Source organism: Streptomyces sp. NPDC048182, from assembly GCF_043202555.1.
Taxonomy (GTDB): Bacteria; Actinomycetota; Actinomycetes; order Streptomycetales; family Streptomycetaceae; genus Streptomyces.
On the sequence record NZ_JBIDAQ010000005.1, the window covers coordinates 226,290 to 340,853 of the forward strand.

Annotated in this window: 96 protein-coding genes and 2 pseudogenes (1 of these 98 cut by a window edge); 40 read left to right on the top strand and 58 right to left on the bottom strand. The window is 74.1% G+C overall.

The genetic code is table 11. The features are described 5' to 3' along the window. Positions 1-124: 124 nt before the first annotated feature. Positions 125-2,842, bottom strand: a complete 2,718-nt coding sequence (gene acnA / locus ACGFZL_RS12375) for an aconitate hydratase AcnA (RefSeq protein WP_393690883.1) — start codon at positions 2,840-2,842, stop codon at positions 125-127. Between the two features lie 371 nt (positions 2,843-3,213). Here acnA and ACGFZL_RS12380 point away from each other — a divergent pair, with 371 nt between their 5' ends. From ACGFZL_RS12380 to ACGFZL_RS12395, 4 genes are all read left to right on the top strand, one after another. Next, a complete protein-coding gene (locus tag ACGFZL_RS12380; protein WP_393690885.1) occupies positions 3,214-4,074 on the top strand; it encodes a helix-turn-helix domain-containing protein in 861 nt (286 codons plus the stop codon). Further along, positions 4,061-4,921, top strand: a complete 861-nt coding sequence (locus ACGFZL_RS12385; RefSeq protein WP_393690887.1) for an oxidoreductase — start codon at positions 4,061-4,063, stop codon at positions 4,919-4,921. The genes ACGFZL_RS12380 and ACGFZL_RS12385 overlap by 14 nt, the downstream gene beginning before the upstream one ends. A gap of 256 nt (positions 4,922-5,177) precedes the next feature. Then, positions 5,178-6,707 (top strand): NF041680 family putative transposase, encoded by a 1,530-nt coding sequence (locus ACGFZL_RS12390; protein ID WP_393691229.1) that lies wholly within the window; start codon positions 5,178-5,180, stop codon positions 6,705-6,707. A 5-nt stretch (positions 6,708-6,712) separates the two neighbouring features. Then, the gene (locus ACGFZL_RS12395; RefSeq protein ID WP_393690889.1) at positions 6,713-7,189 is read left to right on the top strand and encodes a hypothetical protein; all 477 of its coding nucleotides are present in this window, start codon (positions 6,713-6,715) and stop codon (positions 7,187-7,189) included. A 106-nt stretch (positions 7,190-7,295) separates the two neighbouring features. Here ACGFZL_RS12395 and ACGFZL_RS12400 read toward each other — a convergent pair. Next, positions 7,296-7,427 (bottom strand): annotated as a pseudogene (locus ACGFZL_RS12400) (aminoglycoside phosphotransferase); the annotation flags it as partial. Between the two features lie 149 nt (positions 7,428-7,576). On the opposite strand from ACGFZL_RS12400, the gene ACGFZL_RS12405 reads away from it, so the two are divergent. From ACGFZL_RS12405 to ACGFZL_RS12420, 4 genes are all read left to right on the top strand, one after another. Beyond that, on the top strand, positions 7,577-8,077 hold the full coding sequence (locus tag ACGFZL_RS12405; protein ID WP_393690891.1) for a hypothetical protein: 501 nt from the start codon (positions 7,577-7,579) through the stop codon (positions 8,075-8,077). 153 nt (positions 8,078-8,230) lie between these two features. Then, positions 8,231-8,995 carry an alpha/beta hydrolase gene (locus ACGFZL_RS12410; protein ID WP_393690893.1) on the top strand — a complete coding sequence of 255 codons (765 nt, stop codon included), beginning with the start codon at positions 8,231-8,233 and terminating at the stop codon, positions 8,993-8,995. 84 nt (positions 8,996-9,079) lie between these two features. Further along, a complete protein-coding gene (locus ACGFZL_RS12415) occupies positions 9,080-9,277 on the top strand; it encodes a DUF4236 domain-containing protein (protein WP_355170706.1) in 198 nt (65 codons plus the stop codon). Between the two features lie 86 nt (positions 9,278-9,363). Further along, positions 9,364-10,893 (top strand): UDP-N-acetylglucosamine 1-carboxyvinyltransferase, encoded by a 1,530-nt coding sequence (locus tag ACGFZL_RS12420; protein ID WP_355170704.1) that lies wholly within the window; start codon positions 9,364-9,366, stop codon positions 10,891-10,893. A gap of 5 nt (positions 10,894-10,898) precedes the next feature. On the opposite strand, the gene ACGFZL_RS12425 is transcribed toward ACGFZL_RS12420, so the two are convergent. Further along, a complete protein-coding gene (locus ACGFZL_RS12425; protein ID WP_393690896.1) occupies positions 10,899-11,756 on the bottom strand; it encodes a G1 family glutamic endopeptidase in 858 nt (285 codons plus the stop codon). Positions 11,757-11,928: 172 nt separating this feature from the next. Between ACGFZL_RS12425 and ACGFZL_RS12430 the strand changes: the two genes are divergently transcribed. After that, positions 11,929-12,708, top strand: coding sequence for a Tat pathway signal sequence domain protein (locus ACGFZL_RS12430; RefSeq protein ID WP_393690898.1), 780 nt, complete (start codon positions 11,929-11,931; stop codon positions 12,706-12,708). A 40-nt stretch (positions 12,709-12,748) separates the two neighbouring features. Continuing rightward, positions 12,749-14,062, top strand: a complete 1,314-nt coding sequence (locus ACGFZL_RS12435; RefSeq protein WP_393690900.1) for a copper amine oxidase — start codon at positions 12,749-12,751, stop codon at positions 14,060-14,062. Between the two features lie 31 nt (positions 14,063-14,093). Here ACGFZL_RS12435 and ACGFZL_RS12440 read toward each other — a convergent pair whose 3' ends face one another. Together ACGFZL_RS12440 and ACGFZL_RS12445 are read right to left on the bottom strand one after the other, a co-directional pair. Then, positions 14,094-14,297 carry a DUF397 domain-containing protein gene (locus ACGFZL_RS12440; protein WP_393690902.1) on the bottom strand — a complete coding sequence of 68 codons (204 nt, stop codon included), beginning with the start codon at positions 14,295-14,297 and terminating at the stop codon, positions 14,094-14,096. Continuing rightward, the gene (locus ACGFZL_RS12445) at positions 14,294-15,160 is read right to left on the bottom strand and encodes a helix-turn-helix domain-containing protein (protein WP_393690904.1); all 867 of its coding nucleotides are present in this window, start codon (positions 15,158-15,160) and stop codon (positions 14,294-14,296) included. The genes ACGFZL_RS12440 and ACGFZL_RS12445 overlap by 4 nt, the downstream gene beginning before the upstream one ends. Positions 15,161-15,305: 145 nt before the next feature. Between ACGFZL_RS12445 and ACGFZL_RS12450 the strand changes: the two genes are divergently transcribed. Further along, positions 15,306-15,740: an ATP-binding protein gene (locus tag ACGFZL_RS12450; RefSeq protein WP_393690906.1), complete on the top strand. Its 435-nt coding sequence runs from the start codon at positions 15,306-15,308 to the stop codon at positions 15,738-15,740. 142 nt (positions 15,741-15,882) lie between these two features. Then, positions 15,883-16,137 carry a hypothetical protein gene (locus ACGFZL_RS12455; RefSeq protein ID WP_393690908.1) on the top strand — a complete coding sequence of 85 codons (255 nt, stop codon included), beginning with the start codon at positions 15,883-15,885 and terminating at the stop codon, positions 16,135-16,137. Between the two features lie 7 nt (positions 16,138-16,144). Here the strand turns inward: ACGFZL_RS12455 and ACGFZL_RS12460 are convergent, their stop codons facing one another. Then, positions 16,145-16,603, bottom strand: coding sequence for a hypothetical protein (locus ACGFZL_RS12460; protein ID WP_393690910.1), 459 nt, complete (start codon positions 16,601-16,603; stop codon positions 16,145-16,147). A gap of 123 nt (positions 16,604-16,726) precedes the next feature. Between ACGFZL_RS12460 and ACGFZL_RS12465 the strand changes: the two genes are divergently transcribed. After that, complete coding sequence (locus ACGFZL_RS12465; RefSeq protein WP_393690912.1) at positions 16,727-17,269, top strand: GNAT family N-acetyltransferase; 543 nt, start codon at positions 16,727-16,729, stop codon at positions 17,267-17,269. Here ACGFZL_RS12465 and ACGFZL_RS12470 read toward each other — a convergent pair. From ACGFZL_RS12470 to ACGFZL_RS12485, 4 genes are all read right to left on the bottom strand, one after another. Continuing rightward, positions 17,250-17,678 carry a DUF6299 family protein gene (locus ACGFZL_RS12470; RefSeq protein WP_393690914.1) on the bottom strand — a complete coding sequence of 143 codons (429 nt, stop codon included), beginning with the start codon at positions 17,676-17,678 and terminating at the stop codon, positions 17,250-17,252. The genes ACGFZL_RS12465 and ACGFZL_RS12470 overlap by 20 nt on opposite strands. 70 nt (positions 17,679-17,748) lie before the next feature. Further along, positions 17,749-18,609: an alpha/beta fold hydrolase gene (locus tag ACGFZL_RS12475; RefSeq protein WP_393690916.1), complete on the bottom strand. Its 861-nt coding sequence runs from the start codon at positions 18,607-18,609 to the stop codon at positions 17,749-17,751. Positions 18,610-18,636: 27 nt separating this feature from the next. Then, positions 18,637-19,038, bottom strand: a complete 402-nt coding sequence (locus ACGFZL_RS12480) for a RidA family protein (protein WP_393690918.1) — start codon at positions 19,036-19,038, stop codon at positions 18,637-18,639. Beyond that, positions 19,035-20,171: an acyl-CoA dehydrogenase family protein gene (locus tag ACGFZL_RS12485; RefSeq protein WP_393690920.1), complete on the bottom strand. Its 1,137-nt coding sequence runs from the start codon at positions 20,169-20,171 to the stop codon at positions 19,035-19,037. The genes ACGFZL_RS12480 and ACGFZL_RS12485 overlap by 4 nt, the downstream gene beginning before the upstream one ends. A 112-nt stretch (positions 20,172-20,283) precedes the next feature. Between ACGFZL_RS12485 and ACGFZL_RS12490 the strand changes: the two genes are divergently transcribed. Both ACGFZL_RS12490 and ACGFZL_RS12495 read left to right on the top strand, forming a co-directional pair. Further along, positions 20,284-21,939 carry an AMP-binding protein gene (locus tag ACGFZL_RS12490; RefSeq protein WP_393690922.1) on the top strand — a complete coding sequence of 552 codons (1,656 nt, stop codon included), beginning with the start codon at positions 20,284-20,286 and terminating at the stop codon, positions 21,937-21,939. Positions 21,940-21,954: 15 nt separating this feature from the next. After that, positions 21,955-22,788 carry a PaaX family transcriptional regulator C-terminal domain-containing protein gene (locus ACGFZL_RS12495; protein WP_393690924.1) on the top strand — a complete coding sequence of 278 codons (834 nt, stop codon included), beginning with the start codon at positions 21,955-21,957 and terminating at the stop codon, positions 22,786-22,788. Here ACGFZL_RS12495 and ACGFZL_RS12500 read toward each other — a convergent pair. Genes ACGFZL_RS12500 through ACGFZL_RS12510 form a run of 3 tightly spaced genes read right to left on the bottom strand, consistent with a single transcriptional unit; the run spans position 22,761 to position 27,147 of the window. Then, complete coding sequence (locus ACGFZL_RS12500) at positions 22,761-25,043, bottom strand: bifunctional salicylyl-CoA 5-hydroxylase/oxidoreductase (RefSeq protein WP_393690926.1); 2,283 nt, start codon at positions 25,041-25,043, stop codon at positions 22,761-22,763. The two genes, ACGFZL_RS12495 and ACGFZL_RS12500, sit on opposite strands and share 28 nt — an antisense overlap. A gap of 7 nt (positions 25,044-25,050) precedes the next feature. Beyond that, entirely contained in the window at positions 25,051-25,878 is an 828-nt protein-coding gene (locus tag ACGFZL_RS12505) for an enoyl-CoA hydratase family protein (protein WP_393690928.1), read from the bottom strand. Between the two features lie 33 nt (positions 25,879-25,911). Then, positions 25,912-27,147: an MFS transporter gene (locus ACGFZL_RS12510; protein WP_393690930.1), complete on the bottom strand. Its 1,236-nt coding sequence runs from the start codon at positions 27,145-27,147 to the stop codon at positions 25,912-25,914. A 94-nt stretch (positions 27,148-27,241) separates the two neighbouring features. Here ACGFZL_RS12510 and ACGFZL_RS12515 point away from each other — a divergent pair, with 94 nt between their 5' ends. The 3 genes from ACGFZL_RS12515 (at position 27,242) to ACGFZL_RS12525 (ending at position 29,821) form a co-directional block, all read left to right on the top strand. Further along, positions 27,242-28,237 carry an ArsR/SmtB family transcription factor gene (locus ACGFZL_RS12515; RefSeq protein WP_393690932.1) on the top strand — a complete coding sequence of 332 codons (996 nt, stop codon included), beginning with the start codon at positions 27,242-27,244 and terminating at the stop codon, positions 28,235-28,237. 517 nt (positions 28,238-28,754) lie between these two features. Beyond that, the gene (locus ACGFZL_RS12520) at positions 28,755-29,156 is read left to right on the top strand and encodes a hypothetical protein (protein ID WP_393690934.1); all 402 of its coding nucleotides are present in this window, start codon (positions 28,755-28,757) and stop codon (positions 29,154-29,156) included. A 227-nt stretch (positions 29,157-29,383) separates the two neighbouring features. Next, a complete protein-coding gene (locus tag ACGFZL_RS12525) occupies positions 29,384-29,821 on the top strand; it encodes an ATP-binding protein (RefSeq protein ID WP_355170634.1) in 438 nt (145 codons plus the stop codon). Here the strand turns inward: ACGFZL_RS12525 and ACGFZL_RS12530 are convergent. The 15 genes from ACGFZL_RS12530 to ACGFZL_RS12600 form a co-directional block, all read right to left on the bottom strand. Beyond that, a complete protein-coding gene (locus tag ACGFZL_RS12530) occupies positions 29,781-31,220 on the bottom strand; it encodes an amino acid permease (protein WP_393690936.1) in 1,440 nt (479 codons plus the stop codon). The genes ACGFZL_RS12525 and ACGFZL_RS12530 overlap by 41 nt on opposite strands. A 115-nt stretch (positions 31,221-31,335) precedes the next feature. Beyond that, positions 31,336-32,343 (bottom strand): ornithine carbamoyltransferase, encoded by a 1,008-nt coding sequence (gene argF, locus ACGFZL_RS12535; RefSeq protein WP_393690938.1) that lies wholly within the window; start codon positions 32,341-32,343, stop codon positions 31,336-31,338. Positions 32,344-32,429: 86 nt separating this feature from the next. Next, on the bottom strand, positions 32,430-33,653 hold the full coding sequence (locus ACGFZL_RS12540) for an arginine deiminase (protein WP_355170628.1): 1,224 nt from the start codon (positions 33,651-33,653) through the stop codon (positions 32,430-32,432). 70 nt (positions 33,654-33,723) lie between these two features. After that, complete coding sequence (locus ACGFZL_RS12545) at positions 33,724-36,270, bottom strand: polynucleotide kinase-phosphatase (RefSeq protein ID WP_393690940.1); 2,547 nt, start codon at positions 36,268-36,270, stop codon at positions 33,724-33,726. After that, complete coding sequence (locus tag ACGFZL_RS12550; protein ID WP_393690942.1) at positions 36,267-37,748, bottom strand: 3' terminal RNA ribose 2'-O-methyltransferase Hen1; 1,482 nt, start codon at positions 37,746-37,748, stop codon at positions 36,267-36,269. Before ACGFZL_RS12550 ends, ACGFZL_RS12545 begins: the two co-directional genes overlap by 4 nt. A 161-nt stretch (positions 37,749-37,909) precedes the next feature. Beyond that, a complete protein-coding gene (locus ACGFZL_RS12555) occupies positions 37,910-38,842 on the bottom strand; it encodes an LLM class F420-dependent oxidoreductase (RefSeq protein WP_393690944.1) in 933 nt (310 codons plus the stop codon). Between the two features lie 36 nt (positions 38,843-38,878). Beyond that, positions 38,879-39,823 (bottom strand): SAM-dependent methyltransferase, encoded by a 945-nt coding sequence (locus tag ACGFZL_RS12560; protein ID WP_393690946.1) that lies wholly within the window; start codon positions 39,821-39,823, stop codon positions 38,879-38,881. Next, positions 39,796-40,479 carry a cysteine hydrolase family protein gene (locus ACGFZL_RS12565; RefSeq protein ID WP_393690948.1) on the bottom strand — a complete coding sequence of 228 codons (684 nt, stop codon included), beginning with the start codon at positions 40,477-40,479 and terminating at the stop codon, positions 39,796-39,798. Before ACGFZL_RS12565 ends, ACGFZL_RS12560 begins: the two co-directional genes overlap by 28 nt. Then, a complete protein-coding gene (locus ACGFZL_RS12570; RefSeq protein WP_393690950.1) occupies positions 40,476-41,612 on the bottom strand; it encodes an isocitrate/isopropylmalate family dehydrogenase in 1,137 nt (378 codons plus the stop codon). Before ACGFZL_RS12570 ends, ACGFZL_RS12565 begins: the two co-directional genes overlap by 4 nt. Beyond that, on the bottom strand, positions 41,609-42,145 hold the full coding sequence (locus ACGFZL_RS12575) for an EF-hand domain-containing protein (protein ID WP_355170614.1): 537 nt from the start codon (positions 42,143-42,145) through the stop codon (positions 41,609-41,611). Before ACGFZL_RS12575 ends, ACGFZL_RS12570 begins: the two co-directional genes overlap by 4 nt. A 267-nt stretch (positions 42,146-42,412) precedes the next feature. Next, positions 42,413-42,916 (bottom strand): DUF6099 family protein, encoded by a 504-nt coding sequence (locus ACGFZL_RS12580; RefSeq protein ID WP_393690952.1) that lies wholly within the window; start codon positions 42,914-42,916, stop codon positions 42,413-42,415. A 206-nt stretch (positions 42,917-43,122) separates the two neighbouring features. Beyond that, the gene (locus ACGFZL_RS12585; protein WP_393690954.1) at positions 43,123-43,476 is read right to left on the bottom strand and encodes a nucleotide pyrophosphohydrolase; all 354 of its coding nucleotides are present in this window, start codon (positions 43,474-43,476) and stop codon (positions 43,123-43,125) included. Next, positions 43,473-44,645: an ATP-binding protein gene (locus ACGFZL_RS12590; protein ID WP_393690956.1), complete on the bottom strand. Its 1,173-nt coding sequence runs from the start codon at positions 44,643-44,645 to the stop codon at positions 43,473-43,475. Before ACGFZL_RS12590 ends, ACGFZL_RS12585 begins: the two co-directional genes overlap by 4 nt. A 123-nt stretch (positions 44,646-44,768) precedes the next feature. Beyond that, complete coding sequence (locus ACGFZL_RS12595) at positions 44,769-45,161, bottom strand: cell division protein SepF (RefSeq protein ID WP_355170606.1); 393 nt, start codon at positions 45,159-45,161, stop codon at positions 44,769-44,771. 100 nt (positions 45,162-45,261) lie between these two features. Further along, the gene (locus ACGFZL_RS12600) at positions 45,262-45,720 is read right to left on the bottom strand and encodes a hypothetical protein (RefSeq protein WP_355170604.1); all 459 of its coding nucleotides are present in this window, start codon (positions 45,718-45,720) and stop codon (positions 45,262-45,264) included. A 236-nt stretch (positions 45,721-45,956) separates the two neighbouring features. On the opposite strand from ACGFZL_RS12600, the gene ACGFZL_RS12605 reads away from it, so the two are divergent. From ACGFZL_RS12605 to ACGFZL_RS12625, 5 genes are all read left to right on the top strand, one after another. Further along, entirely contained in the window at positions 45,957-47,288 is a 1,332-nt protein-coding gene (locus tag ACGFZL_RS12605) for a chloride channel protein (protein WP_393690959.1), read from the top strand. Positions 47,289-47,353: 65 nt separating this feature from the next. Then, entirely contained in the window at positions 47,354-47,848 is a 495-nt protein-coding gene (locus ACGFZL_RS12610) for a potassium channel family protein (protein WP_355171109.1), read from the top strand. 148 nt (positions 47,849-47,996) lie between these two features. After that, positions 47,997-48,962 carry a glycosyltransferase family 2 protein gene (locus ACGFZL_RS12615; RefSeq protein WP_393690961.1) on the top strand — a complete coding sequence of 322 codons (966 nt, stop codon included), beginning with the start codon at positions 47,997-47,999 and terminating at the stop codon, positions 48,960-48,962. A 3-nt stretch (positions 48,963-48,965) separates the two neighbouring features. After that, positions 48,966-50,318, top strand: a complete 1,353-nt coding sequence (locus tag ACGFZL_RS12620; RefSeq protein WP_393690963.1) for a polysialyltransferase family glycosyltransferase — start codon at positions 48,966-48,968, stop codon at positions 50,316-50,318. A gap of 224 nt (positions 50,319-50,542) precedes the next feature. Further along, positions 50,543-52,105 carry an APC family permease gene (locus ACGFZL_RS12625; RefSeq protein ID WP_393690964.1) on the top strand — a complete coding sequence of 521 codons (1,563 nt, stop codon included), beginning with the start codon at positions 50,543-50,545 and terminating at the stop codon, positions 52,103-52,105. Between the two features lie 84 nt (positions 52,106-52,189). Here the strand turns inward: ACGFZL_RS12625 and ACGFZL_RS12630 are convergent, their stop codons facing one another. The 3 genes from ACGFZL_RS12630 to ACGFZL_RS12640 form a co-directional block, all read right to left on the bottom strand. Then, positions 52,190-52,993, bottom strand: coding sequence for a LysR substrate-binding domain-containing protein (locus tag ACGFZL_RS12630; RefSeq protein WP_393690966.1), 804 nt, complete (start codon positions 52,991-52,993; stop codon positions 52,190-52,192). After that, a complete protein-coding gene (locus ACGFZL_RS12635) occupies positions 52,957-54,066 on the bottom strand; it encodes an acyltransferase (RefSeq protein WP_393691231.1) in 1,110 nt (369 codons plus the stop codon). Before ACGFZL_RS12635 ends, ACGFZL_RS12630 begins: the two co-directional genes overlap by 37 nt. A gap of 213 nt (positions 54,067-54,279) precedes the next feature. Further along, positions 54,280-55,737 (bottom strand): MFS transporter, encoded by a 1,458-nt coding sequence (locus ACGFZL_RS12640; protein WP_393690968.1) that lies wholly within the window; start codon positions 55,735-55,737, stop codon positions 54,280-54,282. Between the two features lie 248 nt (positions 55,738-55,985). Between ACGFZL_RS12640 and ACGFZL_RS12645 the strand changes: the two genes are divergently transcribed. Beyond that, the gene (locus ACGFZL_RS12645) at positions 55,986-58,865 is read left to right on the top strand and encodes an RICIN domain-containing protein (RefSeq protein WP_393690970.1); all 2,880 of its coding nucleotides are present in this window, start codon (positions 55,986-55,988) and stop codon (positions 58,863-58,865) included. On the opposite strand, the gene ACGFZL_RS12650 is transcribed toward ACGFZL_RS12645, so the two are convergent. Together ACGFZL_RS12650 and ACGFZL_RS12655 are read right to left on the bottom strand one after the other, a co-directional pair. Then, complete coding sequence (locus ACGFZL_RS12650; protein WP_393690972.1) at positions 58,862-59,113, bottom strand: hypothetical protein; 252 nt, start codon at positions 59,111-59,113, stop codon at positions 58,862-58,864. The genes ACGFZL_RS12645 and ACGFZL_RS12650 overlap by 4 nt on opposite strands. A gap of 331 nt (positions 59,114-59,444) precedes the next feature. After that, positions 59,445-60,347, bottom strand: coding sequence for a LysR family transcriptional regulator (locus tag ACGFZL_RS12655; protein ID WP_393690974.1), 903 nt, complete (start codon positions 60,345-60,347; stop codon positions 59,445-59,447). A 114-nt stretch (positions 60,348-60,461) separates the two neighbouring features. On the opposite strand from ACGFZL_RS12655, the gene ACGFZL_RS12660 reads away from it, so the two are divergent. Both ACGFZL_RS12660 and ACGFZL_RS32065 read left to right on the top strand, forming a co-directional pair. Then, a complete protein-coding gene (locus tag ACGFZL_RS12660; RefSeq protein WP_355171143.1) occupies positions 60,462-60,827 on the top strand; it encodes a nuclear transport factor 2 family protein in 366 nt (121 codons plus the stop codon). Positions 60,828-61,174: 347 nt separating this feature from the next. Then, positions 61,175-61,327: pseudogene (locus ACGFZL_RS32065) on the top strand (ParB/RepB/Spo0J family partition protein); the annotation flags it as partial. An 860-nt stretch (positions 61,328-62,187) separates the two neighbouring features. Here the strand turns inward: ACGFZL_RS32065 and ACGFZL_RS12670 are convergent. From ACGFZL_RS12670 to ACGFZL_RS12695, 6 genes are all read right to left on the bottom strand, one after another. Next, positions 62,188-63,657 (bottom strand): DHA2 family efflux MFS transporter permease subunit, encoded by a 1,470-nt coding sequence (locus ACGFZL_RS12670; RefSeq protein ID WP_393690979.1) that lies wholly within the window; start codon positions 63,655-63,657, stop codon positions 62,188-62,190. After that, the gene (locus ACGFZL_RS12675) at positions 63,654-64,100 is read right to left on the bottom strand and encodes a lipocalin-like domain-containing protein (RefSeq protein WP_393690981.1); all 447 of its coding nucleotides are present in this window, start codon (positions 64,098-64,100) and stop codon (positions 63,654-63,656) included. The genes ACGFZL_RS12670 and ACGFZL_RS12675 overlap by 4 nt, the downstream gene beginning before the upstream one ends. A 21-nt stretch (positions 64,101-64,121) precedes the next feature. After that, entirely contained in the window at positions 64,122-64,625 is a 504-nt protein-coding gene (locus ACGFZL_RS12680; RefSeq protein ID WP_355171151.1) for a PhzA/PhzB family protein, read from the bottom strand. Positions 64,626-64,663: 38 nt separating this feature from the next. Then, positions 64,664-64,897, bottom strand: coding sequence for an acyl carrier protein (locus ACGFZL_RS12685; protein WP_355171153.1), 234 nt, complete (start codon positions 64,895-64,897; stop codon positions 64,664-64,666). Between the two features lie 38 nt (positions 64,898-64,935). Further along, on the bottom strand, positions 64,936-66,792 hold the full coding sequence (locus tag ACGFZL_RS12690; protein ID WP_393690984.1) for an HAD-IIIC family phosphatase: 1,857 nt from the start codon (positions 66,790-66,792) through the stop codon (positions 64,936-64,938). A 265-nt stretch (positions 66,793-67,057) separates the two neighbouring features. Continuing rightward, entirely contained in the window at positions 67,058-68,092 is a 1,035-nt protein-coding gene (locus tag ACGFZL_RS12695; RefSeq protein ID WP_393690986.1) for a 3-oxoacyl-[acyl-carrier-protein] synthase III C-terminal domain-containing protein, read from the bottom strand. A gap of 216 nt (positions 68,093-68,308) precedes the next feature. On the opposite strand from ACGFZL_RS12695, the gene ACGFZL_RS12700 reads away from it, so the two are divergent. From ACGFZL_RS12700 to ACGFZL_RS12720, 5 genes are read left to right on the top strand one after another with little or no spacing between them, the layout of a single operon-like run. Beyond that, on the top strand, positions 68,309-68,545 hold the full coding sequence (locus ACGFZL_RS12700; protein WP_355171159.1) for a phosphopantetheine-binding protein: 237 nt from the start codon (positions 68,309-68,311) through the stop codon (positions 68,543-68,545). Next, complete coding sequence (locus tag ACGFZL_RS12705) at positions 68,542-70,563, top strand: beta-ketoacyl synthase N-terminal-like domain-containing protein (RefSeq protein WP_393690988.1); 2,022 nt, start codon at positions 68,542-68,544, stop codon at positions 70,561-70,563. The genes ACGFZL_RS12700 and ACGFZL_RS12705 overlap by 4 nt, the downstream gene beginning before the upstream one ends. Then, on the top strand, positions 70,563-71,375 hold the full coding sequence (locus ACGFZL_RS12710) for a thioesterase II family protein (RefSeq protein WP_393690990.1): 813 nt from the start codon (positions 70,563-70,565) through the stop codon (positions 71,373-71,375). The genes ACGFZL_RS12705 and ACGFZL_RS12710 overlap by 1 nt, the downstream gene beginning before the upstream one ends. Further along, positions 71,372-72,022, top strand: a complete 651-nt coding sequence (phzG, locus tag ACGFZL_RS12715; protein WP_393690992.1) for a phenazine biosynthesis FMN-dependent oxidase PhzG — start codon at positions 71,372-71,374, stop codon at positions 72,020-72,022. The genes ACGFZL_RS12710 and phzG overlap by 4 nt, the downstream gene beginning before the upstream one ends. A gap of 40 nt (positions 72,023-72,062) precedes the next feature. Next, complete coding sequence (locus tag ACGFZL_RS12720) at positions 72,063-72,953, top strand: PhzF family phenazine biosynthesis protein (protein ID WP_393690994.1); 891 nt, start codon at positions 72,063-72,065, stop codon at positions 72,951-72,953. Between the two features lie 64 nt (positions 72,954-73,017). Here ACGFZL_RS12720 and ACGFZL_RS12725 read toward each other — a convergent pair whose 3' ends face one another. The 7 genes from ACGFZL_RS12725 to ACGFZL_RS12755 all read right to left on the bottom strand — a co-directional run bounded on the left by ACGFZL_RS12725 (position 73,018) and on the right by ACGFZL_RS12755 (position 81,477). Further along, on the bottom strand, positions 73,018-74,424 hold the full coding sequence (locus tag ACGFZL_RS12725) for an FAD-binding oxidoreductase (protein WP_393690996.1): 1,407 nt from the start codon (positions 74,422-74,424) through the stop codon (positions 73,018-73,020). A 103-nt stretch (positions 74,425-74,527) separates the two neighbouring features. Beyond that, positions 74,528-75,934 carry an aldehyde dehydrogenase family protein gene (locus tag ACGFZL_RS12730; protein ID WP_393690998.1) on the bottom strand — a complete coding sequence of 469 codons (1,407 nt, stop codon included), beginning with the start codon at positions 75,932-75,934 and terminating at the stop codon, positions 74,528-74,530. Then, positions 75,934-77,037, bottom strand: a complete 1,104-nt coding sequence (locus tag ACGFZL_RS12735) for a phenazine antibiotic biosynthesis protein (protein ID WP_393691000.1) — start codon at positions 77,035-77,037, stop codon at positions 75,934-75,936. Before ACGFZL_RS12735 ends, ACGFZL_RS12730 begins: the two co-directional genes overlap by 1 nt. 23 nt (positions 77,038-77,060) lie before the next feature. Continuing rightward, complete coding sequence (locus tag ACGFZL_RS12740; RefSeq protein WP_355171175.1) at positions 77,061-77,402, bottom strand: hypothetical protein; 342 nt, start codon at positions 77,400-77,402, stop codon at positions 77,061-77,063. Continuing rightward, complete coding sequence (locus tag ACGFZL_RS12745; protein WP_393691003.1) at positions 77,399-79,405, bottom strand: anthranilate synthase family protein; 2,007 nt, start codon at positions 79,403-79,405, stop codon at positions 77,399-77,401. The genes ACGFZL_RS12740 and ACGFZL_RS12745 overlap by 4 nt, the downstream gene beginning before the upstream one ends. Next, positions 79,402-80,025: an isochorismatase family protein gene (locus ACGFZL_RS12750; RefSeq protein ID WP_355171177.1), complete on the bottom strand. Its 624-nt coding sequence runs from the start codon at positions 80,023-80,025 to the stop codon at positions 79,402-79,404. Before ACGFZL_RS12750 ends, ACGFZL_RS12745 begins: the two co-directional genes overlap by 4 nt. Before the next feature lie 189 nt (positions 80,026-80,214). Next, positions 80,215-81,477 carry a 3-deoxy-7-phosphoheptulonate synthase gene (locus tag ACGFZL_RS12755; protein ID WP_393691006.1) on the bottom strand — a complete coding sequence of 421 codons (1,263 nt, stop codon included), beginning with the start codon at positions 81,475-81,477 and terminating at the stop codon, positions 80,215-80,217. Between the two features lie 275 nt (positions 81,478-81,752). Here ACGFZL_RS12755 and ACGFZL_RS12760 point away from each other — a divergent pair, with 275 nt between their 5' ends. From ACGFZL_RS12760 to ACGFZL_RS12770, 3 genes are all read left to right on the top strand, one after another. Further along, positions 81,753-82,838: a zinc-binding dehydrogenase gene (locus tag ACGFZL_RS12760; RefSeq protein WP_393691008.1), complete on the top strand. Its 1,086-nt coding sequence runs from the start codon at positions 81,753-81,755 to the stop codon at positions 82,836-82,838. Between the two features lie 37 nt (positions 82,839-82,875). Further along, entirely contained in the window at positions 82,876-84,381 is a 1,506-nt protein-coding gene (locus tag ACGFZL_RS12765; RefSeq protein WP_393691010.1) for a pyridoxal phosphate-dependent decarboxylase family protein, read from the top strand. 287 nt (positions 84,382-84,668) lie between these two features. Next, positions 84,669-87,008, top strand: coding sequence for a glycoside hydrolase family 9 protein (locus ACGFZL_RS12770; RefSeq protein WP_393691012.1), 2,340 nt, complete (start codon positions 84,669-84,671; stop codon positions 87,006-87,008). 24 nt (positions 87,009-87,032) lie between these two features. Here ACGFZL_RS12770 and ACGFZL_RS12775 read toward each other — a convergent pair whose 3' ends face one another. The 11 genes from ACGFZL_RS12775 to ACGFZL_RS12825 all read right to left on the bottom strand — a co-directional run bounded on the left by ACGFZL_RS12775 (position 87,033) and on the right by ACGFZL_RS12825 (position 106,664). Continuing rightward, positions 87,033-87,770: an SDR family oxidoreductase gene (locus ACGFZL_RS12775; protein WP_393691233.1), complete on the bottom strand. Its 738-nt coding sequence runs from the start codon at positions 87,768-87,770 to the stop codon at positions 87,033-87,035. Positions 87,771-88,119: 349 nt separating this feature from the next. Continuing rightward, on the bottom strand, positions 88,120-94,245 hold the full coding sequence (locus tag ACGFZL_RS12780; RefSeq protein ID WP_393691014.1) for a hypothetical protein: 6,126 nt from the start codon (positions 94,243-94,245) through the stop codon (positions 88,120-88,122). A gap of 62 nt (positions 94,246-94,307) precedes the next feature. After that, positions 94,308-96,554: a hypothetical protein gene (locus tag ACGFZL_RS12785; RefSeq protein ID WP_393691016.1), complete on the bottom strand. Its 2,247-nt coding sequence runs from the start codon at positions 96,552-96,554 to the stop codon at positions 94,308-94,310. Positions 96,555-96,767: 213 nt separating this feature from the next. Further along, positions 96,768-97,970: an IS701 family transposase gene (locus tag ACGFZL_RS12790; protein ID WP_393691018.1), complete on the bottom strand. Its 1,203-nt coding sequence runs from the start codon at positions 97,968-97,970 to the stop codon at positions 96,768-96,770. Positions 97,971-98,099: 129 nt separating this feature from the next. Next, the gene (locus ACGFZL_RS12795; protein WP_393691020.1) at positions 98,100-98,930 is read right to left on the bottom strand and encodes an NAD(P)H-binding protein; all 831 of its coding nucleotides are present in this window, start codon (positions 98,928-98,930) and stop codon (positions 98,100-98,102) included. Positions 98,931-98,999: 69 nt separating this feature from the next. Next, positions 99,000-99,953, bottom strand: a complete 954-nt coding sequence (locus ACGFZL_RS12800; RefSeq protein ID WP_393691022.1) for an NADP-dependent oxidoreductase — start codon at positions 99,951-99,953, stop codon at positions 99,000-99,002. A gap of 80 nt (positions 99,954-100,033) precedes the next feature. Next, positions 100,034-101,284 carry an MFS transporter gene (locus ACGFZL_RS12805; protein WP_393691024.1) on the bottom strand — a complete coding sequence of 417 codons (1,251 nt, stop codon included), beginning with the start codon at positions 101,282-101,284 and terminating at the stop codon, positions 100,034-100,036. Positions 101,285-101,485: 201 nt separating this feature from the next. After that, positions 101,486-102,112 (bottom strand): ScbR family autoregulator-binding transcription factor, encoded by a 627-nt coding sequence (locus tag ACGFZL_RS12810; protein ID WP_393691026.1) that lies wholly within the window; start codon positions 102,110-102,112, stop codon positions 101,486-101,488. Positions 102,113-102,566: 454 nt separating this feature from the next. Beyond that, complete coding sequence (locus tag ACGFZL_RS12815; protein WP_393691028.1) at positions 102,567-103,577, bottom strand: hypothetical protein; 1,011 nt, start codon at positions 103,575-103,577, stop codon at positions 102,567-102,569. Next, entirely contained in the window at positions 103,574-104,866 is a 1,293-nt protein-coding gene (locus tag ACGFZL_RS12820; RefSeq protein ID WP_393691030.1) for an MFS transporter, read from the bottom strand. The genes ACGFZL_RS12815 and ACGFZL_RS12820 overlap by 4 nt, the downstream gene beginning before the upstream one ends. A gap of 88 nt (positions 104,867-104,954) precedes the next feature. Next, a complete protein-coding gene (locus ACGFZL_RS12825) occupies positions 104,955-106,664 on the bottom strand; it encodes an alkaline phosphatase family protein (RefSeq protein WP_393691032.1) in 1,710 nt (569 codons plus the stop codon). A 334-nt stretch (positions 106,665-106,998) separates the two neighbouring features. Here ACGFZL_RS12825 and ACGFZL_RS12830 point away from each other — a divergent pair, with 334 nt between their 5' ends. Next, positions 106,999-107,982, top strand: a complete 984-nt coding sequence (locus ACGFZL_RS12830) for a helix-turn-helix transcriptional regulator (protein ID WP_393691034.1) — start codon at positions 106,999-107,001, stop codon at positions 107,980-107,982. A 63-nt stretch (positions 107,983-108,045) separates the two neighbouring features. Here ACGFZL_RS12830 and ACGFZL_RS12835 read toward each other — a convergent pair whose 3' ends face one another. Beyond that, positions 108,046-108,867 carry a GntR family transcriptional regulator gene (locus ACGFZL_RS12835; protein ID WP_393691036.1) on the bottom strand — a complete coding sequence of 274 codons (822 nt, stop codon included), beginning with the start codon at positions 108,865-108,867 and terminating at the stop codon, positions 108,046-108,048. Between the two features lie 111 nt (positions 108,868-108,978). Here ACGFZL_RS12835 and ACGFZL_RS12840 point away from each other — a divergent pair, with 111 nt between their 5' ends. The 5 genes in view from ACGFZL_RS12840 to ilvD are tightly spaced (at most 59 nt apart) and all read left to right on the top strand, a layout consistent with a single transcriptional unit that may run on beyond the window. After that, positions 108,979-110,130: an SIS domain-containing protein gene (locus ACGFZL_RS12840; RefSeq protein ID WP_393691038.1), complete on the top strand. Its 1,152-nt coding sequence runs from the start codon at positions 108,979-108,981 to the stop codon at positions 110,128-110,130. Further along, positions 110,127-111,149, top strand: coding sequence for a BadF/BadG/BcrA/BcrD ATPase family protein (locus ACGFZL_RS12845; protein WP_393691040.1), 1,023 nt, complete (start codon positions 110,127-110,129; stop codon positions 111,147-111,149). The genes ACGFZL_RS12840 and ACGFZL_RS12845 overlap by 4 nt, the downstream gene beginning before the upstream one ends. A gap of 59 nt (positions 111,150-111,208) precedes the next feature. Further along, a complete protein-coding gene (locus ACGFZL_RS12850) occupies positions 111,209-112,570 on the top strand; it encodes a hypothetical protein (protein ID WP_393691042.1) in 1,362 nt (453 codons plus the stop codon). A gap of 37 nt (positions 112,571-112,607) precedes the next feature. Further along, positions 112,608-113,456, top strand: coding sequence for a fumarylacetoacetate hydrolase family protein (locus tag ACGFZL_RS12855; RefSeq protein ID WP_393691044.1), 849 nt, complete (start codon positions 112,608-112,610; stop codon positions 113,454-113,456). A gap of 53 nt (positions 113,457-113,509) precedes the next feature. Next, positions 113,510-114,564, top strand: the 5' portion of a protein-coding gene (gene ilvD, locus ACGFZL_RS12860; RefSeq protein ID WP_393691046.1) for a dihydroxy-acid dehydratase. Its footprint extends 592 nt past the window's final position; 1,055 of the gene's 1,647 nt are visible here — the first part of the coding sequence; the start codon lies at positions 113,510-113,512; the stop codon falls past the right edge of the window.

Genomic DNA, 114,564 nt, shown 5'->3' on the forward strand with positions numbered 1-114,564 from the left:
GGGGGGGCCCACCCGGGGGGGGGGGGGGGGGGGGGGGGGGGGGGCGCCGCGGGGGGGGGGGGGGGGGGCGGGCCCCGGGGGGGCCCCCCGGGGGGCCACGGCCCCTTCTCGCGTGCCTTTGCGGCTACTTCCGGAGCAGGCTGCGCAGCACGTACTGCATGATGCCGCCGTTGCGGTAGTAGTCGGCCTCGCCGGGGGTGTCGATGCGGACGACCGCGTCGAACTCCACGCCGGTGTCGGTGGTGACCTTGACCGTGCGGGGCGTGGTGCCGTCGTTCAGCTCGGTGACGCCGGAGACGGAGAAGGTCTCCTCGCCGGTGAGGCCGAGCGAGGACGCGGTGTTGCCCTCCGGGTACTGCAGCGGCAGGACGCCCATGCCGATGAGGTTGGAGCGGTGGATGCGCTCGTAGGACTCGGCGACGACGGCCTTGACGCCGAGCAGCGCGGTGCCCTTGGCGGCCCAGTCGCGGGACGATCCGGAGCCGTACTCCTTGCCGGCCAGGACGACCAGCGGGATGTCCTGCTCGATGTAGTTGCGCGAGGCGTCGTAGATGAACGACACGGGGCCGTCGCCCTGGGTGAAGTCGCGGGTGTAGCCGCCCTCGGTGCCCGGCGCGATCTGGTTGCGCAGGCGGATGTTGGCGAACGTGCCGCGGATCATGACCTCGTGGTTGCCGCGGCGCGAGCCGTAGCTGTTGAAGTCGCGGCGCTCCACACCGTGCTCGGTGAGGTACTTGCCGGCCGGGGTGTCGGCCTTGATGGCGCCGGCCGGGGAGATGTGGTCGGTGGTGACCGAGTCGCCGAGCTTGGCGAGCACCCGGGCGCCGGAGATGTCCTCGACCGGGGACGGCTCCATGGCCATGCCCTCGAAGTACGGGGGCTTGCGCACGTAGGTGGACTCGGCGTCCCACTCGAAGGTGTCGCCGGTCGGGATGGGCAGCGCCTGCCACTGGGCGTCGCCGGCGAAGACGTCGCTGTAGGACTTGGAGAACATGTCCTCGCCGATGGCGGAGGCGACGACCTCGTTGACCTCGGCCTCGGAGGGCCAGATGTCCTTCAGGAAGACCGGGTTGCCGTCCTGGTCGGCGCCGAGGGCGTCCTTGGTGATGTCGACCTTCATCGAACCGGCCAGCGCGTAGGCGACCACCAGCGGCGGGGAGGCCAGGTAGTTCATCTTCACGTCGGGGTTGATGCGGCCCTCGAAGTTCCGGTTGCCGGAGAGGACCGAGGTGACGGCGAGGTCGTGGTCGTTGACGGCCTTGGAGACCTCCTCCGGCAGCGGGCCGGAGTTGCCGATGCAGGTGGTGCAGCCGTAGCCGACGAGGTTGAAGCCGACCTTGTCCAGGTACGGGGTCAGGCCCGACTTCTCGAAGTAGTCGGTGACGACCTTGGAGCCCGGGGCGAGGGTGGTCTTGACCCACGGCTTGCGGGTCAGGCCCTTCTCCACCGCCTTCTTGGCCACCAGCGCGGCGGCGACCATGACGTACGGGTTGGAGGTGTTGGTGCAGGAGGTGATGGCCGCGACGGTGACGGCGCCGTGGTCCAGCTCGTAGGTCGAGCCGTCGGGGGCGGTGACCAGGACCGGGTTGGACGGCGTGCCGTTCGGGATGCTGGACGGGGCGTCGGAGCCCGGGAAGGACTCCTTGCTGGCCTCGTACTCGTCGTTGACGTAGTTGCGCACGTCCTGCTTGAACTGCTCGGCGGCGTTCGCGAGGACGATGCGGTCCTGCGGGCGCTTCGGGCCGGCGATGGAGGGGACGACCGTGGAGAGGTCCAGCTCCAGCTTCTCGGAGAAGTCCGGCTCGGCCTGCGGGTCCAGCCAGAGGCCCTGCTCCTTGGCGTACGCCTCGACCAGCGCGACCTGCTGGTCGCTGCGGCCGGTCAGGCGCAGGTAGTTCAGCGTCTCGTCGTCGATCGGGAAGATCGCCGCGGTGGAGCCGAACTCCGGGGACATGTTGCCGATGGTGGCGCGGTTGGCGAGGCTGGTGGCGGCCACGCCCTCGCCGTAGAACTCGACGAACTTGCCGACGACGCCGTGCTTGCGCAGCATCTCGGTGATGGTGAGCACGAGGTCGGTGGCGGTGGTGCCGGGTTGCAGCTCGCCGGTCAGCTTGAAGCCGACGACGCGCGGGATGAGCATGGAGACCGGCTGGCCGAGCATCGCGGCCTCGGCCTCGATGCCGCCGACGCCCCAGCCGAGGACGCCGAGGCCGTTGACCATGGTGGTGTGCGAGTCGGTGCCGACCAGGGTGTCGGGGTACGCCTTGCCGTCCCGGATCATGACGACGCGGGCCAGGTGCTCGATGTTGACCTGGTGCACGATGCCGGTGCCGGGCGGGACGACCTTGAACTCGTCGAACGCGGTCTGGCCCCAGCGCAGGAACTGGTAGCGCTCCTTGTTGCGGCCGTACTCCAGGTCGACGTTGACCTTGAAGGCGTCATCGGTGCCGAACTTGTCGGCGATGACCGAGTGGTCGATGACCAGCTCGGCGGGGGCCAGCGGGTTGATGCGGGCCGCGTCGCCGCCCAGCTCCTTGACGGCCTCGCGCATGGTGGCGAGGTCCACGACGCAGGGCACGCCGGTGAAGTCCTGCATGATCACGCGGGCGGGCGTGAACTGGATCTCCTGCGACGGCTGGGCCTGCGAGTCCCAGCCGCCGAGGGCGCGGATGTGGTCGGCGGTGATGTTCGCGCCGTCCTCGGTGCGGAGCAGGTTCTCCAGCAGCACCTTCAGGCTGTAGGGAAGGCGCGCGGAGCCCTCGACCTTGTCCAGCCGGAAGATCTCGTACGACTCGTCACCCACGTGCAGCGTGCTGCGGGCGTCGAAGCTGTTCGCCGACACGACAGTCTCCTTCATTCATGTGCGCGTTCCACCGCATCCTGCCGCCACACCCCCTGTCCAATCCGCTAAGGTAAGGCTAAGTTAGGTTGCCCTTACCGGGGTGGCGGTCGCGGTGCGCCTTCGGCAGATATCTCGATGTCGAGATAACTCTAATACATGAGGGCGCGGTCGGTCATGCCCGGCGACTGTCCTCTGCCATCGAACCGAGTCTTTTGCCGGCGAACCCAGCCGTTTGGGCTTTTTTGTCATCGAACCCGGTCGTGTGAGACAGCTGTGCAGGGGCCTGCGAACAACGGTTGGTCCTCCCGTCGGGGGTGGGTGGGTGTGGCAGGGCCACCCGGTTGGCGGTGCGGGCCCGTAGGTTGCCAGGCATGGACATGAACCGGCTGAGCGACTTCCTGCGGGCCCGGCGTGCGCTGGTGCGCCCCCAGGACCACGGGATGCCTGCGGGGACACGCCGCACCCCTGGTCTGCGCCGCGAGGAGATCGCCGTCCTCGCCGGGGTGAGCACCGACTACTACGTGCGGTTGGAACAGGGACGCGAACGCAATCCCTCTCCTCAGGTCCAAAGGGCATTGGCGGCCGCACTTCTGCTGGACGACGAGGAAGCCGCCTACCTGCGCGCCATCGTCGATCCGCCGCAGCCCGGGCGGCCCCCGGCTGCGGCCCGGGAGTACGCCGGCCCACAGCTGGTGTCCTTGCTGGACACCTGGGCGGACACACCCGCTCTGGTCTACGGCCGCTATCTCGACCTGCTGGCCGTCAACTCCCTGGGCGAGGCGCTGTTCTCCTGGCTCGGCATGGAGACGAGTCTGATCACAGGCATGTTCCTCAACCCCGCCGCGCAGGACTTCTACCGCGACTGGGCTGCTGTGGCGCAGGGGTGCGTGGCCGCGTTGCGGGCCGCGAATCCGGCCCCGGACGATCAGCGGTTGCAGGAGCTGGTGGGTGAACTGGCCGTACAAAACCCGGACTTCGCCCGCATGTGGGCGCGCCACGAGGTCCGGGCCAAAACTGCCTCGGCCAAACGTTTTCACCACGCCCTGGTCGGCGACCTGACTCTCAACTTCGAGACCTTCTCCGTCAACAGCGCGCCCGGTCAGCACCTGGTGGTCTACCGAGCCGAACCCGGCAGTGCCGCCGAGCAGTCACTGGCCCTGCTGGGCAGCCTCGCCCTCACCGAAGCACCGAACACTCAAGACGAAGGACACATCCCGCATGACTTCCACTGATTCCCCCGTCTGGTTCATCACCGGCTGCTCCTCCGGCTTGGGCCGGGAGCTGGCCCGCACCGTGCTGGAAAACGGCTGGCGGGCGGTGGTCACGGCCCGGAACCCCGACAAGGCCGCCGACGTGATCGCCGGGCACGAGGAACGCGCCATCGTCCTGACGCTGGACGTCACCGACGCCGAACAGGTCGCCGACGCAGTCGGCCGGGCACAGGCCACCTTCGGGCAGATCGACGTGCTGGTCAACAACGCGGGTTACGGCTACCTCGCCGCAGTCGAGGAGGGCGAGGACAAGGAGGTCCGCGCCTTGTTCGACACCAACGTCTTCGGTCTGGTGGACACCACCAATGCCGTCCTGCCCGGCATGCGAGCCCGTCGCACCGGCCACATTGTGAACGTGTCCTCCCTCGGGGGCCTGGTCGGCTTCGGCGCCACCGGCTACTACCACGCCAGCAAGTTCGCCGTGGAAGGTCTCTCCGAGTCCCTCGCCGCCGAGGTCGCCCCACTCGGCATCAAGGTGACGATCGTCGAACCCGCCGCGTTCCGCACCAACTGGTCCGGGCCTTCCATGCGCCAGTCCGCCACCACCATCGCCGACTATGCCGCGACCGCGGGCACACGGCGCACCAGCACCCTGGCCACCTACGGCCACCAGCCCGGGGATCCGGCACGCGCCGCCCAAGCCGTCATCGACGCGGTCACGGCCGAAGAACCCCCGCTACGCCTGCTGCTGGGCAAAGCCGCATACGACCTCGCCACCGCCAAGCTCGACTCCCTCAAAACCACTTTCGACCACTGGCGGGAATTGACCCTCAGCGCCGACTTCCCCACCGAGCAAACCGCAAGCTGACCGCGTGGGCACCACCATCCACGGGGGCGGTCATCCCCTCCGCCGTCATCGAAGCCAAGACGGCCTCCTGCCGAGCACGAAGAACGACCGCGGCCTGGTCCAGAGATCCTCATCAAGAGCTGATCTTGTCATTTATGGTCCGACGTCGAACGCGGCTCGAACTTGATCAGTGCTTTCGCAATTCAGCAGACGTGTAGGCGGCCTTCGTCTGATCCTGTGCTCCGTCACAGAGTGGATCAGCGTGAAGGCCGTGGTCGTGAGTCTGGTGCATCAGGATGTCGGGCGGGATGCGTTCGCGGGAGTGTCACACTTCCGGTCGGAGCTGTACGCGTGTCTGACCTCGCGGAGCAACGCGTTGTTTGAGTTGTGCGACGCGCTGCTGTGCACGGACGGTCCGGTGCGGACGCTGGTCGATCTCGCGCTCGCCCCCGAACATCGCCGTGGGCACGGCGCTCTGTACGGCGGCCTCAATCAGGGCCGGATCGACGTTGCCCGGCTGCGTCGGGCCCTGGCCGGGGTGCCGCTGCCGAGGGCGGCGGACGGTCGCCTCGTGCTGGCGGTGGATGTCTCGCGGTGGCTGCGACCGGACGCCAATACCTGTGCTGACCGGTCCTTTTGCCACACCTTCGGCCGGGGCGAGGGCAAGCATCAGATGGTGCCCGGCTGGCCGTACTCGGTGGTGGCCGCGCTGGAGAGCGGCCGTACCTCGTGGACGGCAGTGCTGGATGCGGTCCGCCTGGAGCCCGGCTCGGACGTCGCCGCGGTGACCACGGTGCAGATCCGCGAGGTCATCGAGCGCCTCGTTGCCGCAGGCCAGTGGCGGCCGGGTGACCCGGAGGTCCTGGTCGTGCTGGACGCCGGATACGACTCCCCGCGCATCGCCCACCTGCTGGCCGGGCTGCCCGTCGAGATCCTCGGCAGGCTCCGTTCGGACCGCGTAATGCGACGGCCGGCCCCCTCCCGCGAGGAGTTCCACCTGGCTAACCCCAAGGGCGGCCGGCCGCCCAAGCACGGCGGTGAGTTCGTCTTCGGCGATCCCACGACCTGGGGCACCGAGCAGGCCGTGACGGTCACCGACACCCGGCTCTACGGGAAGGCGACCACGCAGGCGTGGGACCGGCTGCACCCGCGGCTGACCCGCCGGGCCGCATGGCTCGACCACCGCGGGCCGCTGCCCACCATCGAGGGCACCGTCATCCGCCTGGTCGTGGAGAAACTTCCCAGCGGCGGGGTCAACAAGCCGGTCTGGCTGTGGTGGTCGCGCACCGGCGCCACCGAAGCCGATGCCGACCGCTGCTGGCAATCCTTCCTCCGCCGCTTCGACATCGAGCACACCTTCCGCCTGTTCAAGCAGACGCTCGGCTGGACCAAGCCCCGGCTCCGCAGCCCAGAAGCGGCCGACCGGTGGACCTGGCTCGTGATCGCCGCCTACGCCCAGCTCCGGCTCGCGCGCCCCTTGGCCACCGACCTCCGCAGGCCCTGGGAGAAACCGACCGAACCGAACAGACTGACACCCGCCCGCGTCCGCAGAGGGTTCAGGAACCTGCACGCGAAAACCGGGTCCCCAGCCGGTGCACCGAAACCCTCACGCCCCGGACCGGGCAGGCCGCCCGGCTCGAAAAACCGCCGCCCCGCCACCCAGCATGACGTTGGCAGACTCCTCGCTACCGGCGAGGCGTATAACCGCCCCGCACATCACAAGGTGGGCACCAAGCCGCGACGCGCAGCAGGAACTGGAAACTCAAGACCTCTCAACATTGGATGTGTTCCGCACCAGGCAGAATGAGCGGCATGGCCAACGAGGGGAACGACGGCTTCATGCTGCCGCGAGGGGCGACAGGTTTCTACCGGCCGAAGGACGGCCCTCTTCCCGAGACTGACCTGTCGGCGTTCCGCGCCGCTCTGTATGCCGCTGCCCGCGTCGCTGGGGGCGAAGTAGGTGAGGTGGAAGCACGGGCGTACCCCCGCACCTTCCACACCGCAACGGTCGTCGGACGCGAAGGCGAGAACATCGTCCTGTGCCATGCTCACCACCCCTGGGTCGCCTTCGCCAAGGCGCGGCGGGACTGGTACGGAGAGGACTTCCTCACACCGCCGCCGTGGGCTCACGCCTTCACAGACGCGGGATTCACGGTCCTGAGCAGCGAACGACTCGCCACCCCGCTCTCCGACGTGGACACCTCAGTGCTCACAAAGGGCGAGTGGCGTGAGGTCCGCTTCTACGGCATCACCACGTTGGGTGGAGTCCTCTTCAACGCGTGGGACTGACATACCGGCGGGAAGTGCCGTTCGACGCCGACCGTTAAATGACAAGCTGATCGCTTGACAACCAACATAGTCGCCCCAGGTCAGGGCGTTGCACCGGACTAACTTCCTAGTCGAAGGACAGCGACTCCAGAATGCGGTCGAGTGTCCGGCGCCCCATGCCGCTCATCGCCGGATTGCTCTCGGCGTAGTACCAGACGAGACCCATCGCCTGTTCGAAGGCCCACGCCTTGCCGCGCTGGCTCCCGCCGCTCGCCCGGACCGGCGGTGTGAAGGCGGCGGGACTGTCGGTGGGCCGGACGCTGCGCCTGATGGCGACGACCGGTCCCCTGCGGCGGGTGTCCGCGGTGACCTTCCTGGCCCGCGGTCGGCATGGGGATGCTGCCGGTGGTGACGCCGACGCTGAGCGACGCCCTCGGGCACGGGGCGAGCGGGGGCGGCATCCTGCAGGCCGCGTTCGGCCTCGGCACGCTGGCCGGCTCGCTCGCCGTCAGCCTGCGCCCGCTGCGGGGCGAGCCGGAGGGCACGGTGGTGCGCTGCGTGGCCCTGGCCGCGGTCGCCGTCGCGGTGAGCGGCCTGGTCCCGGCGTACGGGGCCGCCCTGGTCGCGCTGGCGCTCGCGGGGGTCTGCAACGGCCCCTTCGTGGCCGCCACCCTCACCGCGCGGGCGCGCTACGCCCCGGCCGGGGCGCGGGCCCAGATCTTCGTCACCGTGGCCGGCATCAAGATCGGCGCCGCGTCCCTGGGTGCCGCCCTGGCCGGCCTGCTGGCCCCGCTGAGCGCGGGCGGCCTGCTGCTCGTGACCGCCGGTGCGACCGGCACCGCCGTGCTGTACGGGCTCGCCGACCGCCAGGTGTCCGGGGCGGAGCCGAAACCCGTGGCGGCCCCCTGAGGGCCGCTGCTAACCTGCCGGAGGCCGTGCGAGAGAACGAGGAGGTGGTACCCGTGAACGCAGTATCGACATGGGTGCTCCCCTCCGGGGTCACGGTCGGGCGGTAGGTCGTCCGGGAGCGCCGTTCCACGCGCATTCCGGAAAGGCACGACCGTGCACCCTGATTCCTTCACCTTCACCGCCGAGCGGCGTCTCGACGACGGCGTCCTCGAGCGCGGGTTCACCCTCGGCGGGGTCCCCGGCATCCTCTGGACGCCCGCTTCCGCCTCCGCCGCCGCGCCGGCGCCGCTGATCCTGCTCGGCAACCCCGGGCTCGACATGCACCAGATGTACCCCCGCTTCGCGGGGCGGGCCCGGCACGCCGCGGCGGACGGCTTCGCCTCGGCCACCCTCGAACTGCCCGGACGCGGCGACCGGCCCCGGCGGCCCGCCGCGGAGCAGGCCCGCGCCGAGTTGCTCCGGGCCGTGCGGGCCGGTGAGCCGGTCGGCGGCGAGATCGTCGACGCGCTGGTCCTCCCGCTCGTGGAGGAGTCGGCCCCCGAGTGGCAGGCCGCCCTGGACGCCCTGCTCGCGCTGCCCGGGATCGACGGCCCGGTCGGCTGGTCGGGCGGGGTGATCTCCCTCGGCGTCCGGCTCGCGCAGGTCGAGCCGCGCATCAAGGCGGCCGTCCTGTTCGCCGGGAGCCTCGTGCCCGCGGCGATGTTCGAGGAGGCCCGCCAGGTCACCGTCCCGCTGCACGTGCTGCTCCAGTGGGACGACGAGGGCAACGACCGGCAGACCTCGCTCGACCTCTTCGACGCCTTCGGCTCCGCGGAGAAGACCCTGCACGCCAACATGGGCGGCCACAAGGGCGTGCCGCAGTTCGCGGGGGACGCGGCGGCGGCGTTCTTCAACCGGCATCTGAGGACCGGCAATTGAGGTAGGCACCGGCGCGGCCGGGCGGCCATCTTCGGATCCGGGCGGGGTAAGCGGTCGTCAGCGACGCGACCACAAGGAGGCACGATGCCGCTCACCTTCCGCAAGAGCTTTCGGATTCTGCCGGGAGTCCGCCTGAACATCAACCGCAAGTCGTGGTCCGTCACGACCGGCGGCAAGAACGGCCCCCGGCACACGCACAGCAGCACCGGGCGCCGTACGACGTCGATGGACCTGCCCGGGCCGTTCGGCTGGCGCCGCACGACGAAGGCCAAGCGCCACTGACGGCCCGGGGGCCTCGGGGACCGTGGGGGTCACCCGAACGGCTCCCCCGAGAGGCGGCATCTCATATCTGAGATAACCTCGGCCTCATGGCAGACGACTACCTCGTACGCATCGGCAAGCTCATCCGTGACGCCCGCCAGCACCGCGGATGGACGCAGAGCCAGCTCGCGGAGGCGCTCGGCACCAGCCAGAGCGCCGTCAACCGCATCGAGCGGGGCAACCAGAACATCAGCCTTGAGATGATCGCGCGGATCGGCGAAGCGCTGGACAGCGAGATCGTCTCCCTCGGCTACGCGGGCCCGATGCACCTGCGTGTGGTCGGCGGTCGCCGCCTCTCCGGGGCCATCGACGTCAAGACGAGCAAGAACGCCTGTGTGGCCCTGCTGTGCGCCTCGCTGCTCAACGCGGGGCGCACGGTGCTGCGCCGGGTCGCCCGCATCGAGGAGGTCTACCGCCTCCTGGAGGTCCTCAACTCCATCGGTGTGCGCACCCGTTGGATCAACGACGGCGTCGACCTGGAGATCGTGCCGCCGGCCGACCTCGACATGGCGGCCATCGACGCGGAGGCCGCCGTACGCACCCGCTCGATCATCATGTTCCTCGGCCCGCTGCTGCACCGCATGGACCGCTTCAAGCTCCCCTACGCGGGCGGCTGCGACCTCGGCACCCGGACCATCGAGCCGCACATGATCGCGCTGCGCCGCTTCGGCCTCGAAGTGGCCGCGACCGAGGGCCACTACCACGCGGTGGTCGACCGCACGGTGCGCTCCACCCGCCCGATCGTGCTGACCGAGCGCGGCGACACGGTTACCGAGAACGCGCTGCTCGCCGCCGCGCGGCACGACGGCGTCACCGTCATCCGCAACGCCTCCTCCAACTACATGGTCCAGGACCTCTGCTTCTTCCTGGAGGCCCTGGGCGTGCGGGTCGAGGGCGTCGGCACCACCACCCTCACCGTGCACGGCGTGCCGTCGATCGACGTCGACGTGGACTACTCGCCCTCCGAGGACCCGGTCGAGGCGATGAGCCTGCTGGCCGCGGCGGTCGTGACGGAGTCGGAGCTGACGGTCCGCCGCGTCCCCATCGAGTTCCTGGAGATCGAGCTGGCGGTCCTGGAGGAGATGGGCCTGGACCACGACCGCACGCCGGAGTACATGGCGGACAACGGCCGCACCCGCCTCCTCGACCTGACGGTCCGCCCCTCCAAGCTCGAGGCCCCGATCGACAAGATCCACCCGATGCCCTTCCCGGGCCTGAACATCGACAACGTCCCCTTCTTCGCGGCCATCGCCGCCGCCGCGCAGGGCAAGACCCTGATCCACGACTGGGTCTACGACAACCGCGCCATCTACCTGACCGACCTCAACCGCCTCGGCGGCCGCCTCCAACTCCTCGACCCCCACCGCGTCCTGGTCGAGGGCCCCACCCGCTGGCGCGCGGCCGAGATGATGTGCCCGCCCGCGCTGCGCCCCGCGGTGGTCGTCCTGTTGGCGATGATGGCGGCGGAGGGCACGTCGGTGCTGCGCAACGTCTATGTCATCAACCGGGGTTACGAGGAGCTGGCGGAGCGGCTGAACTCGGTGGGGGCGCAGATCGAGACGTTCCGGGACATCTGACGCCGTCAGGGGGTGCGGGTCGTGCCGTAGTGCCGCCAGAGGATGTGGAAGGCGTCGCCGGCTCCCTCCAGCAGGGGGCCGGTGTCGGCGAGCAGGTTGGCGCCGGAGGGGTCGAGGCCGGTGTTCTGCACGAGCTGCTTGCGCACCAGGTCGGCCTCGGGATAGTCCCGCAGCGCCGCCCGGTTGACCTTCACCCGCAGGAAGTCGAAGTCGCCGAACCGGGTCAGCGGGTACAGCCACCGGCCGTCCACGGGGCGTTCCACCACCGCCTCCGCCGAGTTGAGCTGGGGCGTCACGATGCCCGGCACGGAGGCGAACGTCTCGAAGCTCCAGACGGGCTGACCGTCCGTGTTGTCCACCGGCCCGTAGTCGACGACGTTGAAGCGGAACTGGGCGCCGGACACGTGCTCGACGGCGATCTTGATGAAGTCACCGGGCCGCACCGTCTTGGGAATCGTGTTCGACCCCGAGTCCTCCGACGGGCCCTCCACCTCCCACCAGGCGTTGTACTGCGGCACCTCCTCCAGGCAGTTGACGTCCACCCCGGCCTGCTCGATGGAGGTGTTCTGCCCGGTCGGCAGCCCGCCGTCGAGGCCGATCCAGAAGGCCGCGTTCGTGTACTGCCCGTCTCCCTGGGCGGTGCAGTCGGCGACGGGCACGCGCAGATGCGCGGTGATCTTCGTCAGGCCCGGCTGGCGGAGGATGTACCCGCCCCAGTTGTAGGACTTCTCGGTGACCTGCGCGGAGGCCGGTCCCGAGACGCTCGCCCGGGCCTGGGGCGCCTGCCCGGCGGCGACGAGGGTGAGGACGCAGGCCACCGCGGCGGTGAGCGCCCGGCGTCGTCGGATAGCGGCTGTTGCCATGGCAGGCTCCCGCCCGTCGGCCCGTGGGGAACACTCACTGTAGCGCCGCGACTACCCGAGTGGAACAGGTCGGCAACGGCAGGCAACGCTTTGCCAGTTGTGACCATCTATCCGCCTGAACGCACAGTCGACGTACCCGGGGGAACGGGTGCGGAGCGGACAGGAGGTCTATGTGCGGCACGTTATCGAACGCCATCTCGGCAAGGTCATAGCCGGCGGGTCGCTCGCCGTGGTGGCGGGGGCGCTGGTGTTGGGGGTCACGCTGTCGGGGCAGAGCGAGGACGGGGGACGCACCGCCTCCGTGGGCGCGGCCGGCCGGGACGCCGTGGCGCCCGACGGGAAGGTCGAGGCCGCGGCGGTGGACGGGGAGCACGGGGTCGGGAGTGATCCGCTGACCGACGCGGAGACCGCTCGGGCCGAGCAGATCGCGTTGCGCAGCAACGGGTTGAGCGCCTCCGCGCGGGACGCGGACGGGGACCGGGGACCGCAGCGCATCGCCACGAACCTCGCCGAGGATCCGACGGGGAAGGGGGTGCGGCGGGCCGAGATCATGTACTACGACTACAAGGCCAACGTCACCATCACCAAGACCGTGGATCTGAAGAGCGGGACGGTCACGGCGACCAACACCGCCCGGCGGGTGCAGCCGCCGCCCAGCCAGGACGAGTTGACCGAGGCCGCGCGCGTGCTGATCGGCGACCCCCTCGGCGCGGGGCTCGAGCAGGACTACCAGAAGGCCACCGGCAAGGCCCTGTCCGGGCCCGAAGCGCTGGAACTGAGCGGGTTCGTCTTCCGCAAGGAGACCGTCGAGCGGATCCCCGCCAAGCTGGACGTGTGCGGCGAGCACCGGTGCCTCCAGGTCGTGGCCAAGGTCAAGAACGGCGGGCCCTGGATCGACACCCGCGCCTTCGTCGTCGACCTCAGCGCCCGCTCCGTCGGCCGGCTCGGCTGACCCCTTCCTGTTCTCCCTTCGGCGAAGGAGCCGACCACTCATGCATGTCCCGTACGGCAGTAAGTTCCGGCATGCCCGGAGCCGGGCCGCGGCGATCCTCGGGGCCGTCGCCCTGCTCGGCTCACCGCTCGCCCTGGCGAGCCCCTCGGCCGCCGCGCCCCCGGCCGCACCCGCGGCCCCGGCGGATTGCAGCACCGCCTACCGGATCGAGCAGACCCTCGACGGCGGCACCACCTGGCGCATGTGCTGGCACTACAACACCCTCTCCGGGCTGGTCCTGGACAAGGTGAGCTACCAGCCCAAGGGCGAGGCCAAGCCCATCCGCGTCCTCGCCACCGCCCGCCTCGCCCAGGTCCACGTCCCCTACGACGACGGCCAGGCCGAGTACGACGACGTCACCGGCACCGACTTCGGGCAGGCGCTGCAGAAGCTCGCGCCCAGCGAGTGCCCCGGCGGCACCATCAAGTCCGTCAAGGTCCCCGACCGGGGGACCGTCTCGGGCCTCTGCGTCACCACCCGCGCCCGCGGGCACGCCTACCGCCTCAACAACGACGGCAGCACCAACGGCAACGGCAAGCTCTACACGTCGCAGGGCAAGGACCTGCTCGTCTACACCGTCAACAAGGCGTCCTGGTACGAGTACATCACCGAGTGGCGCTTCGCCTCCGACGGCACGATCAGCTCCAACGTCGGCGCCACCGGCAGCCTCTCGCCCTACGACTTCGACGGCGGCGACAACCGCGGCTGGCCCATCGGCAAGGGCTCCCAGGCCAAGGCGGAGAGCCACGCCCACAACGTCTTCTGGCGGATGGACTTCGACCTCGACGGCTCCACCAAGACCAAGGCCGAGCAGTACGACTCCAAGGTCACCCCGCCGAGCGGCCGGGGCAGCCCGACCACCAGCACCCGCCGCACGCCGGTCACCAAGGAACTCATCGGCGACCGCACGGACATGCGGTGGTGGCGCATCGTCAGCACCGCGGGCAAGAACAAGGACGGCCACCCGCGCTCGTACGAGATCGTGCCCGGCGCCAGCCAGAAGCACCCGGGGCGGCCGTTCACCAAGCACGACGTGTACTTCACGCAGTACAAGGCGTGCGAGCAGTACGCGTCCAACAATCCGGGGTGCCCCAACGGCTCCCCCACCAGCGTGGACAAGTTCGCCAACGGGCAGACGCTGACCCACCCGATCACCTGGGTGAACATCGGCTTCCACCACATCGCCCGCGACGAGGACCAGCAGCCCATGCCGGTCCACTGGCAGGGCTTCTCCCTGTCCCCGCGCGACGTAACGGCGATGAACCCGCTCACGCCGAGGGACCTGGCGGGCGTCAACGGACGTCCCCGGACCTGACGTTGGGTCGTCGGCCCGGGGTGCGCGCTGTCTAGTGCTCCGGGCCGCCGACCGCCACGAACCGCACGAACGGGGCCCAGCCGCGACGCCCGACGTTGAACGCCGGCCGGGTCACGTCTTTGGAGTCCCTTACGTGGACGGCCTGTTCGGCGACGGCGATCTCCACGCAGCTGTCGCCCTGGCTGCCGCTGTAGCTGGACTTGAACCAGGCAAGTTCCGTCGTTCCGCCGCTCATAGCTCTCCTCGCAGTCGCTCCAGCAGGCCCCGGGATTCATTCGGGCTCAGGGCCTGCGAGCGCAGTGTGTCATAGCGATGGCAGAGCAGACTTACCGATTTGGGATCAGCGATCAGCCTCCCGTTCTCCTGACCCTCCGAGTAGCCGAGCCGCTTTCCCTCCGGGGTCTCCAGCAGCTGGACCGGACCGTCCAGACAGGCGTGCAGGTTGGCCTCAACCGGAAGTACCTGCAACGTCACGTTCCGAGGCGAGGTGAGCTCCAGGACGTGGTCCAGCAGCCCACGCATCACCTCCGCTTTCCCGAACCGCCGCCGGAAGACGTGCTCCTCGACGATGAAGCTGAACGGCACCTTCGGCCGGTCCCGCATCATCGTCTGGCGGTCCATCCGCTGGGCCAGTTGGGCCTCCAGCTCGTCGTCCGTCCGGAGGGGGATCGTGCCCTCGAAGACGGCCCGCGCGTACGCCTCCGACTGCAACAGCCCCGGCACCACCCGGCACTCGTAGGTGCACAGGCTGACCGCCGTCCGCTCCAGCCGGGCCCAGCGCCGGAACCACGCGGCGAGACCCACCTCACCCCGGCTGAGGAACCGCGCGGCCCTCCGCAGGGCGCCCGTGTTGCCGGTGGCCTCCTCCGCGCGCTCCACGAACGACTCGTCCGCCAGCCGGCGGCCCAACTCAACCGACTCGACGGTGTGTTTGGAGTACTGCACCCGACCGGCGAACTCGGTCCGGCTCAGGCCCGCGTGTTCCCGGAGGGCCTGGACGACCGCGCCGAACGTGCGCAGACTGTCCGACGGGTCCGGCTCCCGCGCAGTGGCCTCCTCGGCCGCGTCCTCTTCCTCGACTTCCTCGATGATGTCCATACGCCACCCTTCCGCTCGTAACGCACCGGCCACTCAGCGTGGCGGCAGAGCGGTCGTACTGTCCACCATCTGTGCCCGTACGCTGACTCCGCGTACGGGGTCCGGTGCTCGCGACCGGCGTCGCCCGGCGGCCAGGCTGGGCCACATGAACCGACTCGGACCCCAACTGGACACGTCTGTGCACAGCTTCACCCAGCTGCTCTCCCCCACGCGGCGCGGGGCGCGGCTCGCGCGGCTGCTCGGGGCCACCGCGCTGAGCGCCTGGGGCGCCCCGCCGGAACTCACGGAGCGTGCCGAGCTGGTCGTCGCGGAGTTGGCCGCGAACGCCGTGCTGCACGGGCGGCTGCCGGGGCGCGACTTCCGGCTGACGCTGGTGTACGACCCGGACGGCGGGCGGGTCGGCGTCGAGGTGACCGACGCCCGGGGCGACCGGCTGCCGAGCCCGGTGGCTCCCGACGCCCCGTTGGAGACCGGCGGACGCGGGCTGCTGCTGGTCGCCGCGCTCACCGACCACTGGGAGACCGTCCCCTACCCGCCGGGCGGCAAGACGGTCAGGGCGATGCTGTCGACGCGCGCTTGACACGGCCGGGGCTGGGGGGTGGTCGCCGGTGCGGCGGGGCATACGACGACGGACGGTGCTGCTGGCCGGGTGTGCGCTCGTCGCCGGCTGCACGGGTAGCGAGGCCGGGACTCCTGCCCCGTCGGCCTCCGCCGCCCACGGCGTGACCTATCGCCGGGCGAAGGAGACGCTGCACCGGAACCAGGCGGCCCTGTGGGACCGCTACCCCGATGTGCAGGGCATGGGGATCGCCGCGGTGACCGGCAGGCCCCGGTCGCCGTCGGGCACCGACGAGGTGTACGGGATCGTCGTCTACCTCGTCGACGCCGGGGCGGTCCCCGCAGGGCACGGAGAGGTCGACGGCGTGCCGCTGCGCTTCCAGGTGTGGGGGCCGGTCTCGGCGCTGCCCGCCGAGTGAGCGAAGGTCACCGCACGCATGCCGCCCAGGCCAGTACCGCCGCCGTCGAGTCCTCCGCGAGCGCCCCGGCGGCGGGGTGTGACCTGGTCAGGCGGCGCCAGCCGGCGCCGGCCAGGGAGAAGGTCAGGGCCGACGCCGTCGCCACCGCTACCGGTGCCGTCACCGGGCCGCCGTGGCGGCGGGCCAGGGCCGCGCCGGTCAGGGCGCCGACGCCCAGGCGCGGGAGCAGGCCGCGCGGGGCCAGCCGGCTGGGTGTGCTGGGCAGCTTGTCCGCGACGCCCTCCGCCGTGGCGGCGGTGAGCGCGGCGCGGCGGAGCCAGGAGCGGGCGGCGGGGCGGGGGCGGCCGGCCGTCAGGGACAGGGCGGTCACGCCGTACTGGCTCCGCAGTCCGGTGGCGGCGCCGATGAGGGCGGCCCTGACCAGGGTCTCGCTGTGCCGGTCGCGCCGTCCGGGGCTTCGTGTCATGGGGGCTGGGTGCCCGCGCGGGGCCGAATGAACCGCGCGGGAGCGGCGTACGGGCCGGGGCGGGCGTGAGACGGGGGTCGGCGGGGTTGATGCGCCGGTGAGCCGGTTGATTGGCTGGCCGGCATGACCGACCTCGGACCCGTCGCCTGGCCGCCCGCCCCGATCCGCACCGAGCGGCTCCTGCTCCGCGAGCCCGAGGCCCGGGACCGTGCGGCGGTCGTCGAGCTGTTCACCTCGCCGGAGGTGCATAGCTACCTCGGTGGCCCTCAGCCGCGCGCCGAAGTGGAGCGCGCGATGCCCGGGGCGCCGGACCGGCGCCCCGGTCGCTTCGTGGTCGACCTGGACGGAACGGTGATCGGCCAGGTCACCCTCACCCGGAATCCGGAGGACCGTCGCCCGGCCGCCGCGGGCAGGGCCGATCTCGGCTACCTCTTCCTCCCGCGAGCCTGGGGGCGCGGCTACGCCGCCGAGGCGTGCGCGGCGGCACTCGACTGGTTCGCCGCCGCGCTTCCCGGCGAGCCGGTGGTGCTCGCCACCCAGACGGCCAATACCCGCTCCATGCGCCTCGCGGCGAAACTGGGCTTCGGCGAGGTGGAGCGGTTCTGGGCCTGGGACGCCGAGCAGTGGCTCGGCCTGCGGCCCCCGGTCAGCCCTGGACCAGCGTGATGTCCTGGGCGCCGCGGGCGTGGAAGGCGGGCAGCGGCAGGCCGCTGGTGGTGCGCAGTTCCATCAGCGTGGCCTCGACGCGGGCGGGGCCGGCCGCGAGCGGGGTGGCCGTGGACGAGGGCGTGCCGGTGTTGACCCACCGGTGGGTCAGGCCGTCGCACACGGCGCGGGTGCCGCCGACGCCGTGCCGGACGCCGTCGGTGCCCTGGCTGACGGAGGAGCTGACGAAGACGGTGCCGGCGCCGGGGGCGCAGCGGTAGGTGCCGGTCAGGGTGACCGTGCCGTCGGCGGCGAGGCGTCCTGCGGGGTCGACGGTCACCGTCTCGGGCGCGAGGGTGTCGGCGTGTGCCGCGGTGACCGGCCCGAGGAGCAGGGCGGCTGCGGCGAGGAGAAGGGCGCGTACGGGCATGGGAACCTCCCGGTGGGGTCGGTACGGGGGTTCCACTGCTACCGGGCGAGCGGCCCGGCGCCGCTGATCCTCACTCCTTCGGTGGCGAGTCCGTCCGCTCGACGGGTGTCTCCTCGGCGATGAAGTCCCGGAGGAGGGCGGCGAGCAGCTCGGGCTGGTCCTCCGCGATCAGGGTCCGGGTGTCCTCCACCTCCACCAGGCGCCCACGGGGCAGCAGCTCGGCCAGCCGGCGGCCGTGCTCGCGCGGCATCATCAGGTCCTCCAGGGCCCAGACGACCAGCGCCGGCTTGTCGAAGCGGCGCAGCCCCTCGGCGGCCTCGAGGAGTTCGGTGCGCCGCACGTGGGTGCCGTAGTGGCGGAAGTCGCGGCGGACGGCGGGGTCGGTGCGCAGGGGGCGCAGCCAGCCGTCGACGACCTGGTCCGGGACCGGGCGCTTGGTCAGGGCGCCGAGGCCGACGGGCAGCCGGCGCAGCGCCTTCAGGCCGAGGACGCGGACCAGGAGGGAGACGCCGCCAGGGGCCCGGCAGGCGACGCCGATCATCTTGCCGGGCAGGCCCGGCGGGTAGTTGTCGAACGCCTCGCAGGAGATCAGGACCAGGCGGGCGAGGCGTTCCGGGTGCCGGGCGGCCACCGTCTGGGCGCGTCCGCAATCACTCTCGACCAGGGTGACGTCCCGCAGGTCCAGGCGGTCCAGGAACTCCACGACCAGGTCGTTGACCGTGTCCGGGGTGGGCGGCCGGGTCAGGGGGCGGCGGTGGGCGCCGTAGGGCAGGGTCGGGGCGATCAGGCGGTGCCCGGCGCGCAGGTCGGCGGTGACCTTGCGCCAGACGGTCGCGTCGTGGACGAGGCCGTGCAGCAGCACGACCACCGGTCCTTCGCCGCCCGTGTCCTCGTAGTCGACGGTGCCCGCGCTGAGTTCGATGCTCGGCATGGAGTGATGTTAGGCGTGGAGGGCGGGCTACGGCAGTACGGCGAAGCCGTCCAGTTCCACCAGGGCCCGTTCGTCCCACAGGCGGGCGACCTCCACCACCGCCATCGCCGGGTAGTCGCGGCCGGCCAGCTCGCGCCAGGTGCGGCCGAGGTCGGCGGCGTGGGCGCGGTAGGCGGCCAGGTCGGTGGTGTGGACGGTGACGCGGGCCAGGTCGGCGGGGGTGCCGCAGGCGGCGGCGAGGGCGGTGAGCAGGTTGGCGAGGGCGCGGGCGAACTGGTCGGGGAGCGTGTCGCCGACGATTGTGCCGCCCGGGTCGAGGGCGGTCTGGCCGGCCAGGAAGACCACCCGGGTGCCGGTGGCGACGACGGCGTGGGTGAAGCCGGTGGGCGGGGAGAGGTCGGGCGGGTTGAGCCGTTCGGGGGCCGTCATGGGCCCACCTCCCTGTCGTGGTCGCGGTACAGCTCCTTGGCGACGATGCCCCGCTGCACCTCGCTCGCCCCCTCGTAGACGCGCGGCGCCCGCACCTCGCGGTACAGGTGCTCCAGGAGGTGGCCGCGGCGCAGGGCGCGGGCGCCGTGCAGCTGGACGGCGCGGTCGACGACGTACTGCGCGGTCTCGGTGGCCAGCAGCTTGGCCATGGCGGCGCGGCGCCGGACGTCCGGGGCGCCCGCGTCGTACGCCGTGGCCGCCGCGTACACCAGCAGGCGGGCGGCCTCGGTGCGCAGGGCCATCTCAGCGACCTGGTGGGCGACGGTCTGCTGGTCGCGGAGGCGGGCGCCGAAGGCTTCGCGGGCGGTGGTGTGGACGACGGTGGCGTCCAGGGCGGCCTGCGCCATGCCGACCGCGAAGGCGCCGACGCTGGGGCGGAACAGGTCGAGGGTGCTCATGGCGACCCGGAAGCCGCCGTCCGGCGCTCCCAGCACGTCGGCCGCGGTGACCGGCACGGCGTCGAAGGCGAGGGTGCCGACGGGGTGCGGGGAGAGCATGTCGAGGGGCGCGCCGGTGAGGCCGGGGCGGTCGGCGGGGACCAGGAAGGCGGTGACGCCGCGGGCGCCGGCGCCGGGGGTGGTGCGGGCGAAGACGGTGTACAGGTCGGCCTCGGGGGCGTTGGAGATCCAGCATTTCTCGCCGGTCAGCCGCCAGCCGGCCCGGCCGTCGGGTTCCGCCGCCAGGCCGAGCGCGGCGGCGTCGGAGCCGGCGCCCGGCTCGCTGAGCGCGAAGGCGGCCACCGCGCTGCCGTCGCTCACCTTCGGCAGCCAGTGGGCGCGCTGCACCTCGGTGCCGTGCGCGTGCACGGGGTGGGCGCCGAGGCCCTGGAGGGCGAGGGCGGTCTCGGCCTCGGTGCAGTGCTGGGCCAGGGACTCGCGCATCAGGCACAGGTCGAGGGCGCCGGAGGTGAAGAGGCGGGCGAGCAGGCCGGTGGCGCCGAGCGCGGCGACGAGGGGGCGGTTGACGCGGCCGGGCTCGCCCGACTCCGCGAGCGGGCGCAGGCGTTCGGCGGCGAGGGCGCGCAGCTCGGCGCACCAGGCGCGTCGTGCCGGGTCGAGCGCGAAGGCGGTCATCGCCGGTCCCCCATCTGCCGTCAACGGCCAGGATATCGCGCCCCATTGACTGCCGTCACCGACACGATACGCTCCTTGCGCGAGCCCACCACGGCCAAGGGGGCGAACCGCCATGGGGGATCCACACCGGCAGGGCAGACCCGACCTCTCCGCGTCGGCACACGTCGACACCTTCGCGCGCGACCATCTCCCACCCGCCGACCAGTGGCCGCAACTCCGCTTCGACCTGGAGGAGTTGCACTACCCGGACCGCCTCAACTGCGCCGCCGAGCTGCTGGCGGGCCCGCCCGCCGACCGCCCGGCCCTCCGCACGGCGGGCGACGCCGGGGAGATCTGGAGCTACGGGCGGCTGCGGGCCGAGTCCGACCGCATCGCCCATCTCCTCACCGCCGACCTCGGCGTCGTCCCCGGCAACCGGGTGCTGCTGCGCGGCCCCACCACCCCGTGGCTGGCGGCCTGTTGGCTGGCGGTGCTGAAGGCGGGCGCGGTGGCCGTCACCGTACTGGCGCAGCACCGCCCGCACGAGCTGCGCACCGTCTGCGAACTCGCCCGCGTCGGGCACGCGCTGTGCGACGCGCGGGTGGTGGCCGACCTCGCCGCGGCCGGCGCGCCGGGGTTGCGGATCACGCCGTACGGCGGTGACGGCGCCGACGACCTGCTGCGCCGACCGGCGCCGGACGGCCCGTACCCGGCGGTGACGACCGCGGCGGACGACGTGGCGCTGATCGCCTTCACCTCGGGCACCACCGGGCGGCCCAAGGGCTGCCTGCACTTCCACCGGGACGTGCTGGCCATCGCGGACACCTTCTCCCGGCACCTGCTGCGGCCCCGCCCGGACGACGTCTTCGCGGGCAGCCCGCCGCTGGGCTTCACCTTCGGCCTCGGCGGCCTGGTGGTCTTCCCGCTGCGGGCCGGGGCCAGCGCGCTGCTGCTCGAACAGGCGGGCCCGAAGCAGCTGCTGGCGGCGGTGGCCGAGCACCGGGTGTCGGTGCTGTTCACCGCGCCGACCGCGTACCGGGCGATGCTGGCGGAGCCGGGCGGGCACGACCTGGGCAGCCTGCGCCGGTGCGTCTCGGCCGGCGAGAATCTGCCCGCGGCGACCTGGCGGGCCTGGCACGAGCGCACCGGCGTGCGGATCATCAACGGCATCGGCGCGACCGAGCTGCTGCACATCTTCGTCTCCGCCGCGGACGACGCCGTACGGCCCGGCACGACGGGCGTCCCGGTGCCGGGCTGGCAGGCCCGGGTGCAGGACGCGGCGGGCGTGCCGGTGCCGGACGGGACACCGGGGCTGCTCGCGGTGCGCGGGCCGGTGGGCTGCCGCTATCTCGCCGACCCGCGGCAGCGGGAGTACGTCCGGGACGGCTGGAACATCACCGGGGACACCTATGTGCGCGAGAGCGACGGGTACTTCCGGTATGTGGCGCGGGCGGACGACATGATCGTGTCCGCCGGGTACAACATCGCGGGCCCCGAGGTGGAGGACGCGCTGCTGCGCCATCCGGACGTGGTGGAGGCGGCGGTGGTGGGGCGGCCGGACGCCGACCGGGGGCAGGTGGTGGTGGCGCACGCCGTGCTGCGGGCGGGCGCCGCGCCGGACGCGGAGGCGCTGCGGGCGCACCTCAAGGGCGAGTTGGCGCCGTACAAGTGCCCGCGCGAGATCGTCTTCCTGGACGCGCTGCCGCGCACGGCGACCGGCAAGCTCCAGCGCCACCGGCTGCGGCCCGCCCCCGGACTCGCGGCCGAACTCCCCGACGACCAGGCATGATCCGCAGCGCCTAAGATGATCCGCGTGTCCGACCAGCACGCAGCCCACGCACCGAGGTCCCTGATCGTCACGCTCTACGGCGCCTACGGCAGAGGGGTGCCGGGCCCGCTGCCCGTCGCGGAGCTGATCCGGCTGCTCGGCGCGGTGGGGGTGGACGCGCCCTCCGCGCGCTCGTCGGTCTCCCGGCTGAAGCGGCGTGGACTGCTGGTGCCGGCCCGTACCGCGCAGGGCACCGCCGGTTACGAATTGTCCGACGAGGCGCGCGAGTTGATGGAGGACGGCGACCGGCGGGTGTACGCCGCCGCGCCGTACGAGGACGCCGGGTGGGTGCTCGCGGTGTTCTCCGTGCCGGAGTCGGAGCGCCAGCGGCGGCACGTGCTGCGCTCCCGCCTCGCCGGGCTCGGCTTCGGCACCGCCGCGCCCGGCGTGTGGATCGCCCCGGCCCGGCTGTACGAGGAGACCCGGCACGCGCTGGCCCGCCTGGGCCTGGACGCCTACGTGGACCTCTTCCGGGGCGAGCACCTCGGCTTCTCCCCCACCGCCGAGGCGGCCGCCCGCTGGTGGGACCTGCCCGCGATCGCCGGGGCGCACGAGGCGTTCCTCGACCGGCACGCGCCGGTGCTGCGCGCCTGGGAGGCCCGCGCGGACACCCCGCCCGAGGAGGCGTACCGGGACTACCTCCGCGCCCTCGACTCCTGGCGCCACCTCCCCTACACCGACCCGGGCCTGCCCGCCCGCCTGCTCCCGGAGCAGTGGCCCGGCACCCGCTCGGCGGCGGTCTTCCGCGCCCTGCACGAGCGGCTGCGGGACGCGGGGGCGGCCTATGTGCGGGGCGGCACGGAGGGCTGAGGGAGCGCGCGGGCGGCGCGCGGCACGCCGCCGGTCGGGGGCGGGCGGCTGCCGGCGCGGTACGGGGCAGGCCAGACGGCGCCCGGTCCGGTGTAGCCCTGCTCGGCCGCCGCGTGCAGCGTCCAGTGCGGGTCGTAGAGGTGCGGGCGGGCCAGGGCGCAGAGGTCGGTGCGGCCGGCCAGGATCAGGGAGTTGACGTCGTCCCAGGAGGAGATGGCGCCGACCGCGATGACGGGGACGCCGGCCTCGTGCCGGATCCGGTCGGCGTACGGCGTCTGGTAGGAGCGGCCGAACTCGGGGCGCTCGTCGGCCACCACCTGCCCGGTGGAGACGTCGAGGGCGTCGGCGCCGTGCGCGGCGAAGGCGCGGGCGATGGCCACCGACTCCTCGGCGCCGGTGCCGCCCTCGGCCCAGTCGGTCGCGGAGATCCGCACCGTCATGGGGCGCTCCTCGGGCCAGACCTCGCGGACGGCGTCGAAGACCTCGAGGGGGAAGCGCAGCCGCCGCTCCAGGGAGCCGCCGTAGGCGTCGGTGCGGTGGTTGGTGAGCGGGGAGAGGAAGCCGGAGAGCAGGTAGCCGTGGGCGCAGTGCAGTTCGAGGAGGTCGAAGCCGGTCCGGGCGGCGTGGCGGGCGGCGGCGGTGAACTGCTCGCGCACGTCGGTGAGCTGGGCCCGGGTGAGCTGCCGGGGGATCTGGCCGCCGGGCCGGTAGGGCAGCGGGGAGGCGGCGAGCAGCGGCCAGTTGCCGTGCGGCAGCGGCTCGTCCATGCCCTCCCACATCAGCCGGGTCGAGCCCTTGCGCCCGCTGTGCCCGAGCTGCACGCCGAGCGCGGTGCCGGGGGCCTGGGCGTGCACGAAGTCCGCGATGCGGCGCCACGCCTCGGCCTGTCCGCCGGTCCACAGGCCGGTGCAGCCGGGGGTGATGCGGCCCTCCGCGCTGACGCACACCATCTCGGTCATCACCAGACCGGCGCCGCCGAGCGCGCGGGCGCCGAGGTGGACGAGGTGGAGGTCGCCGGGGACGCCGTCGACGGCGGAGTACAGGTCCATCGGGGAGACGACGACGCGGTTGCGCAGCGTCAGGCCGCGCAGCCGGAACGGGGTGAACATCGGCGGCGTGCCGGGCGGGCAGCCGGCCTCGCGCTCGACGGCCTCGGTGAACCGGGGGTCGCGCAGGCGCAGGTTGCCGTGGGTGACGCGGCGGCTGCGGGTGAGCAGGTTGAAGGCGAACCGGCGCGGCGGCTGGTCGGCGTAGCGGGCCAGGTCCTCGAACCACTCCAGGCTGGCCCGGGCGGCCCGCTGGGTGCTGGCCACCACCGGGCGGCGCTCCGCCTCGTACGCGGCGAGCGCCCGCGGCACCGAGGGCTGCTCGGCGAGGCAGGCGGCGAGCGCGACGGCGTCCTCGACGGCGAGCTTGGTGCCGGAGCCGACGGAGAAGTGGGCGGTGTGGGCGGCGTCGCCGAGCAGGACGACGTTGCCGTGCGACCAGCGGGCGTTGACGACCGTGCGGAAGACGTCCCAGGACGGCCGGTTGCTGCGCAGCGGACGGCCGCCGAGGGCCTCGGCGAAGACCTTGGCGCAGCGCTCCACGGACTCCGCGGTGCCGGCCGTGTCCAGTCCGGCGGCCCGCCAGACCTCCTCGCGTGTCTCGACGATGACGGTGGAGGCGTCCGGCGCGTAGGGGTAGCCGTGCAGTTGCATGACGCCGTGCTCGGTCTCGGCGGTCTCGAAGCGGAAGGCGTCCAGGGCGAAGTCGGCGGCGAGCCAGAGGTAGCGGCAGCGGTGGGCGGTGACGCGGGGGCGGAAGGTCCCGGCGTAGGCGTCCCGGGTGGTGCTGCGCACCCCGTCGGCGGCGACGACCAGGTCGTACTCCCGGGCCAGCAGGTCGGGGTGCGGGGCGAGGGCGCGGAAGCGCAGGTCGACGCCGAGGGCGCGGCAGCGCCGGTGCAGGACGGCGAGCAGCCGGCGCCGGCCGAGGGCGGCGAAGCCGTGGCCGCCGCAGGTGTGCCGTACGCCCCGGTGGACCACGTCGATGTCGTCCCAGCGGACGAACTCCGCCCGCAGCGCCTCGTGGACCACCGGGTCGGCGTGCTCGATGCCGCCGAGGGTCTCGTCGGACAGGACGACGCCGAAGCCGAAGGTGTCGTCGGGGGCGTCGCGCTCGAAGACGGTGACCTCGCGGGCCGGGTCGAGGCGCTTGAGCAGGGCGGCGGCGTAGAGGCCGCCGGGGCCGCCGCCGATCACGGCGATGCGCACCTCCGGCTCACCTCCCCCGCCACTTCGGCCGGCGCTTGCCGGTGTGGGCGGCGTGGAACTCGGCGTAGTCCGCGCCGTTCATCAGCAGGGCCTGGGTGGCGGCGTCCAGCTCGACGGCGGCGCCGAGCGGCATGTCCAGTTCGGCGGTGAGCAGCGCCTTGGTCTGCGCCTGCGCGAGGGCGGGGCCGTCGGCGAGGCGGCGGGCGAGGGCGCGGGCGGACTGGTCGGCGCCACCCTGCGCGGCCAACTCGCTGACCAGGCCGATCCGTTCGGCCTCGGCGGCGCCGACCGGTTCGCCGAGCATCAGCAGCCGGGTGGCGTGGCCGAGGCCGACGACCCGGGGCAGCAGGTAGGCGGCGCCCATGTCGCCGCCGGAGAGGCCGACGCGGGTGAAGAGGAAGGCGAAGCGGGCGCCGGGCTCGGCGACCCGGAAGTCCGCGGCGAGCGCGAGCACCGCGCCCGCGCCGGCGGCGACGCCGTGCACGGAGGCGATCACCGGGAACGGGCACTCGCGCAGGGCGCGCACCACCTGCCCGGTCATCCGGTTGAAGTCGAGCAGCTGGGCGGTGTTCATGGCGAGGGTGGCGCCGATGATCTCCTCGACGTCACCGCCGGAGCAGAACCCGCGCCCCTCGCCGGCCAGCACCAGGGCGCGCACGGAGCGCTCCCGGGACAGCTCGGCGAGCAGGTCGCGCAGGTCGGCGTAGGCGCCGAAGGTGAGCGCGTTGAGCCGGTCGGGGCGGGCGAGGGTGACCGTGGCGACGCCGTCGGCGGTCTCGACGCGCAGGTGGTGCCAGTCGGGGGTGGGGGTGGCGGAGCCGGTGAAGGGACTCATGACGGGCGGCCTCCTGGGGCGGCGGGCACGGCCTCACTGAGCACTGCCCCTCGAAGTTATCACCTGTCCGTGACTGCCGTCACAAGTGCGCGATACCCCGGATCCGCTTCGTCCGGCGCGGTGTCGCAGGTGGCGGGCGAGAGCGAGGGTGGCGAGCAGCGCGACGAGCGCGCACACGCCCGGCCAGCCGGCCCGGCCCCAGACGCGGGTGCCGAGCCAGGAACCCGTGCTGCCGCCCAGGTAGGCGCAGGTCATGTAGGCGGTATTGAGCCGGCTGCGGGCGTCGGCGCGCAGGGCGTAGACGCGGACCTGGTTGGCGACCATGCCGGACTGCATCGCGACGTCGAGGAGCAGCGTGCCGAGGGTCAGGGAGGTCAGGCCCAGCACCCCGCCCCGGGCGCCGACGGCGAGGACCACGGCCGAGACGAGGACGCCGAGCAGGCAGGCCAGGTTCACGGGGTCGGGGCCGTGGCGGTCCACCAGGCGGCCGGCGAGCGGGGTGCAGACCATGGTCGCCGCGCCGACCAGGGCGATCATCCCCACCGCCTGGGCACCGAGGCCGTAGGCCGGTCCGGTGAGCAGGAGCGCCAGGCAGGTCCAGACCGCGGAGAACCCGGCGAAGACGGTTGCCTGGTAGAAGCAGGAGCGGCGCAGTTCCGGCTCGGTGCGCAGCAGGCGCAGCGGCGCGGCCAGGAGCGCCGGGTAGGGCCGGCGGGAGGACGGGGGCGTGGTCGGCACCGCGAACGCCAGGACGGCGGCGAGGATCAGCGCCAGGACCGAGGCGACCAGGTAGGGGGCCCGCCAGCCGAGCCACTCGCCGAGCGTGCCGCCGAAGGTCCGGGCCAGCAGCATGCCGCCGGTCGATCCGCTCAGCAGGGTGCCCAGCACCGCTCCTCGGCGGTCGGCGGCCACCAGACCGGCGGCCAGGGGGCCGACGATCTGCGCGCCCACGGTGCTCAGGCCGACCAGGGTGCCGGCGGCGGCGAGGGCCGGCAGGGCCGGTGCGCAGCCCGCCGCGAGCAGGGCCAGACCGGTCAGAGCGAGGAGGGCGACGAGGTAAGGGCGGTGCGGCAGCCGGTCGCCGAGCGGCACCAGCAGGACCATCCCGGCCGTGTAACCGGCCTGGGTGGCGGTCACCACGGTGGCGGCCGCGTCGGGCGGCACGTGCAGTCCGGTGGCGACCAGGGGCGCGACGGCCTGCGGGAAGTAGATGTTGCCCACGGCCACGGCGCAGGTGACTGCCAGCAGCAGGACGATCCGGTGGCTCATCCTTCGGTCTCCCGGTCCGCCCGGGACGTGTGTGTCATGGGAGGCAGTCCACGGCACCGGCGTCGTGTCGCCAAGGGATGTAGCGTGGGGCTCAATGATCAGCTTCGTGCTCGGCGTCGAGGACCTCGCGGACACCCGCTTCGCCCTCTCACCCCTGCACGAGACCCTGTTCAGCCTGCGGGTGCTCCAGGATCCCGGGCTCTCGGCCCTGCACCTGCCCTGGCGCAGGTCCGTACTGGGCAGGCTCGGCCGACTCGACACCGGTCTGCTGATGTCCCTGGTCGCCCAGCGGCGCACCCTCCCCGACTTCCTGACCCCGAATCCCACGGGCTTCGCACCGGACTTCGAAGAGCAACTCCTCGTCGTCCGGCGGGCGTCGTGCGCCCGGGTCCGCCACGACCTGCTGCTCGCGCACGCGCCCGATCCCGTCCCCGACGCGCTCCGCGACGCCACCGCCGCCGAGGACGCACCGGTCGCCGGCCTGCGCGACGCCGTCTGCGACCTCCTGCGGGCGTACTGGGAGGTGGCCGTCGAGCCGGTGTGGCCCCGGATGCGGCTGGTGCTGGAGGCCGACATGACCTACCGCGCCCGCCAACTCGCTCTGGGCGGCGCCCGGCTGCTGTTCGCCGACATGCACCCGAACCTGCGCTGGCAGGGCGGGGAGCTGTTCATCCACCAGATGATCAGCAGGCACCGGGTCGTGGCGGCCGGCCGGGGGCTGATGCTCCTGCCCTCCGTGTTCGCGCACAAGCCCGCGCCACCCGTGAGCCCGGACGAACCCCCGAGCCTCGCCTATCCCAGCCGGGGCGTGGCCACGCTGTGGGGCTCGGAGACCCCGACCGCCGACCCGGCCGCCCTGGTGTCCCTGCTCGGAGCGCCCCGGGCCAGACTGCTCGGCCTGCTGGAGGAGCCGCTGCCCACCGTGGAGCTGGCCCGCCGCCTCCGGGTCACCCCGAGCGCCGTCTCCCAGCATCTGCGGGTCCTGCACGCCACGGGGCTGGTCACCCGGTCCCGCGACGGGCGGCATGTGCTGTACCGGAGAAGCGCCCTCGGCGACCGCCTCACGACCACGGCACCGCCGGCGGCGTAGATGTCCGCCCCGCGACTACCGCACGGCTCATCGGGACCGTCACACTGCTGGTGACCGGGGGGGAGAGGATGAACTCGCCGCACGCATGGCACGCGCCGCGCATACGAAGCGCCCACGGTCGGCGTGCGCTGGGTCTGGTGGCGCTGCTCGGTCTGCTCACCGCCTGCGCCGACCAGGCCGGTGCGGGCGGCGGGGGCCCCGGGCCGTCCTCCTCAGGGCCGCCCTCCACCGGTGCCCCCGGCGCCGGCGGTTCCGGCACGGTTTCGGCCGTGCGGAGCGGCGCGTTCGGCATCGCCGAGGACTGCACGGTGGTCGGTCTGGCGGACACCACCGGTGAGGTGTTCCGCGCGGTGAAGTGGCCCGAGGGGACCTCGGCCGTGATGCTGGGAGTCCTGCCGGGAGCCCTCACCACCTCGGCCCTGGTGGTCAACGGCGCCGGCGAGGCCGCCGGGGTGACCCAGACCGAGGAGGTGTACGGGCTCCCCACCCGCTGGTCGGCGCGATCAACAACCTGGGCGTGGCCGTCGGGGAGTGGACGCCCGCCGGCGGCAGTCTCACCCAGCCCGAGCCGGAGGGACACGCCGTGCGCTGGAACGCCGATGGCAGGAGCACCGCGCTGCCCACGCTGGGCAGCGCCCACGCGTCCGCCGAGGACGTCAACGACGCGGGCGTGGCCGTCGGCACCGCCGAGCGCGCGGACGGGACCCCCAGGGCCGTGCGCTGGTCGGCCGACGGCACCGTCTCCGAGCTGGGCGCCCTCGACGGGGACGTGAAGAGCAGGGCCTGGGCTGTCAACGGCTCCGGCGCCGCGGTCGGCGAGTCCGAGAACGCCGCCGGTCACGCACACGCCGTCCTGTGGCGCCCCGACGGCACCGTGGTGGACCTCGGCGCGCTGGCCCGGTCGCTCCCCGCGCCGTGACGCCGGTCCATGTCGCGTATGTCACATACGTCACGTCCGTCGCAGGACAGCCACGGGGCGGTAACAGCGCGGGCGTCCGTGCGGCGGCGGGCCGGTGGGCGGGTAGGCACCCGGGGCCGGGACGAAGGTCCCGGACGGCGGCCGTCGAACGGCTCTGCTCGGGGGCGCCGTACCATTCATAAGGTTGACGTCGGGACAGGATCGTCCTGCTCCGGAATGGAACCGCCGTGCACGATCGACCATCCGCCCCCGCCTCCTGGCGCATCGCGCTGCCGCACTCCGCCGCGGCCGTGCCGGTCGCCCGCGCCCTGGTGCGTACGGCGCTCGCCGAGATCGAGCACACCGCGGACTGCGACACCGCGGAGCTGCTCACCGCCGAGCTGGTCGCCAACGCGGTGGAGCACACCTCGGGCGGGACGCCGATAGAGCTGGTGGTGGAGCTGCTGCCGACCGCCTGCCAGGTCGAGGTGCACGACCCCGACCCGGCGCCGCCGGGCGACATGACCACCCCGGACCTGGAGCCCCCCGACCCCTGGCAGGAGCACGGGCGCGGGCTGCTGCTGATCCGCGCCCTCAGCTCCTCCTGCGGCCACCGGGAGACCGGGTCCGGCAAGGCGGTGTGGTTCAGACTGCCTGCGGTGCCCGCTCAGCGGCGTCCGTCGTAGGGGCGGTCCGGGCGAGCCGGGAGTGGCGGCGGCCGTACGCCGCGTAGACGGCCAGGCCGACCGCGAGGAACACGGCGAACTGGAGCCAGGTCGCGGGGCCGGTCTCGTACATCAGGTAGAGGCAGAAGCCGACGCCGAGCAGCGGCGTCACCGGGTACAGCGGCACCCGGAAGGTGCGGGCCAGGCCCGGCTCGCGGCGGCGCAGCGCGATGACGGCGACGTTGACGGCGGCCATGGTGGCCAGGGTGCCGATGGTGCACAGGTTGACCACCGCGTCCAGCGGCGCGAAGGCGGCCGGCAGCGCGAATACCACGGCGACGATCAGGGTGCCGGCCACCGGCGTCGCGGTGCGCGGCGAGACCTTCTCGAAGACGTGCGGGACGAGGCCGTCGCGGGACATGGAGAGCAGGATCCGGGTCTGCCCGTACATCACGGCGAGCACCACCGAGGCGATGGCGACGACCGCGCCGAAGGCGACCACGCCGCCGCCGATCGCGGAGCCGGTGACCTCGTCGACGACGTAGGAGAGCGCGGCGGGCCGGTTCCCGACCTCGTCGCCGCCGACCGCGCCGATGGCGGCCAGCGCGACCGCGCAGTACAGCAGGGTGACCAGGCCGATGCAGACCAGGATGGCGACGGGGATGTCCCGGCGCGGGTTCTTGGCCTCCTCGCCGGCCGTGGTGATCGCGTCGAAGCCGATGTAGGAGAAGAAGGCGGCGGTGGTGCCGGCCCCGATGCCGCCGAGCCCGGCCGGGGAGAAGGGGGTCAGGTTGCCGTGCCGGAAGGCGGTGAGGCCGATGGCGCAGAAGGCGACCAGGACGGCCAGCTTGAGCACCGCCATCGCGGCCGTCGCCCGGGCGCTCTCCCGCACGCCGCGCACCAGGAGCACCGAGGCGAGGGCGATGACGATCACCGCGGGCAGATTGACCGCGCCGCCGTCGCCGGGGCCCGCGGAGAGCGCGTGCGGGAGCTGGACGCCGAGGACGCTGTCGAGCAGCTCGTTGACGTACTGGCTCCAGCCGACGGCGACCGCGGAGACCGAGACGCCGTACTCCAGGAGCAGGCACCAGCCGACCAGGAAGGCGGTCCCCTCGCCGAGCCCCGCGTAGGCGAAGGAGTACGAGGAGCCGGAGACCGGGATGGCGCCGCCCAGCTCGGCGAAGGCGAACGCGGTGAAGACGCAGGTGACCGCGGCCAGCACGAAGGAGACGACGACGGCGGGACCGGCCTCGGCGACGGAGTCGGACAGGCCGACGAAGATGCCGGTGCCGACGATGGCGCCGACGCCGAAGCAGACGAGCTGGAACAGCCCCATCGTGCGCTTCAGGCCGTGGCCCTCGCGGTCCGCGCCGGACTCCGCGAGGAGGACGCTAGGCGATTTGATGCGGGCAGGGAGCATGGCGGGTGGTGCTCGTTTCTGGTGGTGCGGGCGCGGCGGTGGCCGCGGGCGGCGGCAGCGGAAGGGGTGGTTCCGGTGCCGCCGTGCAGGATAGCGGGCCTCACGAGGGGCGCGCTCAGCCCAGCGTCGCGACGAGGACGGCCTTGATGGTGTGCAGGCGGTTCTCCGCCTGGTCGAAGACGACCGAGTGCGCCGACTCGAAGACCTCGTCGGTGACCTCCAGGGAGTCCAGGCCGTGCGACTCGAAGATCTCCCGGCCGACCTTGGTGCCGAGGTCGTGGAAGGCGGGCAGGCAGTGCAGGAACTTCACGTCCGGGTTGCCGGTGGCGCGCAGCACGTCCATGGTCACGGCGTACGGGGCGAGCGCGGTGATCCGCTCGTCCCAGACCGCCTTCGGCTCGCCCATGGAGACCCACACGTCGGTGGCGACGAAGTCGGCGCCGCGCACGCCCTCCCCCACGTCCTCGGTGAGCGTGATCCGCGCCCCGCTCGCCTGCGCCAGCTCCTGCGCCCGGTCGACGATCTCCTGCGCCGGCCAGTACGACTTCGGCGCGACGAGCCGCACGTCCATGCCAAGCAGGGCGCCGGTGACCAGGTAGGAGTTGCCCATGTTGAAGCGGGCGTCGCCGAGGTAGGCGAAGGCGGTCCCGGTGAGCGGCTTGCCGCCGTGCTCGGTCATGGTGAGCACGTCGGCGAGCATCTGGGTGGGGTGCCAGTCGTCGGTCAGGCCGTTGTAGACGGGCACGCCCGCGTGCGCCGCCATCTCCTCCATGCCGTGCTGGCTGTCGCCGCGGTACTCGATGGCGTCGAACATCCGGCCCAGCACCCGGGCGGTGTCCTTCACGGACTCCTTGTGCCCGATCTGCGAGCCGGAGGGATCCAGGTACGTGGTCGACGCGCCCTGATCGGCGGCGGCGACCTCGAACGCGCACCGGGTGCGCGTCGAGGTCTTCTCGAAGATCAGCGCGATGTTCCGCCCGGCCAGCTGCCGCACCTCGGCCCCGGCCCGCTTGGCCGCCTTCAGCTCCGCGGCCAGCTCGACCAGACCGCGGAACTCCGCCGCCGTGAAGTCCAGCTCCTTGAGGAAGGAACGGCCGGAGAGGGGGGTCGGGACAGTCGCCATGAGGGCGCTCCAGAGGGACGGACGGAACAGGGATGACTGAAACTATATACGAGAATTCGAATTCTTATACAGCCACCCGCTCCCTCTCATACAGCCGCCCGCTCCACCGGACAGGACATGCAGCGCGGTCCGCCCCTCCCCCGGCCCAGTTCGCTGCCCGGGATCTCTATCACCTCGATGCCCTGTTTGCGCAGGTGGGTGTTGGTGGTGGCGTTGCGTTCGTAGGCGACGACCACGCCCGGTTCGACGGCCAGGACGTTGCAGCCGTCGTCCCACTGCTCGCGCTCCGCCGCGTGCACGTCCTGGGTGGCGGTCAGGACGCGGATCTCGTTCAGGCCCAGCGCGGCGGCCATCGCGCGGTGCATGTGCTCCGGCGGGTGGTCGGTGACCTTCAGCTCCTTGTCGCCCACGCCCGGCTCGATGGTGTAGGAGCGGAGCATGCCGAGGCCGGCGTACTGGGTGAAGGTGTCGCCGTCCACCATCGTCATGACCGTGTCCAGGTGCATGAAGGCCCGCCGCTTCGGCATGTCCAGGGCCACGATGGTGCGGGCCGAGCCGGCCGCGAACAGCTTGTGCGCGAGCATCTCCACGGCCTGCGGGGTGGTGCGCTCGCTCATGCCGATGAGCACCGCGCCGTTGCCGATGACCAGCACGTCGCCGCCCTCGATGGTGGAGGGGTAGTCGGCCTGCCCCTCGGACCAGATCCGGAAGTCCGCCGCGGCGAAGAGCGGGTGGTGCCGGTAGATCGCCTCGAAGTGCACGGTCTCGCGCTGCCGGGCCGGCCAGCGCATCGCGTTGATGGAGACGCCGTCGTAGATCCAGGCGGAGGTGTCGCGGGTGAAGAGGTGGTTGGGCAGCGGGCCGAGCAGGAAGTCGTCCAGCTCCATGGCGTGGAAGCGCACCGAGGTCGGCTCCGGGTGCGCGTCCAGGTACTCCCGCTTGGTCATGCCGCCGACCAGCGCCTCGGCCAGTTCGGCGGCGGGCAGCGTCTCGAAGGCGGCGCGGAGGTGGTCCGTGGCCAGGACGCCGTACTCCTTCTCGTCGAAGACCCGGTCCAGGACCAGCGACCGGGCGGCCGGCAGGTCGAGGGTCTCGGTGAGCAGGTCGCCGAAGAGGTGCACGGCGACCCCGCGGTCGCGCAGCACGTCGGCGAACCCGTCGTGCTCGGCGCGGGCGCGGCGCACCCACAGCACGTCGTCGAAGAGAAGGGCGTCCTTGTTGCTGGGGGTGAGCCTTTTGAGCTCGAGGTCCGGCCGGTGCAGGATGACGCGGGTGAGCCGTCCGGCCTCGGAGTCGACGTGGAATCCCATGACACCATCCTGACCACTCCGAGGCCGCTCTACCCCCTGCTTCGGGGGACCCGCTTCGGGCGGGCCGGGTTCAGAGCCGGGGGTCGACCGGCTCCGACTCCAGGGCCAGCACCCCGAACACCGCCTCGTGCACCCGCCACAGCGGCTCACCCGGCGCCAGGCGGTCAAGGGCCTCCAGGCCGAGGGCGTACTCCCGGATCGCGAGCGACCGCTTGTGGCCGAGGAAGCGCTGCCGCAGCCGGTCGAGGTTGTCGGGGCGGGTGTACTCCGGACCGTAGATGATCCGCAGGTACTCCCGGCCCCGGCACTTCACGCCCGGCTGGACCAGGCGGTCCTTGCCGTCCCTGACCAGCGCCGCGATCGGCTTGACGACCATGCCCTCGCCGCCGCGCCCGGTCATCTCCAGCCACCAGTCGACGCCGGCCGCGACCGAGGCGGGGTCGCCGGTGTCGACGTACAGCCGCCGGGTGGTGCGGAGCAGGCCGGTGCCGTCGTGCTCCACCAGGCGGTCGATCAGCGCGAGCTGCTCGTCGTGCGGCACGGCGGCCAGGCTGCGGCCCTGGGCGGCCAGGATCTGGAACGGTGCCAGGTGGACGCCGTCCAGGCCGTCGGTGGGCCAGCAGTAGCGCCGGTAGGCGTCGGTGAACGCGGCGGCGTCCGTGGCCCGGGCGCGCTGGCGCTCCAGCAGGCCGGCCACGTCGACGCCGCGGGCGGCGGCGCCCTCCAGGGCGGCGAGGGCGCCCGGGAAGACCGCGCCCGAGGCGGCGCCGACCGCCGCGTACTGGGAGCGCAGCAGCCCGCCGGCCTTCAGCGACCAGGGCAGCAGCTCGGCGTCCAGGAGCAGCCAGTCGGTGTCGAGGTCGGCCCACAGCCCGGCCGCGCCGACCGCCTCGCGCAGCCGGCCGAGGACGGCCTCGGTCATCGCGGCGTCGTCGAAGAACGGGCGGCCGGTGCGGGTGTACACCGCCCCGGTCGGGCCCTCCGTGCCGAAACGCCGCTGCGCCGCCTCCGCGTCCCGGCAGACCAGGACGACGGCCCGCGAGCCCATGTGCTTCTCCTCGCACACCACCCGCGCCACGCCGTCCGCCGCGTAGCCGGCGAACGCCTCGGCCGGGTGCTCCAGGTAGCCCTCGACCCGGGAGGTCGCGGTGGGCGCCATGGTCGGCGGGAGGTACGGCAGCAGCCGCGGGTCGGTCGCGAAGCGGCTCATGACCTCCAGGGCCGCCGCCGCGTTCTCCTCGCGCACGGTGATCCGCCCGGCGTGCCGGGTCTCCACCGTCCGCCGCCCCCGCACGTCGGCCAGGTCGAGCGGCCGGCCGTCCTGCCCGCCGGGCGCCTCGGTGCGCAGCGGCCTGGCCGGCTCGTACCAGACCCGCTCGGCGGGGACGTCGACCAGCTCGCGCTCCGGCCAGCGCAGCGCGGTGAGCTTGCCGCCGAAGACGGCGCCGGTGTCCAGGCAGATGGTGTTGTTGAGCCAGGTGGCGTCCGGGACCGGGGTGTGGCCGTAGACGACGGCGGCGCGGCCCCGGTAGTCCTCCGCCCAGGGGTAGCGCACCGGCAGCCCGAACTCGTCGGTCTCGCCGGTGGTGTCGCCGTACAGCGCGTGCGAGCGGACCCGCCCTGAGGTGCGGCCGTGGTACTTCTCCGGCAGCCCGGCGTGGCAGACCACGAGCCGGCCGCCGTCCAGGACGTAGTGGCTGACCAGGGAGTCGAGGAACTCCCGCACCTCGGCGCGGAACTCCTCGCTCTCGCCCGCCATCTGCTCGACGGTCTCGGCGAGGCCGTGGGTGACCTGGACCTTGCGGCCGCGCAGGTGGCGGCCGTACTTGTTCTCGTGGTTGCCCGGCACGCACAGCGCGTCGCCCGACTTGACCATGGACATCACGCGGCGCAGCACGCCGGGGCTGTCCGGGCCGCGGTCGACCAGGTCGCCGACGAACACGGCGGTGCGGCCCTCGGGATGAGCACCGCACTTGTAGCCGAGCTTGCCGAGCAGGGCCTCCAGCTCGGCGGCGCAGCCGTGCACGTCGCCGATGATGTCGAAGGGGCCGGTGAGGTGGGTCAGGTCGTTGAACCGCCTCTCGGTGACGACGGTGGCCCGCTCCACCTCCTCGGCGCCGCGCAACACGTGCACCTTGCGGAAGCCCTCGCGCTCCAGGTGTCTGAGCGAGCGGCGGAGTTCGCGGATGTGGCGCTGGATCACCCGGCGCGGCATGTCGGCCCGGTCGGTGCGGGCCGCGTTGCGCTCGGCGCACACCTCCTCGGGCACGTCGAGCACGATGGCGATGGGCAGCACGTCGTGCCGCCTGGCCAGTTCGATGAGCTGGCGGCGCGAGTCCTGCTGCACGCTGGTGGCGTCGACGACGGTGCGCCGTCCGGCGGCGAGCCGCTTGCCGGCGATGTGGTGCAGGACGTCGAAGGCGTCGCGGCTGGCGCTCTGGTCGTTCTCGTCGTCGGCGACCAGGCCGCGGCAGAAGTCGGAGGAGAGCACCTCGGTGGGCGCGAAGTGGCGCCGGGCGAAGGTGGACTTGCCGGAGCCGGAGGCGCCGATCAGGACGACCAGGGAGAGGTCGGTGACGGGCAGGGCGCGGGCCTCGTCGGTGCGGTCCGTGGTCATGCGGCCTTCGCCTCCTTCTTGCTCTCGGTCTCGGTGGTGGCCGTCTGCGTGAACAGGGCCAGTTGGGTGGGCGGGCCCACCTCGGGGTCGTCGGGGCCGACCGGGCGGAACTCCACGCCGTAGCCGTGCCGGGCGGCGACCGTCTCCGCCCAGGCGCGGAACTCGGCGCGGGTCCACTCGAAGCGGTGGTCGCGGTGGCGGACGTGGCCGGCCGGGAGGGTCTCCCAGCGCACGTTGTACTCCACGTTCGGCGTGGTGACGACGACGGTGCGGGGGCGGGCCGCGCCGAACACCGCGTACTCCAGGGCGGGCAGCCTGGGCAGGTCGAGGTGCTCGATCACCTCGCTGAGCACGGCGGCGTCGTAGCCGGTCAGGCGCTTGTCGGTGTAGGCGAGGGAGCCCTGGAGCAGGCGCACCCGGGACGCCTGGCGCTCGCCCATGGTGTCCAGGCGCAGCCGCCGGGCGGCGATGGTGAGCGCGCGCACCGACACGTCGACGCCGGTGATCTCGGTGAACGCCGGCTCCTTGAGCAGCTCGCGCACCAGGTGGCCCTCGCCGCAGCCGAGGTCGAGGACGCGGGCGGCGCCGTGCTCGCGCAGCGCGGTGAGGATCGCCTCGCGGCGCCGGACGGCGAGCGGGGTGGGCCGCTCCTCGGTCTCGGTCTCCGGCGCGACCGCGTTGTCGATCTCCTCCACCTCGGTGCCCTCGGCCTCGGCAAGGCGGACCAGTTCCAGGCGCTCCATCGCCTCGCGGGTGAGGGACCAGCGGCGGGACAGGTAGCGGCTCGTGATCAGCTTCTGCTCCGGGTGACCGGGCAGCCAGCCCTCGCCGGCCCGCAGCAGCTTGTCGACCTCGTCCGGGGAGACCCAGTAGTGCTTGGCGTCGTCCAGGACCGGCAGGAGGACGTAGAGGTGGCGCAGCGCCTCGGCGAGCCGCAGCGTGTCCGACTCCAGGACCAGGCGTACGTAGCGGGAGTCGCCCCACTCAGGGAACGCGCTGTCCAGCGGCACGGCGTCGGCACTCACCGCCCAGCCGAGCGGCTCGAACAGGCGCCGGACCAGGCCGGGGCCGCCGCGGGCGGGCAGCGCGGGCACCTCGACGCGCAGCGGCAGCGGCTCGGCGGCGCGCTCGGGGCGGTGGGCGCACACGCCGCGCATCGCGCTGGAGAAGACCCGGCTGAGGGCGACGGCGAGCAGGGAGGAGGCCGCGTAGGGGCGGTCGTTGACGTAACTCGCGAGCGCCGCGTCGGAGGCGCCGCCCCGGCCCTTGCCCTTGCCGCGCCGGACCAGCGCCACCGCGTCGACCTCCAGGAGCAGCGCCGCCGTGCAGCGCTGCTCGTCCGCCTCGGGGTAGAGCACGTGGGCCGTGCCGAAGGAGGTGGCGAACGCCTGCGCCTTGTCGGGATGCTTGTGCAGCAGGAAGCCGAGGTCGGTGGCGGGGCGTGCGGGGGTGCCGGTGGTGGTGACGGTCAGGAACATGGGCGGGCCTCTCCGGCCGGTGCAGGTGGGTCGGTGAACGGGGCCGTACGTGCCGGAACCCCCAGGTCATCGAGGATCCTGGGGGTTCCGGCAGGACGACCGCCCCACCTTCGCACGGAGGGCCGGACCGGCGCCCGTGGTTATCGCCCCGGGCGGGGGCCTCAGGCGGCGCCGGACAGCTGGGACTGGACCTGGGAGGAGATCAGCTCCAGGTGGTCCAGGTCGTCCAGGTCGAGGATCTGGAGGTAGACGCGCTGGGAGCCGGCCTCGGCGTAGCGGCCGATCTTCTCGACCACCTCGGCCGGGGAGCCGGCCAGCCCGTTGGCCTTCAGCTCGTCCACCTCGCGGCCGATGACGGCGGCCCGGCGGGCGACCTCCGCGTCGTCCTTGCCGACGCAGGCGACCAGGGCGTTGGAGTACGTCAGCGCGCCCGCCCCGCGCCCGGCCTCCTCGGCGGCGGCGCGGACCCGGCCGAACTGCCGCTCGCTGTCCTCGACCGAGGCGAACGGCATGTTGAACTCGTCGGCGTACCGGGCGGCCAGGCGCGGGGTGCGGGTGGGGCCGTGGCCGCCGATGAGCACGGGCACCTTGGACTGCGCGGGCTTGGGCAGGGCGGGCGACCCGGTCAGGTCGTAGTGGGTGCCGTGGAAGTCGAAGGTCTCGCCGGCCTCGGTCGCCCACAGCCCGGTGACGATGGCCAGCTGCTCTTCGAGGCGGGCGAACTTCTCCTTCGGGAACGGGATCCCGTACGCCTTGTGCTCGTCCTCGAACCAGCCCGCGCCCAGGCCCAGTTCGACCCGGCCGCCGGACATCTGGTCGACCTGGGCGACCTGGATGGCGAGCACGCCGGGCAGCCGGAAGGTGCCGGCGGTCATCAGGGTGCCCAGCCGGATACGCTTGGTCTCGCGGGCGAGCCCGGCGAGGGTGATCCAGGCGTCGGTGGGTCCCGGCAGGCCGCTGACGGAGCCCATGCGGAGATAGTGGTCGCTGCGGAAGAAGGCGTCGAAGCCCAGGTCCTCGGTGGCCTTGGCCACGGTGAGCAAGGTGTCGTAGGTGGCCCCCTGCTGGGGCTCGGTGAAGATGCGGAGATCCATGCCTCCCATCCTGCCTCGCCGACCGGCGGGCGCGGCTCAGCCACCCTGGTGGGCGGGGACATCCGGGGCTCCGGCCTTGGTGGCGAAGACCCAGCGGTTGGCCGCCAGGACGTCGTCCGGCTGGGGGCGGGGGCCCCGGCCGTGCAGGTCGGTGAAGGTGTAGGGGGTGTGCTCGGTCACCGTCCAGCCCAGGGTGGCGAGTTCGGCGGCGGAGTCGGGGCGGGGGTCGGGGTCGAAGAGGGCGAGCAGGTCGATGCCGAGGCGGCGGCGGGCCTCGGTGTAGACCGGGCCGGCGCGGGTGCGGTGGGATTCGGTGAGGTACTTGATCTCGTAGGCGAGGGTGCTGCCCGGGGCGCTCAGGCGGTGGACGGCGGCGACGAGGGCGCGCTCGGCCGGTGCCGGGAGATAGAGCAGCAGGCCCTCGGCCAGCCAGGCGGTGGGGGCGGCCGGGTCGAAGCCGGTGGCGGTGGCGGTGGCGCACAGGGCCTCGGCCCAGTCGCCGCGCAGATCGGCGGCGAGGGGGCGGCGGTCGGCCTTGGGGGTGGCGCGGGTGCGGTCGAGCACGGACTGTTTGAAGCGCAGTACCTCCGCGGTGTCGATCTCGTGGACGGTGCAGCCCGGGGGCCAGTCGAGGCGGTGGGCCCGGGTGTCCAGGCCCGCGCCGAGCAGCACCACCTGGCGCAGGCCGGCGGCGGTGCCGCGCAGCAGGTGGTCGTCGAGGACCCGGGTGCGCAGCCCGAAGTAGCGGCCGAGGTGGCCCCAGAGCGGGTCGGCGTCCCCGTCGGGCACCTGGTCGGGGTGGACCGGCCAGCCGGCCGCGGCCGGGGCCGCGCGGACGAAGTGCTCGGCGAACGGGTCCCGGGCGAGGGCGTCGGGGCGGTGCGTCTCGACGGCCCGGGCGGCGGCGACCAGGAGGGCGGTGCGGCCGACGCCGGCGGCGACGCCGGGGCCGGTCAGGGGCGGGCCGTCGGTGACGGGCACGGCTCCTCCTGGCGAGCGGGGGCGGGGGCGGGAGCGGAATGGGGGTCGTGGTCGTGGTCGTGGTCGGGGGGCGGGGTCCAGGCCGCGGGGTCGTCGGCGGTCAGGGTCCGGGCGCCGTAGCAGGTGCGCATGAAGCGCAGCACCGTCTCGTAGGGCAGGTGCAGGGCGGTGGTGCAGTCGGTCAGGACGGTGACGTGCCAGCCCTTCTGGAAGGCCGTGCGGGCGGTGGTGTCCACGCACACGTCGGCGTAGAGGCCGGCGAGGACCAGGTGTCCGGCTCCCCGGGCCCTCAGATGGGCCTCGAAGCCGTCGGCGAGGAAGGCGTCGAAGCGGGCCCGCTTGGTGAAGACGGCGTCCCCGGGGCCCGGCTGGGGGCCGCGGAAGCGGGCGCCCCAGGAGCCCTCCAGGCACTTGGGGCGCTTGCCCTGCGCCCGGTCCCGGCGCCGCCAGCTCGCCCCCTGGTGCCCGGGATCGCCGACGAAGCGCACGAAGACCACCTCCACGCCGTGCCGCCGGGCCTGGGCCACCGCCCGGACGCCGCCGGCGACGACCGCCTCCAGGACGGCGGGGTCGCCGCCGAAGCGGGCCTGGGCGACGGGGCCGGCGCAGAAGTCGTTCTGGAGGTCCACCACCGCCAGCACCGTGCCCGCCGTCATGGTCCGCCGACCAGGGTGGTGCCGCGAGGGCCGGACTGCCGGGCGGCGGGCGGTCGGGCGGCGGGCGGTCGGGCGGCGGGCGGCTCCGCGACATCCGGCAGGGCGTCCAGCAGGGCGTCGGTCACCGCCGTGGTGGAGTGCCGGCCGCCGAGGTCCGGGGTGCGCACGCCCCGCTCCGCCAGCACGGCGAGGGCCGCCTCGACCGCGCCGACGGCACCGGCGCACCCGGCGTGCCGCTCGGCGATCCGGGCCGCCGCGCGGATCGTCGCCACCGGGTTGACCAGGTCCGCGCCGGCGAGGTCGTCGGCCGAGCCGTGCACGGTCTGATACTCGACGAGTCCGGCCGCCGCCGGGTCCAGGCAGACGTTCTCCGTGCAGCGGTTCTCCTGCCGGTCGGAGCCGAGGCGGTCGAGCAGGACGACGTGCATGATGTCCGCCCACTCGTTCCCCGCGATGAGCAGGGTGCGGTCCGGCAGGCCGTGGGTGATCAGGTCGCGGTTGACCGTGTCCGGCTGGAAGACCTCGATCCGGACGCCGAGGCGGTCCGCGAGGGCGCTCACCCAGGTGTCGAACGCGCCGTCCAGCAGGTGGAACTTGTACGCCATCACGATGCGGCCGATCCGCCCGTCGGGCCACTCCCGGCGGGCCCGCTCCAGCGCGTAGGCGACGACGGCCTCGGTGATGTCGCGGCGGAAGGTGAGGGTGCGGGTGACCTCGCCGGGGGTGTGCCGGTTCTCCCCGGTGTAGAAGCCCTGGGCCTGGTCGCGGACGAGGAGCAGTTCTTCCGGCCGGTTCGCGGCACTGAGGAGGTCGACCTTCACGGCGCGCAGGCGGCGGCGCACGAGGTAGAGGGACTGGGCGTTGATCGCGGTGCGGAAGACGGCCGGGGTGCCGGCGGCGGCCAGGGTGCGGCAGAAGTCCTCGTAGTGCTCGGCGTCCTCGGCGGTCAGCCGCCGGACGCGGTCCACGTCGCGCTCGGCGCGCAGCGAGACGTACGAGTGGTAGAGCCGCTCGGAGCGCACGATCCGCACGGGGGGCGAGGCGGCGGGGGTGAGCGCGGTGAGCACCCGCTCGAAGACGGCGGCCAGTTCGGGCCCGGTACCCCGGCCCACCGCGAGGCCGACGGCGGTCACCGGGCGGGTCCCGCGGTCAGCCGGTCGCCGGGGATGCCGGCCTTCTCCGGCTGGTAGTACTCCCGAATGCCGTCGGCCCAGGTGGCCACCGGGACGCGGTCGCCGTCGAGCGGGACGAAGGCGTCGAACAGCGCCTCGATGTTGGGGCGTTCGAAGCCGATGGCGGTCATCAGGGCGACGAAGTCGGGGCGGGTGACGAAGCCGTCGCCGTCCGGGTCGCCGAGTGCGGCGAGGGCCTCGGCGAACTCGTCCACGGTGTCGTCGAACCGCCTCGGGTTGAGCACGATGGCGGTGAACTCCTCGGGGCTGATCCGTCCGTCGCGGTTGGCGTCCAGCTCGGTGGCCAGCGTCTCCCAGTACCGGCGGAAGGCGGTGAGCAGCCGGTCCTTGGCGGCGTCGCCGGCGGCCGGTGCGGCGGCCACGACGCGGCGGCCCATCAGGTCGAAGTCGGCGGGCTCGATGTAGCCGTTCCGGTCGGCGTCGAAGAGGGAGAAGACGAGCTGGACGCGGTCGGCGGCCTCGGCGGTGGGCATGCGACGCACCTCTGCTTTCCGGGTGGGGACGAGGGGGGATGCTCGCCGGGCCCGTGCTGCGCTGCTCCGGCGGCTCCTCCACTATCCGGCCCGTGCGGTCGTCCTGGCACGCGAAAGGGACCAGGTGCACACGATGGGAGGGAATATGCCGGGCGGCGCATGACACGCCGGGACGCTGGAAAGCGGGCTGCTCCGCGAGGTGCGCGGGTGCGGTGCCGCCTGTCGGCCGGGACGGCCCACGCCGGTCGGCGGGAGCGCCGCCCGCGCTCAGCCCGCCTCGCGCAGGACCGGCTCCCGTTCCGGCCAAGGCGCCGTGCGCTCCGGCTCCACGTCCCGGTCGGCCAGTTTGCGCAGCATCTCCAGGACCCGGTCGCGCGACTCGTCCGCCGCGTCGATGGCCTCCACGCAGCTCCAGTACGTGGTCTCGTCGTCGGCGGAGCTGGCGACGGCGACGAGGGCGATGCCTATCTCACCGAGCAGGCCGGCGAGGCGGAGCAACGCCTGCCGGGCGTCGCCCAGTTCGGTGAGCTGGGCGGCGCGCAGCTCGCCCGGGGCCAGCTCGGGCGTGTGCAGCACCCCGCAGCCGCGGCCGGCCAGCTCGGTCAACCCCAGTGCCTCGCCGCGCAGTTCCGGCGGGCCGTAGACCGCCAGCCGGCTGCCGATGGCCTGCGCGAGGGCCTGGGCCTGCCACACCTCGGCCAGGATGTCGGCCTCCTCGCCGCCCGCCGCGAGGGCACGTCCGCTCGTCACGATGAGCCGCACCGCGTCCATGCGCTGCCCCCGTCTGCCCGACGCGCTCGCGCGCGTTCGCCCGAACTTCACTGTTCACTACCCAGAGTGAGGGCAGGTGGGGCGAAAAGCCAGAGGAAGACGGAAATTCTCGGACAACGAATCGGTTGCGGAAGGTTGAACAACTACACAGAGCGATAACGGAGTTGGACATTCCCGCCGCCCGGCCCAGACGCCCCCTGGGCCCCCTAGGGTGCGGTGGGGCGCGGGAACCGGTGCTCGTTGCGGTCGATCTTCGCCGCCAGGGCGGCCAGCGCGTCGACGCCGAGGGCCTCGCAGAGCTGGAGCAGGTAGGCCAGCACGTCGGCGACCTCGTCGCGGACGCGGTGCGCGGTGTCCGGGTCGGCCATCACGCGGGCCGACTCCTCGGGTGTCAGCCACTGGAAGATCTCGGCGAGTTCGGCGGCCTCCACGCCGAGCGCGCTGACCAGGTTCTTCGGGGTGTGGTACGGCTGCCAGTTCCGGGCGGCGGCGAACTCGGCGAGGCGGCGCTGGAGGGCCGGCAGGTCGGGGGGCGCGGGGCGCGGGGTCGGCTCGGTCACGCGTCCAGGTGTACCACCGTCACGCCCTCGGCACCCGCCGCCCACGAGGCGTCGGCCACCGCCCCGACCAGGCGGATGTGCCCGCGCTCGCACATGCGCGCCGCGAGGCCGAGGAGTTCGGCGCGCTGGGCCGGGTCCAGGCCGTGGTCGAGGCCGTCGGCGAGGACGGTGAGGGTCTGCAGGGCGGCGGGCACCTCGCCGGCCGGGTCGACCTCCAGCACGCCCGGGCCGGTGAACAGCACCAGCGCGAGGGCGAGGTAGCGCAGCTCGCCGTGGCCGAGCCGGGCGAGGCCGGTGCGGACCCCGTCTCCGCGGTCGAGCAGGGCCCGCACCCCACCGCCGGCCACCGGCTCGGCCAGCACGTCGGCGACGGGGCCCGCGCAGCCGGCGCGTACCGCCGCGACGAACTGCGCGTGCCGCCGCCCGCACTCGGCCCGGGTGCGCCACAGCACCTCGGCGAGGTTGTCGCAGCCGCCGAGCAGCCGCCCGACGCCCGGCCGCGCCGGGGCCCCGCGCATCAGGCCGGGTGCCGGGTCGCAGGCGAAGACGGCGCGCAGGGCGACCACCATCTGCTCGGCGGCGGCCAGCACCCGCCGCTGCCCCGCGGTCCGGCCGGCCACCCGCAGCGGGAGGAGCGGGGTGCCGAGCCGGTCGTCGGGCAGCGGGGCGCGGGTCACGGCGGTCGGTCCGGCGGTGTGCCAGGCGGCCTGCACGGTGCGCCGGCCGGGGTCCCGGAGCGCGGTCTCCAGGAGCACCTGCCCGCCGGCCGTCAGCCGCTCCCCCACGACGCGCAGTTCGGGCTCGGCCTGCACGGCGACGTCGAGCCGTACCGGGCCCTCGGGTCCGTCGGCGGTGCAGCCGATCCGGAAGCCGCGGCGCCGCTGGGCGTCGGGGCGGGACCGTTCGGGCACGCAGGCGTCCGGGTCGGGGAACGCCTCGCCGAGCGCGGCCCCGCCGGCGAGGCGGGCCAGGGCCTCGTAGGCGCGCAGGGCGGTGGTCTTGCCGGACCCGCTGCGCCCGGCGAGCACGGTCAGCGGCCCGAGCGGCAGCGCGGCCCCCCGGTGACCGGCGAAGGCGGACAGCCGCAACTCGGTGAGGTGCGGTCGCTGGGCGGGGACGGGGGCGGGTACGGGGCCGGCGGACACCGGGGGTCCGGGGGGCGCTGCCATGGGCGGGACGCTAGGGCGGCCCCGTCCCGGCGAACCGTTACGCCGAGGGGCGGTTCCCCCGTACGGGGGACGGGAGGCTGGGCCGGACGTGGGACGGCCGGTCCCGGCCTCCGGGTGGTTGGGTCAGACGCCCGGCACCCCCGCCGCGTCCTCCATCAGCCCCTGCACCTCCGTACCGGACGGCGTGAGGAGGAAGACGTTCCGGTCGACCCGGTGCATGCCGCTGGCCAGGCCGAAGACCACGCCGGTGCTGAAGTCCAGGACGCGCTTGGCGACCTCGCCCTCGGCGCCGGTCAGGTCCAGGAGGACCGGGGTGCCCGACATCAGCGTCTCGGCGACCTCCCGGGCGTCGCCGAAGACGCTGACGCGCAGCACGACGAAGCGGCGGCGCGCCTGGGTCTCCGCCTCGGTGAAGGCGCGGTGACCGACCGCCGAGGGCCAGGCGTCGCGTCCGCGCAGCGGTACCACCTGGGCGAGCCCTGCCCACTGTTCATCGGTGACGTCGTGGCTGCTCACCGGCTCCCCCGATTTCCTCGCCTTGTTGCCTGCACCCGTCAATTCTTACGCCACGTCACCCGTTCGGCCCAACACCGACACGGTCGGGCGACGCGCGCGGTCAGACGGTGGCGCGGTCCTCGCTGCTGGCCAGCGCCCAGATGATGAACACGTCGATGGCCATGGTGATGACCGCCCAGACCGGCGCGTAGGGCAGGAACAGGAACTGCGCGACCAGGCTCACCGCGGCCATGAAGATGCCCGCGTAGCGCGCCCAGGAGAGGCCGGCGAGCAGCCCGAAGCCGACGGCCAGGACCAGGGCGCCGATGACGACGTGGATGACCCCCCAGCCGGTGAGGTTCAGTTCGTAGACGTACGTGCCGACGCGGGCGTACACGTCGTCGCCGGCGATGGCCGCGACGCCTTCGAGCACGGCGATGGCGCCGTTCAGCACCATCAGGACGCCCGCGAAGACGACGCCGCCGGTCACCCAGCCGCCGCCGGGGCGGTCGGTGAGCGGCTGGGACGGCGTACCGGGGGTGCCGGGCGTACCGGGTGAGGGTGCGGCGTGCTGGCTCATGGGCGGAGTCCCTTCTGCGTGCCCCCGTACGAGTCTGCGTGCCCCCGTACGAGCCTGCGGCGGCCCGCGCGGCCCGGCCACGCGGGTCCGCCGAACGGGTGAAAACGGGTGAACGGGAACGCGCACGGTCCGCGGCCGTGCCCGCGCGTGCGCATGCGGCCCCGCACCGCCTCGGGTTGACTGAACGGCACCCGCGACCTCCCCGGGCGGGTGAGCGACGTGAGGAGGCCGGGCCCGTGACCACTCCCCCGGCCCACGCGCCGGCCGCCCCGGCGGCGGAGCAGTCCCTGCGGCGCACCCTGATGGGCCCCGGCTACCGCCGGCTGCTCCTGCTCTGCGTCCTGCTCGGCGTGCCCATCGCGCTGGCCTGCTTCTTCTTCGTCGGCCTCCAGCACCAGTTGCAGCACTGGGTGTGGACCTCGCTGCCCGAGGCCGTGGGCTACGACGCCCCGCCCTGGTGGTGGCCGCTGCCGGCGCTGCTGCTCGCCGGGCTGCTCCTCGCGCCGATCGTGACGCGGATGCCGGGCGGCGGCGGCCACCTGCCGGTGAACGGCCTGGGCGGCGCCCCCGTCGGCACCCGGGCGCTGCCCGGCGCCGTCCTGGCCGCCCTCGCCACGCTCCCGCTCGGCGTGGTCCTCGGCCCCGAGGCCCCGCTGATGGCCGTCGGCAGCGGCCTCGCGCTGCTGGCGGTGCGGTGGGCGCCCGAGCGGGAGAGCGAGAAGGCCGCCGGCATCCTCGCCGCCGCCGGCTCCACCGCCGCCATCTCGACCATCCTCGGCGGCCCCGTCGTGGCGTCCGTGCTGCTCATCGAGGGCGCCGGGCTCGCCGGGGCCCGCCTCGTCGCCCTGCTGCTGCCCTGCCTGCTGGCCAGCGCCACCGGCGCCCTGGTGTTCACCGGGTTCGGGCACTGGACCGGCCTGGAGATCGGCGCCCTCGCGCTGCACGACGTGCCGCCGGGGGCGAACCCCGACGCCGGGGACTTCCTGTGGGGCGTGCCCACGGCCGCCCTGATCGCGGTGGTGATCTCCCTCGGCCGGGGCCTGGGCCGGCACACGGTGACCTGGACGCGGCGGCGCACCGCCCCGCGCACCGTCGCCTGCGCCGTGGCCGTCGGCTGCTGCCTGGCCGCGTACGCGCTGATCACCGGCCGCTCCCCGGCGGAGGCCGCGCTGTCCGGGCAGGCCACGCTCGGCGTGCTCGCCGCCGACCCGCACGCCTGGCCGGTCGGCGCACTGGTCGCGCTCGTCGCCTGCAAGGGCCTGGCCTGGGGCATCGCGCTCGGCGGGCTGCGCGGCGGCCCGATCTTCCCGGCCGTGCTGCTCGGCACCGCGACCGCCGTGGCCCTGTCCGGGCTGCCCGGCTTCGGCGTCACCCCCGCCCTCGCCCTCGGCGTCTCCGCCGGCGCGGCGGCGGTGACCGGGCTGCCGCTGTCCAGCGCGGTCCTCGCGGTGCTGCTGACCGGCGGCGACGCGTACGACCAGATGCCGCTGATCGTGACGGCGTCCGTGGTGGCCTTCGTCGTCGCCCAGCTGGTGCGCCGGACGCCGCCGTCGGAGGCCGGGGCGTGAGGCGGGGGCCGGTCGCGTGGGTCGGCTCGCGCCCGCTGCTGACCCAGGTGATCGCGGCGCTGGCCATGATCGCGGCGTATTTCCTGCTCCCCCTGGACCGTCTCGGCCCGACCCGCCCGGTGCTGAGCTGGGTGCTGTTCTCGGCGCTGCTCCTCGTGGTCGCCGGGCTGCTGGTGCGGCAGATCCGGCACGTCCTCCTGGACCGCCCGGACACCCGGCCCGGCGTGCTCATCCCCCTGCTGATCATCCTCACCGTGCACGTCTTCTCGGTCTCCTACTACGCCCTCGCCAAGTCGCCGGGCGAGTTCACCGGGCTGCACACCCGCTTCGACGCGCTGTACTTCACGGTGGCGACGCTGGCCACCGTCAGCTACGGCGACGTCGCGCCGCACGGCCAGGCGGCCCGTACCGTCACGGTCCTGCAGATCCTCTACAGCTTCGTGTTCCTCACCGCCGCCGCGACCGCGCTGACCCGCCGGGTACGCGACACGGTGGTCCGGCGCACGGACCGCGGCCGGCGCGGTCAGGGTCCGTCGGACTCGTCGGACCCGTCGGACTGAGCGGATCCGCAGGGCGCACACGAAGAGTTCACGTGCGCCGCGAATGGAGTTCACCCGGGCGAGTCCCGGGTGTCACCGGCGCTGCGAAAAGCCTGGTTAGCCTGGGGCGATCCGCGTTCTCCGTATGTGTCGAAGGTGAGAGGCCCGCGTGCCGAAACTGTCCGTCGTCGTCCCCATGCACAATGTGGAAGCCTTTGCCGAGAGCACTTTGCGAAGTCTCGCCAGAAATGCGGATCCCGACTTCGAATTCCTGCTCGTCGACGACTGCTCGACGGATTCCACCCCGGCGGCGATGGACCGCTGGGCGGACCGGCTCCCCGGGGCCACGGTGATCCGGCACGAGCGGAACATGGGCATCGCCCAGGCGCGCAACAGCGGCATCGACGCGGCGAGCGGCGACTACGTCACCTTCCTCGACGGCGACGACTGGTACGGCCCGGGCCACCTGGCCGAGTCGGTCCGGCTCATCGACGAACTGGGCTGCGACTTCGCCCGCACCGACCACGTGCAGGTCACCGGCGTGCAGCGGGTGGTGCGCCGGCCGTCGGCCCCGGCGCGCAATACCGTGCTGGACCCGCGGGACGGGATAGCGCCGCCGCACATGGAGACAATGGTCGACTATCCCTTCGTCTGGGCCGGAATCTATCGCCGGCACCTCTTCGACGACGGCGGAATGCGTTTCGCCACCGAACTGCGCACGGCCGAGGACCGGCTGTGGATATGGCGGCTCCATCTGAAGGCGAAGAGCTACGCCTCGCTGGGACTGCACGGGGTGTTCTACCGACGCGGCGTGGCGACCTCGCTCACCCAGATCAAGGACAACCGGCAGCTGGACTTCATCCCCGCCTACGACGCCCTCCTGAAGGACGTGGGCGACGACCCGGAGGCCGAGCGCTTCCTGCCCAAGGCGGTGCGCACCTACTGCGCCATGATCGCCTTCCACGTCGGAAAGGCCGACACGTACGAGCCGTCGGCGGCCCGGCTGCTGCGGAGCGAGGCGCGGTCCGCGCTCCTCCGCATGCCCCAGCAGGTGCTCGACGAGACGCTCTCCACCATCGACCGGTCCCGCAGCAGGCTGCTCAGCCGCCTGCGCGACGGGCGGAAGGCTGCCTGACCCATGCCGCACAAGACCCAGATCCTCCAGGTCTCCACGCTCTACGGGGCGGCCACCCTCGCCGCGGCGCTCGACGCGGGCCTCTTCGGACCCCGTGCGGGGGTGCGGCGCGTGCTGCTGGTCTCCAACAACGCGGCGATCCCGGAGACCGCGCTGCGCCTGGACGAGATGCACGGCTACGAGGCCATCGCGGCCCGCTTCGACTCGGTGATCAGCTGGAACGACACCATCGCCCCGCACCACCCCAGCGTCTGGGGCCCGCGCGGCAACGACACCATTATGTGGCAGAAGGCGTTCCGCCTCGCCTGGGACATCGACCCGCGCGACGAGGTCGAACTCGCCGTGGAGTCGATCCAGGTCAGCCCGGGCCGCGCGCTGGCCGCGATCTTCACCGAGAGCGCCGTCCACGTGTACGCCGACGGCCTGATGAGCTACGGCCCGACCCGGGAGAAGCTGCCGCTGACCATCGCGCGCCGCATCCGCCGGCTGCTCCACCTCGACCTGGTCCCCGGCCTGCGTCCGCTGCTGCTCTCCGAGTACGGCGTCGAGCCGGAGGTCGTCCCGGACGAGGCGTTCCGCGCGGTCCTGGACGAGATCGCCCGGGACGCGGCGGACGACCCGCGCCTCGCGCCCGTCCTCGCCGAGGCGCCCACGGCGGTGCTGCTCGGGCAGTACCTCGCGGCGCTGAACATCCTCAGCCCGGCCGAGGAGGAGGAGCTGCACATCCGGATGCTGACCGGCGCGGCCCGCGCCGGGCACCGCTCCGTCGTCTTCAAGCCCCACCCGACGGCGCCCGCGAGCTACTCGGCGGCGCTCAGCAAGGCGGCGGCCGAGGCGGGCGTGCGGCTCACCGTGCTTGACGCGCCGCTGCTCGCCGAGACGCTGTACCGGCACTGCCGGCCGACGCTGGTCGTCGGCTGCTTCTCCACCGCCATGGTGACCGCGTCCGCCTACTACGACATCCCCGTGGCCCGGGTCGGCACCGGCCTGGTCCTCGGCCGGCTCACCCCGTACCAGAACAGCAACCGGGTGCCGCTGGTCGTCATCGACCACCTGGTGCCCGACCTGGAGCGCGGCGAGGCCCCGGCGCCGGTCGGCGCGGCGCCCGAGTCGCTGCCGCCGCTGCTGCGCGCGGTGGGCTTCTGCATGCAGCCGAAGACCTACGCCGAGCTGCGCGAGCCGGCCGCCGAGTGGCTGCGCGCGCACTTGGCCGGCGCGCCCGGCTCGTACTTCCCGGAGCTGCGCCTGGCCGAGCTGGGCCTGCCCGGCAGCGGCCCGCAGGCGCGGGCGCAGCTCCAGGTGCGGCGCGCGAAGCGGGTGGTGCGCCGGGCGGTGCGGCGGGGCGCGCGGAAATAGGGGGTCCGGCCGACAGCCTGCCCAGCGGCCGACAGCCTGCCTAGTGGCGGGGCGATAAACGGACGAGGTGACCACTGGAACCGTTCACTCCCGACAGGCACAATCCGTGACCACACACCGTTCACGAGAGCCGTCGAACCGGGACACACCCGGACGAGACGGCAGCCAGAAGGAGTGAGACCCCGCCCACGGGGCCCGATCCGCAGCACGTTTGGTGGCCTTACATGCACAACCCCGCTCCCCCGTCCGCCGGCTCGCCCTCGTCCTCACCGGGCGGCGCCTTCCGCGCGGCGCCCCGGCAGGTCAGGCTGCTCCCGCTGATCGCGCTGATCTTCTTCAGCGTCTCGGGCGGCGCGTACGGCATCGAGGGGCTGTTCTCGTCGTCCGGGCCCGGCATGGGGCTGCTGCTGATCGTCCTGACCCCGCTGATCTACGGACTGCCGCACTCCCTCGTCGTGGCCGAGCTGGGCACGGCGATCCCCGTGGAGGGCGGCTTCTACCACTGGGTCAAGCGGGGCCTGGGCGACTTCTGGGGCTTCCAGTCGGCGATGCTGACCTGGCTCTGCTCCTTCGTGGACATGGCGCTGTTCCCGCTGCTCTTCGCCAACTACCTGCAGAGCGTGGTGAAGGCGGTCGCGCCGGGGCGGCACGTCCTGCTGAGCCTGGGCGGGCTCGACATCGACCTGCACTGGGGAGTCTGCGTCGGTGTCATCGTCTTCTTCACGCTGCTCAACATGATGGGCGCGGGCTGGGTCGGCGACTCGTCGCTGGTCTTCGGCGTGCTGTGCCTCACCCCCATGCTGGCACTCACGGGGGTGGGCGTGTGGCGGCTGCTCTCCGACCCGTCCAACCCGGTCTCCTCGCTCACTCTCGGGGACGGCCAGTCGACGTCGAGCGCGTTCGGCGCGGGCCTGTTCATCGTCATGTGGAACTACTGCGGCTGGGACCAGGTCTCGACGGTCGCCGGCGAGATGGCGAACCCGCGGCGGGACCTGCCGAAGGCCCTGTTCTCCGCGATGGGCCTGATCGTCGCCGGGTACCTGATCCCCTGCCTGGCGGCGCTCGCCGTCGGCCCGCACGGCCCGGCGGGCTGGCTGAACTGGGAAGACGGTTCGTTCGCGGAGGTCGGCCGGGTCCTGGGCGGTCCGTGGCTGCAGACCGCGGTGACCATCGGCGGCATGTTCAGCGCGGTGGCGATGTTCTCCGCGCTGCTGGCGTCCAACAGCCGGCTGCCGCTGGTGCTGTCCCGGGACGGGTACCTGCCGTCCTGGCTGACGAAGGAGTCCAGGCGCTTCCGGGCGCCGGTCGTCTCGATCATCGGCTCCTCGGCGATCTACGCGGTCTTCTGCCTCTCCTCCTTCGGCGACCTGGTGATCGTCGACGTCTTCCTCACCAACGCGGTCATCCTCCTCGAGGTCGCCGCGCTGATCGCGCTGCGGGTGCGGGAGCCGGGGCTGCCGCGGCCCTACCGGGTGCCGGGCGGCCGTCCCGCCCTGGCCGCGATTGTCCTGAGCCTCGCCTCGGTGTGCGGGTTCGCCGCGTGGGCGCAGTACCAGGACGCCGGCTCCAGGTCCGTGGTGTACGGCCTGGCCACGGTCGGCTTCAGCTGCCTGCTGTACGTGCCGCTGCGGTGGTGGCGCCGGTCGAAGGTGCGCCGGGGCACGGTCGCCGACCTCACGGCGGGCAGCTCCGCGTACGGGGAGTGGCTCGCCCGGGCCGCGGACCGCGGGGCCTGTGACGCTCAGACGCCGGCCGCGCTCCCGGCGCGGGAGCCGGCGGGGCTCTGAGCTGGGTACCGTGCGGGACGCCTGCCTCGTCGGGGCTCCCGGCGCCGGAGGCGACCGCCGTGACGGCTTCGGCGAAGGCCCGGGTCAGGGGCGTCGGGTCGGCGGTGCGCCAGACCAGGGCCCAGGGCACGGGCGGGGCGTCCTCGACCGGTACGAAGGCCAGGCCTGGCCAGGGGTAGAAGCGGGCGGCCTCGGCCGCGACGCCGACCACTCCCCGGCCGGCGGCGACGATGGCCGGCGACTCGTGCCAGGTGGTCGGTACCGGGCCGCGCGGGACGGGGCGGCCCGTGGGCGTGTGGAAGGGCTGGAAGGACGCTTCGAGTGCTCGCCGAGGTCCTCCAGGCGGATCGCGTCGCGCTCCGCGTACGGGTGGGCGGCGGCCGTCATCAGGTGCACCGGTGAGATGTGGGTGACCGGCCCGACTGTCAGGTCGGGCTCGCGGACGGGCTGCCAGAGCAGCGCGACGTCGACCGTCTTCGCGCGCAGCGGGTCGAGCGGCGAGGCCGGCTGGATCTCGCGGAACTCGACCTGGGTGTTCGGGTTGCGGTCGCGGAACAGCCGGACGGCGTCGTCCATCATCCACCGGTGCGGCCCCATGAGCCCGAGCACCAGGGTGCCCCGGTTGCCGGACGCGGCCCGGGCGGTGGTCTCGATGCCGTCCCTGATCTGCCGGTATCCGGCGCCGAGTTCGCGCCGGAGCTGTTCGCCGAGGGCGGTGAGCCGGACCCGGCGGGTGGTCCGGTCGAACAGCGGCGCGCCGACCCGCCGTTCGGTCCGCCGGATCGACTGGCTGACCCGGGCCGGGGTTCTCCGTGCTCCGCGCCGAGCGGCCCGGCACCGTGTCCTGCGGTTCAGCCGAGCCAGCGGGCCAGCCGTAGCCGGGTCCACAGCAGGGCGGCGGTGAAGGACAGCGCCACCGTGGCCGCCCACAGCGCGGTGAGCCGGGCCGGCGCGCCCAGCCAGCCCGCCTGCGCGGACACCAGGTGCGGGGCGAGGGCCTCCAGGAGCATCAGGTGCACCAGGTAGGCGCCGAAGGAGACGCCGGCCAGGCGGCCGAGGAGCGGGCGGATCCGCTCGGGCACCCGCAGGTGGGCGATGGCGACCAGCAGGGCGCCCGCGAGCAGCGCGACGAGGAGCGAGGCGTACGGGCTGGGGAAGTGCACCCGGTGCTCGTACCAGACCACCCCCGCCCACGCGGCCACGGCGCAGCCGAACCAGGCCGAGCGGCGCGCGGAGCCTGCGGTGGCCGAGCGGGGCAGGGCGAGCAGGACGGCGCCGGCGACGGCGTACGCGATCTGGTAGACGCCGAACTGCCAGGCGAAGCGCGGGGCGTGGAAGTCGAGGAGGCGGGCGGCGTCGCCCAGCAGGGTCGGGGCGAGCGCCAGGCCGAGCAGGGCGGCGCCCACCCCCCAGGGCCGCCGGCCCGCCCGGAGCAGCACGGCTGCGGACAGCACGAGGATCACCGGGACGTAGGCGTACAGGTACCAGAGGTGGAAGGCGGGCCGCACCGAGCCGAACAGCGCGTCCCGGGCGAGCTGCCGGACCGGGTCCTCGTCGGTGTCGCGGGCCCGCGCCCACAGCAGGTAGGCGGCCGTCCACACGGCCATCGGCACGAGGATGCGGGCCAGCCGCTTGCGCACCTGCGCTCCGTCGCGCGGGGGCGCGCCGACGAGCACCACCCAGCCGGCGATGGCGAAGAACAGCGGCACGGCGCACCGGCTGAGCGCGTCCCCGCCGAGCGCCGTCCAGTAGACCGCCCGGCCCCCGGAGGGCGCCCGCCCCACCGCCGTCATGAACTGCCCGGCGGCGTGGCAGAGGATGACGCCGGCCGAGGCCAGCACCCGGATGAGGTCGATGTCGTACCGGTGGGCGCCCCTCGGCCGGGAGGCGTCGGGCGCGCCCGCGTCCGCGTCGGCGCGCGGGTACGGGGCGGCGGTGGCGGCGGTCGGCTCGGCGGCGATGGGTGGTCAACTCCCCGGTCGTACACGTGTCTCCGGCGCTGTCCGGGCCGGTCGTCGGCCGACGCTAGGCGAGGGCGGGAACGGGGAGGGCCGTAGCGGGTGAACGGAGGCGACGGGCGGATGGCCATTGGGTGAACCGGGCCCGGCCGCCGCCTCGGCGTGGACCGGCTTCCGCGCCCGACCCGCAGGGGTTGGGGGATCATCCGCCGGTGCTCACGCCTCGCTCTCCTCGCGGGTCCTGGGCAGGGCCTGGACGAGGAGGATCTGGGCGGCGGCGACCGCGGCCAGGAAGACGAGGCCGTGGGTGAAGGCGTGCGGGTAGGAGGAGGCGAGCGGGTCGGGGCCGAGGGCGTCGTAGAAGATGACGCCGATCAGCGCGACGCCGAGGGAGTTGCCGGTCTGGAGGGCGGTGGTCAGTATCCCGGAGGCGGAGCCGGCGTAGCGCGGGTCGACCCGGGCGAGGACGGTCGCGGCGAGCGGGGCGACCGCGAGGCCCATGCCGGCGCCGTCGACGACCAGGCCGGGGATCAGCCACAGCTCCGGGTCGCCGGTGCCGAGGCGGGCGGCGCAGACGCCGATGGCGACCAGGCCGGCCAGCATGAGCAGGGCGCCCACCGCGAGCACCTGGCGGCCGAGCCGGGCGGCGAAGCGGGTGGCGTTCAGGGAGGTGGCGAGGTAGCCGGCGCCGATGGCGGCGAACAGCAGGCCCGCCTCGAGGGCGCTGAGTCCGCGGCCGGCCTGGAGGTAGAGGGCGAGGACGAGGAAGAAGGACGCCTGGCCCATCCAGAAGACGAGCTGGCAGCACAGGCCCACGACGAAGGCGCGGTCACCGAACACGCCCATGTCCACCAGCGGCGAGCCGCCCCGCGCGGCCACCGCCCGCTCCAGGCGCACGAACACGGCGAGCAGCACCGCGCAGGCGGCCAGGGAGGCCCAGGTCCAGGCCGGCCAGCCGTGCTGCCGGCCCTCGATCAGCGGCAGCACCAGGGCGACCAGGGCGAGGGTGGCGACGGCGGCCCCGGGGAGGTCGAGGGCGGGCCGGCCGGCCGCCCGCACCTCGGGGACGGTCCTCAGGGTCAGCGCGATGACGAGGAGGCCGAGCGGCAGGTTGACCAGGAAGCAGGAGCGCCAGCCCCAGCCGGCGACGTCGGCCGCGATGAGCAGTCCGCCGACGAGTTGTCCGAGGACGGCGGCGAGCCCCATGGCCAGGCCGTAGCCGGCGAACACCCTCGCGCGGGCGGCGCCGGTGAAGACGGTGCCGAGCAGGGCGAGCACCTGCGGGGCCAGCAGGGCGGCGGCCACTCCTTGCAGGACGCGGGCGAGGACCAGGAACCCGCCGGTCTGCGCGACGCCGCAGAGCAGCGAGGCGAGCGTGAACAGGGCCATGCCGAGCAGGAACATCCGGCGGCGCCCGTAGAGGTCGCCGAGCCGGCCGCCGGTGATCAGGGCGGCGCCGTAGGCGAGGCCGAAGCCGGCGACGACCCACTCGACGGCGGCGGCGCTCGCGTGCAGGTCCGTCTGGAGGGAGGGCATGGCGACGTTGACGATGAAGAAGTCCAGCGTGGTGACGAAGACGCCGGCCAGCATGGTGGGCAGCAGCAGCCGGTGCGGCCCGGAGGGGGCGGCGGCCCCGGCGGCGGACGGCGCGGCCCGCCCGGTCTCGGTGGTCATCGTGGGTACTCCCGGTCGGTCGGGGCAGCGGGCGGCCACCGGACGCCCCCCGAGGGACGCGTCCGTGGTGGGCCGGGGATGCGAGCAGCCTCCCGCCGGGGGGCCGGAAGGGTCAATTACCCGCCAGGTAAGCGGTGTTGGCCCGACGCTGCCGGAAGGGTTGACGCGTGCGGGTTCCCCTGGATCAATGAGCGATTACAACGTTGTGCAAGACGTGTCTGTCCCCCCTCGACTGCTGGGAGCAGTTCATGGACCGTCGCACTTTCCTCCGCTCCGGAGCCGCCCTGGCCGGCGGGCTCGCCCTCGCCGGGCGGGCCGTCACCGACAGTTGGGCCGCCGGCTCGGGCGGCCCCCGCATCACGCTGGTCGGCGACGCGTCGGGGGGCGGTCTCTACCACCCCAACCCGGCCGGACTGACCCGCACACCGCTGCTGAAGCTGCCGTCGGGCAGCGTCCGGGCGGGCGGCTGGCTGGCGCAGCAACTGGCGCTGGAGACCGGCGGGATCGCCGGCCGGTACGACGAGGTGTCGCACTTCCTCCAGCGCGACACCACCGGCTGGATCCGCCCCTCCGAGGTGGGCTGGGAGGAACTGCCCTACTGGCTGCGGGGCCTGGCCTCCCTCGCGGGCACCACCGGGGACGCCGGGCTGCGGGCGAAGGTCGCCTCCTGGGTGGACGGCATCCTCGCCACCGGCCAGGGCGACGGCTTCTTCGGGCCGACGCGGCTGCGCACCTCGCTCGGCGGCGGCCCGGACTTCTGGCCGTACATGCCGCTGCTCCAGGCGCTGTGCACGTACCAGGAGTACAGCGGGGACGCGCGGATCGTGCCGTTCCTGACCAAGTTCCTCGGCTACCAGAACACCTTCGGGGCGTCGGTCTTCAACCAGAGCTGGGGCGCCACGCGCTGGGCGACCAACCTGTCCACCGTGCACTGGCTGTTCGCCCGCACCGGCGACGCCATGCTGCTGCGGCTGGCCGACAAGATCCACCAGTACAGCGCGGACTACACCGACAACCTGCCGGTGATGCACAACGTCAGCCTCGCGCAGGGCTTCACCGAGCCCGCCTACGCGGCGCTGCGCGGCGACGCCTCGCTGACGGACGCGGCGTACCGGACCTACGCCACCATCCAGGGCACCTACGGGCAGTTCCCGGGCGGCGGGTTCGCCGGGGACGAGAACATCAGGCCCGGGTACGGGGATCCGCGCCAGGGCTTCGAGACCTGCGGGATCGTCGAGTACATGCAGTCCTTCGAGTCGCTGGCGCGGATGACCGGCGACGCCTCCTGGGCGGACGGCACGGAGAACCTGGCCTTCAACTCCCTGCCGGCGTCGATGGAGCCGAACCACACGACCCTGCACTACGCGACCAGCGCCAACCAGGTGCAGCTCGACCGGTACGACAAGACCAAGGGCCAGTTCCAGAACACCTTCGGCATGCAGGCGTACCTGCTCGGCGTGGACAACTACCGCTGCTGCCCGCACAACTACGGCCAGGGCTGGGCCTACTTCACCGAGAACGCCTGGCTGGCCACGGCCGACAACGGCCTGGCGGCGGTGTTGTACGCGCCGGTCACGGTGACCGCGAAGGCGGGCGCGAACGGCACCACCGTGAAGATCACGCAGACGACGGAGTACCCCTTCAAGGACACCGTCTCCCTCGCGCTCTCCCTCACCGGCACCGCCGCCTTCCCCCTCTACCTGCGCGTCCCCTCCTGGTGCGACAGCCCGTCGGTGAAGGTCAACGGCGCGGCGGTGGCGGCCACCGGGGGCGCCGGCTGGGTGGCTGTGAACCGGACCTGGGCGAACGGCGACACGGTCTCCGCCACCTTCCCGATGAAGGTGGCCACGACGACCTGGACGAAGAACCACGACTCCCTCTCCGTCCGGCGCGGCCCGCTCACCTACGCCCTGCGGATCGGCCAGAACTTCCTGCGCACCGGCGACGCGTCCTCCCGCTGGACGGAGTACGAGGTGTTCCCGACCTCGGCGTGGAACTACGGCCTGCTGCCGGGGACGTTCACCCCGACCACCACCGGCGCCACCGGCAACCCCTTCACCCAGGCCGGCACCCCGGTGGCGCTCACCGCGAAGGCGAAGGCCATCCCGAACTGGCTGGCCGACGAGCAGGGCGTGGTGACCACGCTCCAGCCGAGCCCGGTCGCCTCCGCCGAGCCCACGACCGACGTCACACTGATCCCGATGGGCGCGGCGGCGCTGCGCATCAGCTCGTTCCCGGTCATCGGCTCGGGGGGCCGCGACTGGCAGCTCCCGGCGGTGCCCTCGGCCTCCTGGACGCACCCCGGCGACACGGTGGACGCGCTCAACAGCGGCTACGACCCGACCAGTTCCTACGACCAGTCGCACCCCCGCTTCACCTGGTGGGACCACCTCGGCACCAGTGAGTGGGTCCAGTACACCTGGACCTCACCGGTGACCGTCTCGGCGGCGTCGGTCTACTGGTACGACGACACCGGCCACGGCCAGTGCCGGACGCCGGCCGACTGGCGCCTGGAGTACCTCGACGGCACCGCCTGGCGCCCGGTCGCGGGCGCGGGGGCGTACGGGGTGGCGGCGGACGCCTGGAACCGGGTGTCCTTCACCCCGGTCACCACCACCGCCCTGCGGATCGTGGCGCAACTGCGGCCCGGCGTCTCCGGCGGCGTCCTGCAGTGGAACGTCACGGCCTCGCGCGCGATCGTCAAGGGCGGTACCTGGTACCGGATCCAGAACAAGAACAGCGGCAAGGTGCTCGGCGTGGACGGCATGTCGACAGCCGACAGCGCCAATGTGGTGCAGTTCGCGGACAACGGCACCCCGGACCACCTCTGGCAGCTCACCGACACCGGCAACAACCGCTGGACGGTCAAGAACCAGCACAGCGGTCTGCTCCTGGCCGTCAACAACGCCTCCCTCGCCAACAGCGCCCAGGTCCAGCAGTACCGCGACAACGGCACCCCGGACCACTACTGGCACCTGCTGGACAACCGCGACGGCTGGTTCCGCGTCCGGAACGCCAACAGCGGTCTCGTGCTCGGCGTGGACGGGATGTCGACGGCGGACAGTGCGCGGGTGGTGCAGTACGAGGACAACCGGACGGCGGACCACCTGTGGCGGTTCGTCTCCTAGAGCCCGGCGGAGACCCCGGCGGGCGCGAGGGTCGGGCGGCGGTGGGACCAGGGGCGGGCCGTCTCGTAGGCCGCCGCCACCCGCAGCACCGTGCCGTCGGCGAGGTGGCGTCCGACGAGCTGCAGGCCGACCGGGAGGCCGTCCGGGGTGCGGCCGGCCAGGACGCCTTCGGCACCGTCCAGGCCGCCGAGGTCTGGCGGGCGCGCGGCCCCTGGATCCGTCGCGCCCGCCCGGTCTTCGGCCCGCACGTCACCGCGCGGCCCGCGCGGTGGACCCGGCCGGCGAGGCCGCCGCCCGCAGCCGCGTCGGGGCCTGCGGCGCTGGCTCGACCGGCGGCTGGGGGGCGCGGTCCTCGCCCTCCCCGCCACACCGGGACCCGCGCCGGCGTACGGCGCGCCGGCCCCCTGCGTCCGCGCGGCGCTGCTCGGGCTGACCTGCCTGGCGGGTCTCGGCGACCTGCCCGCGGTGACGGTCCCCGGGGCGCGGGTCGCCGGGCTCCCGGTGGGCCTGTGCCTGGTGGGGGCGGCGGGCACGGACGAGGGGCTGCCGGCCGCGGGCGCGTTGACCTGACCCGCCTCCTCACCCGGCCACGGCCGGCTCCCCGGTGGAGGTGAACGCGGGCCGGGCGTGTGCGAGGAAGGCGGGTACGGCCGGGTTGCCGGTGTCCTTCCAGGCGAGGACGAGGAGGGCCGGGGCGGGGGCGTCCTCGATGGGCCGGTGCCGCAGGCGGGCGCCGTGCGGGGCGGCCATCGACTCGGTCAGCAGGGCGACGGCCAGGCCGCGTGCCGCGAGGTCGGCGACGGCGTTGCCCGCGCTCGCCTGGAGGGCGATCGTCGGGGTGAGCCCCTGCGCGGCGCAGGCGTCGTCGAAGGCCGCGCGCACCCCGGTGCCGGGCGGCATGCACACGATCGGGTGGCCGACCACGTCGCGCAGGGTGGGACGGGCGACGGCCGCCAGCGGGTGCCCGGGCGGGACGGCGGCGACCAGGCGTTCGCTGACGACGGTCAGGGTGCGCAGGTCCCCCGCGGCGGAGCCGGTCGTGCCGGCCAGGGCGAGGTCGAGGGTGCCCGCGCGCACGGCGTCGAGCAGGCGGTCGGAGCGGTCCTCCAGGAGGGAGATCGCGACGCCGGGATGCTCGTCGTGGAAGGCGGCCAGCGCGTCGAAGAGCGGCGTGACCGTGCAGCCGACGACCATGCCGACCATCAGCCGGCCCCGGACCAGGCCGGTCACCTCGTCCACCGCCTGTCCGACGCCCTCGGCGGCGGCCAGCACCGCGCGGGCCCGCCCGATGGCCGCCCGGCCCGCCACGGTGAGGGTCACCCGGCGGGTGGAGCGCTCGAAGAGGCCGGCGCCCAGCTCCCGTTCGAGCTGGCGGATCTGCGCGCTGACGCCGGACTGGCTGATGCCCACCCGGTCGGCGGCCCGGGTGAAGCTCTCCTCCTCGGCCACCGCGACGAAGTACTCCAACTGCCTCAGGTCCATAAGTACCAATTCTAGATGACAGAAGTCTCATCTGTTGGACTTCTGAGTCCCGGATGGCGACCATGGAGGCAGTGACGGACGGTCGTGACGGACGGACCACCCCGGGAGGAACCCGTGTCGGAGTACGAGAAGGCCATGCGCCCCGAGGACATCACCCGCCTCTTCGTCGAGCGGTCCAACGCCGGCGACGCGGAGGGGGTCGCCGCACTCTACGAAGAGGACGCGGTGCTGGCCTATCCGCCGGGCGAGCAGACGGTGGGCCGCGAGGCCATCCGCGCGCTGTGGGAGAAGGTGCTGTCCGGCGGGGTCGAGTTCGCCCCCGAGGAGCCACTGCCCACGCTGCTCAGCGGCGACCTCGCGCTCACCTCGACGCCGCCGAAGGACGGGGCCGGGGCCCGCGCGCAGGTGGTCAGGCGCCAGCCGGACGGCAGTTGGCTGCGCGTGCTCGACCAGCCGGAGTTCGCCCCTCCGACCGGCTGAGCGCACACATGGCGAGACCCCGGTCCCGTGGGACCGGGGTCTCGCCATGTGTGTGAAACATTACTCGGCGACTGCACAACGGCGTTTTGGGGCAACCGAGTTGAGGGGGACGCCGGCGACCGAGGTCACGCCACCCTCGCCATCCTCGTTCACGGCCTCACCGAGACTGGAGACGCGCGGTGCGCAACGACGACGCCTCGTCACACCCGGCCACGACCCCGACGACCACCGAGACCCCCGACACGCCGTTGACCGCCGAGACCCTCGTCGAGGTGGAGCACTTAGGGGACACCGGCACGCCCCGCAGCAGCGGGGAGGACGACGAGCACGTCAAGGCGCTCGCCGACGTGGAGGGCCGGCTGCCGCCGATCATCGTGCACCGCCCCACCATGCGGGTCATCGACGGCATGCACCGGCTGCGCGCCGCCAAGCTGCGCGGGGCGCGGCGCATCCGGGCCCGGTTCTTCGAGGGCGACGAGGCGGACGCGTTCGTCCTCGCGGTGCGCACCAACGTCTCGCACGGCCTGCCGCTCTCCCTGAGCGACCGCCGGGCCGCCGCCGCGCGCATCGTCGCGACCCACCCGCGCTGGTCCGACCGCCGGATAGCGGCGGCCACCGGCCTCGCCGCCCGCACGGTGGCCTCGCTGCGCCGGGAGGCCGGCCTCGCGGGGACCGCCGACGGCGCCCGGCGGATCGGCCAGGACGGCCGGGAGCGGCCGGTCAGCAGCGCCGAAGGGCGCCGCATCGCCGGGGAGTTGATCGCCGGCGACCCGGGGCTCTCGCTGCGCGCGGTGGCCCGGGAGGCCGGCATCTCACCGGAGACGGTGCGGGACGTGCGCAGCCGCGTCCGGCGCGGCGAGGACCCGGCGCCGCCCCGGGGGGCGGTGGGCCGGGCCGACGGTGCGGCCGAGCGGGCGGAGGCCGGGGCCGGCCGGGACGGGCACGCCGACCGCGCGGGCGGCGTCCGCCGCGTCCCCGTGGCGCCCCGGCGCGGCGCCCACCGCCGCGGCCTGCTGCGGCGGCTGCGCAACGACCCGGCACTGCGGCTGAGCGAACCCGGCCGGGTGCTGCTGCGGCTGCTCGACGCCCAGGCGATCGGTGAGGACGGCTGGCGGCGCATCGCGGCGAGCGTGCCGCCGCACAGCCGGGAGATGGTCGTCCAGGCCGCGCTCGGCTGCGCGCAGGTGTGGCAGGAGTTCGCCCGACGCCTGGATCCCGAGGCCGGGCCGGCGGAGCAGCCGAACGGCTGAGTCACGGACGGCGCCCGGGCGCGGTACCGCGAATGCGCCCGGACGCCGTCCGCCGCCGCTCGGCTCCCCCGCCGGCGCCCGCCGCTCACCTCTCCCCCGGCGCCCGCCGCTCAGGTCTCCCGCCGGCGGACCCGCACCGCCCCGCCCCGCATCGCCAGGCAGGCGAGCAGGCCGACGGCGAGCAGGCCCACCGGCAGCCACAGGGCGCCGGAGACGGCGTCGGCCACCGCGCCGGGGTCGGAGTCGTCCCCGGCGGCGAGTCCCCGCTGGAGCAGGACGCTGACCGCGGCGCTGCCGAAGACGCTGCCCACCTGGCGCGCGGTGTTGTAGACGCCGGACGCGGCGCCCATCACCGGCCCCGGGATCTCCCGGGTCGCCACGTTGGCCAGCGGTGAGAAGAGCGAGCCGGTGCCGACGCCGCACAGCGTGAGCGCGAGCACCCACGCCCACACCGGGGTGCCGGCCCGCGCGGTGAGGGCGAGGACGGCGATGCCGCCGCCGAAGGCGAGGAACCCGCCCATCGCCACCCGCGCGCCGCTCACCCGGTCCGACAGCCGGCCGGAGAACGGGCCGACGACGCCCGCCGCGACCGCCAGCGGCAGCGTGATCAGGCCGAACACGAACGGCGAGTAGCCGCGGGCCGTCTGGAGGTACAGCGTCAGCGGCAGGTACAGGCCGGTCAGCGCGAAGCCGACCGCGAGGCCGCCGACGCAGGCCGCCGAGAAGTCGCGGTGCCGGAACAGCGACAGCGGGATCAGCGGCTGCCGGAAGAAGTGCTGGCGCACCGCGAACGCCGCCAGCAGCAGCACGCCGAGCACGATGAGGTGGGTCACGGTGAACGGGCCCGCCACCGTGGACCAGTGGTAGTACTGGCCCTCCTGCACGGCGAAGACCAGCGCGAGCAGGCCGGCGCAGGAGAGCAGGGTGCCCAGCACGTCGAAGCGCTCCCGCTCGCCGCGCGGCGCGCCGCGCACCCCGCCGGGCACGAGGACCGCCGCCAGGAACAGGCCCCCCACGCCGATCGGCACGTTCACCCAGAAGATCCACTCCCAGCCGGCGGTGTCGACGAACAGACCGCCGAGCAGCGGGCCGATGGCGGTGGCGAAGCCGCCCACCGCGGCCCAGATGCCGAGGGCCGCGCCGCGCCGGTCGGGCGGGAAGAGCTGGGCGATGAACGCCATGGTCTGCGGCGCCATGGTGGCCGCCCCGACGCCCTGCAGGGCCCGCCCCGCGATGAGCAGCTCCGGGCCGGTGGCCAGGCCGCACAGCAGCGAGGCGACGGTGAAGAGCACCAGGCCGCCGACGTACATCGGCTTGCGGCCGAGGCGGTCGCCGAGCCGGCCGGAGAGCAGCAGCGGGACGGCGTAGGCCAGCAGGTAGACGCTGTTGACCCAGGTGACCTGGTTGAGGTCGATGTCGAGGTCGGACATGAGCGCCGGGACGGCCACGTTGACGATGGTGGTGTCCATCATCAGCAAGAAGAAGCCGACGCACAGGGCGGCGAGGGCGGCCCAGGGCCGCGCCCCGTCCGGCTGGGACGGACGGGGCGCGGCGGCCGCGGTCCGGGTCGGCGCGGTCACTGGGAACCTCCTTCTCCCGCCGGTCCGGCGGCGGCTGCCCGGTGCCACTCGAGGACCCGCAGCTGCGGGCGTCCGACGAGGGCGTGGCCGTAGAGCGTGAGGGTGTCGCCGTCCAGGCGCAGTTCGCGGGTCTGCACGGTGCCCAGCCACGCCGGGTCGGGGGCGAGCGTGATGTGGTGGTGCACCCGGTCGCCCTCGCGTCGCCACGCGCCGGCGTAGCTCATGTACGTGGCCGGCGGGCGGGTGCCCGGGGCGGCGGCGGGGGCGTCGCCGGTGCGCATCATCGTCACCGACAGATGGCCGAGCTCCGAGTAGACCAGCAGGCCCTCGGGATCGGGGCCCAGCGGTCCGGGCAGTCGTTCGCCCGCCTCGCCCACGTCGTGGAACGACGCCAGGCGCCATACGCCGGTCAGCTGCTGCGGCTTGTGTGTCGCGTGTGTCACCTGTGTCACGTGTGTCACCCCTCAGGTCGGGATGCCCTCGCGCTTGATCTGCGGCACCTCGATTCCCAGTGCCCGCAGTTGCTGGTACGGATTCATGAACTCCCGCTCCTGCTTGATCTTCCCGTCCTCCAGCTGGAAGAAGTGCAGGAAGTGGTTCTTGTACTGCCCCGGCGGATAGCCCGGGAAGAGGATCTGGCCCTCGCCGTCGCACTCGACCCAGAACCGGTTCGGGTCCTGCGTCTCGTACACCTCGATGTTCTTCCACTCCCAGTCCGGGAAGCACTGGAGCGACCACTCGCCGTGTGCCTTCAGCTTGTCGCGGCCCCGGGACACGATCGGCTCCTTGGTGTCGCCGGTCCACAGGCCGCCCTCGCCGTCCTCGGCGAAGAGCTGGTAGCGGGTCAGCCGGGACTCGCCCTTGCGGCTGAGGTAGTCCTCGACGATCGCCCGGTGGCGGCGCCGGAGTTCGGCGTCGGCCGCGGTGTCGTCGGCGAAGGTGCGGGGGGTCTGCGCGGTGTCGGTCATGGTGGTGCTGCCTCCTTCGGTGGGGTTCGGGGCGTCGCTCACGCGGCGACGAGGCGGACGATGTCGTCCACGGAGCGGGCGGTGTTGAAGGTCCTGAGGTCGAGGGTGACGCCGAGGCGCTCCTCCAGCTGGACGAAGGCCCGCAGCGAACTGAGGCTGTCCCACTGGTGGGCGGCGAGCCGGGGCTGCTCGCGCAGCTCGCCCTCGCTGGTGTCGAGCACCTCGCTGAGGGTCTCCAGGACCTCGTCGCGTACGTCGGGGGTGTCGGGCATGGTCGGGTTCTCCTTTCCGGGTGCCGGTTCTCCGGGTGTCAGTGGCTGTCGGTGGTGGCGTGGGAGATCCAGGCCGGGGGCGCCGGGAGTTCGCCGGTGAGGTCGAGGCGGTACGTGCCCTCGGTGCCGGTCGGGGTGAAGCCGGCGCGCTCCCAGAGGCCGGCGGCGACGCCGTTGCGTCCGGTGTCGCGGTGGCGGCCCTCCAGGGCGACGGCGCCGGCCTCCCGGGCGCGCTCGGCGAGCCAGGCCACGGCGGCCAGTTCGACGTCGCGGCCGAGCACCCGGCAGCTGAGCACGAAGTTCTCCACGGACCAGACCGGCCCGGCGTCCTCCTCGCTCCGCCGGATCCAGGCGGCGCCGACGATGCCCTCGTCGCCGAAGCGGTCACGGACCGCGAAGGAGGCGGCGAACCGGTCGGCGGACTCGGCGGCGGAGCGGGTGCCCGCCTCGTCGTAGCGCTCGCCGGTGAGATTGAACTGGTTGGTGCGCTGCGACAGTTGGGCCATGCGAGCCGCCGAGTAAGGGTCGGCGGGCGCCGGGGTGAGGGTGATGTCCAGGGCGCGCAGGTACTCCTCGGGCGAGCCGAACCCGCCGGAGAAGGCGTGCCGTTCGGCCCGGGTGCGGTACAGGTCCGGGCGGGCCTTGTCGGTGCCGGTCAGTTCGGCGACGTCGAAGAGGCCGCGGCCGAGCAGGGAGCGCACCAGGTGGGCGGGGTCGCCGGCGGCCGGGACGACGGTCGTGCCGGGCAGTTCGTCGGCGACGAGGCCGCATTCGAAGGGCGAGTCGTCCACGAAGACGAAGGAGTCGGTGGACAGGGAGAGCGTCTCGGCGATCTCCCGCAGGTTGGCCGCCTTGGAGGACCAGTTGACGGCCGCCGCGGAGAACGCGTCCTTGCGCAGCAGCATCTCCGGGTGCTCGGCGAGGACCTCGTCCACCGGCTCGGCGTCGTTCTTGCTGACGGCGACGAGCACCACGCCCTGTTCGCGCAGCCGGAGCGCGGTGCGCTGGAACTCCTGGTAGCAGTTGCCCGGGTACAGCCCGCCCAGCTCGACGCCGTGCGGGCCGACCTCGCCGAGGACCCCGCCCCACAGGGTGTTGTCCAGGTCGAGGGCGAGCACCTTGCGGGACAGGCCGAGGGTGGCCTGCGCGTAGCGGCGCACCTCGTCGGCGAGCAGGGCCAGGGCGGCGTCGGTGTAGGGCAGGTCGCCGAAGCGGTGCAGGCGGTCGTCGCGGACGCGGACGGCGGAGTCGGCGAGCGCGCCGGCCAGGTCGGCGACGGCGACCCGGGGGCTCTCCTCGGCGAGGTGCAGCAGGCCGGCGTTGAGGCGGTGCCATGCCTCGGCGAGGGCGGCGCGCTCGCGCCAGCCCAGTACGGTGTCGCGGAGCTGGGCCGGGAGCGGGACGGTGTGCAGGACGACGTCGGCGCCGCCGCGGCTCGCGGCGGCGAGGACGAGGACGCGGAGTTCGGCGAGGCGGGTGTGGATGTGCTCCGCCACGGCGGGGACGTCCTGGGCCGACCAGTCGTCGGGCAGGAAGTACGCGTCGTCCAGGAGGCAGCTCACCAGGTCGGGGGCGTCCTCGGGGCCGGAGGCGAGGGTCATCTCGAACATGCCGTACGGGGCGGTGTCGACCCTCGCGGTGGCGCCCGCGCCGAAGAGGGCGGCGCGGAGGAGGTCGGGGTAGGAGCCGGGGGTGCAGGTGGCGAGGGCCAGGACGTGGATCTCGCGCTGGGTCGTGGTGCCGGGGGCCGGGGTGAACGACTCCAGGATGCGGCCCGCTCGCTGGAGGCGGGCGGGGTCTTCGCATTCCAGGAGGGCGGTGCGGATGTCCGGCGTGGGCGGGGTGCCGTCGGCCACGGCGCTCCGGAGCCGGGGGATCAGATCGGTGCTGGGCATGGGGTTATCCCCTTGTCCTCTCTGCATACGTTCGGGTGGGTGCGGGGGGGGCGTGTCGCGGCCCGGCGCAGCGGGGTGCCGCTGCGCCCACCCGTGCCGCCCCAGCGGCACGACTGCCCGCAGCTACGCGTGGAGGGGGACGGGTGCGGCACGACTGCCCGCAGCTACGGCAGAGGGGTGCGATGTGGCGGGCGGGACTGTATGCCCCAGGGGCGCGGGGAACTGCGCGACCGGCCACGACGGTGCCGCACCCGGAAGACGGGCGTCAGGCTCGCAGAAGCGTGGCGCACCAGCGCATGCCGGTGGAGATGCCGCACAGGGCGATCAGGGAGCCCGGGGTGAGGTCCCCTCGTTCGTGGTGCAGGGCGAGGGAGACCAACTGGTCGGCGGCGCCCATGTGGCCGTGCTCGCGGGCGAAGCGCGCGTTGGTGCGCTCGGCGGGCACGCCGAGCGGGTCGGTGATCTTCTGGATGGCCCCGGGGCGGGCGTCGTTGATGTAGACGGCCCGGTCGATGTCCTCGCGGGTGAGGCCGGCCCGGTCGAGGGCCATGTCGACCGCCTCGACGACGTTGGTGTTGCGGGCCGACAGGAACCGCTCCAGGCGCCGCGGGTCGTTGCCGAAGTGGGCGTGCAGCTTGGCGTAGCCCACCGACTCGGCGCTGGTCCAGCCGGGCGGTGCCACGGGGGCGACGGCGCCGCCGTAGTCGCCGCGGAACCAGTCGCAGACGTCCGGGTCGGAGAAGTGCTCGGTGGCCAGCCAGCGCAGCCCGGTGTGGCCGCGCCGCAGAACCGCCGCGGCGGCGCCGTCGCTGTGCACGCAGTCGTTGATGTTCATGCGGTTGCGGTGGTGCTCGCTGACCCGGTTGACCGCCGCGTACACCACCGTCTCGATGTCCGGGTGCACCGCCATCGCGCCGGCGATGTGCCCGAAGGCGGTGATCCCGGCGCCGCAGCCCTCGTTGTCGAGGAGCAGCGTCTTCGTGCGCTCGATGCCGAGGTCGCGGGCGAGCGCGGCGGAGGAGTCCCAGTAGAGGTACTCGGGCATCTCCGAGGTGGCGAGGACGACGAGGTCGACGTCGGCCGCGTCGAGGCGGGCGTCGGCCAGGGCCTTCCGCGCCGCCTCGGTGGCCAGGTCGACGGCGAAGACGTCGTCGGGGGCCCGGTGGTAGGTGTCGCAGCCCCAGCCCATGACGCGCTCGGGGTCGTCGACGTAGTCCTTCGCCGTCGTCGCGACGTCCCGCTCCTCACCGAACGCGCAACCGAAGTGCGTGACGCCGAAATCGACCAGGGGGTTCGTCATATGCCTCTCCCTCGCATTCCTTTCTCCATAAGGCTCCCGAGGCTAGGGCGGGGGCCGGATTGCTTTCCAGTGTCAGAATTCCGAGCGCTCCATCCGAGCGGTCCAAGGCTGTCCAACCGTTGCGCCGGAGCGGTTGGACACGTCCACGGACCGGCTTTTGACATGGCCTCGGCCCGTCAGTAGACCCTTGTGGATACGTGCGACCGAGGAGGGATCATGACTACAGCGGAGGAAATGCTGCGCGGCATCTGGCAGGACGTGCTGGAAGTGCCGCGTGTCGAGTACACCGACAATTTCTTCGATCTCGGCGGCCATTCCCTGCTGCTGCACACCGTCCGCGAGGAGATGCACACCCGCATGGGCGTCGACGTCCCGCTCACGGACCTCTTCACCTATCCGACCATCGGAGCCGTCGCCACCCATCTGCGCGACCAGGGGGTGGCCGCCCGATGACCGCCGCCACCGACATCGCCGCCACCGACATCGCCGTGACCGGGCTCGCCTGCCGCTACCCCGGCGCCCGGGACCACGAGGAGTTCTGGGACAACCTGGTGGCCGGCCGCGACACCGTCACCCGGGGCGAGGACCGCCCCGCAACTGCGGGCGGCACCTACACACCCGCGCGGGGCGTCCTCGACCGGCCCGAGGAGTTCGACGCGGAGTGCTTCGGCTGCTCGCCGCGCGAGGCGACGCTGCTGAGCCCGCAGCACCGGCTGTTCCTGGAATGCGCCGCCGACGCCCTCGACCACGCCGGGCACGACCCCGGCCGGCACGAGGGCCTGATCGGCGTCTACGCCGGCGGCACCGACACCGGCTACGACCGGACCCTGCGCGAGAACCGGGAGGCGGCCGGGTCGCTCTCCGACCTGGAGATCCTGCTCGGCACGGCGCCCGACTACCTGGCCGGCCGGGTCGCCTACAAGCTGGGCCTGCGCGGCCCCGCCGTGACCGTGCAGGCGGCCTGCGCGACCTCGCTGGTCGCCGTGCACACCGCGGTCCGCGCCCTGCTGGCCGGCGACTGCGACCTGGCCCTCGCGGGCGGCGCGGCGGTGCGCGGCCCGGAGAAGGAGTCGCCGTACACGCCGGGCGGGATCATCTCCCGGTCGGGCGTGTGCCGGGCCTTCGACGCGGCGGCGGACGGCACGGTCGGCTCCGACGGCGTCGGCGTCGTCGTACTGCGCCCGCTGGCCGCCGCGCTGGCCGACGGCGACCGGGTGCACGCCGTGCTGCGCGGCTCCGCCGTCGGCAACGACGGCCCCGACCGGGTCGGCTTCACCGCCCCCGGCGTCCTCGGCCAGGCGCGGGTCGTGCGCGCGGCGCAGCAGGCGGCCGGGGTGTCGCCCGGCAGCATCGGCTACGTGGAGGCGCACGGCACGGCCACGCCGCTCGGCGACCCCATCGAGGTGGCCGCGCTCACCCGCGCCTTCGGGGAGAGCGGCGACGACCGGGAGCGGCCGTGCCGGATCGGCGCCGTCAAGAGCAACATCGGGCACACCGACGCGGCGGCCGGCGCGGCCGGCCTGATCAAGGCCGTGCTCGCGGTGGAGCGCGGGCTGATCCCGCCGACCGCGCACTTCACCGAGCCGAACCCGCAGATCGACTTCGCCGGCACCCCCTTCGCGGTGGCCGAGCGCGCCGAGGAGTGGGACGCCGGAGCGGGACCGCGCCGGGCGGGCGTCAGCTCGTTCGGCATCGGAGGCACCAACGCGCACGTCGTCGTCGAGGAGCCCCCGGCCGCACCGCCCGCCACCACGCCGGACGACGGCGCGCCGCAGCTCCTCGTGCTGTCCGCGGCGGGCCCGGAGGCGCTGTCCGCCATGGCGGACCGGCTGGCGGAGCACCTGCGGGCCCGTCCCGGGCTGCCGCTCGCGGACGTCTGCCGGACCCTCCAGGAGGGTCGCCGGGTGCTGCGCCACCGCGCCTTCGCGGTGGTCGAGGGCACCGCGGACGCCGTCGCCGCCCTCACCGTGGACCGCGCCGCCCGCCTGACCGTCGCGGGGCCGGACGACGACCCGGCCGTCCACGGCGTGCCCGAACAGGCCGGCGCGCTGGCCGAGATCGGCCGGGCCTGGCTGCGGGGCGAGACGCCCGACTGGGCCGGGCTGCACGGGGACGCCCTGCGGCGCCGGGTGGTCCTGCCGGGCTACCCGTACCAGCGGCGGCGGTACGTGGTCGAGGCGCCGGAGCAGCACCCCGAGCCGGCCCCCGAGCCCACCGCCCCGCAGGAGGCCGCCGACGACGACGTCCCCGGCGCCCTCCAGAAGCTGTTCGCGGAGATCCTCGGCCTCCCCGAGCCCGACATCGGCCCGGACGACGGCTTCTTCGACCTCGGCGGGGACTCCCTGGTCGCCGCCCAGCTCCTGGACAAGGTCCGCGCCTCCTACGGCGCCGACCTCGACACCCTCGACCTGTACGACGCGCAGAGCCCCGGCGAACTGGCCGTCCTGGTGGCGGAACGGAGCGACGCCTGATGACGACCGACGTCAAGCGCGGCGGCCGGGTGCTCGTCCGCCGGCACCCCCGCCCCGACGCGACCGGCGAGGTCCTCTGCTTCGCCCACGCGGGCGGCTCCCCCGGCGAGTACGCGCGCTGGTCCGACGAACTGCCCGACGCCGTACGCCTGTCGGCGGTGCAGCTGCCCGGGCGGGGCGCGCGGGCCGCCGAACCGCCGACGACCACCGTCGAGGAGATCGCCGAGGAGGTCGCGGCGACGGCCCGCCCCACCGTGCCGTTCGTGCTGTTCGGGCACAGCTTCGGCGGGCTGCTCGCCCTCGCGGTGGCCCGCACCCTGCGGGCCCGGGGCGGCCCGGCGCCGGAGCGGCTCGTCGTCTCGGCGAGCCCCGCGCCACCGCTCCCGCGCGCCGCCACGCCCCTGCACACGCTGCCCGACGACGCGTTCCTCGCCGAGGTCGAGCGGCGCTGGGGCCGGCTGCCCGACCCGGTGCGGGAGCGCCCGGAGCTGCTGGAGCGGGCGGTGGCCGCCTTCCGGGCCGACGTCACCGCCTTCGAGACCTACCGGTGCCCGCCCGGCGACCCGCTCGACTGCCCCGTCACCGCCTTCGTGGGCGACGAGGAGGAGGACGCGCTCCCGCCCGGCCGCTGGGCCGCCACCACGCGCGGCCCGCTGACCGTGCGGGTCCTGCCCGGCGGCCACTTCTACCTGCGCGGCGAGACCCAACGGGCCGCCATCCTCGCGGAGTTCCGCGCGGCTCTGCACCATCCGACGACCACCGACCCCGGGGCCCCCGAGGCCCCCGCAGCGACGACTGGGAGGCACCAGTGACCAGCACCGCCACGAGCACCACCGCCCCGTCCCCGGCCGGCGTCTTCGACTCGCCCCCGGCCGACCCGCTCGGCCTGTTCCGCGACTGGCTGGCCGACGCCCGCGCGAAGGGCGTCGACGACCCCGGCGCCCTGGCGCTCGCCACGACCGACGCCGATGGCCACGCCGCCAACCGCATCGTGCAGATCGTCGGCACCCCGGACGAGGGCCTGCTCTTCACCACCCACTCCGGCAGCCGCAAGGGCCGCGAACTGGCCTCCGTGCCTTGGGCGTCGGGGGTGCTGTACTGGCGCGAGACGAAGCAGCAGATCATCCTCGCCGGCCCGGTCACGCCGGTCGCCGAGGCCGAGTCCGAGCGGCTGTGGGACTCCCGCGCGAAGGAGACCCACCCCATGTCGGCGGTCTCCCAGCAGAGCATGCCGCTGGACGACGAGGACCGGCTGCGGGCCGCCGCCGAGCGGGTCGCCGCGGCCGGCGGACCGGTGCCGCGCCCGGCCGCGTACACGGGCTACCTGCTCGCCCCGCGCGTCGTGGAGTTCTGGCAGGGCAGCAAGGACCGGCTGCACCGGCGGCTGCGCTACGAGCGCGCGCAGGGCGCAGGACCGGACGCCGGGGCCGGCTGGAGCAGCCGGCGCCTCCAGCCCTGACCGCCCGCCCGCCCGCCCGCCCGCCCAGAGGAGGATCCCGATGACCACCCGCCCCCGCGCCTACGCCGTCGCCGACGTCTTCACCTCCGTACCGCTCGAAGGCAACCCGGTCGCCGTCTTCCTCGACGGCGACGGCCTGTCGGCCGAGCGCATGCAGCGCATCGCCCGGGAGATGAACCTCTCGGAGACCACCTTCCTCATGCCGCCGGCCGCCGACGGCGACCTGCGCGTGCGCATCTTCACCCCGGTCAACGAGCTGCCGTTCGCCGGCCACCCCACGCTCGGCACTGCCTGCGTGCTCGGCTCCTCGCCGGCCGCCGCCGCGCTCCGGGAGCGGATGCCGGGCGGCGGCGTGGACGGCGTACGCCTGGAGACGGCCATGGGCACCGTGCCGTTCACCTTCGAACGGGACGCCGCCGACGGGCGGGTGACCGCCGCCGTGATGACCCAGCCGGTGCCGACCTGGGGTCCGTACGCGGAGGAGGCGCTGCTCCTCGAGTCCCTGGGGCTCCGGGCGAGCGTGCCGCCGGTGGAGATCTACCACAACGGCCCCCGGCACGCCCTGGTCGGACTCCCGGACCTGCCCGCCCTCTCCGCCCTGCGGCCCGACCTGCTGACCATGTCCCGGCTGCCCGACATGGCCGCCAACTGCTTCGCCGGCGCCGACCTGACGTGGCGCAACCGCATGTTCTCCCCCGCCTACGGCGTCAACGAGGACGCGGCCACCGGCTCCGCCGCCGGGCCCCTCGCGGTGCACCTGGCCCGGCACGGCCTCGCCCCGTTCGGCGAGTGGCTCGACATCGAGCAGGGCGTCGAGATGGGCCGCCCGTCGCTGATGCGCGCCCGGGTCACCGGCGGCGTCGCCGGGATCGACCGGGTGGAGGTCGCGGGCGGCGCCGTCACCGTCGCCCACGGCACGCTGACCGCCTGAGCCGGAACACGAAGGGAGGGGCGGGGCCCACGGGCCCCGCCCCTCCTCCACGCCCGCCTGCGGCTCAGCCCGCCGGCGGGATGTTGTACGTGCAGCGGAACAGGTTCTCCGGGTCGTAGCGGCGCTTCAGCTCGCGCAGCCGCCGGTAGTCGGCCGGCTCGTAGGCGTCCCGGACCTGCTCGGTGGTGGTCCGGTCGCCGTAGATGAAGTTGACCCGGCGCCCGACCGTCGCGTCCGCCACGGCCGCGTACACCGCCTCGTGCACCGGGCGCACCGCGTCGGCGCCGCGCTCATCGAGGGCGGACAGCACCCGCAGGATGTACGCCGCGTCCCGGTGCCCGATGGCGCTGGGCACCTCGGGCCGGCGCCGCAGCGCCCCGCCGAGCTGGCGTACGTCGATGACGGCGCCGGCCGGCGCGCCGGGCCCGCCCGCCTCGGCCGCCGCCACGAGGGCGTCCGCGTCGAGGCGGTCCAGGAGCACGTTGCTGCCGAAGTAGGCGTGCGGGACGGGCGGGTCGGCGTAGATGCGGCCCGACTCGGTGTACGGGATCTCGCCGACGTCGTCGATCAGCCGGGGCCCGACGTCCCGCAGCGGCTTGAGCAGCCGCTCCAGGGTGGCGGCGTCGCCGGTGTAGGCGAACCGCACGTGGGCCGCGTACTTGCCGCGCAGCGGCTCCGGCATCGGCGGGATGTCCGGGTACTCCAGGACCGAGACGGAGGCGGTGAGTTCGTCGGGCAGCGTCGCCGACCAGGCGGTGAAGGCGCGCAGCACGTCCGGTACGAGGTCCGCGTCGAAGTGCAGCCCGCCGCCCTGGACGGAGGCGACCGGCACCAGGTCCACCTCGACGGCGGTCACCGCGCCGAAGTTGGCGCCCGCGCCGCGCAGCGCCCAGAACAGGTCGGGGTCGCTGTCGGCGGTGACGTGCCGGGCGCGCCCTTCGGCGGTGACCAGGTCGACGCTGCGCACGTGGTCGGCGGCGTAGCCGAACTCCCGGGCCAGTACGCCGAGTCCGCCGCCGAGCAGGTAGGAGATCGCGCCGACGTTCGGGGCGGAGCCGCTGAGCGGGGCCAGGCCGTGCGGGGCGGCGGCCTCGATGACGCCCTCCCAGCGCACGCCCGCCTCGATGCGGGCGGTGCGGGCGGCGGGGTCGACGGTGACGCCGGTCATCCGGCGGGTGCTGACGAGCAGGGGCCGCTCGGTGACCGAGGCGAGGCCGTGGCCGGTGGCCTGTAAGGCGACGGGCAGGCCGTGCGCGGCGGCGTACTCCACCGCGGCCCGGACGTCGCCGGGCCCGGTGGCGCCGACCACGGCGACCGGGTCGTTGCGGAACGCCTGCTGGAAGCCGTTCTGTTCGCGGTCGTACTCCTCGGTGCCGGGGCGCAGGACGGGGCCCTGGACGCGGTCGGCGAGCGCGTCGAGCGAGGGCGGCGCCTTGGCGGCGGCGTTCTCGTACGCGTCGTGCTGGGTCATCTGATCCTCTCCACTCGTCGGTTGGGGCGCGCGGGCCGGAGCGGGCACGGGAGCGGGCCGGGACGGCCGCCGCACTGCGGTCCGTCCCGGCCCGGGTCCCCGGTCACGCGTATCGGCCGCGCACCACGGTCTTGGACCGCATCAGGAAGCCGGACAGGAAATCGTCGTGCGGCATTCCCGTGTCCGTCCAGTGCGTCGGTACACCCCCGAGGTGGACATTGCTGACCGTGGGCTCGGTCACGACCGCGTCCACCAACTCCTCGTCCTCGGTGAACAGGCCCATGACCAGCGTGTCCTTCAACGGCTCCAGGCCGTCGCGGTCGCGGTCCCAGGGCGCCACCCATACGCAGGGGAACGGCAGTTCGGCACCCAGTTGCTCGGCGTGCGGGCTGTCGAGGAGGTGCACGGCGGGCCCGACGGCGGCGCTGCCGTCGCCGAGGTCGCGCACCATGCGGTCGCCGCCGAGCAGCACGCGGGTGCCCTCGGCGCGGGCGTCGACGTACCGGCGCAGGGCGCGCGCGGCGGAGAGCCGCTGCACCGGCAGCACGGCCCTCTCGTCCTCGGGCGGCAGCGCCGGGAGGGCGGCGAGGCGCTCGGCGAGGGCCTCGGCGACCGGGGCCGGGTCGCCCTCGACCAGCACGCCGGTGGCGTTCACGCAGCCGGTGCCGCCGTGGTGGGCGACGGAGTCGACCAGGGAGTCGAGGCGGGCCCGCCAGTCGCCGTGCCGGTCGAGGAGGACCTTGGAGCGGCCGGGGCGCAGCGGCAGCACCCGGGGATCGTCGGCGTGGCCGCGGATCACCTCGTCGCCGCCGTAGGCGAGGTCGGCGCCGCGCAGCACGGCCTCGCCGGCCTCGTGCTCGGTCGGCAGCACGACGACCTGGTCGTCGCCGAAGCCTGCCGCGCGCAGGGCGGTGACGAGGCGGTGCGGGGTGAACGGCTCGCGCCGGGAGGGGCGGACGGCGACCCGGTAGCCGAGGACGAGTGCCTCGGGCCACAGGGTGTGGGTGCCGGGGTGGTTGCCGGCCGCGTGCACGGCGAACACCTCGCCGCGCCGGGTCCACACCGCGCTGCCGGCCCGGGTGCGCTCGTCGCGCCAGTCGCCGACCGCGCCGGCCGGGCGGGCCGCCGCGACGCCGTCCGCGAGGCGGGCGGTCCGCTGCTCGGCGGTGCGGGTCGCGGCCCGTACGACGGAGATCGGGATGCCGCCCACGCGGCTGACGGCCAACTCGTACTCCGCGACGCTCTGCCCGTCGAGCTCCGCGTGCGCGAACAGCTCGCCGGCCCGGGCCACCGCCCGCACCCGCTCCGCGTACGGCAGCGGGGTGGCGCGGCGCAGCGCGGGCATCGTCCGGTCGACGAACAGGGCGGGTACGGTGCCGAGTTCGGCGACCGGCGCGCCGGTGACGTCGGGGACGGGCTGGGCGGTGCGGGACCGGTAGGGGCCCTTGGCGCCGAGGGCGTCGAGGCGGGGCAGGTTCAGGGTGGCGGTGTCCTGGACGGTGGTGGTCATCAGTACACCCCCTCGATGACGGTCTCCTCCTCGAACTCGGCGACCGGCGCGATGTCGGCCACCGCGTCGCCCGCCCGGCCCTCCGGCGCGGCCAGCCGGGTGGCGAGGTCGCGCTCCAGGTTGTTGGGGAGCAGCAGCGTGCGGCTGACGTGGTTCATCACGACCCGCCCGCGCTCGCCGTACGGCACCCGGCGGCCGGTCGCCGGGTCGATCACGGAGAAGGTGATGTACGGGGAGTACGTGTCGAAGACGCACGGGTCGTCGTCGCCGAGCCCGGCCCGCTCGCCGGCGATGCCGAGGATCATGGTGTTGCCGTAGTGGCCGTACAGGACGGTGTCCGGGAAGACCTCGGTGCGGTACAGGTGCCGGGACTCGGCGTCCAGCTGCGTGCCGCCCCAGCGGATGGCCCGCACCTTGCGGTTGACCAGGTCGACCAGGTCCTCGCGGCGGGCCAGGCGCTCCAGGAGCGGCGGCGTGATGGTGAGCACGCCGATGTCCTGGGTGCGCAGCACCTCGGCGGCCTGGTCGATCAGGTGCTCGGCGTAGGCGTCGGAGGCGTCGCGCTTGCCGGCGGCGATGAGCTTCTTCACCCAGCGCGGGTCGAGGTCGATGCGGTGGCCGACCGTGCCGTGGGTGCGGGCGGACTCCTCGAAGAGCCGGCCCACGAAGTGCGGCCCGGACGGCGTCAGGCCGAGCCACTCGCGGCCCCGCGGGAAGCCGTGCGCGTCGAGGTTGGCGTTGCTCCAGGCGGTGACCCGGTCGAGCCAGTCCTGGTCGCACCAGACCCGCTTGGGCGCCCCGGTGGTACCGCCGCTCTCGAACACCCCGGCGACGGCCGGGCGGCTGCCGAGGCCGCGGGGGACCAGGTCGGCGACGGGCACGGTGCGCAGCTCGCCGGCGACGTTCGGGAAGAGGGCGAGGTCGTCGTGGCTCTTGACGTCGGCGCGCGGGTCGAAGTCGAGGCTCTTCGCCCGGCGCAGCCAGAACGGGCTGCCGGTCTCCGGGTCGAAGTGCCAGTCCATCGCGGCCCGCACGAACGCGTCGGCGTCCGGCTGCCGTTCGGGGTGGAGCGGGATGTCGAGGGCGGTGGTGTCGGCGGGCATGGTGTCGTCTCCTTCCAACGGTCTCAGCGGGCGGCGGCGAGCGCCGGGCCGAGTCCGTCCAGTACGGGGCTGTCGTAGCGGCCCTCCACGGCGGCCTCCACGTCGAAGGCGAACCGGTGGGTGGGCGGGTAGCCGATCAGGTCGACGGCGCGGTTGGGGGGCATGGCGGTGAGCGGGGCCGGGTCCGACTCCCAGAGCATGAGGGCGCCCCAGCGGTTGCCCTCGCGGTCGGCGAGCCAGCACTTCAGGCGCAGGCCCGGCACGTCCCGCCAGCCGTCGGTGCCCTCGTCGCGCAGGTAGGCGCGCAGGGTGTCGACGGTCTGGTCCGATTCCGTCAGGTCCCACCAGGCGAGGGATGCCTTCATGACGTGAGTACCTCCTTCAGCATCGTTCCGGCGACCCGCACCCCGTCCTGGGTGAGCAGGGACTCCGGGTGGAACTGCACGGAGGCGAAGTGCCGTCCGCGCACGGCGTGCACCTCGCCGCTGCCGGGGTCCCGGCTGATGTCCACCGGCCCGAACTTCCCGCCCCGCAGCCGGTCGGCGGGGGCGGACGCGGCGAAGCTGTTGTAGAAGCCGACCCGTTCGCGCGCCCCGAAGAGGTCGATCTCGCGCTGGACGCCCTGGTGCGGGCGCGGCTTGCGCGCCACGTCGAGGCCCAGTTCGCGGCAGAGCACCTGGTGGCTCAGGCAGACCGCGAGGAAGGGCCGGCGCTCGCGCAGCAGCCGGGACACGCAGTCGCGCAGCCGGGCGATCTTCGGGTCGTCGGCCGCGGTGGGGTCGCCGGGGCCGGGCCCCATGACGACGAGGTCGGCGTCCTCGAACGGCTCGGCGCCGTCCTGGGCACGACCGTACGCGAGGGCGCCGCTGTCCAACTCCTCGTGCCCCTGCGGCCTTTCGGGCGGCAGCTCGTCGTGCCGCCGCACGGTGACGTCCATGCCGAGCGAGGCCAGCTGGTGGGCGATCATCGCGGTGAAGGTGTCCTCCGCGTCGACCACCAGGACCCGCCGCCCCGCCAGGGCCGCGTCCGGGGGCTGGGGCGCCGGGCCGCCGGTGAGCCAGAAGCCGGCGACCGTGCGGTTGCGGTCCTCCAGCGCGTCCCGCACCGCGGGGTGGCCGGCGAACTCCACCGGCCGGCCGGCGTCCAGGGCGGCGAGCAGCCCGGCCGCCTTGGCGCGGGTCTCGGCGGCCTCCGAGGCGGGCACCGAGTGGCGCACCAGGGTGGAGCCGAGCCCGATCCGCAGCCGCCCTTCGGCGGAGAGGTCGGCGGTGCGGATGAGGACGGCGGTGTCCAGGGCGGGCGCGCCCCGCTCGTCGCTGCCGATCAGCGCCGCGACCCCGCTGTAGTAGCCGCGCCCCTCGGGCTCGTGGCGGCGGATGACCCGGCAGGCGCTCTCCAGCGGGCTGCCGGTGACGGTCGGCGCGAACAGGGTCTCGCGCAACACCTCGCGCGGGTCGCGGTCGCAGCGGCCCTCGATGTAGTACTCGGTGTGCGCGAGGCGGGCCATCTCCTTGAGGTAGGGGCCGCGGACCCGGCCGCCGCCGGCGCAGATCCCGGCCATCATCTTCAGCTCCTCGTCGACGACCATGAACAGCTCGTCGGCCTCCTTGGGGTCGGCGAGGAACTCCATGACGCCGGGCAGCGTCGGCCCGGACCCCGGGTAGCGGTAGGTGCCGCTGATCGGGTTCATCACGGCGGTGCCGCCGTGCAGGCTGACGTGGCGCTCGGGGCTGGCGCCGACCAGGACGCGCTCGCCGGTGTGCACGAGGAACGTCCAGTAGGCGCCGGTCTCCTGGGCGAGCAGCCGCCGGAAGAAGCCGAGGGCGCCGGTGACGCCGTGGTCGGCCAGGTCGGCGGTGAAGGTCCGCTTGATGACGAAGTTGGCGCCGACGCCGGCGCCGATCTCCTCGTCGAGCACCCGCTCCACGAGCCGTTCGTAGCCGTCGTCGTCCGGCTCGAACCGGCCCCCGCTCGCCCGTACCGGCGTGTCCGGGATGCGGGCGAGGGCGTCGCCCAGCGGCACGGTGTCCTGCTCGGCGACGGTCAGCGCGAGCAGCGGCGTGTCGTCGTCGGGCGCCTCGAAGCCGCGCTCCGCGATCTGCCGGTACGGCAGCAGTGCGAGGACGTCGTGGTGCGGGGCGCCGTCGGCGGGCGGCGCGGGGCGCACCGGCACGTCGGCCAGGGTGTCCACGGCGCGGATGTCGCCGGTGAGGACGTCGACGCGGTCGGGGCCGCCGGTGGCGGGCCGGTGCAGCAGGGCGAACGGGGGCACGCGGCGGTGGCCGGCGGGTCCCGGGCCGGCGTGGGCGGAGGCGTCGAGGAGGCGCTGGAGGAGGTCTCGGGGGGCATGGCCCTCGGTACCGGTCACGGGAACACCTCCGCGGCGGGGAGGACCACGGCGCAGGTGGCGGCGGCGTGCTCCAGCGTGGCGAGGTGGCGTTCGCGGGAGAAGTCGGCCGTGGCGTCGGCCACGACGAAGGTCTCCAGGTCGTGGGTGAACGCCTCCAGGGCGGTGGTCAGCACGCCGACGTGCGCGTACACGCCGGTCACCACCAGCTGGTCGCGCCCTGCCGCCCGCATCCGGGCCAGCAGGTCGGAGCGGTGGAAGGCGCTGTAGCGCCATTTGGTCAGCAGCCAGTCGCCGGCGGCCGGGGCGACCTCGTCGACGACCTCGCGGTCGGCGGGGTCGACCCGCATGCCGCCGCCCCAGAAGTCCCGCAGCAGACCGCGCTGTTCGTCGGTCATGCCGCCGGGCTGGGCGGTGTAGGCGACGGGCACGCCCAGGCGGGCGGCGCGGTCCCGGAGCCGGGCGGTGTTCTGGATCAGGGCGGTGCGGGGGCCCTCGGCGGGCAGGGCGCGCAGGAAGTAGCGCTGCATGTCGTGCAGGAGCAGGACCGCGCGGGCGGGGTCGGGCTGCCAGCCCGGCACGTTGCCGGGCAGCTCCGCGGCGGCGGGTGGTGCGTACGGGGCGATGGTCGGGATGCTCATGGGGGTCGGCCTCCTTCGGGCGTCGAAGTGGGCTGCGTCACTGTGGGCTGCCTCGACGCGGGCTGCGTCGAAGCGGGCTGCGTCGAAGTGCGCTGAGGGACGGCGGCGTCGGACGGGGAGGTGGGGGCCGGGGGTGGCGGATGACGGAGCCGCCGCCCCCGGCCCCCGCCGCACACGGGCGGGGCGTTCTCAGCTGTGCCGCGCGCCGCAGCCGAAGGCCGCGGCCACCGTCGTCGCCTGGCCCGGGTTGAGCCGGGGGTCGCACAGGGACGTGTAGCGGCGGTCGGGCGCCCCGTCGCCGTCGGGCGCGGGACCGGGCACGCACTCGCTGACGTCCTCCGGGGTGGTCTCCAGGTGCAGGCCGGCCGCGGTGCCGCCGGCCGAGCGCACCGCCTGCTCGAAGGCGAGCACCTCGCCGACCACCGTCTCCACCTCCCGCGTCTTGCGGCCGTCGGCGTGCGGGACGGTGTTGCCGTGCATCGGGTCGCTCAGCCAGATCACCGGGTGCCCCGCCCGCCGCACGGCCCTGACCAGCGCGGGCAGCCGCTCGGCGACCAGGTCCTGCCCCATCCGGACGATGAGGGTGAGCCGCCCGGGCGCGCGGTGCGGGTCGAGCCGGACGCACAGGTCGAGCAGGTCCGCGACGGTCGTGGTGGGACCGACCTTGCAGGCGACCGGGTTGACGACCCCGGCGAGCAGCCGGACATGAGCCCCGTCGGGCTGCCGGGTGCGCTCCCCGATCCACGGCCAGTGCGTGGAGCCGAGCACCACGCCGGGGCCGGCCCCGTCGCCCGCCTCGGCCCCGCCGTCGGCGTCGTCCACGTCGTCCGCGAGGCGCAGCATGGACCGCTCGTAGTCGAGGAGCAGGGCCTCGTGGCTGGACCAGACCGGTGGGCCGCCGAGGGCTTCGGGGCCGCCGTCGCCGCCGTCCTCGCGCCAGCCCAGGTGGCGCATCGCCTCGCGGGCCGCGTGGTAACCGGTCAGCAACCGCCAGGGATTGGGCTCGCGGGCGGCGGCCTCGGGCGCCGGGTCGTTGACCATGTGCCCGCGGTAGACGGGCAGCGCGCGGTCGCCGACCAGCTCGGTGGGGCGCGAGCGGGGCTTGGCGAACTGGCCGGCGATCCGGCCGACGCGGACCACCGGCAGGCCGGTGTTCATCCGCACCATGCCGGCCAGGCTGTCGAGGAGCCCGGCCTTGCGGGCCACGGTCGGGGCGGTGCAGTCGGCGAAGTCCTCGGCGCAGTCGCCGGCCTGGACCACGTGGGCGCGGCCCGCCGCGACCTCCGCGAGCTGGCGCCGCAGCGTCAGCACGTCCGCGGTGCGCACCAGCGAGGGCCGGGCGCGGAGTTGTCTGCGGACGAAGGGCAGCCGGTCGTCGCCGTCCCACGGCGGCTGCTGCGCCGCGACGGCCGGGGCCGCGCGGAGCAGGGGGTTCGGTGGTGTGTCGAGCACATTCTGCACAGTCGTCTCCCGGTGTGAGGAACGGGAAGTGAGAGGCACGCGGGCCCGGGCATCGCGCCCCGTGAACTCGTGGGGCCGCGGCCTCACTTACGCAAGCACGCTCCCGGCCCGATGTTCAACTCGGCCTGTTTCGACGGGCGCGGGACCGTCCAACCGGCGAGAGACAGCGGTTGGACGCCCGTCCGGGGACCTGGACGGCATTCCCCTGCGGGGGCCCGCCCGGCCACACTGCGAGGAACCCGACGACTGCGAAAGGCGGATCCCCCATGCCCCGCACGGCGGACACGGTGGTGTACGAACCGACCGGCGGCCTCGCCCTGCGCACCCTCGACGTCCCCCCACCCGAACCCGGCGGCCTGCTGGTACGCGTCACCCGGGCCGGCGTCTGCGGCACCGAGGCGCACATCCTGGCCGGCGAGTTCCCGGCGCCCTTCGCCTTCGCGCTCGGCCACGAGGGCGTGGGCGTGGTGGCGGAGTGCGCGGCCCCCGCCCACGACGCGACGGGGCAGCCGGTGGCCGTCGGGGACACGGTCTACTGGACCCCGTCCCGGCCCTGCCACCGCTGCCGCCGCTGCGTACGGGAGAACGACCCGGCGAACTGCGAGAACGTCGTCCGCCCCCGCCCCCTCGAACCGCTCGGCGCCGCCACCTTCAGCACCCTCGCCCGGCTGTCCCCCGGCACCTCGTTCCACAAGGTCCCCGAGGGCACCCCGCAGGACGCGGTGATCGCCTTCGGCTGCGCCCTGCCGACCGCGCTGCACGGTCTCGACCGGGCCGGCGGCGTCTGTCCGCGCGACGACGTGGTCGTGCTCGGCGCGGGCCCGGTGGGCACGGCCACGGCGTTCGCCGCCCGGCTGGCCGGGGCGCGCCGGATCGTCGTGGTCGGCGGACGCCCCGCCCGGCTGGCGGCGGCCCGCGCCTTCGGAGCCGACGCGGTCCTCTCCCGTACCACCACGACCCGTGCCGAACGCGCCGCCGCCGTGGACCGCCTGCTGGGCACCGGGGGCCGGCGCCTGGTGGTGGAGGCGGCCGGCTCGCTGCCGGCGTTCGAGGAGTCCCTGGCCCTCCTGGGCCGCGACGACCGGCTCCTGGTGATGGGCCTGTGGGCGGGCAGCGGCACGGTCCCGGTCGACCCGTTCCGCGTCAGCCGCCTGGGCCTGCGCATCACCGGCAGCCAACTCGCCCAGCCCGCCCACTACGCCGAGGCCGTCCGCATCGCCACGGACCACCACGCGGCCTACCCGATGGCGTCGTACGTCTCCCACCGCCACCCCCTGACCGCGACCGAGCAGGCGATCAAGGGCATGAGCGGCCCGACGGCGCTGAAGACGGTGCTGGAGCCGAACGGTTAGCCTCGCCTCCCCGCCGCCCGCAGGAAGCGAGAGCGCCATGCCCGCCGACCCCTCCCCCCGGCCCTTCTTCGAGCCCGCCACCGCCCTGCCCCCCACCGGCCGCCCCGCCGCCGGCCTCCTGGCCGAGCTGGACGCCCTGCGTGCCGGGGACGCGCCCACCCGGGGCGGGCGGACCTTCGCGTACGTCTACGACCCGGGCCGGCCCGAGGTGGACGACCTCGCGGCGGCGGCCTATCGCGCCTTCGCGACCGTCAACGGGCTCGACCCGACGGTGTTCCCCAGCGTGGCGCGGCTGGAGAACGAGGTGGTCGGGGCGGTGGCGTCGGTGCTCGGGGCGCCCGGCGCGCAGGGGACGTTCACCAGTGGCGGCACCGAGTCGATCCTGCTGGCGGTGAAGACCGCCCGGGATCACGCGCGGGCGGAACGGGGCGTGCGGCAGCCGGAGTTGGTGCTGCCGTCCACCGCGCACGCGGCCTTCCACAAGGCGGCGCACTACCTGGGCGTGGAGCCGGTCGTCGTGCCGGTCGACCCGGTCACGTACCGGGCGGTGGCGTCGGACCTGACGGCCGCGATCACCGACCGCACCGTCCTGGTCGTCGCGTCGGCGCCGTCGTACGCGCACGGCGTCCTGGACCCGGTGGCGGAGATCGCGGCCGGGGCGGCGGAGCGCGGGGTGCTCTGCCACGTCGACGCGTGCATCGGCGGCTGGTTCCTGCCGTTCCTGGCCCGGGCCGGGCGGCCGGTGGAACCGTTCGGCCTGTCGGTGCCGGGCGTCACCTCCCTCTCCGTCGACCTGCACAAGTACGGCTACGCGGACAAGGGCGCCTCCGTCGTCCTGTACCGGGACGCGGAACTGCGCCGCCACCAGTACTTCGCGCACGCCGGCTGGCCGGGCTACCCGGTGGTCAACCCGACCGCGCAGGGCACCAAGCCGGGCGGGCTGCTCGCCCAGGCGTGGGCGGTGCTCCGGCACCTCGGCGAGGACGGGTACACCGAGCTGGCCCGGCGCGTGGCCGGGGCCGCCGGCGAGGTGCTGGCCGGGCTGCGGGCCACCGAGGGCGTGCGCGTGCTGGGCGAACCGGCCGGCAGCCTGGTCGCGTTCACCGTCACCGACGCCGCGGACGCGCCCGACCTCTCCCTCGTCCTGCACACCGCCGACGAGATGCGCGCCCGCGGCTGGTACCTCCAGCCCCAGCTGTCCCACGCCGGCCTCCCGCCCAACCTCCACCTCACCCTCACCCCGGCGACCGCTGGCCAGGTCGGCGCGCTCCTCACCGACCTCACCGACGCGCTCTCGGCGGCCCGCGCCCTGGCGCCGGCCACGGTCGACCCGGCCCTGCGCGAACTGGCCGCCGCCCTCGACCCGGACGCCCTCACCCCGGAGGAGGTCGCGGGCTTCCTGGCCTTCGCGGGTCTGGCGGGTGACGGGGCGCAGGGGCTGCCGACCCGGATGGCCCCGGTGCTCGCCCTGCTGGACGCGCTGCCGCCGCGCCTGAAGGAGCGGCTGCTGGCGGAGTTCGTGGGGTCCCTGTTCCGCGTCTGAGCAGCCGGACCCAGTCGGCGTGAGGCGCCACCGTTCCGTGCGCGACCGGTTGACACGACCGGCCGCCACTGGCTTCATGAGCCTCACCGTGGAAGCGCTCCCACGGACGGCGGACGGGGCATCCCCCCGGAGGCCGCCCCCGAGCTGCCCGCTCCCCGGACCGTGATCGACCCTTCACCGCCGCGCGCTCTCCGCCGGGAGCGCGGGACGCGCCACCGCACCACACGCCCCCCACCAGGCACGCCCCGCTCCCGTCCCGCACGCCCGCCGCACGGAAGGACGATCCGTTGCGCCTGCCCGCCTTCGCGCACCCCACCCCCCGCCCCCTGGGCGAACCACCCCGCCCCCGCTGGGGCGTCGCCCTGGCCGCGGTCACCGCCCTGCTCGCCGCCGCCCTCACCCCCCTCGCCGCCACCCCCGCCCAGGCCGCCCCGGCGTTCGCCTACGGCGAGGCCCTCCAGAAGTCGCTCTTCTTCTACGAGGCCCAGCGCTCCGGCCGCCTCCCCGCCGGCAACCGCGTCTCCTGGCGCGGCGATTCGGCCCTGGACGACGGCAAGGACGCCGGCCTCGACCTGACCGGCGGCTGGTACGACGCCGGCGACCACGTGAAGTTCGGCCTGCCGATGGCGTACAGCGCCACCGTCCTGGCCTGGGGCGGCGTCGAGCAGAGGGCGGCGTACGCCGCGTCCGGACAGCTTCCCTACCTGAAGGACAACCTGCGTTTCGTCAACGACTACTTCGTCAAGGCGCACCCCTCCCCCGACGTCCTGTACGGGCAGGTGGGCAACGGCGCCGACGACCACAAGTGGTGGGGCCCGGCCGAGGTGATGCCGATGGCACGTCCCGCCTACAAGATCGACGCCTTCTGTCCGGGCTCCGACCTGGCCGGCCAGACCTCGGCCGCGATGGCGGCCTCCTCGATGCTCTTCACCGACGACGACCCGGCCTACGCGGCGAAGCTGCTGACCCACGCCAAGCAGCTCTACTCCTTCGCCGACACCTACCGCGGCAAGTACAGCGACTGCGTCACCGACGCCAAGGCGTACTACAACTCCTGGAGCGGCTACCAGGACGAGCTGGTGTGGGGCGCGATCTGGCTCTACAAGGCCACCGGCGACGCCGCCTACCTCGCCAAGGCCGAGACGTACTACGACAGCCTCTCCACCGAGCCGCAGACCACCACCCCCTCCTACCGCTGGACCCTCTCCTGGGACGACACCTCCTACGGCTCCTACGTGCTGCTCGCGAAGCTCACCGGCAAGCAGCGCTACGTCGACGACGCCAACCGGTGGCTGGACTGGTGGACGACCGGCGTGAACGGCGCCTCCGTGCGCTACTCCCCCGGCGGCGAGGCCGTCCTCGACTCCTGGGGCTCCCTGCGCTACGCCGCCAACACCGCCTTCGCCGCGCTCTCCTACAGCGACTGGCTGACCGGCGACCCGGCCCGCAAGGCCCGCTACCACGACTTCGCCGTACGCCAGATCGACTACGCCCTCGGCGACAACCCGCGCAAGGCCAGCTACGTCGTCGGCTTCGGCGCCAACCCGCCCACCAAACCCCACCACCGCACCTCGCACGGCTCGTGGACCGACTCGATCACCAGCCCCGCCGCCAGCCGCCACACCCTGTACGGCGCCCTCGTCGGCGGCCCGAGCGCGCCGGACGACGCCTACACCGACGACCGGCAGAACTACGTCGACAACGAGGTCGCCACCGACTACAACGCGGCCTTCACCGGCGCCCTGGCCCGCCTCTACGCCGAGTACGGCGGCGCCCCGCTCGCCTCGTTCCCGACGGCCGAGCGACCGGACGGCCCGGAGATCCTCGCGCAGGCGTCGGTGAACGCGTCGGGGCCGAACTTCACCGAGATCAAGGCGTACCTGGTGAACAAGTCGGCCTGGCCCGCCCGCCCGCTCGCCAAGGCGTCCCTGCGCTACTACTTCACGCTGGAGCCCGGCGTGCCCGCCTCGGCGATCTCGGTGACCACCAACTACAACCAGTGCGGCGCGGCGAGCGGCCCGACCCGCTACGCGGGCGACGTCTACTACGTCTCGGTCGACTGCTCGAACACGGTGATCGCGCCGGCCGGCCAGTCGGCGTACCGCAAGGAGGTCCAGTTCCGCATCGCCTCCTCGGGCGCCTGGGACCCCTCCGACGACTGGTCCGCCCGCGGCCTGCCGACCGCCCCGGGCGCCACGCCGGTGGACGCGCCGAACGTGGTGCTCCTGGACGGGGGCGCACGGCAGTGGGGAGCCGCCCCGGACGGCACCGCTCCCGACCCGACCCCCACGCCAACCCCCACCCCCTCTCCGGGTGCGGCCTGCACGGTGGCGTACAAGGTCAACTCCACCTGGGACAACGGCTTCACGGCCGACGTCACCGTCCGCAACACCGGCACCACCGCCGTGGACGGCTGGCGCCTCGGCTGGAGCTTCGCCGGCGCGGAGAAGGTGAGCAGCGCGTGGAACGCGACGGTCACCCAGGCCGGGACGGCCGCGACCGCCACCGACGGCGGCCACAACAAGGCGATCCCTGCCGGCGGTTCGGCGTCCTTCGGCTTCCAGGCCAGCGGCAGACCGGCCGCCGCCCCCGCCGCCTTCACCCTCAACGGCGTCCGCTGCGCATGAGCGGGGGCTCCCCGCTCGGGAGGTTCAGACGACCTGCTCGGTGGGCCGCACGAGGATCTCGTTGATCGCGGTACGCCGGTTGCGCGTGACCATGTAGCGGATCGCGTCGGCGACGTCGTCCGCCTCAAGGGCCCCGAGCGGGGACCTGGAGGTGGCGTCCGGGGCGCCCGCGATCCCGCTCGTGGTCAGCTCGGTGGCGACCACCCCCGGCTCCACGAGCCCGACCCGCACATGGCGCTCGGCCACCTCCCGGCGCACCGCCTCGGCGAAGGCGCCCACGGCGTGCTTGGTGGCGGCGTACACGTTGCTCTCCGTCGAGGGCACCCGCCGCCCGGCGACGGAGCTGACCATCACGACGTCGGCCACCCCCCGCGGCCCCTCCGCGGCAGCGGACAGATGCGGCAGCGCGGCATGGGTGCAGGCGAGCACCCCGCTCAGATTGACGTCGACCATCCGCTGCCAGTCCGCCAACTCGGCCTCCATCACCGGCGCCCAGGACCCGGTGCCCGCGTTGTTGACCAGCACGTCGAGCCGCCCGTGCGCGGCCACGACCCGCCCGATCACGTCCACCGCCGCCCCGGTGTCGGCCAGGTCGGCCTCGTACACCGCCACCCGCCCGCCGATCTCCCGCGCCAGCTCCTCCAGCCGCTCCCGCCGCCGCGCCACCAGCGCCACCTCGGCCCCCTCCCGGGCGAACGCCCGAGCGGTCGCCCTCCCGATCCCACTGGAGGCCCCGGTCACGACCACGACCAGCCCGTCCATGCCCACGCCCACCACTCCCTCACCAGCGACGACACCCACTCCCGGCAGCCTCACACGGGCCACACGACTCCGCATGCCCCGGGACCACGCCGACCCCTTTCCGTGTGATCGCCGAGCCCGCCTAAACTGATCGGCATCATCTCAGCGGCCCGACGGGCTTCCTGATCCGTCCTGCCGGCGCAAGCGCGCCGACGCGGTCCTGGCCGGGATGCACCCGTCCACGGGCGAGCCGTCGTACGTCATCGTGGAGCTGAAGCAGTGGAGCGCGGCCTACCCGGAGGCCGACGAGCCGCTGCTGTGCCGGACCGTCAGCCCGGAGAGGGAAGCGGACGGTCCGGTTCGCGCGCCGTCAGGGGCTCTCGTGCGGGGTCGCGGCGCATGCGCGGAGCAGTGGTTCCAGGCGCAGGTGGGGGCCCTCGCGGTCGAAGACCTGGAGGGTGTCGAGGCAGGTGAGGAGCCAGCGGGCCTCGTCCTCGTCGATGTCGCCCCGGACCGCCACGGCCGTCAGCGCGCCCTCCCAGTCGAACGGGCCGTCCGTGTACTCCTCCGCCAGCGCCTGGTACGCGGTCGCGAGCAGGGGGTCCGCGTACAGGCCGGTGCCCCGGGCGAAGGCGTGGGCCCTGGCCCGGTCGGTGCGCAGGCCGGACAGGGCGCGCAGCGCCTCGTCGGGGTCGCCCAGTTCGCGGTGCAGCCGGTGGGCGTCGCCCACCAGTCGGGGCCAGCCGCCGGTCAGTTCGTGCAGCCGGTCGAGGCGGTCCTCCCGCTGGAACATGTCGACCCGCTGCACCCAGCCGCGCAGGCTGCGCCGGTCGTGGCGGCGCAGCACCACCGGGGCGGCCGAGGTGAGGTCGGTGCCGGTCAGCAGGGAGCGCCACAGGGCCAGCTGGGTGGTGTCGGTGACGAGGACGACGGCCCGGGTCACGCCCGCGGTGGCCGGCAGCAGCGTATCGGCCAGATCGGCCGCCTCCCGACAGGTCTCCGGCCGTACCGGGTCGCGATAGTTGACGAAGTCGCTGATGACGACGCGCCGTTCGCCGGGGCGCCCACCGGTGAGCTCGTGCTTGTAGACGCTGGGCTTGCCGACGGGGGGCAGCGCCCAACCGGCGATGCCCGCGGTGAGGGTGCGCAGGGTGTGGGCGACGTCGCCGACGCCGGTGGCCGGGCTGCCGAGGACGATCCTGGTCTGGTCGGTGCGCCGGCCGAGCAGGTCGTCCAGCTGGGTGTTGGTGAGCGGAGCGGGCCGGCCGTCGGGCAGCTCGGGACGGCCCTCCTGCACGATGCTCTCCTGGAGTTCGCAGTCCTCCTCGGCCCTGAGCAGGCGGGCCTCCACCTCGTGGGAGGTGCCGATCATGCGCAGCGCGTTGGGACCGCGCAGATGCCAGCCCAGGCCGTCGTGGTTGGGCGCGAGGATGCCGAGGCCGACCATCTCGGAGAGGTAGGCGCGGAAACCCTCGGTGTCGAGCTGCTCGAACCCCCGGCGCCAGTACGTCTCGCACTCCTCGCGCAGTTCGGTGTCGCTCAGCCGCACCTCCAGGCCGCGGTGACGGGCGTGGTAGGCCAGCACGTTGGCGATCACGTCGTAGCGGTGGTCGAGGCTGAGGGTGTCCTTGAAGGCCGCCGAGATGCTGTCACGGAGTCCGGCGTCCGACTCCACGACCTCGATGTCGGCGGGCTCCACCGGGTACGGAGGGCCCTCGGCGCCGCCGCGCCGCGCCCGTTTGCGGTGCATCAGCTCCACCAGCCGGTGGCCGAACATCTGCAGCAGGAACGGCTGGTAGGAGCAGTAGCCGAGGACCCGGTTGACCAGGTCCAGGTCCGCGAACTCGAAGCCGAGGGCCCGCATCGGCTCGACCAGCAGTTCGGCGGCGTACTGCGGGGCGAGCGGGCCGATCACCTTGGGGGTCTGCGCGAGGTGGCCGAAGGGCCCGTTGCTCGCGAGCTTGGCGAACCGCTGCACCGAGTGCAGCCCGGCGAAGACGACCTTGGCGTGGTCCTTGGTGTCGTCACCGAGGCCCTTGAGCTTCTTCGTCTGGTTGAACCGGGGCGCGTCCGCCTCGAAGAACTGGTCGCACTCGTCGAGGAGGATCAGCAGCCGGCGCCGCGAGTCCGCCCCCGTCCAGGTGCGGATGCCCGCGCGCACCCGCTCGGAGGTGTCGGAGACCTCCTTCGCGCCCCGTCGGCCCGGCGCCGGGGCCAGCACCTGCGCCTCGGTCAGCTTCCGGTCCAGGACGCTCCACAGCGCCTCCGGACCGAGCGAGCTGCCCTTGCCGATGTTCTCCTGGTCGAGGTTGACGTACACCGCCTGGTGGTAGCCGGGGCGCTGCTCCACGAACCTGTCCCCGGCGTCGGCGAGCAGCGCCGACTTGCCGAGGCCCCGGCCGCCGTAGATGACCTGGGTGCCGCCCGGGTCGATGATGCTCCGGCGCTCGTCGTCACGGCCGTAGAACATCTCGCCGCCGATCCGGCCGCGCTTCTCCCGGATGTACGGGTTGACGCCGGAGAACGGCAGCAGCGTCTGCGTGACCGTGCTGACCTGCCGGTCGCCGCGTGCCGCGAGGTAGGCGAGGGCGGCGTCGTCCACCACCAGCAGGGGCTGCAACCGGTCGGTGCCGACGGCGAGTTCCACGCGGGCCTCGCGGCTGAGCGTGCCGAAGTAGGCGACGAGGAGGCCCGCGCCGCTGGTGTCGCGCTCCGCGAGGCTCATGACCACCTTGGCGGATGGGCGCCCCCACACCATCAGCACCCGCAGCGTGCCGCCCTGCTCCCGGATCTGCGAGCCGAAGGCGGGCGCCTTCGCCCTGCCGTTGATCTCCACCTCGGTCGCTTCGAAGAAGCGGTACTCGCGCCTGCGCAGGTTCGGGGACCGCTCGTCGAGCGGCCTGGCGCTCTTGGCGTCGTAGCCCAGGAGCCGCAGCAGCGGCGGCAGTTGACGCTTGCCGGACACCTCGAGCCGGTCCTTCGGCTCGGTCGCGCCCAGTTCCCGCCACCCGTCGAGCGCGTCGGCCGCCAGCGCCGCCTCGTCGGTGGACAGCGCGCCGAAGTCGAGGACGGGAAGCCTCGGGTGCTTCGCACCGGACCGGACGAGGCCGACGAGGTCGCGGTCGATGCCGCGGGGCAGGCCGTCGGGCACCGCGGGGAAGAACTCGTCCAGGTGCGGCTCGGTGCTCTCGATCTCCGGGACGGGTTCGCCGATCTCCAGGAAGTAGACGAGGTCGGCGGCGGTGGCGAGGCGGCCGTCCCGGTCCAGGTGGCGCAGTACCTGGGCGCGGCCGTCCGCGGTGAGGTCGAGGGCGTCGAGCCGGGCCCGGATCCGGTCGGTCGCCTGCTGCCGGAACTCGGGCAGGTCGCCGCGGACGGTGTCCAGGGCCCGGCGCACGTCCCTCAGGTCGTGCGCCCCGGTGCCGTCCAGCCGCTCACGGGCGTCGGCCAGCAGTTCCTGCACGCGCAGGTCCTGATCGTCGGTGACGGCGCCGTCGGCCTGCGCGCGGTGCAGCTCGGCGACGAGGCCCTCCTGGACCTTGCTCAGCTCCGCGCGCCGGGCGGCCTCACGGGCGTCGACCTCCGCCGCGGCCGGCGGGGTGAAGCCGTCGGCCTGCGCGGCGGGCAGCAGCCCGCGGTCGGCCAGCTCGACGATGGTGCGGACCGCGGTGAAGGCGTCGTGGGAGAGCCGCTCGTCGAGCGCCTGCTGCCAGGTCCGGTCGACCGCGGTGAGCAGCCTCTCGAGTGGCGGCGGTTCGTCCGAGGTGTCGCACACCTTCAGCAGCTCCGCGTCGAGCACCGTCTCCGGGGTGAGCGAGCTGCCGAGCCGGGTGGCCGCGGTGTCACCGGCCAGCAGGGCGAACAGCTCCTCCATCGAGGCTCGCGCGGCCCAGGCCGTCGCGGCGGCGACGGTCCCCGAGCGCCGCGCCAGCTGTTCCAGCTCGGCGAGCACCGACCCCTTGCCGTCCAGCAGCGAACGGCGCAGGGAGGAGATCTCCTTGACCGCCCGGCTGCCGTCGGAGCGGTCACCGCGGCGGATGCCGTCGACCGCCAGGCACCACTCCTTGACCAGGCCGACGGCCCGCTCCACGAGATGCACCAGGTCCTGGCGACCGGAACCTTGCAGGGGCTTGCCGCTGGCCGAGCGGTGCCTGCGGTCCATCCGGTCGATCTCGTTGCTGACCTCGGTCAGCTTCGACAGTCGTTCGGCCGTCTCCCGCACCCGGTGGACCGCGTCGCGCTGGTCGCGGACCACGGCCGTCAGCAGCGTGCCGAGCATGCCTCCGTCGGGGGCCAGCCACCGCTTGGCTATCTCCGTCGCCCGCGCGAACCGCAGCCTCGGCGGCACGAGCAGCGTGCTGCACTGCTCGCCCAGCTCCTGCAGCCGGGACTCCGTCTCGGAGGCGTCGGCGATGACGACCAGCGGAGGTGCGGTCATCAGGGCGCCGCTGAGGGCGCGGTCGGCGACGGCGGTCGCGGTCTCGGCGAGCCGGTCCGGCAGCCGGGAGACCAGCGCCTTCAGCTGGGCGCCCGCCAGGTGCTCGCCGGTGATCAGCGCGATGCGCAACAGGGCGGGCAGCAGGAGGAGTTCGCTGCCCTCGGCGTCGCGGCCCGCGAGTCCGCCGTACTGCTGGAGCAGGCCCGTGGTCAGCCGGGCGCCCTGGCTGTCACCGGAGGTGAGCAGTGCCGCCGCGCCGGCCAGGCGGAGGGCCCCGACGTGCGGCTCGGAGTGGCCGCCGGCGCTCGCCACATGGTGGGCGAGTCCGAAGCGCCGTTCCACGACCAGCCGCGCCAGGGCCCGCTCGGCGGCGGTGCCGTCCTCGGTACCGTCGGCGTTGCCGGCCGTGAGCGCCCCCTGGTCGCTTCCGGCGGGGGTCAGGGGCCGTCCGTCGCCGGGGTCGAGCGGGCCGGGTGCCACCGGGGTGGGCGCGGCGCGCTCCGGTTCGCGGGCCGCTCCGGGCTCGGTGCCCTGCTCGGAGCGGTCGGCGCCCCCGCCCGTCGCGTCCCGTGCCGCCGGCTCGGCCACCCGTGCCGTCCCGCGCTCCCCGGGCACCTGCCGGCCGGCCGCCGTCCCGGTCCCGTGCTCCCCCAGCACCGCCCGAGCAGCCGTCTCGGTGCCGCCGGTCTCTGCCCTGGCAGCCGTCTCGGTGCCGCCAGTCTCCGCCCGAGCAGCCGCCTCGGTGCCGCCGGTCTCCGCCCGAGCAGCCGCCTCGCCGACGTCCGTCTCCGCGCACGCGCCCTCGTCGCCGCCGGCCGGGGGCTGTCCCAAGGCCAGTTCCGTGGCCATGACCGCCGCCATGGCGCACGCGGGCAGTACCCGCACGACCTCGTTCTGCAGCACCAGGATCTCCGCCGCGGCGTCCGCCTGCCCGCCCAGCCCGACGAGCCGCGCCAGGGCGGTGAGCGCGGCGGCCTCCTCCCGCTGCGGCTGCTCCCACACCGGTGCGTCCAGGAGACGCCGGGCGGTCTCGCGCGCGGTCTCGGCGGCAGTGGCGGCGGGGCTGTCCGGGCGGCAGACGACATCCAACAGGCCGCCCACGGTCCGGCGTATCCGGAGATCGTCCTCCCGCGCCGCCCAGTGTGCCGCCGCGGCGTCCGTCAGCTCCTCCAGGCTTCGGGACGTCCCGTCGATCCCCGCCGCGCGGAACACCTCCTCGGCCCGGTCGAACCCGCCCGCCAGCGCGGCCAGCGCGGCCAGGTCCTCGTCCTGCGGCCGGCGCCCGTCCGCCACCGCGTCCGCGACCTGTCCGACGGCCTGCCGGGCGAGGGCGAGGGCCGCTGCCAGCTCCCGGCAGACCTCGTCGGTCGCCGCCGACCCGTCGGTCCCGGCCTCGGCCGTCGCCGTCGCCGCGGACGCGTCGTCGGCGGCCGTACCGGGCGGCGGTTCCGGCGTCTCCGCGGCACCGGACGCGAAGTCCGGGTGGGCGGCCGTGATCGCTCGCGCCTGCGCACCGACGGCGGCCAGCCGGGACGCCTCGTCCTCGTCGGCCGTCGCCGCGAACCAGTCCTGGTCCGCGGCCCAGGCGAGCAGGTGGGCGTCGCCCACGGAGGCGTTGCACCATGCGAAGACCGTGGCCCGGACCAGCGCCGCGCCCCACCGGTCGACGGGGTCGGCGACCGTGTCGTCGCCGCTCCGCGCGAACACGTATGCGACCAGGTGCTCCATCACGACCTGCGTGAGGCTCCTGAGCCCGCAGGTGCAGGCGTGCTGCTGGGCGTCACGGCGCAGCCGGGCGAGCACGTCCTGGCACAGGGCATGACCCGCCCGCCGGGGCGCCGCCATGCGGATGCCCAGATCGCCGAGCAGCTTCTGCCGCCATCGCGAGGGCAGGGAGTTGACGGCGAGTTCCACCGCGCCGGACGTGAGGTCGTCCAGGGCGGTGAGGGCCGGTCGCGTGAGAGCGTTGAGGGCGGCGGCCAAGTCCGTGAGTTCGTCGGCCGAGACACCCGGCGGGGACAGCGGCGGCCCCGGCATGACGCGGTAGCGGTCGTGCATGTACGTGCACTCCGTTTCTCTTGCTGCTTGTGGGGGTTGCGGCGGAGGCGTCGAGACGCGGATCAGTGGCCGCGCGTGTGCTCGGTGACGAACGTGTAGCCGTACGGCAGTTCCCAGCCGTCCGCCTTGCCGAGCCGGCGGCAGTGCTCCCGAAAGGCCGTCCGCTGCCCGTCGCTGGGCGAGCAGCCCGGCCGCAGGCGGCGCAGATGGCCGGAGACGAACTGGGCGGCGAGCAGTTCCGCACCGCCCGGCTCCGTATCCGTACCGCCCCAGGGGCGGATCACCCGCCGTACGGCCGGGCGGTATCCGATCAGGGCGATGGCGGCCTGTCCGTCGCGTGCGGGGAAACGCGGCCGGCCCCGGGCGTCGCGGCTGCCGAGGGCCGGCTCCAGGACCCGTTGCGCGAGCAGTTCCGTCACCGCGGACTCCAACGCGGCCTGCTGCGACGGTGCCGGCCGGAGCCCGTAGGCGGCGTGCGGCAGGAGAGAGCGGTCGAGCAGGGCATGGCCGTCCAGGGTGAGCAGCCCGCAGCGGCGCACCGTGCGCATCACCAGCTGCCGGGGGCCGAGCCCGACCGCGCTGTCCCCGTGCCGGTCACTGCCCGGGACGTCCTCCCGGGTGAGCACGCGGGGGTCGTAGCGATGCCCTGTGACACGGTCGCCGACGCGCACGGGCTCCTCGACGGCGACCGTGGCCATGCGGATCACCCCGGCCCCGGGAGCCCAGCGCAGCTCGAGCAGCAGGCCGGGGAAGAAGGCGTGCGGCCAGGCGATCGGCGTCAACCGGTGCGTCCCGTCGCCGGGTTCGGCGGCGACGAGCTGAACCGCCTCCGCCTCCGCCAGGGTCTGCCCCGCGTGCTCGAGTTCGAGACGAAGTGCCGAACTCCGCCCCCGGGTCGGAGGCAGACGCCGTGCCACCGCCGGGTGGAGGGGGAACCAGGCGTGCGTGAGATGGGACAGCCGCAGAGGCGCCCGCCGGGCGACCAAGTCCGCTTCGTCGCAGAGCAGTTCGTCGGGGCCGATGTGGGCTTCGTCGGCGAGGGGGAGATCGACCGGGTCCGGCTCGGCTTCGGGCCGGGTCCCCAGCGGCGCGGGTGACGCGGACGGCGCGGATGACGCGGACGGCGCGGGTGACGTGGACGCCGTGGACGCCCAGCCGCGCCCGGCCGGGAGCAGGGGGTCGCCGGGGGCTTCCGCGTCTCCCGGATGATGGGATCGCCACACCCCACCCCCCTCGAACGCGTCGTCGAGCGTGATCCGGGAGCCGTTCTCGAAGAGGCCCTGTTCGCTGCCGTTCCGGACGACGTCGGCGAGAGCGATGTTCGCCCGGCACACCGCCGCGGCGTACCCCGTGCCGGCGAGTGGTTCGGCCGCCCCGGGGAAGCCGCGGAGCCGGGGTCCGACGGCCGTGTACACGGTCACGGGTGCGCCGAGCCCGTAGCGCCGCTGCCCCGGTACGGCCGCGTGTTCCACGGCTGCGGCGAGGGAGGTGAGGTCGTCGCCACCCAGTGGTCCGGTCTCCCGCCGGCAGGCCGCCAGGGCGGCCCGGGTCGTGGCGTACTCACCCCACATGCGGAGGAGGTCGCTGGACGCGAGGACTCCCCGCACGGTGTCGAGCAGACCGAGCAGTCCCGCGCGCAGGTCGTCGTCGTCCGTACCGCCCACCAGGTCGGCGAGGGAGACGGGGACGAAGGGGCTGAGCAACTGCTCTCTCGCCGAGGTCAGGAGGTACTCGGTGTAGGCCGTCGACTCGTCGCGCCGGGCGGCCTCGGGCGACGGGTAGCAGACGTCGACGACGACGTGGCCCGCCCCGTTGATCCAGCGCCCGCGGGCCCGTAATCGGCGCAGCTGGACCGGCGACAGGCTCAGGCCCGGGCCGAAGGCGTGGACGTCCGGTACCAGCAGTTCCCTGCGCCGGGGAGCGGCGCCGTCCCCCGGTGCGTCCGGCCCCTCGGCTCCCGCGGGCGCGCCCGACACCCAGGCCGGCACGTCGCCGTGGGCGCTCACGCCGGGATGCGCGCCCTCCCGGTAGACGATCTCGGCGAAGAGCGGGTCCGACCCGGTGGTGACGCACACCATGGCACCGACCGGGAGCACCGGGGCGCACGCGCCGAACGTGATGACCGGGAAGTCGTCCAGCCGCAGCGGGCTGCCCCCGTAGCCCTCACCGCCGAGGTCGTATCCGAAGTACACGGCGTTGAAGGCGACGGTGGTGTGCACCGGCGCCGGGCGCGCCGCGACCACGGCCTCGAGGTAGCGCCGCAGCCGCTCCCGCTCCGCATCGGGCACGGCGTCGTGGCCCTTGGTCATGACGGACGTCAGCAGGGCGTGACCGCCGTACGGATCGGGGACCGCTGTCCTCCCGGGTTTGCCATCCGTATCCGTTGCCGGAACACAGGGATCTCCGCCCATGGCACCTCCGCCGCACTACCGGCCCCGCCCCGCCTGGCTGTGACTGTTCGCGCAGACTATGCCCAGGCGCGGTCTCCTTGGGGCACTTTCACGACTTCGCGATCGTGACGGTCACACGACACCCACTTCCGCCGCGCCCGGCAGCCGCCCTGCGGGATGTAACGGGCCCCGCGCGCGGCGCGGGGAGAGCGCCGTCGCGGCGTGGGCCAGGGAGACCATCGTCATGTGATGGTGCCAGCCGCGGTACGAGCGGCCCTCGAAGTCGCGCATGCCGAGGTCGTCCCCGGCCTCCGCCAGGTCGCGCTCCACGCGTCGCCGGAGCATCGCGGTGCGGTACACGCTGCCGAGCCGGGACCGCGCGAGGTTGGAGAGCCAGAACTCGCTCGGTGACCGCGCGCCGGGAGCCGCCCAGGCCGCGAGCAGCAGGAGGTCGAGCGGCTCCGGCGGCTCCGGGCGGGCGGCGCCCCCGCACAGGGTGACGCGGGCGGCGCCCACCGCGGTGGCTCGCGTCGTGCCCGTCACGTGGTCGAACCACTCCACCGGCATGCGGCGCCCATGCAGCGTGGAGAGCAACTCCGCCGGGCCGGGCGGCGACAGGGTGACGGAGGACGGGTGGACGCGTACGACGAACGGGATCCGGCCGGCCACGAGGTCCGCGCACACCGGGTGGGGTGCCGTCTCCCGCAGGTCCATCACCACAGGACCGCCGCGCAGCCCCCACTCCCGGGACATCCTGCGCACCGAGTCGAGCCCGCACTGCTCGGGCGGGCGCGGCCCGACGTCGGCGGGGATGGAGGCGCGGCGGCGCAGGTCCTCCCGGTCCGTCCAGCACTCGGGCAGCGCCAGTTGCCAGTCCACGGGGCAGCTCGCGTCGTCCCAGGCCAGCCACACGCTCGCCGCCTTCTGGCAGTTGACGAGCCGGCTGGCCTGGGAGACCCACTGGCGCTCCACGCCGACCGAGTGCCGGCCCACCTTCGGGATCACGAGCGGCTGCACCACCCAGGCGCGGGGCCGCGCGCGCTCGTCGAGCAGTCTGGCCAGGTCGCCTCGGACCGGGCCGTCGTTCCAGGGTGACTTGCTGATGAACTGGTACAGGCTCTGCTCGACCCCGCTGCCCGCCCCCTGGGCGAGGGCGCGCATGGTCTTCTTCTCGCGCACCGCGAGCAGCCCGCGCACGTACAGCTCTCCCCAGCGCCGCTGATCACTGCGGGGGAGGGAGCGCAGCACCGAGAGGACCTCACCGGTCGCGCCGGGCGCGCTGCCGGAGGGACGGGAGGGATGGGAGGGAAGCGTGGGAAGGTCTGCTGCGGACACGGTTCGCCCTCTTCGCGTCGTCCGACCCTTGCCGAAGGACGATAGCCGGATCTCACCCAGAAACATAGCGAGCGTTCTCTTTGTTTTTCGGACAGACGTCCCCCCGGTCCCCCGGGGGGAGCTTTTCGATCAGCTGAAGGCGTCTGCGTGGGCGGTCGCCCACTGGCCGAAGGTGCGCGGCTCCCGCCCGAGCAGCTCACTCACCGTGGGCCGGACGACGGAGTCGTCCAGCTCGCCGTCCGCGTAGTAGCGGAAGAAGGCGTCGATGTACTGCGGCGGCACGGCCCCCTCCATCCGGGCCCTGGCCTCCGCGTGGGAGAGCCCCTGGAAGCGCAGCTCCCGGCCGAGGACCCGGGCCAGGACGTCCACCCGGTCCGCCGGCCGCAGCGGCTCGGGCCCGCTGATGGCGTGCGTGCGCCCGAAGTGGCCCTCGTCCAGCAGCACATGGGCGGCGACGGCCGCGATGTCGTACGGGTCGATCATCGCCACCGGGACGTCGGGGAACGCCGCCTCCACGACGTCCGACGCGGCCAACTGAGCCGTCCACTCGAAGGTGTTGGACATGAACCCGCTGGGTCGCAGAATCGTCCAGGGCACACCCGACTCGCGCACCGCCTGCTCGGACTCGATCATCATCCGGGAGATCGCGTTCTCCCGGACGCCGTCCGCCGCCGCGATGCTGGACAGGAGCACGACGTGCTCGACACCGGCCCGCTCCGACTCGGCGAGCACGCCGGGCATGTCCGCGTAACCGGGCAGCAGGAAGACGCCGCGCACCCCCGTGAGCGCGGGGCGGAGCGACTCGGGGCGGTCGAGGTCGCCGACGACCGCCGCCACGGACTCCGGCAGGGCGGATCCGGACGCCTTCCGCACCAGGGCGCGCACCGGACGGCCGGCCTCGGCGCACTGCCCGACCAGTTCCCGCCCGATGTGACCGGTCGAGCCCGTAACGAGAATCATCCCAACTCCCCAGTTTGTGAGTGTCATTGACGAACAGTGCGGAGCACCGGGCGGCACCCGCCCGGCGGGTCAGTCCAGGGCGAGCACGAGCCGGCCCCTGACATGCCCGGCCTCGCCGAACTCGTGTGCGCGGGCGGCCTCTTCGAGCCGGAACACCCGCTGCACCTCGGGCACCACGCGTCCCTCGGCCAGGAGCTCCGCGACACGGTCGAGGACGCCGGCGTCCGGACGCACGTAGGTGAACCCGGCCCGCACGCCCCGCTCCGCCGCCCGGGTACGGAACTCCGGGTCCTCGCCCTTGAGCGTGACGACGGTGCCACCGGTCCTGACCACGTCGAGGAGCCGGAGGAGGCTCGGGCCGCCCATGGGGTCCACGACCAGGTCGACCTCGCCCACGGCGTCCCGGAGCCGGTCCGTGCGGTGGTCGACGGCCTGCTCGGCACCGAGGCCGAGCACGAAGGCGTGGTTGCCGGGCGACGCGGTGCCGACGACCCGGGCGCCCGCGTCGACGGCCAGTTGCACCGCGATGTGGCCCACCCCGCCGGCCGCACCGGAGACGAGCACGCGCTGCCCGGCGGTGAGCCGGCCGTGCTCGAAGAGGCTCTGCCAGGCGGTGAGCCCGACCATCGGCGCCGTCGCCGCCAGGTGGTGCCCGAGGCCCGCGGGCTTGCGGCTCAGTTCGGCCTCGGGCGCCACGGCGTACTCGGCGTAGGCACCGGCCGGTGCGGGGAAGCGCGGCATGCCGAAGACCTCGTCGCCCGCCGCGAAGCGCCCGGCGTGCTCACCGGTGGCGACCACCGTGCCGGACAGGTCCCAGCCCGGTACGGCGGGAAACCGCGGCACGCCGACCCCCTGGCCGGCGCGGGTCGCCCAGTCGATGGCGTTGACCCCGGCCGCGCTCACCCGCACGAGGACCTCGTCCTCGCCGGGCTCCGGGACCGGCACCCGCGCGACGCGCAGTACCCCGGGGGCGCCGAAGCCGTCCATCACCACGGCGCGCATCGTCCTCGCCTGTTCTGTCACACCCGTCCTTCCCGCTCCGTTCGTGCCACGCCCTGGCGCCCCGATGCCGTTCGTGCCACGCCCTCCCGCCCCGATGCCGGTCACCCGCTCGCCGGCACCGAGGCGGCCTCGGAGTGCGGGGCGGGCCCGGCCACGCCGGTGACCGTGCCGGGCGCCGGCACCCGCAGGAAGCGGGTGGCCCAGGTGGCGGGCAGCGCGACGAGGCAGATGACGAGGGCGGCCAGCGGCACGTTCTCCGCGTCGTACGCGCTCACGGCCCAGCCGCCGACCGCCGCGCCGGCCGCGATACCGGCGTTGACGGCCGAGGCGCCCAGGGTCGCGGCCAGGTCGCCGCCGGGCCCCGCGAGGGAGATCACCCGCAGTTGCAACGAGGGCACGACACCGAAGCCCACGAGCCCCCAGCCCGCGAGCGCCAGCGCGACCAGCACCGGGTTGGAGCCGACCAGGTACAGCGCGCCGAGCGCGAGGACCAGGACGGTGTTGCCGACGAACAGGGTGGCGTTGGCGTTCCGGTCGGCGAACTTGCCGCCGACGAAGGTGCCCACCGCGCTCGCCACGCCGAAGATCAGCAGGAACCCGCTGATCGCGCCGCCGGAGATGCCGGTGACGTCCTCGAGGAACGGGGCGAGGAAGGTGAAGGCGGTGAACTGGCCGCCCATGACGAGCAGTCCGGTGGCGAGCATCGCGAGCACCGGCGGGGCGAAGGCGTACTTCGCCTGCGCGCCGAGCCCGCCCGAGCCGCTGCCCCCGACGGCGGGCACCGCCGCCAGCGTGGCGGCCAGGGCGAGCGCGCCCAGCACGATGACGCCGACGAACGCGGCCTGCCAGCCGGCGCTCTGCCCGATCAGCGTGCCCAGCGGCACACCCACCACCGTGGACACGGCGATGCCGCCGAACACCATGGAGACGGCCTGGCCGCGCCGTTCGGCCGGCACGAGCCCGGCGGCCACCGCGGACGCCACGCCGATGAAGAGGCCGTGGATCGCGCCGGTGACCACGCGGGCGACGAGCAGCATGCCGAAGGCGCCCGCGAACACGGCGAGCACGTTGCCCAGGATGAACACGGCGAGCGCCAGCCACAGCAGGAGGCGTCGGGGCAGCCGGATCGTCGCCGCGGTCATGACCGGACCGCCGAGGGAGATGCCGAGCGCGTAGGCGGTCACCAGGAGACCGGCGGTGCCCTCGGAGACGTCCAGGTCACCGGCGATCTGGTTGAGCACGCCGACGACGACGAGTTCGGCGGTCCCGATGGCGAACGCGCCCAGGGCCAGCGCGGCCAGCGCGTATCTGCCCCGGCTCGCGCCGGCCCCGGGCGGAATGTCGGTACCCATGACGTGCCCCCTCTTTCGGTGGTGTGGAACGCCGACCGGGACGGGACCGTCCAGGGGCGCCGTTCTCCGACGAGAGGGTGCGGCTCGATCCCGTGGCCCCCCTTGCCTCGATCAGCTTCGAGGCTGAGCCGACGGTGGGCCAAGAAGGGCCGGGTGACTTCCTGATGTCCACGGCGGAGGCCGGTGCGCCGGCGGGGGCGATCAGGCGCCGCGGTCGCCGTTCGGCCGGGGCAACTCGATGTCCATGCGGATCTGGGGGATGAGCTCGGCCCGGAGGATGCCGGGGAGCAGGTACCGCCACATGAGCATCGTCCGGCCGGGCAGGTCACGGCGCCTGCTGACCAGTTCGGAGAAGATCTGGATGCCCGTGCAGGCTCCGACGAGGTACTCGGCGACCTCCTCGGGCACCACCCCGTCGAGCAACTCCCCCGCGTCCGCGGCCTCTTGAAGTGACGGCTGGACGATCTGCGCCCAGTTGTGGAACGTGGAGGCGTCATGGACCCCGAACGTGCTCTGTTCGACGCCCAGTCGCACACCGGCGCGCAGCAGGGGGTCCCGCTGGAGCTGCCGGGCCCAGACCAGGGAGACGTCCACCACCCGCTGGACGCCCCGCGACGCGACGAAGGGCAGCACCGTCTCGGACTGGTGCCGCATCACCTCGAGCGCGAGTTCCTTCTTCGAGCCGAAGTGGAAGTAGATGGCGCCGGTCGTGCAGGCCGACCGCTCGATGATCTTGGTGATACTGGCCCCCGCGTACCCGTACTCGTCGAAGACCTCGGCTGCCGCGATCAGCAGCCGCTCACGGGTCTCCTGCGCGCGTTCCTGCATGCGCCGGGCCTCCACCTCGGGGGACGAACGATAGTCCGACGTTATACGGGACCGCCCGCCCCCGAAGACACCGCCCGGCACGGACCGCGGCCGACCGTCAGCCCTCCCGCGTGTGTAAGGCCACGAATCTCAGCTCCGAGGTGCAGCGGCGCCCCGCCTCGTCGGTGAGCCAGGTCTGTTCCGGGGTGGGCAGCATCTCGGTGAACACGGCCGTGGCCGACGGGTCATGGCGGGCCGGGCGGCGCAGGGCCTTGGCGAGGATCGTGACGTAGACCGGGCTGTCGAAGTCGAAGGGGAAGGGGCGCGAAGGCGGCGTCCGCGGCGGGCAGCCGCCAGGTCTCGCGGGCGACGACCAGGGGGAAGAAGAAGAAGCACCGGACGCAGACCCCGCTGCCGGAGCGGCGGAGCGGCCGGACCGCTCCCCCGCTCACCCGGCCCGCTTCGGCCCCGCTGATCACTGGGCCCCCGGATCGGTGGTGCCGAGGGCGGCGGGTGATTCCGCGTCGGGGATGAGGACGTGCGGGGTGCCGGTGCCGTCGGCGGGGACGGCCCACACGTCGGCGCGGCCCCGGCCGCGGGGCAGGGCGTAGGCCACGGTGCCGAGGTCGGTCCAGGTGGCCTGGTCGTCCACGCTGCGGGTCTCGGCGAGCGGCGTCACCCGGTGGGTGGCCAGGTCCAGCACGGACAGGCGCCAGCCTCGCGCGGGGTCGCCGTGGCGGGCGGACTTGAAGGCGATGCGGGTGCCGTCGGGGGAGAGCGAGGGGCACTCCACGTTGTCCCGTACGGTCCGCATGCGGTGGGTGGCCATGTCGCCGGAGACGAGGTAGCGGTGGCCGCCGGTGGACATGGTCGCGTAGAAGTGCCGGTCGTCGGGGGCAAAGGTGACGCCCCAGAAGTTGTGGTCGGCGGCGCGGTGGGGCCGGCCCGCGACGGTGACCGGCCAGTCCTCCAGGGTGGGGACCAGTTCCTGGGTGCGGGTGTCGAGGATGCCGGCGCGGGTGGAGAAGCGTCCTCCGTTGTAGGAGTCGCCGGTGACGAAGACGGTCCAGGCGGCCATCCGTCCGCTGGGCGAGAGCCGTGCCCGGTTGGGCACGCCGACCAGGGGAATCTCCCGGACGGTGCGCAGACGGGTGTCGAGGACCGCGAGCTGGTAGGTGGTCAGGCCGCGGTCGAGCCGCAGGCACAGCCCGGTGCCGCCGGCCGCGTACAGCCGCGCGCAGGAGAGGGACGAGACCGCGCGTCCGCCCGTCGGGGCGCCGGCCGGGACGGACACCAGACGGCCGTCGCTCCCCGGGGCGGTGCTGCGCGCCACGAGCCGTGGCCCGGGCGCGAGCGAGACGCTGCCGGCCGACGAGCGGACCGGGGCGGCGCTGTACCGGGCGCGGGCGATGGACAGGGTCGCCAGCACGGCCAGCGCGACGACGGCCGCCGCCCCCGCGATGACGCGTGCGCCGCGGCGGCTCATGCTGGTCCTGCCTTCTGGAGCGCGGGGCTGATCCGGTCGGCGCGGTCCCGCAGGAGGACCGCCGTGGCGGCGACGGCCAGCACCGTGGCTCCGGCGGCGCCCGCGGTCGCCGCGGTGGTGCCCCAGGCCGACCAGGCCAGTCCGAACGCCGCGGAGGAACCGAAGTAGGCGAGGGCCTGGACCGTCTGCACACAGGCCAGCCCGGTGGTGCGCAGCCCGGCCGGCAGGAGGGGGCCGGCCAGGGCCATCAGGACTCCGTCGGTGGCGGCGTAGAAGGCGCCGTAGCAGCACAGTGCCGCCACGGTCAGCGGTGCGCCGGACAGCGGACCGCACAGCAGCAGGTAGACGGCGAGGAGGGCGCCGTAGCCGCCCAGCAGTACCGTGCGGCGACCGTACCGGTCGGCGAGCGCGCCCAGCGGTGCGGCGAGGAGGAGGTAGACCAGGTTGGTGCCCACCGCCAGGAGCGGGAACCAGCCCATCGGCATGGACTGGCGCCGCATCAGCAGCAGGTGGACGAAGCCGTCGCCGACCGTGGCCAGGCCCAGCAGCCCGGCGGCGCAGAGCAGCCTGCGCAGCGCCGCGGTCCGCAGCAGCTCGCCCGCCTTCTTGAGGCTCGCGGCGCCGGGCGCGACGGGGCGCTCGTCGCGGTGGTCGCGGGCGAGCCCGGCCAGGGCGAGCAGTCCGGCGGCGGCGACGCAGAAGCTGGTGAGGAACAGGGCGTGGAAGGCGTCCGGGGAGGTCGTGCCGACGGCCGCGAGGACGCCGAGGGCGGCGAGCGGCCCCGCGAAGGCGCCCACGCTGTCCATCGCCCGGTGGATGCCGAACGCGCGGCCGAGGACGGATTCGGGGACCGACAGGGTGATCAGCGCGTCCCGTGGAGCGGTGCGCAGTCCCTTGCCGGCCCGGTCGGCGACGATGACCGCGCCGAGGGCGGGCACGGACGAGCCGGCGGCCATCAGTCCCAGCTTGGCCAGGGCCGAGATGCCGTAGCCAATCCCGGCGACGGCCTTGCGCCGCCGGGTCCGGTCGGCGGCGTACCCGCCGACCAGCCGGAGCAGTGCGGTCGCCCCGGTGTAGAGGCCGTCCATCAGGCCGTAGGCAGCCGGTCCCAGGTGCAGGGCGAGGACGAAGTAGAGCGGCAGGACCGCGGTGACCATCTCCGCGGAGACGTCGGTGAGCAGGCTGACCGCCCCGAGCGCCAGGACGTTGGGGCCGACCGCGGCGACGGTGCCGCGTACGCCCCGGCGCCCGTGGCCGCCTCGGGGTCGGTCGATGGTGGAGAGGTACACGGCCGGACGTCGCCTCCTCGGGCAGCGGTGGGAGCGGGGGCCGGGAGCGGGACGAGTGGGGAGTCCCGCTCCCGGCGTCGGCGGGGGGTCAGTTCTCGGTGATGGCGAGGTCGTCGACCTGGGCCTCGAAGAGGCTGCCCTGCCCGGCGTCGGCGGCCTCCAGGTACACGCGCACCGACTTGCCCGCGAACGCCGACAGATCCGCCGTACCGGTCCGCCACTGCCCGGCCACCTCACCGGCCGAGCCGGTCTGCTCGAACACGGTGGTGGGCGTGGTGCCGTCCAACACCCTGACCCGCAGGTAGTCGTCCGATCCGGAGTTGTCCCCGTTGGCCACGTTGTAGGAGAACCGCAGGGTCGGCGAACCGTCCGCCGGCAGCGAGATCGGCGGCGAGAACACCGTCGTCCTCCCCCCGTCCAGATCGTTGTCCCCGTACGCGCTCCCGGCCGCCGCGCCCGTGGCCAGCGCGTACGATCCCGACGCCGCCGCCAACTGCTTGACCTGATTGCTGTACGTCGACGTCGTCTGCTGCGCCACACCCCGCTCGAACACCCCCGACGTCGCCGTGTCCGTGCCCGCGGCGTCCACCCGCCAGCCCTTGTCCGACTCGAAGTCGTCCGCGAACACCGTCGTCCCCCCGCCGGGCTCCGTGACGGTCCAGGTGAAGGTGGTGGAGGCGGTCGCGCCGGCGGCGTCCTCGGCGGTCGCCGTGACGCTGGAGCTGCCGGCGGTCGTCGGGGTGCCCGCGATCTTCCCGGTCGCGGAGTCGAGGGACAGGCCGGCCGGCAGTCCGGTGGCGGACCAGGTGTACGGGGCGGTGCCGCCGGACGCCGTCAGTCGCAGGGAGTCCGGCCGGCCGCTGGGGCTGCTGTGGGGGCCGGGATCGGCGACGGCGAGCGCGGAGCCGGAGGTGGTCCAGGCGTCCGTGATCGGCGACTTGTTCGCGGCGCCGCCGAGCGCGGGCAGCCCGTACATGTCCTCGATGGTGCGCAGCACGTTGTAGTGGTTGATCTGCGCGCCGGACTGGTAGCCGGTCTTGACGCCGGCGCCGACGGCGACGGTGTAGATCTGGTTGACGGAGGTGAAGTTGTCCTCGTCGAAGGTGGCGAGCAGCAGGCTGTTGTGGGTCTTGGCCCACTGGGCGTACCCGTCGAGATTCTTCTTGATCCAGGTGTCGCCGGTGCCCACGGAGCAGTCGTGCATGTCGTCGCACATGTCGGGGATGACGAAGGAGACCGTGGGCAGCTTGCCGTAGTCACTGGGGAAGGTGGAGTACGGCACGTTGTACGCCGAGCCGCTGACGGTCGGGAAGTACGCCCAGGGGGCGTGCTTGCTCCGGTACTTGCCGCTGCTGCAACCGGTGTACCCGGCGCTGGGCAGGCCCTCGGAGTACCCCTTGAAGGTGCGGCCCGCGGTCAGGAGCTGCTGACCGAGGTTGCCGGTCCTGAACTGCGACGAGGGGCAGTCGTCGTTGGTGACGCCCTGCTGGGAGCCGGAGAACAGCGCGATGTAGTTCGGCTGGCTCGGATGGGTGATCCCGAAGGAGCCGGTGAACAACGTCCCTTGAGAGGCGAGGGAGTTGAGGTAGGGGGCGCTGGAGCCGCCCTTGATGGTCGAGTAGTTCTTGTTCTCGAACATCACGACGACCACGTGGTCGAACTGCGGTACGGCCGAGGCGACGGGGGCGTCCCCGAGTGCGCCGGAGCCGGCCGCCCGGTGCGGCGGGAGCAGGCCCGTCGCGGTCACGAGGGCGACGGCCGAGGCCATGGCCAGGGTTGCTGTGCGGGAGGGCCGCATGGTTGGTGACCTCCTCAGGAGGGGGGAAGGAAGCGAGGTGAGCTGTGGTGCGCCGCCGCCGGGCGGAAGGGGAGGGCGCGGGTCCGGAAGCGCGGATCGGCTTCGACTATGCACCCCCGCCGGTGAGCCGGATGGCCATCCGTCGCCAGTAACCAGAACCGGCCAGGGCCCGTGGATCCGGTGCCCGTACGGTCCCTTCGTCGACCGCCGCCACCGAGGGGGCACCTTTGCGGCACGGGCGGTGGACATGCCAATATCGCGCCTGCATCCGCCGAAGGTGCGCGGATCTCCCTTCCCGCACCCGCACACGTCCGCACCGACGTGAGGGACCGCCATGAGCGACGACGACCTGTCCGCGCACCTGTGCCGCCTGGGTCTGACGCCCCCGGAGGCCGCCACCTACCTGGCCATGCTCCACACCGGCCTGACCCACTCCTCCGGCCTCGCCGAGCACCTCGGCCGGCCGTTCGCGGAAACGGCACGGCATCTCGGCCGTCTCGGCGAGATCGGGCTGGTCTCGGCGCGCGGGCCCGACGGCGACGAAGCGGTGCCGGTGGATCCCGCCATCGCCCTGGACCACCTCTCCCACGCCAGGGCGGCGGAGCTCCAGCGGGCCCACGCGTCGGCGGTCAACGCCTACCGCGACTACCGGCGTTCGGTGTCCCCGCAGGCCACCGAGGACCTCGTCGAGGTGGTGACCGGACCCCGGATCGTCGACAGGATCCTGCACGTGGAGGGGGCCGCCGACGCGCAGGTCCTGCGGTTCGACTCGCCCCCGTACCACGTCCCGGCGGGTGCCAACCCGACCGAGCTGGGCAATCTGCGGCGCGGTGTGGAGTACCGGGTCGTCTACTCCAAGTCCGCCGTGCAGAACCACGCCTACTACGCCGACAACATCCAGCCCTGCATAGCGGCCGGCGAGCACGCCCGCGTGCTGCCCACGGTGCCGGTCAAACTCACGGTCTTCGACCGGCGCCTGGCCGTCGTCTCGATGTCCTTCGTCGAGGCCGAGGTCAACGACTCCCTCCTCGTGGTACGCCCCTCCAGCCTCCTGTCCGCCCTCACCGGACTCTTCGAGACCGCCTGGCGCGCGGCCTACCCGATGCACTTCGGCGACCGGGTGCCGCCCTCCCTGCGCGCGCTGCACCTGCGGATCCTGGAACTCCTCGGCACGGGCGTGACCGACGACACCATCGCCCAGTTGCTGGGCATCAGCCGGCGCACGCTCTCCCGCAACCTGGAGCAGCTCAACCATCAGGCCGGAACCAGCAGCCGCTTCCAGCTGGCCCTGTACGCGGTCCGCAACGGGTGGATCTGAGGCGGCGCGGAACCCGTCGCGGCGTCAGGGGTCAGCGCCGGCGCCGGCGCCGCGAGGAGGGTCTCAGTCCGTGATCGAGGCGCGGAAGCGGTAGCGGTCGCCGCGGTAGATGGCGACCGTCAGCTCCAGGGGGCGGACGTCCTGGTTGTACGCCAGTTGGGTGGCGACCAGGACCGGGGTGACGTCGGTGATCTCCAGCAGCTCGCGCTCCTCGCCGGTCGGCTGGCGGGCCTCGACCGAGTAGTCGGCGACGCGCGGGAACTGACCCGGCGTCGCGGTGCGCAGGGTGGCGTAGAGCGAGGCGGTGGCGAAGTCGGTGTCCGCGAGCCGCGGACACAGCGCGAGTGGCAGGCGGTTGTGCTCGACGACGACGACCAGCTCGTCGAGGAAGCGCAGCCGCCGCATCTCGAACAGGGGGGCGCCGGGAGCGACGCGCAGGTCCTCCGCCTCCTGGACGGTGGCCGCGCGCACGCCGGAGGACAGCACCCGGGTGCGGGTGGACAGGCCGTGGCGCAGGGCGTAGTCGGCGAAGCCCTGCACGGAGCGGCCGGGCGGGGGCGGGGCGGCGGCGGGGCCGGACGCCTCGCGGTCCTCCGCGCGCCTCGCCTCGCCGCCGTCGCCGCCGTCGCCGGTGAGGAACCAGCCCCGCGCCGGTGATGACTCCAGCACCCCCTGCTCGGCCAGCTCGGCGAGCGCCGAGCGCATCGTGACGCGCGAGACGCCGTACCGGGCGGCGAGCACGCGCTCCGAGGGGACACGGTCGCCGGCCCGGCCGCCCCCGGCGGCGATGTCGTCCGCGAGGCGCGCGGCGATCCGCCCGTACAGCGGGAGCGCGTCGGCGTCGAGGAGGCCGGGGGAAGGAGGGGGCGGCTGCTCGGTAGGCATACCAGAAGCATACCAGTTGCTCGTCATTGACGACCAGTATCAGGACCAGTATGGTCGCGGCAGGTCAGAGCACAGACCAGCCCTCGATGCCGAGCAGCTCAAGGAGCCCGCGTGACCGCCCCCCTCAGCCCCGCCCCGTCCGCCGCACCCGGCGCCGAGCACACCCTCCGGGAGATCGCCCAGCAGCCCGAGCTGTGGCGGCGGGTCGACCGGGCCGTGGCCGAGGCGCGGCCGCGCCTCGGCGCGTTCCTCGGCCCGCTGCTGGCCGACCCCCGGCTGCGCATCGTGCTGACCGGTGCCGGCACCTCCGCCTACGCGGGGGAGATCCTGCGCGCCGCGTTGGCCGGGCGCACCGGGCGGCGGGTGGACGCGATCGCCACGACGGACATCGTCGCCGACCCGTACGGCTGCCTCGGCGAGGACCTGCCCACCCTGCTCGTCTCCTTCGCCCGGTCCGGCGACAGCCCGGAGAGCACGGCCGCGACCGAGATCGCCGACGCCCTGCTCGGCCGGTGCGCCCACCTGGTGGTGACCTGCAACGCCGAGGGCGACCTGGCGCGCGCCCACCGGGACCGGGACGGCTCGCACGTGCTGCTGATGCCCCCGGCCGCGGACGACCGGGGCTTCGCCATGACCTCCAGCCTGACCTGCATGCTCCTCACCGTCTCGCTCGCCTTCGGCCATCTCCCGGCGGGCGGCGCGGAGCCGCTGGCCGCCGCGGCCCGGGCCGTGGCCGAGGGGGAGCTGGGCGAGCGCGTCGACGCCTTCGCCGCCCATGCCGCCGACCGCGTGGTCTATCTGGGCAGCGGCGCGCTGAAGGCGCTGGCCGGCGAGTCGGCGCTCAAGCTCCTGGAGCTGACCGGCGGTGCGGTGGCGGCCTGGGCGGACTCCTCGCTCGGCTTCCGGCACGGGCCGAAGGCGCTCCTGACCGACCGCACCGCGCTCGTCGTGTATGTCTCGAACGACCCCTACACCCGCCGCTACGACCTGGACATCCTGACCGAGATGCGGGCCGCGCTGCCCCCCGGCCGGGTGGCGGCGGTGGCCGGGCGGGCCGACGGGCTGCCGGCCGAGGACACCTGGCTGCTGCCGGGAGCGGAGGACGCCGACGACGCCGCGCTCGCCCTGCCGGCCGTGGTGTGCGCGCAGCGCCTCGCCCTGCGCGCCTCCCTGGACCGCGGGATCCGCCCCGACAACCCCTTCCCGGACGGCGAGGTCAACCGCGTCGTGCAGGGCGTCACCGTCCACCCGCTGCTGCCGTGACCGGCCCGGCGGCGGGCACCGCACCGGACACCCCCGCCCTGTTCCTCGGGGTGGACGGCGGCGGTACCAAGACGGCCTTCTGCCTGGCCGACGCGGCCGGCACGGTGCGCGCCCGGTTCACCGGTCCGGGCACCTCTCCCGCCGACGCGGCCGGCGACGACGGCTCGTACGGCGTCCTCCCCGTCCTGGCCGCCGGGGTGGCCCAGGTGTGCGTCGAGGCGGGCGTCGACCCGTCGGCCCTCGCGTACGCCTTCTTCGGACTGCCGGCCCACGGGGAGTCCCGCGCGCTGACGGCGGCCCAGGAGGCGCTGCCCGGCCGGCTGCTCGGACACGACCGGTACGGCGTCGGCAACGACATGGTCTGCGCCTGGGCGGGCTCGCTCGGCCTCGGGCCCGGCATCAACGTGATCAGCGGCACCGGTTCCCTGGCCTACGGCGAGCGCGCGGGCGCCCCGGTGCGCGTCGGCGGCTGGGGCGAGCTGTTCGGCGACGAGGGGTCCGCCCACTGGATCGCCGTGCGGGGCCTGAACGCCTTCACCCGCATGAGCGACGGGCGGCTGGCTCCGGGACCGCTGGCCGGCGTCCTGCGCCGCCGCCTCGGGCTCGGCGCCGACCTGGACCTGGTGGGGCGGGTGCTGTACGGCGGCCTCGGCCGGGACGGCGTCGCGGCACTCAGCCGGTGCGTCACCGAGGCCGCGGATCTCGGCGATGCCACCGCGCGCGCCATCCTCGACGCGGCCGGCCGGGAACTCGCCCTGCTGGCCGCCACCGCCCGGGAACGACTCGGCTTCGCCGCCGGGGAGCCGGTCCCGGTGTCGTACTCCGGCGGGGTCTTCGGCGCCGCCCGCGCCGCTGCCGCCTTCCGGACCGAACTGGCGCGTCTGAACCCGGACTTCGACGTACGGCCGCCGCGTTACGAGCCGGTGGTGGGCGCCGTCCTGTACGCCGCGGCCCTGGCCGGCACCCCGCTGGGCGAGGCGGCCCGGGCCGCCCTCCCCTCCCCCACCGGCACACCCTGAGCGCCGCCCCCGCCCCAGAGATCCCCTCGCACCAGACCTCCGCCGAAAGGAACCCCGAGATGTCCGACCGCCGCGTGCTCGTCCTGATCGGCGCCGGCAGCGCCGTGTTCACCCGTGGCCTGCTGGCCGATCTGATCACCGCGGACGACCTCGGGTCCTGGGAGATCCGCCTGGTCGACGTCGACGAGGAGGCGCTCGGCGTGGCCGAGCGGCTGGCCCGGCGGATGGTCGAGGCACAGGGCGCCGGGGACCGGATCGGGGTCCGCGCCTCGGCCGACCGGCGCCGCGAACTGCCGGGCGCCGACTACGTGGTGACCTGCGTCGGCGTCGGCGGGCGCCCCGCCTGGCAGCGGGACCACGAGATCTGCCAGGAGCACGGCGTGTACCAGCCGGTCGGCGACTCGGTGATGCCCGGCGGCGTCTCCCGGCTGCTGCGCACCGTCCCCGTCATGGTGGACATCGCCCGGGACGTGGCCGAACTGGCCCCGGACGCCTTCTTCTTCAACTACAGCAACCCGATGACCGCCAACATCCAGGCCATGACCCGCCACGCCGGTGCCGCGCCGGTCGGCCTGTGCCACGGCATGCACCACGTGCAGCGGGAGCTGGCCGCCTTCGCCGGGCTGCCGTTCGAGGAGACGTCCACGCTGTACGCCGGCATCAACCACCTCACCTTCATCTACGACTTCCGGCACAACGGCCGCGACGCCTGGCCCGGCGTGCGGGCCCGGATGGAACGGGAGCTGGCCGAGCCGGCCGACCCGGCGGACATCGGCGCGATCTGGGAGAACGGCAAGGCGTGGCACAACCCGTTCTCCTGGGAGATCTTCCGCCGCTACGGCGCCTACCCGGCCGCCAACGACCGGCACGTGGTGGAGTTCTTCCCCGAGCGCTGGGCGCACGGCGACTACTACGGCAAGAAGCTCGGAGTCGACGCCTTCTCGGTGCCGGAGATCCTCCAGTGGGGCGAGGACCGCTACCAGGGCATGCGGGCGCAGGCCGAGGACGGCGCCCCGCTGGACGCCGCCGCCTTCGAGAACTCCACCGGTGAGCAGGAGCAGCTCATCGCCATCATCCGGTCGATCACCTTCGACCGGCGGCAGATGTTCTCCGTCAACGTGCCCAACCGGGGGTCCGTGCCGGGCCTGCCGGACGAGGCGGCCCTGGAGATCCCGGCCGTCGCGACCGCGCGGGGGCTGCGCCCGGTGTCCGTGCCGGACCTCTCCGCGCCGCTGACCTCGATCCTGGCCCGGCGGCTGACCTCCGTGGAGCTGGCCACCGAGGCCGCGATGAAGGGCGATCGGGAGCTGGTGGTCGAGGCGATGATCGCCGACGGCGCGGTCACCGACCCCGACGCGGCCGCCGCGCTCACCCACGCGCTCCTCGACGCCCAGCGGGCGTTCCTGCCCCGGTTCGCCTGATCCCTGTCCGCAAGAGCCCGAAGCCTGGAGCCTCCCTGTGAAGATCGCCCGCATCCGCCACCAGGGCCGGGTGTCCGCCGCCCGGATCGAGGGCGGCACCGCCCACCCCGTCGTCGCCGAGGACGACCGCTTCATGGCCGACGCCGTCCGCGACCTGATCGCCGACGGCACCGCGCACGAGGTGCTGGCCGCCGACGTGCCGGGAGTGCCGCTCGCCGAGGTGGAGCTGCTGAGCCCGCTGGCCGCACCGCAGAAGATCGTCTGCATCGGCCTCAACTACGCCGACCACATCCGCGAGACGGGCCTGGACACCCCCGAGGTGCCGCTCGCCTTCGTGAAGACCGCGCACTGCCTCACCGGCCCGACCGACCCGATCCGCGTGCCGCGCGGGACCACCGAGCAGCTGGACTGGGAGGCCGAACTCGCCGTCGTCATCGGGCGGCCGGCCCGCGACGTGCCGGTGGAGCGGGCGATGGAGCACGTCTTCGGCTACACCGTCGCCAACGACGTCTCCGCGCGGGACGCCCAGTTCTCGGACGGCCAGTGGTTCCGGGGCAAGAACTTCGACGACTTCTGCCCGCTGGGTCCGTGGCTGGTCACCAGCGACGAGGTGCCCGACCCGCAGGCCCTGGCGATCGCCGCCCGGGTCAACGGCACCACGGTCCAGCACAGTTCGACCAAGGAGATGATCTTCGGAGTGGCGGAGACCGTCTCCTATCTCTCCCGCTACCTCACCCTGAACCCCGGCGACGTCATCGCCACCGGCACCCCGCACGGCGTCGGAATGGGCCGCACCCCGCAGCTGTGGCTGACCGACGGGGACGTCGTCGAGATCGAGGTCGAGGGCGTCGGCGCGCTGCGCAACACGGTGCGCGTCACCGGCTGAGGGCCCCGCACCGCTTCCCCACCCGCACTCGCACCCGCACCAGGAGGACCGCGATGAGCATCGCCGACGATCCGGACCGCGCGCCGGCCCGTTCCCACCTGTACGCCATGGGCCTGACCGACGAGGACATGCGCCGGCCCACCGTGGGCATCGCGTCCACCTGGACCGGCACGATGCCCTGCAACCTCACCCACCGCGACCTCGCCCGGCACGTCGCCACCGGCGTCCGCCGGGCCGGCGGCACCCCGATGGAGTTCAACTCGATCGCCGTGTCCGACAACCTCACCATGGGCACGCCGGGCATGCGGGCGTCGCTGGTGAGCCGGGAGGTCATCGCGGACTCCATCGAACTGATGGGCCGCGCCCACGGGTTCGACGCCCTGGTCTGCATCGTGGGCTGCGACAAGACGGTGCCCGCGGCCATGATGGCCATGGCCCGCCTGGACGTCCCCGCCGTGCTCCTCTACAGCGGCAGCATGATGCCGGGCCGCTGGCGCGACCGGGACGTCACGATCCAGGACATGTGGGAGGCCCTGGGCGAGCGGGCGGTGGGCCGCGTGAGCCAGGAGGACGTGGACGACCTGGCCCGCAGCGCCTGCCCCGGCGCGGGCACCTGCGCGGCCCAGTACACCGCCAACACCATGGGTACCGTCGCCGACTTCCTGGGCCTCGCGCCCTTCGGCGTGGGGGACGTGCCGGCGGTGGCCGCGGAGAAGCAGGCGGCGGCCGAGCGGGTGGGCGAGGTGGCCCTGGACGTGCTGGCGCGCGGGGTGCGCCCGTCGGACATCCTCACCGCCGACGCGCTGCACAACGCGATCGTGTCGGTCGCCGCGATGGGCGGCTCCACCAACGCGGTGCTCCACCTGCTGGCGGTGGCCCGGGAGGCCGGCGTGGAGCTGGCCATCGACGAGATCGGCGCGGTCTGCCGCCGCGTGCCCATCGTGACCGGCCTCAAGCCGTCCGGGCCGCACACCGCGGTCGACCTGTGGCGGGCCGGCGGCACCTCACTGGTGGCCGCCCGGCTGCTCGCGGCGGGGCTGCTGCGCGAGGGGGCGGTCCTGGTCGACGGGCGGTCCTTCGCCGACGTCGCCGCGGGTGCCCGGGAGAC

Bases quoted from the DNA above. Each gene is read 5' to 3' on its own strand.
- ACGFZL_RS12380 (WP_393690885.1), top strand. From the start codon at position 3,214: ATGGACATGAACCGGCTGAGCGACTTCCTGCGGGCCCGGCGTGCGCTG.
- ACGFZL_RS12385 (WP_393690887.1), top strand. From the start codon at position 4,061: ATGACTTCCACTGATTCCCCCGTCTGGTTCATCACCGGCTGCTCCTCC.
- ACGFZL_RS12395 (WP_393690889.1), top strand. From the start codon at position 6,713: ATGGCCAACGAGGGGAACGACGGCTTCATGCTGCCGCGAGGGGCGACA.
- ACGFZL_RS12415 (WP_355170706.1), top strand. From the start codon at position 9,080: ATGCCGCTCACCTTCCGCAAGAGCTTTCGGATTCTGCCGGGAGTCCGC.
- ACGFZL_RS12420 (WP_355170704.1), top strand. From the start codon at position 9,364: ATGGCAGACGACTACCTCGTACGCATCGGCAAGCTCATCCGTGACGCC.
- ACGFZL_RS12425 (WP_393690896.1), bottom strand. From the start codon at position 11,756: ATGGCAACAGCCGCTATCCGACGACGCCGGGCGCTCACCGCCGCGGTG.
- ACGFZL_RS12435 (WP_393690900.1), top strand. From the start codon at position 12,749: ATGCATGTCCCGTACGGCAGTAAGTTCCGGCATGCCCGGAGCCGGGCC.
- ACGFZL_RS12440 (WP_393690902.1), bottom strand. From the start codon at position 14,297: ATGAGCGGCGGAACGACGGAACTTGCCTGGTTCAAGTCCAGCTACAGC.
- ACGFZL_RS12445 (WP_393690904.1), bottom strand. From the start codon at position 15,160: ATGGACATCATCGAGGAAGTCGAGGAAGAGGACGCGGCCGAGGAGGCC.
- ACGFZL_RS12450 (WP_393690906.1), top strand. From the start codon at position 15,306: ATGAACCGACTCGGACCCCAACTGGACACGTCTGTGCACAGCTTCACC.
- ACGFZL_RS12460 (WP_393690910.1), bottom strand. From the start codon at position 16,603: ATGACACGAAGCCCCGGACGGCGCGACCGGCACAGCGAGACCCTGGTC.
- ACGFZL_RS12465 (WP_393690912.1), top strand. From the start codon at position 16,727: ATGACCGACCTCGGACCCGTCGCCTGGCCGCCCGCCCCGATCCGCACC.
- ACGFZL_RS12470 (WP_393690914.1), bottom strand. From the start codon at position 17,678: ATGCCCGTACGCGCCCTTCTCCTCGCCGCAGCCGCCCTGCTCCTCGGG.
- ACGFZL_RS12475 (WP_393690916.1), bottom strand. From the start codon at position 18,609: ATGCCGAGCATCGAACTCAGCGCGGGCACCGTCGACTACGAGGACACG.
- ACGFZL_RS12480 (WP_393690918.1), bottom strand. From the start codon at position 19,038: ATGACGGCCCCCGAACGGCTCAACCCGCCCGACCTCTCCCCGCCCACC.
- ACGFZL_RS12485 (WP_393690920.1), bottom strand. From the start codon at position 20,171: ATGACCGCCTTCGCGCTCGACCCGGCACGACGCGCCTGGTGCGCCGAG.
- ACGFZL_RS12490 (WP_393690922.1), top strand. From the start codon at position 20,284: ATGGGGGATCCACACCGGCAGGGCAGACCCGACCTCTCCGCGTCGGCA.
- ACGFZL_RS12495 (WP_393690924.1), top strand. From the start codon at position 21,955: ATGATCCGCGTGTCCGACCAGCACGCAGCCCACGCACCGAGGTCCCTG.
- ACGFZL_RS12505 (WP_393690928.1), bottom strand. From the start codon at position 25,878: ATGAGTCCCTTCACCGGCTCCGCCACCCCCACCCCCGACTGGCACCAC.
- ACGFZL_RS12510 (WP_393690930.1), bottom strand. From the start codon at position 27,147: ATGAGCCACCGGATCGTCCTGCTGCTGGCAGTCACCTGCGCCGTGGCC.
- ACGFZL_RS12515 (WP_393690932.1), top strand. From the start codon at position 27,242: ATGATCAGCTTCGTGCTCGGCGTCGAGGACCTCGCGGACACCCGCTTC.
- ACGFZL_RS12530 (WP_393690936.1), bottom strand. From the start codon at position 31,220: ATGCTCCCTGCCCGCATCAAATCGCCTAGCGTCCTCCTCGCGGAGTCC.
- argF (WP_393690938.1), bottom strand. From the start codon at position 32,343: ATGGCGACTGTCCCGACCCCCCTCTCCGGCCGTTCCTTCCTCAAGGAG.
- ACGFZL_RS12540 (WP_355170628.1), bottom strand. From the start codon at position 33,653: ATGGGATTCCACGTCGACTCCGAGGCCGGACGGCTCACCCGCGTCATC.
- ACGFZL_RS12545 (WP_393690940.1), bottom strand. From the start codon at position 36,270: ATGACCACGGACCGCACCGACGAGGCCCGCGCCCTGCCCGTCACCGAC.
- ACGFZL_RS12550 (WP_393690942.1), bottom strand. From the start codon at position 37,748: ATGTTCCTGACCGTCACCACCACCGGCACCCCCGCACGCCCCGCCACC.
- ACGFZL_RS12555 (WP_393690944.1), bottom strand. From the start codon at position 38,842: ATGGATCTCCGCATCTTCACCGAGCCCCAGCAGGGGGCCACCTACGAC.
- ACGFZL_RS12565 (WP_393690948.1), bottom strand. From the start codon at position 40,479: ATGACGGCGGGCACGGTGCTGGCGGTGGTGGACCTCCAGAACGACTTC.
- ACGFZL_RS12575 (WP_355170614.1), bottom strand. From the start codon at position 42,145: ATGCCCACCGCCGAGGCCGCCGACCGCGTCCAGCTCGTCTTCTCCCTC.
- ACGFZL_RS12580 (WP_393690952.1), bottom strand. From the start codon at position 42,916: ATGGACGCGGTGCGGCTCATCGTGACGAGCGGACGTGCCCTCGCGGCG.
- ACGFZL_RS12590 (WP_393690956.1), bottom strand. From the start codon at position 44,645: ATGGCAGCGCCCCCCGGACCCCCGGTGTCCGCCGGCCCCGTACCCGCC.
- ACGFZL_RS12600 (WP_355170604.1), bottom strand. From the start codon at position 45,720: ATGAGCCAGCACGCCGCACCCTCACCCGGTACGCCCGGCACCCCCGGT.
- ACGFZL_RS12610 (WP_355171109.1), top strand. From the start codon at position 47,354: ATGATCGCGGCGTATTTCCTGCTCCCCCTGGACCGTCTCGGCCCGACC.
- ACGFZL_RS12620 (WP_393690963.1), top strand. From the start codon at position 48,966: ATGCCGCACAAGACCCAGATCCTCCAGGTCTCCACGCTCTACGGGGCG.
- ACGFZL_RS12625 (WP_393690964.1), top strand. From the start codon at position 50,543: ATGCACAACCCCGCTCCCCCGTCCGCCGGCTCGCCCTCGTCCTCACCG.
- ACGFZL_RS12640 (WP_393690968.1), bottom strand. From the start codon at position 55,737: ATGACCACCGAGACCGGGCGGGCCGCGCCGTCCGCCGCCGGGGCCGCC.
- ACGFZL_RS12645 (WP_393690970.1), top strand. From the start codon at position 55,986: ATGGACCGTCGCACTTTCCTCCGCTCCGGAGCCGCCCTGGCCGGCGGG.
- ACGFZL_RS12655 (WP_393690974.1), bottom strand. From the start codon at position 60,347: ATGGACCTGAGGCAGTTGGAGTACTTCGTCGCGGTGGCCGAGGAGGAG.
- ACGFZL_RS12680 (WP_355171151.1), bottom strand. From the start codon at position 64,625: ATGACCGACACCGCGCAGACCCCCCGCACCTTCGCCGACGACACCGCG.
- ACGFZL_RS12685 (WP_355171153.1), bottom strand. From the start codon at position 64,897: ATGCCCGACACCCCCGACGTACGCGACGAGGTCCTGGAGACCCTCAGC.
- ACGFZL_RS12690 (WP_393690984.1), bottom strand. From the start codon at position 66,792: ATGCCCAGCACCGATCTGATCCCCCGGCTCCGGAGCGCCGTGGCCGAC.
- ACGFZL_RS12695 (WP_393690986.1), bottom strand. From the start codon at position 68,092: ATGACGAACCCCCTGGTCGATTTCGGCGTCACGCACTTCGGTTGCGCG.
- ACGFZL_RS12700 (WP_355171159.1), top strand. From the start codon at position 68,309: ATGACTACAGCGGAGGAAATGCTGCGCGGCATCTGGCAGGACGTGCTG.
- ACGFZL_RS12705 (WP_393690988.1), top strand. From the start codon at position 68,542: ATGACCGCCGCCACCGACATCGCCGCCACCGACATCGCCGTGACCGGG.
- ACGFZL_RS12710 (WP_393690990.1), top strand. From the start codon at position 70,563: ATGACGACCGACGTCAAGCGCGGCGGCCGGGTGCTCGTCCGCCGGCAC.
- ACGFZL_RS12720 (WP_393690994.1), top strand. From the start codon at position 72,063: ATGACCACCCGCCCCCGCGCCTACGCCGTCGCCGACGTCTTCACCTCC.
- ACGFZL_RS12725 (WP_393690996.1), bottom strand. From the start codon at position 74,424: ATGACCCAGCACGACGCGTACGAGAACGCCGCCGCCAAGGCGCCGCCC.
- ACGFZL_RS12730 (WP_393690998.1), bottom strand. From the start codon at position 75,934: ATGACCACCACCGTCCAGGACACCGCCACCCTGAACCTGCCCCGCCTC.
- ACGFZL_RS12735 (WP_393691000.1), bottom strand. From the start codon at position 77,037: ATGCCCGCCGACACCACCGCCCTCGACATCCCGCTCCACCCCGAACGG.
- ACGFZL_RS12740 (WP_355171175.1), bottom strand. From the start codon at position 77,402: ATGAAGGCATCCCTCGCCTGGTGGGACCTGACGGAATCGGACCAGACC.
- ACGFZL_RS12750 (WP_355171177.1), bottom strand. From the start codon at position 80,025: ATGAGCATCCCGACCATCGCCCCGTACGCACCACCCGCCGCCGCGGAG.
- ACGFZL_RS12760 (WP_393691008.1), top strand. From the start codon at position 81,753: ATGCCCCGCACGGCGGACACGGTGGTGTACGAACCGACCGGCGGCCTC.
- ACGFZL_RS12765 (WP_393691010.1), top strand. From the start codon at position 82,876: ATGCCCGCCGACCCCTCCCCCCGGCCCTTCTTCGAGCCCGCCACCGCC.
- ACGFZL_RS12775 (WP_393691233.1), bottom strand. From the start codon at position 87,770: ATGGACGGGCTGGTCGTGGTCGTGACCGGGGCCTCCAGTGGGATCGGG.
- ACGFZL_RS12780 (WP_393691014.1), bottom strand. From the start codon at position 94,245: ATGCACGACCGCTACCGCGTCATGCCGGGGCCGCCGCTGTCCCCGCCG.
- ACGFZL_RS12785 (WP_393691016.1), bottom strand. From the start codon at position 96,554: ATGACCAAGGGCCACGACGCCGTGCCCGATGCGGAGCGGGAGCGGCTG.
- ACGFZL_RS12795 (WP_393691020.1), bottom strand. From the start codon at position 98,930: ATGATTCTCGTTACGGGCTCGACCGGTCACATCGGGCGGGAACTGGTC.
- ACGFZL_RS12805 (WP_393691024.1), bottom strand. From the start codon at position 101,284: ATGGGTACCGACATTCCGCCCGGGGCCGGCGCGAGCCGGGGCAGATAC.
- ACGFZL_RS12810 (WP_393691026.1), bottom strand. From the start codon at position 102,112: ATGCAGGAACGCGCGCAGGAGACCCGTGAGCGGCTGCTGATCGCGGCA.
- ACGFZL_RS12815 (WP_393691028.1), bottom strand. From the start codon at position 103,577: ATGAGCCGCCGCGGCGCACGCGTCATCGCGGGGGCGGCGGCCGTCGTC.
- ACGFZL_RS12825 (WP_393691032.1), bottom strand. From the start codon at position 106,664: ATGCGGCCCTCCCGCACAGCAACCCTGGCCATGGCCTCGGCCGTCGCC.
- ACGFZL_RS12830 (WP_393691034.1), top strand. From the start codon at position 106,999: ATGAGCGACGACGACCTGTCCGCGCACCTGTGCCGCCTGGGTCTGACG.
- ACGFZL_RS12835 (WP_393691036.1), bottom strand. From the start codon at position 108,867: ATGCCTACCGAGCAGCCGCCCCCTCCTTCCCCCGGCCTCCTCGACGCC.
- ACGFZL_RS12850 (WP_393691042.1), top strand. From the start codon at position 111,209: ATGTCCGACCGCCGCGTGCTCGTCCTGATCGGCGCCGGCAGCGCCGTG.